At 39.6% G+C, this 86,159-nt stretch carries 67 protein-coding genes, 4 tRNA genes and 3 rRNA genes (1 of these 74 running past the window's edge); 35 read left to right on the top strand and 39 right to left on the bottom strand.

The features are described 5' to 3' along the window. The 3 genes from ACXZ1K_RS19065 to ACXZ1K_RS19075 all read right to left on the bottom strand — a co-directional run. A protein-coding gene (locus ACXZ1K_RS19065) for a DUF2975 domain-containing protein (protein ID WP_458971278.1) crosses the window boundary here: on the bottom strand, positions 1-520 show its 5' portion. The gene continues 470 nt to the left of window position 1, outside the view; only the first 520 of its 990 coding nucleotides appear in the window; the start codon lies at positions 518-520; its stop codon lies off the left edge, out of view. Positions 521-879: 359 nt separating this feature from the next. After that, complete coding sequence (gene katG / locus ACXZ1K_RS19070) at positions 880-3,156, bottom strand: catalase/peroxidase HPI (RefSeq protein ID WP_458971279.1); 2,277 nt, start codon at positions 3,154-3,156, stop codon at positions 880-882. Between the two features lie 162 nt (positions 3,157-3,318). After that, positions 3,319-3,963, bottom strand: a complete 645-nt coding sequence (locus ACXZ1K_RS19075; protein ID WP_458971280.1) for a DUF6266 family protein — start codon at positions 3,961-3,963, stop codon at positions 3,319-3,321. 522 nt (positions 3,964-4,485) lie between these two features. Between ACXZ1K_RS19075 and ACXZ1K_RS19080 the strand changes: the two genes are divergently transcribed. Beyond that, on the top strand, positions 4,486-4,677 hold the full coding sequence (locus tag ACXZ1K_RS19080) for a hypothetical protein (protein ID WP_458971281.1): 192 nt from the start codon (positions 4,486-4,488) through the stop codon (positions 4,675-4,677). On the opposite strand, the gene ACXZ1K_RS19085 is transcribed toward ACXZ1K_RS19080, so the two are convergent. The 3 genes from ACXZ1K_RS19085 to ACXZ1K_RS19095 form a co-directional block, all read right to left on the bottom strand. After that, complete coding sequence (locus ACXZ1K_RS19085; RefSeq protein ID WP_458971282.1) at positions 4,674-5,723, bottom strand: aldo/keto reductase; 1,050 nt, start codon at positions 5,721-5,723, stop codon at positions 4,674-4,676. The two genes, ACXZ1K_RS19080 and ACXZ1K_RS19085, sit on opposite strands and share 4 nt — an antisense overlap. Before the next feature lie 96 nt (positions 5,724-5,819). Further along, positions 5,820-6,341, bottom strand: coding sequence for a tetratricopeptide repeat protein (locus ACXZ1K_RS19090; protein ID WP_458971283.1), 522 nt, complete (start codon positions 6,339-6,341; stop codon positions 5,820-5,822). Between the two features lie 262 nt (positions 6,342-6,603). Continuing rightward, positions 6,604-6,677, bottom strand: a tRNA-Ala gene (locus ACXZ1K_RS19095). A gap of 148 nt (positions 6,678-6,825) precedes the next feature. Here ACXZ1K_RS19095 and ACXZ1K_RS19100 point away from each other — a divergent pair. The 3 genes from ACXZ1K_RS19100 to ACXZ1K_RS19110 are packed head-to-tail and all read left to right on the top strand — an operon-like array spanning position 6,826 to position 8,999. Next, complete coding sequence (locus tag ACXZ1K_RS19100) at positions 6,826-7,557, top strand: head GIN domain-containing protein (RefSeq protein WP_458971284.1); 732 nt, start codon at positions 6,826-6,828, stop codon at positions 7,555-7,557. Then, positions 7,557-8,645, top strand: coding sequence for a serine hydrolase domain-containing protein (locus ACXZ1K_RS19105; protein ID WP_458971285.1), 1,089 nt, complete (start codon positions 7,557-7,559; stop codon positions 8,643-8,645). Before ACXZ1K_RS19100 ends, ACXZ1K_RS19105 begins: the two co-directional genes overlap by 1 nt. 3 nt (positions 8,646-8,648) lie before the next feature. Beyond that, entirely contained in the window at positions 8,649-8,999 is a 351-nt protein-coding gene (locus ACXZ1K_RS19110) for a DUF6717 family protein (RefSeq protein WP_458971286.1), read from the top strand. Between the two features lie 36 nt (positions 9,000-9,035). Here ACXZ1K_RS19110 and ACXZ1K_RS19115 read toward each other — a convergent pair whose 3' ends face one another. The 7 genes from ACXZ1K_RS19115 to surE form a co-directional block, all read right to left on the bottom strand. Then, complete coding sequence (locus ACXZ1K_RS19115; protein WP_458971287.1) at positions 9,036-10,451, bottom strand: glycoside hydrolase family 125 protein; 1,416 nt, start codon at positions 10,449-10,451, stop codon at positions 9,036-9,038. 4 nt (positions 10,452-10,455) lie between these two features. Continuing rightward, positions 10,456-12,717 (bottom strand): GH92 family glycosyl hydrolase, encoded by a 2,262-nt coding sequence (locus ACXZ1K_RS19120; protein WP_458971288.1) that lies wholly within the window; start codon positions 12,715-12,717, stop codon positions 10,456-10,458. A gap of 148 nt (positions 12,718-12,865) precedes the next feature. Next, a complete protein-coding gene (locus tag ACXZ1K_RS19125; RefSeq protein WP_458971289.1) occupies positions 12,866-14,536 on the bottom strand; it encodes a RagB/SusD family nutrient uptake outer membrane protein in 1,671 nt (556 codons plus the stop codon). A 10-nt stretch (positions 14,537-14,546) separates the two neighbouring features. Further along, positions 14,547-17,645, bottom strand: a complete 3,099-nt coding sequence (locus ACXZ1K_RS19130; protein ID WP_458971290.1) for a SusC/RagA family TonB-linked outer membrane protein — start codon at positions 17,643-17,645, stop codon at positions 14,547-14,549. 401 nt (positions 17,646-18,046) lie between these two features. Further along, positions 18,047-19,153: a lipid-A-disaccharide synthase gene (gene lpxB / locus ACXZ1K_RS19135; protein ID WP_458971291.1), complete on the bottom strand. Its 1,107-nt coding sequence runs from the start codon at positions 19,151-19,153 to the stop codon at positions 18,047-18,049. Further along, a complete protein-coding gene (locus ACXZ1K_RS19140) occupies positions 19,150-19,428 on the bottom strand; it encodes a stationary phase survival protein SurE (protein WP_458971292.1) in 279 nt (92 codons plus the stop codon). The genes lpxB and ACXZ1K_RS19140 overlap by 4 nt, the downstream gene beginning before the upstream one ends. A 10-nt stretch (positions 19,429-19,438) precedes the next feature. Next, positions 19,439-20,227: a 5'/3'-nucleotidase SurE gene (surE, locus tag ACXZ1K_RS19145; RefSeq protein ID WP_458971293.1), complete on the bottom strand. Its 789-nt coding sequence runs from the start codon at positions 20,225-20,227 to the stop codon at positions 19,439-19,441. 129 nt (positions 20,228-20,356) lie between these two features. Here surE and ACXZ1K_RS19150 point away from each other — a divergent pair, with 129 nt between their 5' ends. Then, on the top strand, positions 20,357-23,290 hold the full coding sequence (locus ACXZ1K_RS19150) for a M16 family metallopeptidase (RefSeq protein ID WP_458971294.1): 2,934 nt from the start codon (positions 20,357-20,359) through the stop codon (positions 23,288-23,290). Positions 23,291-23,354: 64 nt separating this feature from the next. Here the strand turns inward: ACXZ1K_RS19150 and ACXZ1K_RS19155 are convergent, their stop codons facing one another. Both ACXZ1K_RS19155 and acs read right to left on the bottom strand, forming a co-directional pair. Further along, positions 23,355-23,540, bottom strand: a complete 186-nt coding sequence (locus ACXZ1K_RS19155) for a CsbD family protein (protein WP_458971295.1) — start codon at positions 23,538-23,540, stop codon at positions 23,355-23,357. A gap of 65 nt (positions 23,541-23,605) precedes the next feature. Next, positions 23,606-25,498, bottom strand: a complete 1,893-nt coding sequence (gene acs / locus ACXZ1K_RS19160; RefSeq protein ID WP_458971296.1) for an acetate--CoA ligase — start codon at positions 25,496-25,498, stop codon at positions 23,606-23,608. 79 nt (positions 25,499-25,577) lie between these two features. On the opposite strand from acs, the gene ACXZ1K_RS19165 reads away from it, so the two are divergent. The 9 genes from ACXZ1K_RS19165 to ACXZ1K_RS19205 all read left to right on the top strand — a co-directional run bounded on the left by ACXZ1K_RS19165 (position 25,578) and on the right by ACXZ1K_RS19205 (position 32,434). Continuing rightward, positions 25,578-25,706, top strand: coding sequence for a hypothetical protein (locus ACXZ1K_RS19165; protein ID WP_458971297.1), 129 nt, complete (start codon positions 25,578-25,580; stop codon positions 25,704-25,706). Positions 25,707-26,048: 342 nt separating this feature from the next. Next, positions 26,049-26,525, top strand: a complete 477-nt coding sequence (locus tag ACXZ1K_RS19170) for an Lrp/AsnC family transcriptional regulator (protein ID WP_458971298.1) — start codon at positions 26,049-26,051, stop codon at positions 26,523-26,525. 147 nt (positions 26,526-26,672) lie between these two features. Then, a complete protein-coding gene (rpmB, locus tag ACXZ1K_RS19175) occupies positions 26,673-26,906 on the top strand; it encodes a 50S ribosomal protein L28 (RefSeq protein ID WP_039866682.1) in 234 nt (77 codons plus the stop codon). Between the two features lie 39 nt (positions 26,907-26,945). Further along, positions 26,946-27,128, top strand: coding sequence for a 50S ribosomal protein L33 (rpmG, locus tag ACXZ1K_RS19180; protein ID WP_136837740.1), 183 nt, complete (start codon positions 26,946-26,948; stop codon positions 27,126-27,128). A 40-nt stretch (positions 27,129-27,168) separates the two neighbouring features. Further along, the gene (locus tag ACXZ1K_RS19185) at positions 27,169-27,327 is read left to right on the top strand and encodes a DUF4295 domain-containing protein (RefSeq protein WP_458971299.1); all 159 of its coding nucleotides are present in this window, start codon (positions 27,169-27,171) and stop codon (positions 27,325-27,327) included. Positions 27,328-27,399: 72 nt separating this feature from the next. After that, positions 27,400-28,365 carry a signal recognition particle-docking protein FtsY gene (gene ftsY / locus ACXZ1K_RS19190; RefSeq protein WP_458971300.1) on the top strand — a complete coding sequence of 322 codons (966 nt, stop codon included), beginning with the start codon at positions 27,400-27,402 and terminating at the stop codon, positions 28,363-28,365. A gap of 15 nt (positions 28,366-28,380) precedes the next feature. Next, complete coding sequence (rimO, locus tag ACXZ1K_RS19195; protein WP_458971301.1) at positions 28,381-29,715, top strand: 30S ribosomal protein S12 methylthiotransferase RimO; 1,335 nt, start codon at positions 28,381-28,383, stop codon at positions 29,713-29,715. Positions 29,716-29,761: 46 nt separating this feature from the next. Beyond that, the gene (bshC, locus tag ACXZ1K_RS19200) at positions 29,762-31,348 is read left to right on the top strand and encodes a bacillithiol biosynthesis cysteine-adding enzyme BshC (RefSeq protein WP_458971302.1); all 1,587 of its coding nucleotides are present in this window, start codon (positions 29,762-29,764) and stop codon (positions 31,346-31,348) included. After that, positions 31,349-32,434, top strand: coding sequence for an Ldh family oxidoreductase (locus ACXZ1K_RS19205; RefSeq protein WP_458971303.1), 1,086 nt, complete (start codon positions 31,349-31,351; stop codon positions 32,432-32,434). Here ACXZ1K_RS19205 and lepB read toward each other — a convergent pair. From lepB to ACXZ1K_RS19230, 5 genes are all read right to left on the bottom strand, one after another. Further along, positions 32,431-33,636 (bottom strand): signal peptidase I, encoded by a 1,206-nt coding sequence (gene lepB / locus ACXZ1K_RS19210; RefSeq protein WP_458971304.1) that lies wholly within the window; start codon positions 33,634-33,636, stop codon positions 32,431-32,433. The two genes, ACXZ1K_RS19205 and lepB, sit on opposite strands and share 4 nt — an antisense overlap. 9 nt (positions 33,637-33,645) lie before the next feature. Next, positions 33,646-34,386 (bottom strand): 4-hydroxy-tetrahydrodipicolinate reductase, encoded by a 741-nt coding sequence (gene dapB, locus ACXZ1K_RS19215; protein ID WP_458971305.1) that lies wholly within the window; start codon positions 34,384-34,386, stop codon positions 33,646-33,648. 79 nt (positions 34,387-34,465) lie between these two features. Further along, positions 34,466-35,098 carry a DUF5683 domain-containing protein gene (locus ACXZ1K_RS19220; RefSeq protein WP_458971306.1) on the bottom strand — a complete coding sequence of 211 codons (633 nt, stop codon included), beginning with the start codon at positions 35,096-35,098 and terminating at the stop codon, positions 34,466-34,468. Further along, a complete protein-coding gene (locus ACXZ1K_RS19225; protein ID WP_458971307.1) occupies positions 35,098-36,021 on the bottom strand; it encodes a ParB/RepB/Spo0J family partition protein in 924 nt (307 codons plus the stop codon). Before ACXZ1K_RS19225 ends, ACXZ1K_RS19220 begins: the two co-directional genes overlap by 1 nt. 10 nt (positions 36,022-36,031) lie before the next feature. Then, complete coding sequence (locus ACXZ1K_RS19230) at positions 36,032-36,835, bottom strand: ParA family protein (protein WP_458971308.1); 804 nt, start codon at positions 36,833-36,835, stop codon at positions 36,032-36,034. Positions 36,836-37,014: 179 nt separating this feature from the next. Between ACXZ1K_RS19230 and ACXZ1K_RS19235 the strand changes: the two genes are divergently transcribed. Further along, positions 37,015-37,536 carry an NADPH-dependent FMN reductase gene (locus ACXZ1K_RS19235; protein ID WP_458971309.1) on the top strand — a complete coding sequence of 174 codons (522 nt, stop codon included), beginning with the start codon at positions 37,015-37,017 and terminating at the stop codon, positions 37,534-37,536. On the opposite strand, the gene ACXZ1K_RS19240 is transcribed toward ACXZ1K_RS19235, so the two are convergent. Next, positions 37,523-37,981 (bottom strand): substrate-binding domain-containing protein, encoded by a 459-nt coding sequence (locus tag ACXZ1K_RS19240; protein WP_458971310.1) that lies wholly within the window; start codon positions 37,979-37,981, stop codon positions 37,523-37,525. The two genes, ACXZ1K_RS19235 and ACXZ1K_RS19240, sit on opposite strands and share 14 nt — an antisense overlap. Before the next feature lie 144 nt (positions 37,982-38,125). On the opposite strand from ACXZ1K_RS19240, the gene ACXZ1K_RS19245 reads away from it, so the two are divergent. Next, on the top strand, positions 38,126-39,658 hold the full coding sequence (locus tag ACXZ1K_RS19245; RefSeq protein WP_458971311.1) for an ABC transporter substrate-binding protein: 1,533 nt from the start codon (positions 38,126-38,128) through the stop codon (positions 39,656-39,658). A 1-nt stretch (position 39,659) separates the two neighbouring features. On the opposite strand, the gene ACXZ1K_RS19250 is transcribed toward ACXZ1K_RS19245, so the two are convergent. After that, a complete protein-coding gene (locus tag ACXZ1K_RS19250) occupies positions 39,660-42,077 on the bottom strand; it encodes a TonB-dependent receptor (RefSeq protein ID WP_458971312.1) in 2,418 nt (805 codons plus the stop codon). A 193-nt stretch (positions 42,078-42,270) separates the two neighbouring features. On the opposite strand from ACXZ1K_RS19250, the gene ACXZ1K_RS19255 reads away from it, so the two are divergent. Continuing rightward, positions 42,271-42,633 carry an RNA recognition motif domain-containing protein gene (locus tag ACXZ1K_RS19255; RefSeq protein WP_458971313.1) on the top strand — a complete coding sequence of 121 codons (363 nt, stop codon included), beginning with the start codon at positions 42,271-42,273 and terminating at the stop codon, positions 42,631-42,633. Positions 42,634-42,701: 68 nt separating this feature from the next. Further along, positions 42,702-44,345, top strand: coding sequence for a GH32 C-terminal domain-containing protein (locus ACXZ1K_RS19260; RefSeq protein WP_458971314.1), 1,644 nt, complete (start codon positions 42,702-42,704; stop codon positions 44,343-44,345). Positions 44,346-44,371: 26 nt separating this feature from the next. On the opposite strand, the gene leuS is transcribed toward ACXZ1K_RS19260, so the two are convergent. Continuing rightward, positions 44,372-47,170 carry a leucine--tRNA ligase gene (gene leuS / locus ACXZ1K_RS19265; protein WP_458973265.1) on the bottom strand — a complete coding sequence of 933 codons (2,799 nt, stop codon included), beginning with the start codon at positions 47,168-47,170 and terminating at the stop codon, positions 44,372-44,374. A gap of 87 nt (positions 47,171-47,257) precedes the next feature. After that, a complete protein-coding gene (locus tag ACXZ1K_RS19270; protein WP_458971315.1) occupies positions 47,258-48,478 on the bottom strand; it encodes a chloride channel protein in 1,221 nt (406 codons plus the stop codon). 144 nt (positions 48,479-48,622) lie between these two features. Between ACXZ1K_RS19270 and ACXZ1K_RS19275 the strand changes: the two genes are divergently transcribed. The 8 genes from ACXZ1K_RS19275 (at position 48,623) to ACXZ1K_RS19310 (ending at position 56,417) form a co-directional block, all read left to right on the top strand. Then, complete coding sequence (locus ACXZ1K_RS19275) at positions 48,623-49,501, top strand: cell division protein FtsX (protein WP_458971316.1); 879 nt, start codon at positions 48,623-48,625, stop codon at positions 49,499-49,501. Next, positions 49,501-49,725: a DUF3098 domain-containing protein gene (locus ACXZ1K_RS19280; protein ID WP_458971317.1), complete on the top strand. Its 225-nt coding sequence runs from the start codon at positions 49,501-49,503 to the stop codon at positions 49,723-49,725. The genes ACXZ1K_RS19275 and ACXZ1K_RS19280 overlap by 1 nt, the downstream gene beginning before the upstream one ends. A 4-nt stretch (positions 49,726-49,729) precedes the next feature. After that, on the top strand, positions 49,730-50,524 hold the full coding sequence (locus ACXZ1K_RS19285) for an undecaprenyl-diphosphate phosphatase (RefSeq protein ID WP_458971318.1): 795 nt from the start codon (positions 49,730-49,732) through the stop codon (positions 50,522-50,524). 25 nt (positions 50,525-50,549) lie between these two features. Continuing rightward, a complete protein-coding gene (truB, locus tag ACXZ1K_RS19290) occupies positions 50,550-51,251 on the top strand; it encodes a tRNA pseudouridine(55) synthase TruB (RefSeq protein WP_458971319.1) in 702 nt (233 codons plus the stop codon). Between the two features lie 8 nt (positions 51,252-51,259). Further along, positions 51,260-52,120 (top strand): YitT family protein, encoded by an 861-nt coding sequence (locus tag ACXZ1K_RS19295; protein ID WP_458971320.1) that lies wholly within the window; start codon positions 51,260-51,262, stop codon positions 52,118-52,120. Between the two features lie 10 nt (positions 52,121-52,130). Continuing rightward, positions 52,131-53,063 (top strand): bifunctional riboflavin kinase/FAD synthetase, encoded by a 933-nt coding sequence (locus tag ACXZ1K_RS19300; protein WP_458971321.1) that lies wholly within the window; start codon positions 52,131-52,133, stop codon positions 53,061-53,063. Between the two features lie 78 nt (positions 53,064-53,141). Continuing rightward, the gene (locus tag ACXZ1K_RS19305) at positions 53,142-55,361 is read left to right on the top strand and encodes a cation:proton antiporter domain-containing protein (protein ID WP_458971322.1); all 2,220 of its coding nucleotides are present in this window, start codon (positions 53,142-53,144) and stop codon (positions 55,359-55,361) included. A gap of 18 nt (positions 55,362-55,379) precedes the next feature. Next, positions 55,380-56,417, top strand: coding sequence for a DUF2157 domain-containing protein (locus tag ACXZ1K_RS19310; RefSeq protein WP_458971323.1), 1,038 nt, complete (start codon positions 55,380-55,382; stop codon positions 56,415-56,417). A gap of 1 nt (position 56,418) precedes the next feature. Here ACXZ1K_RS19310 and ACXZ1K_RS19315 read toward each other — a convergent pair whose 3' ends face one another. Together ACXZ1K_RS19315 and uvrA are read right to left on the bottom strand one after the other, a co-directional pair. Further along, positions 56,419-57,039: a LysE family transporter gene (locus tag ACXZ1K_RS19315; RefSeq protein WP_458971324.1), complete on the bottom strand. Its 621-nt coding sequence runs from the start codon at positions 57,037-57,039 to the stop codon at positions 56,419-56,421. A gap of 14 nt (positions 57,040-57,053) precedes the next feature. Then, positions 57,054-59,855, bottom strand: coding sequence for an excinuclease ABC subunit UvrA (uvrA, locus tag ACXZ1K_RS19320; RefSeq protein ID WP_458971325.1), 2,802 nt, complete (start codon positions 59,853-59,855; stop codon positions 57,054-57,056). Between the two features lie 263 nt (positions 59,856-60,118). On the opposite strand from uvrA, the gene ACXZ1K_RS19325 reads away from it, so the two are divergent. The 4 genes from ACXZ1K_RS19325 to recA all read left to right on the top strand — a co-directional run bounded on the left by ACXZ1K_RS19325 (position 60,119) and on the right by recA (position 62,875). After that, positions 60,119-60,694 (top strand): RNA polymerase sigma factor, encoded by a 576-nt coding sequence (locus ACXZ1K_RS19325; RefSeq protein WP_458971326.1) that lies wholly within the window; start codon positions 60,119-60,121, stop codon positions 60,692-60,694. A 92-nt stretch (positions 60,695-60,786) separates the two neighbouring features. After that, on the top strand, positions 60,787-60,975 hold the full coding sequence (locus tag ACXZ1K_RS19330; RefSeq protein WP_458971327.1) for a hypothetical protein: 189 nt from the start codon (positions 60,787-60,789) through the stop codon (positions 60,973-60,975). 110 nt (positions 60,976-61,085) lie between these two features. Then, positions 61,086-61,757, top strand: coding sequence for an endonuclease III (nth, locus tag ACXZ1K_RS19335; RefSeq protein ID WP_458971328.1), 672 nt, complete (start codon positions 61,086-61,088; stop codon positions 61,755-61,757). Positions 61,758-61,861: 104 nt separating this feature from the next. Further along, positions 61,862-62,875, top strand: a complete 1,014-nt coding sequence (gene recA / locus ACXZ1K_RS19340; RefSeq protein ID WP_458971329.1) for a recombinase RecA — start codon at positions 61,862-61,864, stop codon at positions 62,873-62,875. Positions 62,876-62,925: 50 nt separating this feature from the next. Here the strand turns inward: recA and ACXZ1K_RS19345 are convergent, their stop codons facing one another. After that, a complete protein-coding gene (locus ACXZ1K_RS19345; protein WP_458971330.1) occupies positions 62,926-63,138 on the bottom strand; it encodes a hypothetical protein in 213 nt (70 codons plus the stop codon). Positions 63,139-63,157: 19 nt separating this feature from the next. Further along, on the bottom strand, positions 63,158-64,159 hold the full coding sequence (gene tsaD / locus ACXZ1K_RS19350; RefSeq protein WP_458971331.1) for a tRNA (adenosine(37)-N6)-threonylcarbamoyltransferase complex transferase subunit TsaD: 1,002 nt from the start codon (positions 64,157-64,159) through the stop codon (positions 63,158-63,160). A gap of 77 nt (positions 64,160-64,236) precedes the next feature. Between tsaD and ACXZ1K_RS19355 the strand changes: the two genes are divergently transcribed. Next, on the top strand, positions 64,237-68,649 hold the full coding sequence (locus ACXZ1K_RS19355; protein WP_458971332.1) for a translocation/assembly module TamB domain-containing protein: 4,413 nt from the start codon (positions 64,237-64,239) through the stop codon (positions 68,647-68,649). Here the strand turns inward: ACXZ1K_RS19355 and ACXZ1K_RS19360 are convergent, their stop codons facing one another. From ACXZ1K_RS19360 to ACXZ1K_RS19370, 3 genes are all read right to left on the bottom strand, one after another. Then, the gene (locus ACXZ1K_RS19360) at positions 68,650-69,861 is read right to left on the bottom strand and encodes a bifunctional 3,4-dihydroxy-2-butanone-4-phosphate synthase/GTP cyclohydrolase II (protein WP_458971333.1); all 1,212 of its coding nucleotides are present in this window, start codon (positions 69,859-69,861) and stop codon (positions 68,650-68,652) included. A 120-nt stretch (positions 69,862-69,981) separates the two neighbouring features. Further along, positions 69,982-71,403: an LptF/LptG family permease gene (locus ACXZ1K_RS19365; protein ID WP_458971334.1), complete on the bottom strand. Its 1,422-nt coding sequence runs from the start codon at positions 71,401-71,403 to the stop codon at positions 69,982-69,984. A 30-nt stretch (positions 71,404-71,433) separates the two neighbouring features. Further along, positions 71,434-71,814, bottom strand: a complete 381-nt coding sequence (locus tag ACXZ1K_RS19370; RefSeq protein ID WP_458971335.1) for an START-like domain-containing protein — start codon at positions 71,812-71,814, stop codon at positions 71,434-71,436. Between the two features lie 103 nt (positions 71,815-71,917). Here ACXZ1K_RS19370 and ACXZ1K_RS19375 point away from each other — a divergent pair. From ACXZ1K_RS19375 to ACXZ1K_RS19390, 4 genes are all read left to right on the top strand, one after another. Next, positions 71,918-71,991, top strand: a tRNA-Met gene (locus ACXZ1K_RS19375). A 985-nt stretch (positions 71,992-72,976) separates the two neighbouring features. Continuing rightward, positions 72,977-73,927: a hypothetical protein gene (locus ACXZ1K_RS19380; RefSeq protein ID WP_458971336.1), complete on the top strand. Its 951-nt coding sequence runs from the start codon at positions 72,977-72,979 to the stop codon at positions 73,925-73,927. A gap of 307 nt (positions 73,928-74,234) precedes the next feature. Next, entirely contained in the window at positions 74,235-74,912 is a 678-nt protein-coding gene (locus ACXZ1K_RS19385; RefSeq protein WP_458971337.1) for a hypothetical protein, read from the top strand. A gap of 182 nt (positions 74,913-75,094) precedes the next feature. Beyond that, a complete protein-coding gene (locus tag ACXZ1K_RS19390) occupies positions 75,095-75,556 on the top strand; it encodes a JAB domain-containing protein (RefSeq protein WP_458971338.1) in 462 nt (153 codons plus the stop codon). A gap of 114 nt (positions 75,557-75,670) precedes the next feature. Here the strand turns inward: ACXZ1K_RS19390 and ACXZ1K_RS19395 are convergent, their stop codons facing one another. The 8 genes from ACXZ1K_RS19395 to ACXZ1K_RS19430 all read right to left on the bottom strand — a co-directional run bounded on the left by ACXZ1K_RS19395 (position 75,671) and on the right by ACXZ1K_RS19430 (position 84,942). Then, a complete protein-coding gene (locus ACXZ1K_RS19395; protein WP_458971339.1) occupies positions 75,671-76,186 on the bottom strand; it encodes a hypothetical protein in 516 nt (171 codons plus the stop codon). A 354-nt stretch (positions 76,187-76,540) separates the two neighbouring features. Continuing rightward, positions 76,541-77,479 carry a hypothetical protein gene (locus tag ACXZ1K_RS19400; protein WP_458971340.1) on the bottom strand — a complete coding sequence of 313 codons (939 nt, stop codon included), beginning with the start codon at positions 77,477-77,479 and terminating at the stop codon, positions 76,541-76,543. Positions 77,480-77,658: 179 nt separating this feature from the next. Continuing rightward, positions 77,659-79,419, bottom strand: a complete 1,761-nt coding sequence (locus ACXZ1K_RS19405; protein ID WP_458971341.1) for a S8 family peptidase — start codon at positions 79,417-79,419, stop codon at positions 77,659-77,661. A 277-nt stretch (positions 79,420-79,696) separates the two neighbouring features. After that, positions 79,697-79,808 (bottom strand): 5S ribosomal RNA (rrf, locus tag ACXZ1K_RS19410). A 158-nt stretch (positions 79,809-79,966) separates the two neighbouring features. After that, a 23S ribosomal RNA gene (locus ACXZ1K_RS19415) occupies positions 79,967-82,845 on the bottom strand. 290 nt (positions 82,846-83,135) lie between these two features. Continuing rightward, positions 83,136-83,212: transfer RNA gene (locus tag ACXZ1K_RS19420), tRNA-Ala, on the bottom strand. 15 nt (positions 83,213-83,227) lie between these two features. After that, positions 83,228-83,302 (bottom strand) — tRNA-Ile (locus tag ACXZ1K_RS19425). Positions 83,303-83,419: 117 nt separating this feature from the next. Continuing rightward, positions 83,420-84,942: ribosomal RNA gene (locus tag ACXZ1K_RS19430) — 16S ribosomal RNA — on the bottom strand. The 16S, 23S and 5S rRNA genes sit together here with 2 tRNA genes alongside, the layout of an rRNA operon. Positions 84,943-86,159 lie beyond the last annotated feature (1,217 nt).

Raw genomic sequence — 86,159 nt, forward strand, 5'->3', positions numbered from 1 at the left:
CGTTAGAATTTATACGATCTGGTTTGCAAATCTGTTTTCTTAAGTAAGACTGGCCATCTTTCACATAATAAGTAACACGACCAGGAAGCTTTCCAATTGCAGTATCAAGTTTCCAACTGCTAAAGCCTAAGAGATATTCTTTATTTTTAGCATCACGAACGTCCATCGTGAAAAAATTACAACGCTCACATCTCACCATCGTATAGAAGTTTACAAAACCCATTCCTACGCTACTTCCCAGATTTCCATTTTTTAATAGGCGAGAAAGTTTTATGCTGTCTTTTAGATGCATGTATTTATCATGAGGCATAGTAGCTGGAATTTCCGGATCTATTGGGGGCAACTCTTTTTCCTCGTAAGAAGGGGGCTTACTGGCATATACCGTATCGATAGTCGTGGTCGTATCGCTGTTTGTTACAGAACTAGACCAGAATATCATTACAATAAAACCGATAAATAATAAAATGCCTGTACCAATGACAATGTTGATAATACGTGAGGTTGTTAAATTTGCTTTCATATAATTTGAATTTACAAAAGCAAACATACAAATAATCAATATACATATATTGTAAATCAATAAATATATATTGTTTTAAATTTCACATGATAATGCAAGTAGCTATGGCAAATCGCTAATCAAGGTATTTCGACTGGTGAAACCCGGATGCCATCCCAACGATCTGATTAAAATAGAAGCCTTACTCATGCAAGATTTGGTGCTGTGTTGTTTAATGTTGTTTTCTCGTTGAGGTCGGCTTCAATGTAACTAATGACATAAGTGAATGAAGATGAGCTTAAAAACTCAACACCTGTAAAGCTTGCAGAATAAATAATATTGCCCCCTCAATTGGCTTAAACAATGGAGGGGGCAAATATTTAATTCAAATCAAACCTATCTAGATTCATCACTTTAGTCCAGACTTTTATAAAATCGCTTGTAAACTTTTCAGCAGCATCGCTGCTGGCGTAAACTTCTGCAATTGCCCTTAGTTCTGCATTAGAGCCGAATACAAGATCTGCACGGGTAGCGGTCCACTTTGGCTGACCAGTCTTACGGTCGCTTCCAAGATAAACTTCGTTTTCCGATGAAGTGGCTTTCCAGGCGGTATTCATGTCCAGTAAGTTCACAAAGAAATCATTGCTTAGCTGTCCGGGCTTCTGCGTAAAGACGCCTTTTTTTGACCCATCGTAATTCACATCAAGCACCCTTAAACCACCAATTAACACGGTCAATTCTGGAGCGGCTAAGCTAAGCAGATTGGCCTTATCGATTAGTAACTCTTCAGTTGAAACTGTAAATTTGGTTTTGCGATAGTTTCTAAATCCATCCGCTGCTGGTTCCAGATAACCAAAAGATTCCACGTCAGTTTGCTCTTGTGAAGCATCCATACGACCCGCAGTAAATGGCACCGAGAGATGTTGCCCAGCATCTCTAGCTGCCTTTTCTACTGCCGCCGAACCTGCAAGAACAATTAAATCAGCTAAAGATATTTTCTTGCCATCGCTTTGTGAACCGTTAAAATCCTGCTGTATGTTTTCCAGCGCTTTCAATACCTTTTGCAGCTGAGGAGGATTGTTAACTGCCCAGTCTTTTTGTGGGGCAAGCCTGATGCGCGCACCGTTTGCTCCGCCACGTTTATCTGAACTACGGAATGAAGAAGCCGATGCCCACGCGGTAGAAACTAACTCAGACACACTTAAACCGGCTTCCCATATTTTTGCTTTCAATAATTCGATGTCAGTCCCATCAACCAGGGTATGGTTTACTGCAGGAATAGGATCTTGCCATAACAGTTCTTCCTGTGGAACATCTGTACCAAGATAACGAGATACTGGCCCCATGTCGCGATGTGTGAGCTTAAACCAGGCTCGGGAAAATGCATCAGCAAATTGATCCGGGTTTTCCAGAAAATGTCTGGATATCTTTTCGTAAGCAAGATCTACCCTCAAAGCAATGTCACTGGTAAGCATAGTAGGCAAATGCTTTTTTGCACTATCATACGCATCAGGAATAATTGCTTCTGCATTTTTCGCTACCCACTGATGAGCACCGCCCGGACTTTTCGAAAGTTCCCACTCAAAGCCCAAAAGGTTTTCAAAATAGTTATTACTCCATTGTGTAGGCGTAGTTGTCCAGGTAACTTCCAGTCCGCTGGTAATTGTATCAGGCCCTTTACCAGAGCCATAACTATTGCTCCATCCAAAACCCTGTTGCTCAACATCTGCAGCCTCCGGCTCTTTGCCTACATGGTCTGAAGGCGCGGCACCATGTGTTTTACCGAAGGTATGTCCACCTGCAATTAGTGCAACGGTTTCTTCATCATTCATCGCCATGCGGCCAAATGTTTCGCGAATATCTCTGGCAGAACCCAGGGGATCAGGATTACCATCCGGTCCTTCAGGGTTCACGTAGATCAACCCCATGTGTGCCGCTGCAAGTGGTTTTTCCAGCTTGCGCGATTGGTGTTTGTCGCCATCTGCATCCTCATCGGAAACCAATACACCATCACCTTTTACGCCGGGTGCACCATCTGCATAACGCTTGTCATTACCCAGCCAGGTAGTCTCAGCACCCCAGTATACGGATTCGTCCGCTTCCCATGCATCCTCACGCCCGCCGGCAAAGCCGAAGGTTTTAAAGCCCATGGATTCCAATGCTACGTTTCCTGTTAGGATCATCAAATCCGCCCATGAAATCTTACTTCCATATTTTTGTTTGATAGGCCAGAGTAGTCGGCGGGCCTTGTCAAGACTTACATTATCTGGCCAACTGTTTAAGGGTGCAAAACGTTGCAATCCTGCCCCTGCACCACCGCGACCATCACCTACACGATAAGTTCCGGCACTGTGCCATGCCATGCGTATAAACAAGCCACCGTAATGGCCAAAGTCTGCCGGCCACCAGTCCTGTGAGTCAGTCATGAGTGCCGTAAGATCGGCTTTCACCGCTTCCAGATCAAGACTTTTAAAAGCTTCAGCATAATTAAATTCTTCTCCCAGCGGATTAGACACTGGAGAATTTTGCCGCAGCATATTTAGTTTTAACTGGTTTGGCCACCAATCTTTATTTCTTGTGCCCGTTCCGGCAACACTGTGTTTCATACTGCCGTTATGGAACGGACATTTACTGATATCATTTGCGTCGTTTTCCATGTTTATATTTATAAGATTTAATTTACCATCTTGGTTTACATAAATATACTGGAAAAAGGCAGTAGCTGGAAATCATTAAATTTGATAAGGGCATAGTTAAAAACTATGTAGGGGCTGGGCTAACCTACCAACCCCTGCTGCACCTACAACGATTCGATCACATTACAACTGCAGTGTGCCCCAGTACACACTTTCAGCAACCTTCTTTCTATTTACTGAAGTCATGCTGAAATACACATGGACCAGCTGCCCAACAAAATCTTCGTCGACTGAAAAGTTAAGCTTCTCTGCAGCCCTTCGAGCACCTCCAATACACCCTTCGGTTTCGTGAAGTTCCGGACTATACAATACCATCATCAACTGGTCGTCGTAAGAGGTCCCTCTAACTGCATTCTTATCCCAGGTGACTTGCAAGCTACCGAGCGTCAAGATGCTCACCTGAATATTTTTTACCATGTGCAGCGTCCCTTCACTGATCTTCAGCTGTTCATAATCAACCGCGAGCTCTGGATAAACACCAGTAAACGCTGTTCGATAATTGTTCTTGCAATGGGCATTCATCTCCGTCTTGAAGACCGCAAGCTGCGCATACCCAACCGTTACATAGGGGATAAACGGAGTTTGAAACCTGGTGATGTAAACAAGCTTGTGTTGGGCATCAATACGCCCCTGACTTACCGTTCGTTTGTGCTTGGGTTTGAGCTTTGGTTTGTCTTTAATGTAAGAAATTCCTTTCCATGTGCTGCCTACCACAGCACCAATTTTTCCTGATACGGGACCTAAAATCCCTTTTTTTAATTTGGCCATTTTTGTTGTTGTTAAATGGGTGAATAAATAAACAATTAGTTTTTGTTGCACGATCGTTCGATAAGCCTTTATGAGCTCAAAAGCATGATTTTGGGTTAAAATCGGGCTTTAAATGGGTTTTCAATGGCTTAGGCCGTTACCAACCCGTTACAGACCCGTTGCATACCCGTTACAAACCCCTTGTTTTTATAACTCCAACATTAACCTTTTTAAGCTTTTCTCATCCGGCATCTTCCTGATGTTTAACAATGCAAAGGAAAAGTATTCTATAATGCTACGGTAGTGCAGCATGGTGCATGCACCCCCATAAAAATCTGTCATAAATCAGTAAATATCGGACTTATAACCTATTTAGAACACATTTATTTTAGGGTTGAAAATAACTGAAAATAGCTTCACAGGGTACTTGAAGGCGGTTTTATGGTGCAGCCTTAAAACACTGTTTACAGATCTGAAATCACCTTTTTTACCAATAATGTGAATAACTCCTCTATAAACAAAACAACACCTATGCAATAGGCTATGGAAGATTTGCTAAAAAACACGACAACGCTTTTATTGGAATACAATAATATTATCGTTGAAAGCTTTAGTATACAAGATTACAGAAATTACAATGAGGTTGTTTTGTCTGCCACAAGTTGCGCAGTAAAAGGGAATACTTCCGTACTTGACAAAACTTCAAGCCAAAGCAGTGAAGCCTCTGCCATTTAACGGCGCTGCCCGTAAAGATCCGGGTCGGTTTTTAGCATCGGAAATTGTCGCTGATGCCAGTATGGATAGGAAGGCAATTCGTCACTTACCTGATCTAATCTTTTAACCTGTTCCAGGGTTAGGTTCCAGCCTACGGCACCAAGGTTATGTTTTAACTGATCTTCATTTCTTGCACCGATGATGATGTTAGCAACAGTCGGCCGCTGCAATAACCAGTTGAGTGAGATTTGAGTAACAGACTTACCGGTCTCCTCCGCCAGTTCGTCCAGCACGTCAACTATATTATATAACCTGTCATCGTCCGCTTCCTTATTTTTTACAGGATTTCCGCCTTGCGCAATTCTGGAATCTTGTGGCATCGGTTGATCCCGACGATATTTCCCCGTCAACTTTCCACTTGAAAGTGGGCTCCACACTATCGTGCCAATGTTTTCTTCGATTGCCAGCGGCATCAATTCCCATTCGTAATCGCGATTCAACAAAGAATAATAGGCTTGATGCGCAACATATTTAGACCAGCCGTAGCGTTCTGATACGGACAGAGATTTCATTAAGTGCCAGCCTGAAAAATTGGAACAGGCGATGTAACGGACTTTACCACTTTCAACCAGGGTTTCAAGTGCTTTTAACGTTTCGTAAACAGGCGTATTAGCGTCAAACCCGTGCATGTGGTAAATATCAATATGATCCGTACCTAAACGTGCTAAGCTATCTTCACAGGCTTTAATCAGATTTAAACGTGAGGACCCAAAGTCATTTATACCATCGCCCATTGGAAATGTAGCTTTGGTTGAAATTAAAATTTTATCGCGATTACCTGAAATAGCTTTTCCTAATATTTCTTCAGATGCTCCGGCAGAATAGACATTTGATGTATCGAATAGATTTACTCCGGCATCCAGGCAAAGGTTTACCATGCGGGTAGCCTCGTCAACTTGTGTGCTAGCCCATGCTTTAAAAAATTCATCACCGCCACCAAAAGTAGCTGTACCAAAACTTAAAACCGGCACCCTTAGTCCGGAGTTGCCCAATTGTCTGTATTCCATATCTTCTTAACAGTATCTAAGCAAAATTAGTTTATTTTTCGCAACTGGTTATTGACTTGATTTTCTAATGCCTAAGATTTCTGAACTCATCGATTATTATTCTTGAAAGGTATAACGTACACGATCCATGGTCTGCTGTTTGTTAATGACGCGCTTAATATGCTCTTCGTATGCAGTATGATCTGTTTGACAGGTAGCTGCAAATAATGCTAACCTATAGTTCTCTTTCGCCGAACTAAAATCTTGAAGTTCTTCGGCATACAAACCCAGGCTTTGGTAAATATCCGCCTTGCACACACCAGGAATAGATAGAGCTTTATCTGCAATCTGTTTAACCGATTTGTGCATTTTTAATGTGATCAATAACCTTAGGTAGTGTTCATAAACTTCTGGAAACATTTCATCCATTTCAATACATTTTTTAAAATGGTAACCCGCTGTTTGGTAATCCTTAAAATGACTATAGTACAAACTGCCCAATTGGTAATATGCTCTTGCGTAGTTTGGTTCTGAATGTATAATTTCGTTAAATAAACGAAGTGCTTTTGGCAATTCACCGTAATTTAGTTCTTCTACGGCCTGCAGGTATTTTTCTTCTACCGTGTATAAAATATCCATGGGGATCAATATATTTTTTCGAGGGGCTTGCCCTACGAATTAATTAGTAAAATTTGAATTTATTTTGGGCGAACCCGGAGGAAATGTGCGTGACGCACTATTTCATACCCGGGCCCATTAACCAATAAGACTGGCTATTTAGGTTTTGGCGGATATGTTTATAGAATAACATGACTATTTTTTTTCAAATATAGGAATATAACGGGATGAAAACAAAAGTGCCCTTGATAGTAAACCAAGGGCATTGTCTTTAAACTATGGGTGGAGAATATCGGATTCGAACCGATCACCTCTTCACTGCCAGCGAAGCGCTCTAGCCAAATGAGCTAATCCCCCATTGGGGCAAAAGTAACTAAATTTAGAAAGGCTGCAAATAAAATATTTAAATAGATAACGCATGCAACCTCTTTTGGTTTTTTGCGTCTTATAACAAATCAGGAATTATAATGTTCAATTCTTATCTTTAAACCCTAAGTTCGTTATTATGAAAAAACTACTTTCTATCTTATTTGCAGTTGCCTTAGCTAGTCCGACAGTAAACGCATTAGCAGGAACACCAATTAATATTAGTACTTCTGCCCTTGTTCAAGATCAACGAGATGTTAAAAACTTCAATGGCGTTGGGGCAGGTGGGCCAATTGAGGTGATCATTACAATTGGCAATAATGAAGGCTTGACCTTTGAAGGTGATGCCGAAGCCATTGCTACCCTTGTATCTGAAGTTAAAGGCAATATATTGATCATCAGACCTAAAACTAGCTGGACCAGTTGGTCTCATAAATACGAGAACAAGAAAATTATTGCTCGCGTATCTGCAAAAACTATTACCAGCTTGACCATGAGTGGTAATGGAAGTATTAAAGTGAACGGCACTGTAACCGCAGAAGCCTTAACTACTAGTTTAAGCGGATCTGGAAGCATTACTGCTAAAATTGATGCAGATAAATTAACCAGCGTAATTAGCGGTTCTGGCGTACTTGAACTTAGTGGTAAGGCAGGCAAGGCAAATGTAACTGTGAGCGGATCTGGTAAATTTAATGCGAAGACAATTGCCCTTTCTGATTTGGACACCAGGATTAGCGGTTCTGGCGCTGTTAATGTGAAAGTTGAGGACAATATTAATGCATTAATTAGCGGCTCTGGTCACGTTTATTATAGTGGCAATCCTAATGTTGAACAAAGGGTTCTTGGATCTGGCGGCGTAAGTAAAATTTAATGAAACAGGCGCTAGTCGTTATAATTTGCATTTTTCTTTCCAATTCAGCAAATGCGCAGAATCTCAGCAAAACCGCTGACAGTTTGCGCATTGCCAGTGAAATACCAGAACTGGCTTATGCTATTTTAAAGAGTGATTCAATCCTCGTTACAAATACGCTTGGATTTCATCGGAACACACTTAAAAATGATGATACTAAGGCATTGCCTGGCGATTACTTTCACCTGGGATCGAACACTAAGGCGATAACGGGACTGATTGCAGCCTACCTTGTTGAGCAGAATAAGATTAGCTGGACGGCTAAACTATTTGCGCTACTACCTGGCTGGAAGGCTAGTGCAAACCCGGCTTATTACGAAGTTACCTTAGCTCAATTGCTCTCACATAGGGCTAGGATAAAACCTTATATCAGCGGAACAGAATTTCAGGCTCTACCTAAATTTGCGGGTACTAAATCGGATCAGCGGAAGTTATTTGCGTATTACCTGCTTACCAATGAACCTATTGCTAAGAACAACGATACCTATACTTACTCAAATGCAGGCTATAGTATTGCTGCAGTAATGCTGGAGACCGCATCTGGTAAAACCTGGGAAGAATTGGTTGATGAAGTACTGAACAAAAAGCTGCACTTGAAATACAAGTTCGGTTGGCCAAACAGAACTGACAAAAACCAACCATCTGGCCATTGGCTGGAAAATAATGTACTCACTCCACTTGATTCTGCTACAGCTTATAACCTTAACCTGATTGAACCTGCCGGGGACATCAGTATGCCAATTGCCGACTATGCCAGGCTTATTCAAATGCATCTGGACGGACTAGAAGGAAATAACAACTTTTTAAAGGCTCAGACTTATAATTATTTGCACTACGGCTTACCGGAATACGCCATTGGCTGGTTAAACGTTAATAAAACCGACAAGCATTCTTCTGAGCATGCAGGTTCCGCAGGTACATTTTATACGTATACAATGCTAAATAAGGACAAGAACATTGCCTACATCATTATGGCTAACGCAGCTACTGAGAAGGCACAGGATGGGGTATTCAAGTTGTTTAGGGAAATGGTCAAATCAATAGAATAGATCTTGGAACAGGTATTTAGATTTTATAAAACTGCAGCACACAAATGGTTTGTTGACCTGCCCGATTGGGGCGGCAACATTGACGATTTAGAAATGGTAGAAGGTGCTGATGAAATGCTGGACATTGTAAGCGGTTATGAAGAGGAATGCCATATCAGAATGTCTGACGAGAAATTTGACGATGCTGAGGTATTGACTTTAGACCGACCTAAACTGGAACAATTTGGTGGCGGCGGGATTTACATATTAGAATGTTACAAGAGCAATCAGCTAAACCATGAGCTCTGGCTTTGTGGGGTTACTAAAACTGTGTTTAAAGATTTACCAAGATATATTTATTTTAAGAAAGCATAGAGGCTGCTCAATTGAACAGCCTTAATGCTTTTATTATTATGCTAGCAAATGTGGTTTTTCTTTGTAAACCTTCCACAGAAATTCTCCGAAAATGGTATTTGCCCATGCAAACCATGACCTGGTAAAATCAGCCGGTTTATCCATGTTAAAGGACTCGTGCATGAAGCCAGTTCCAGCATGGCATTTCTGCAATATCTGTAAGCAAGACTTAATTTCTGCTTCGCTGCTGCTGGTTAAACCCTGCATGGTTACAGCGATAGGCCAAATCTTATTGATCCCGGTATGCGGACTACCAATTCCTTTTGCCGCTGTTCCCTGGAAGTAAAAAGGGTTTTCTGCGGAAAGGATCAGTTTACGGGTATTGATATAAACCGGATCATTTGGTTTTACTGCTCCTAAATAAGGCAATGCCAACAGGCTTGGCACATTGGCATCGTCCATGATGTTAAAACTGCCGTAACCATTCACTTCAAACGCATATACCTTACCAAAGGTTGGGTGACTAACAATGGCATGTTTTTGCAATGCGGTTTCTACTTCTGTTGCTAAAGCCTTGCATTCTGCCACTAAGGCCGTGTCTTTATGCACTGCAGATAAAATCTCGGCCGCTTGTCTCAAACTTACTACTGCGAAGAAGTTAGAAGGTACTAAGAAATTATAGATGGTGGCATCATCACTTGGACGAAATGCAGAGCAGATCAATCCAACTGGTTTAACAGGATAACCGTAACCACTCAATGGAGTAGTATCTGTAGCGAACATCGTTTCGCGTTGGAAATGATATGGGCCTTGTCCATCTTTACGTTGCTGAACTTTAAAGGTTTTTACAATTAACGCGATTGCTTCTCTCCAGGTGGCATCAAATGGTGTAGTATCACCAGTAAGTTTCCAATACTGGTAGCTTAGGCGGATTGGGTAACATAATGAATCAATTTCCCATTTGCGTTCGTGTACGCCGGGCTTCATGTCGGTATGATCTGTTTTCCACTCTCCTACTTTATTAGGATCGCCGTAGAAGGCATTGGCATAAGGATCTTTGATGATGCTTTTTACCTGATGGTTTACCACACCTGCAATAAGATCTTGTAATTGTTTATCACCTTTTATCAATTGCAGATATGGGGTAACTTGTGCGGTACTGTCGCGCAGCCACATGGCATCAATATCTCCGGTGATTACGTAGGTATCGTGTTTGCCGTCCTTCTCTGTGTAGGTTACTGTGGTATCCAATGTATTTGGAAAGCAGTTTTCAAACAACCAGGCCAATTCCTTATTCTTCACATTTTTGTGGAACTCTGCAATAGCGCTGTCTACAGCTTTACTCTGGAAGTGTCTTTTCGAAGCAGCTACCCTCACTACAGGAAAATCTGGTGCAGCAGCAAATGATACTTTGCTGGCCATGACCCCGGCCGCTAATAATCCTGTGTTTTGTAAAAAAATTCTTCTTTTCATATTTCTATTTGGTTAGAGAAAAAGGCTTGTCTTCTGCTAGCAAACCTCTTTGCTCATTTGGTTTGTTACTCATTTCTAATTTCAGCACACCACCTTTCAATAAATCGGCATGTGTAATGAAGTTCTTAGTATAGTTGACACCGTTTAAAGTGGCCGACTGAATATACACATGATCTTTATCATTTGCCGGCGCATCGATCACGAATTTTTTACCATTCTCTAAATTAATAGTTATTTTCTTAAACATCGGACTACCCAGTACATATTCTCCAGTTCCAGGTGTAACGCTGTAAAAACCTAATGCACTCAACACATACCAGGAAGAGGTTTGTCCTTGATCTTCATCGCCCGGATAACCATTTTCTGTAGCATCATAGAGTTTTGTCATCACTTCTCTGGCCCTTGCCTGGGATTTCCAAGGTTGATTGGCATAGTTATACAAATATACCATGTGTTGGATTGGCTGATTGCCATGGGCGTATTGCCCCAGATTTGCCATTACCATTTCCGTCATCTCGTGGATCATCCCTCCATAGGTACCTACTTTGACTTTGTTAGGTTCACTAAATACTGAATCCAGTTTGGCTGTGAAGTTTTGGTTACCGCCCATGAGGTTGATGAGCCCTTTGGTATCCTGGAAAACAGACCAGGTATAATGCCAGGAGTTACCTTCAGTAAATGGTCCGCCCCATTCGATTGGGTCAAAGTTCTTAGTCCAGCTGCCATCTGCTCCTTTACCACGCATGAATCTTGTAGAAGGATCGTAGACGTTCCTATAATTATACATGTTTCGTTCAAAGATATCCATGTAGTATTTGTTGCCTGTCATTTTTGCCAGTTCGTAACCACAGTAATCATCATATGCGTATTCCAATGTTTTAGCGGTAGATTCCCTGTAGTTTGGATACGGAACGTAACCCAACTGATAATATTCCTTCCAGCCATCACGACCGTTAGCTGGTCCCCATGGGCCTTTGTTCATTGCTTCGTGATAGTATGCATCAAGGGCTTCTTTCGGATCAAAGGTTCTGATGCCTTTTGCCCATGCATCAGCCAATAAAGAAATGGCATGGTTACCGATCATACTGCCGCCCTCACTTGGGAACGACCATGATGGCAACCAGCCGCACTGCTTATAGGCATCTATCATTGCCTGCATGTACTGGCCATGCATTTCAGGATGCATTAAGGTATTTAAAGGAAATTGTGCGCGGAAGGTATCCCAGAAGCCAGTATCGGTAAACATGTAACCTGGGTGGACCTGACCATCGTACGGACTAAAATAGTAAGGTTTCCCGGCTGCATCAATCTCATAGAATTTACGGGAGAATAGGCTAGCCCTAAAAAAGCAAGAATAAAAAGTAGCTTTATCTGCTTCAGCACCGCCTTCAACCTGAACGCGACCTAATGATTTATTCCAGACCGCAGCAGCATTCTTTTTGGTTTGCTCTAATGTTTTATCTGCACCCAGTTCTCTTTTAAGGTTAAGTTCTGCCTGCTCCAGACTGATGTAAGAAGAAGCTGTTTTAACCTGCACTTTTGTGCCTTTAGCGAATTCTATGTAGGCTCCTTTACCCTTGCCCTCTGCAGAAAGAGAATCGGCATTGATCATATTGCTCCTGTTGTCCCAGGTTCCGTAACCTTTAATGGGCTGATCAAACTGAATCACAAAAAAGCTTTTCCAGTTGTTCCTAAAGCCTTCTCCGTTACTAACCCAACCAGTGATCTTGTTCTCTTTGGGATAGATTTTTACACCGCTGGTGCGGATGTAGCCATCTAAGACTAGAATGCTTCTTTCTCCTTTTGGATAGGTAAAGCGCAGATGTGCCCCCCGTTCTGATGGAGATATTTCTGTGGTGATCTTGTTATCAAATTGGACTTTGTAATAGTTGGGCTTGGCGATTTCATTGGCGTGACTAAACTTCGCTTCGCGTTTGTTTTGATCTACAATCAGTTCTGTCATAGGCATTAAAGAGAATACTGCGTAATCTCTCGTCCATGAACTGCATTGGTGTGCTTGCTGGAAGCCCCTGATCTTATCAATAAAATACTGGTATTTCCACCCGTCGCCATTTTTACCTGTTTGCGGAGTCCAGGTATGCATCCCAAACGGCAATGCAGTAGTAGGGTAAGTATTACCCCTTGTGAGTTCGTGTTTAGAGTTGGTTCCCTGCAGCGTGTTGACGTAGCTGACCAGGTCTGTCTGCTGGGCAAATGAAGCATTTGCGGCTAGAAGCAGAGCGATGAATAATGGTTTTAATTTCATGTTTGTGTATTGTACCTTATTACCTACTATAAGGCTTTTAGTTTGGTTAAATCGTTTTAGTAAACATATGAATTTTCAATTACTTTAAAAAAAGAACAGGTGATTGTTTTGACACAACCACCTGTTCGAACAATTGGGATATTGAATGTTATTGAGGATACCCTGTGTTTTGGGTAAGTTTTGGATTTAGCGCTCTTTGCTGCTGAGGTATTGGAAATAGCTTTTTGTAATCTGCACTTGCTTGATGATCCCACCAAGTACCTGTTGTAAACTTACCAAACCTGATTAGATCGTCTCTTCTAAAACCTTCGAAGATAAATTCACGCCCGCGTTCCGCTAATAATTCTGGCAATGTTAGCGTAGCCGTAGTGTAGGCATTAGCGGCCTGTTCAGCTGGCGTAGCATATACCCTCTTTTTAGAGTCGTTGATTAACTGCACTGCTTCTGCTGTGGCATTTCCGCCATTTTTACGCATTATGGCTTCTGCCTTGGCAAAATAAATCCAGGTTAAGCGATAGATATGCCAGTCTGTATTGTTATAGTTTGCATCGGGCTGTTCCCCATTCGCTCCGTTAACCTGGTTGCCTAGTTTGTATTTATTGAAACGCACTCCACTATTCTCTTCACCTTCACTCATGTTGGAAACAGTTGAACCAGATTTATTCCTTTGAATGTTGTCAACAAATACCAATGGTTGACCATCGTATTCGTTACCGCCTGAAGCAATTACTGGCTGTCCGTTATCAAACCTCTTCATTGGTCCTTCTAATAACCATTGGGTTTTTCTTAAATCTCCGTTTTGAAAGGTGGTAAAATTGCCTGGAACTACAACTACACCATCGTTGCCATTGCGACTACCGCCGTAGATGAATTGTTGCTGAAAATGATAGAACTCTCCTGTCCAAGACGGTTGGAAATTCGCCTTCTGGAATTCATAAGCTATGGAGAAGATGGCTTCTTTAGACAAATCATTATTAGGTTTAAAGGCGTCAGTGATGTTTGCATCCAATGCCATTGCACCGTTTAATCCACCTGCCTGGTTATTAATTAGCTTATCAGCAGCTGCAATACATTCGTCCCATTTAGGAGTACCAATCCAAGCTTCAGCATTTAGATACAATTCAACCAGCATGGCGTAACCTCCTGCTTTGGACATTCTACCTAACATTGATTTAGACAGCACAGGTGCCTTTTCTACATTTTCTAAGATCTCTTTTTCAATGAAAGCAAATACCTCAGCGCGTGTAGATGAAGCCGGCAACTGATCAGTTGGAACAGTTCCTACTGGCACTTGTGTTACTATAGGAACATTGCCCCAGAGATCCATTATCTTTAAATAGTGGAATGCCCTGAATAGTTTTAGTTCGGCGACGTACTCATCCTTCTCTGTTTGAGTTAAGCCGATAGCTGCTGGATCTTTTCCTTCAATCTTGGTGATTGGGTCGTTACATAACCCAACGCCCCACCACATCAAAATCCAGGCATTATTAAGTCCACCCTCATCGTTGGTCCAGGTATGATAATGCAGACGTTTCCATTTACCGCCATCTTCTCCGTGTCTGCCTTTGGTTGGCCAGGCGAGCTGGTCTGCAGAAAGTTCACTTGGTCTCCACCAACCATCTTGTCCGGAAGGTGTCGCCCAGGCGTTTGCATGAGTGTACGGCCTTAGAACCGCTGATATAATTTCGTTTTTGTTGTTATAAAAGTTGTCGCTTTGAGCAGTATCATATAAGTTTTCATCCAGCTTAGTACAAGAATCAAACAATGCAGTTGACGCTGCAAGTCCTGCTATAAATAATGTTTTATGTAGTGTTTTCATGTGTATATTTTTAGAAGCCGAGGTTTAAACCAAATAAGAAAGAACGCGTACTAGGATATGGACCTCTTCCATCGATACCTGGAGCAAGGCCTGTATCACTGATAAAATCAGGATCGTTACCTGTGTATTTGGTAAACGTGGCTAAGTTTTGTCCGGTTGCATATATGCGCAGGTTTCTAATCTGTTTTGATTTGAGTTTGAATCGGTATCCTAATGTAATTTCATCCAGTTTAAGGTGACTTCCACTCTCTACGTAGTAATCAGAATACATATAAGTATCATTGATTTCAGCATATTTGGTAAAGGTTGAGTTCAAAAGATTATCACCAGAAACTTTATTACCATAAGAAATAGCAGTTGTATTTAGGATATCATAATCGAATTTTCCTCTGAAGAATACCCTTAGGTCAAAGTTCTTATAACTAAAGTTATTGGCTAGCGACATGTAGTATTTAGGAATACCGTTACCAATTACCACGTAGTCAGTTGTGTTTCTATCGAATGAGTTGTTGATCTGATCGTTACGCACCTTTTCTCCGGCCCTGTTGTAGAACAACCATTTTCCATCGTCTGTGAATCCAGCAAAACGTTTACCCCAGAATTCACCAAGCTTGCCACCTTCATAAGTACGAATGGCATTACCAAGTGCACCGTAACCTCCGATATCGCCCAGCGACAGGTACTCTCTCTTGTAGGTGTCGTTAGAATAACTATCAAGCTTATTTGAAGTTGTACTACCTGTAAAGTCGATATTCCAACTGAAATTATCATTCTTTATAGCAGCATAACTCAGCGCAAGCTCGACTCCTTTTGCAGAGATTGACCCTACGTTAGTATAAATATTACCCCTGATATAAGGTGGCTGAGGCGAATCGTAGCTATCCAACAAATCTTTTGTAACTCTATTGAACACGTCAAAAGATCCTGTTAACTTATTATTAAGCAAGCCAAACTCTAAACCAATATTAAGCTCACGCTTTTTCTCCCATTTTAAATCTGGGTTTGGATTACTGTTTGGCCCATAGGTTTCGCGGTATTGTCCATCTGGATATAGATAAACACCACCAGTTCCAAGGGTTACCAATGATGCATAGTTACTAATACCAGAGTTACCTGTTACTCCATAACCGCCTCGCAATTTAAGGTAGTTAAAGATTTTATTCTCCTTCATAAAATCTTCCTGAGTAATAGTCCATCCTGCAGAGAATGCAGGGAAATCTCCCCATTTGTTGTTCACACCAAAGCGTGAAGAACCTTCGCGACGATAAATTGCCTGTGCATAATACCTTCCTTTATAGGTATAATTCAACCTGCCAAAGAATGCGATCAACGTATTGTCATTTTTATAACTACCAAGTCCAGCTTTACCGGCTGCCAATTGGTTTCCTGCATTCAAGTTGTTTTCGTCAAATAGGTCGTTCAAAAATCCAAGGTTATTTGCGTTGAATCCTTCGAATACTTCGTAACGATAGCTATATCCGCCCAATGCAGTTAGACTATGGTTATCTCCTAGAGTTGGCTTGTACTCAATTGTTGGCTCAACATTGAAGTTTTGCTCCAGCACTGTAGATCTTGAGGCATAACCTCCACCTTTGTAGATATCATTTTCCAATGAGTATTCGCCATTTACACTGCGATATTCTCCATCGATATAACTGTTCCTCTGCACTGCACCAAACACGGAAGCTTTTAGGCCTTTTGCAATATCATAGTCGACTTTTGCATCAACTGAACTGGTTTGCTGCTGTCTTTTATTTGTTTCCTGAAATAATCTGGCGTACTGGTTTGTACTTGTATTTTCGAAATAATAAGTACCATCCGCATTAAAGTTAGATAGCGTTGGGTTTCGTCTGAACTGATCCTCCCAGCCCCCGCCACCGAGCAAGTTTGCTTTATTAAATGTGGTAGTTAAATTTATCGCTGCATTTAGCTTGTTATCGAAACCTTTTTGATTGAGGTTTAACCTAATACCGTATTCTTCCCGACCATTTTCTTTGGCAAAACCTTGCAGGTTTCTGTAGTTTAAACTGGCGCGGTAACTTGTTGTTTCAGACCCCCCTGAAATGGCCAGGTTATGGTTTTGGCTTAAATTATCTTTGTTTACCAGATCGTTGAAAAAATCAGTAGTGTTCCCATAGTCTGTTCTGTCCAGCTCGCCTGAAGCAATTCTTGCCCGAAGTTCATCAGCAGTCATAAAGTCCGGACGTTTGTATAAGGTTTCATGCCTGATGTAACTGGAGTAATCGAATTTTGCAGGACCAGCTTTACCTTTTTTTGTGGTGATCAAAATTACACCAGCATTGGCACGGGTACCGTAGATAGCTGCTCCTGAACCATCTTTTAGGACATCCATTGATTGGATATCGTCCTGTTGCAGAAGATCAAGGTTCCCACCAGGTATACCATCGATAACAATTAGCGGACTTTGACTACCAGTTACTGAGGTAACACCCCTGAGCTGAATGCCCACACCAGAGTTTGGATTGGAACCACCTGTACGGGTAATTTGCAAACCTGCTACCTTACCCTGAATTAAGTCGAGCGGATTTCTAGAACCACTTTGCCTGAAATCTGCAGAATCCAGGTGTGCTACTGCAGAGGTCACTTCCTTTTTGTCCAAAGTACCATAACCTACGGCTACAATTTGGACATCTTTCAATGTTTCTCCTTCAGATGGAGCAAGCCTTATACTTAAAGGTGCATTACCTGCCCCGGCAGCCCGGGTAAGTGGAGCATATCCTACGTAACTAAATGTGATTTGTTCAGTTGGTCCAGTCACTGCGATTGCAAACTTACCGGTACCGTCGGTTACGGTTGTTTTACCTGAAGCGGTTTTAATACCCACACCAGGGAGAGGTAAAGACTTTTCATCAACAACAAGGCCAGTTATAGGCTTTTGTTTAGTGCTGTCCTGGGGGGCAGGTGCTGTAACTGGTTGTGGCGTAACGTTGGCTTTTTTTGTAGTATCCTTCTTAGTTGTGTCTTGCTGAAAGAAGTAACTACCACTTAAATTGCTGAGTTTGAAGTGTGAGGTTTTCCCTGCATAGCTTCTAAAACTCAGCGTACAGAGCAGAATAAGCGCTGTACTGATAAGTAATTTAATTCTCATGGATGTTTTAGTTAAAGTGTATAAATGGAAAGATTATTTGATTAGATTTTAAAATTGGACATAAGGAGATATGCCTTTAAAAGGGGAGTAAATTTTCTGGCAGAAAGCCATAGTAATTTAACGCCTTAAAAACGCGGAAGATGGAGAATCTAGATGTTTGAGATTAAGAAATCTTAGTGATCGTAGGTTACGATGATGAAGTTGAGGTTTCTTTTAATAATAAAATGAGCGTTAGTTTTGCGGCGTTTTAAATTGAGGATAGTTTTAGTTTTCATAACATATAGGGGGATATATATTTTGGTAAAACGTTTTACCCAGAGAAAATGTTTCACTTAATGGCCAAAAAAACTCTTTTAGCATTCAAAATTCTGAACATTAGTCGGTTAAATTTCAATCTAATCTTAAGATCTCAGAAATTTCACGATGAGTTTCGCTGTTCTTTCTGATGCACCCGGAGTGCCCATTAGCTCACTAAGCTGTTTGTATTCATCGAGCATCATTTGTCTGATTGTTCCCTTTGTAATCATCTTCAAGCTGTTGGCAATTGCGCTTTCATTGCACTGCTCCTGAATGAGTTCTGCGACTACCCTTTTATTCATAATCAGGTTAACTAATGAAATGAATTTGATCTTTACAAGTGCTCTGGCAATAGCTACAGAAATTTTGCCCCCACGATATACAACTACTTGCGGCACATGGAAAAGAGCGGTCTCCAATGTAGCTGTCCCTGAAGCGACAATAGCTACATGAGCTACATTTAGCAAGTCATAGGTTTCATTGAATACCAAAGTGATATCTTCAGTAGTACTAAACTGCTGATAATACTCCTCTGAAAATCCCGGAGCCGCAGCAACTACAAAGTGATATCCTTTAAAGCGTGAAGTAATACTGAGCATATCTGGAAGTAGCCGCTCAATTTCTTGTTTTCTACTTCCTGGCAAAAGGGCGATAATGGGCTTATCTGTGATCTGATGTATGCCTTTAAAATGTTCATTCGGAATAAATTGAGCGATCTCGTCCAGTAGTGGATTGCCAACATAATCAACTTCCATTCCCCAACCTTTGTAAAATTCAACCTCAAAGGGGAGAATACAAAACAATTTATCTACTACGCGTTTTATCCGAAGAACTCTTTTCTGATTCCAGGCCCAAACTTTTGGAGATATATAATAGCAAACTTTCAGCCCGTTCTTCTTCGCGAATTCAGCGATATTTAGATTAAAGCCGGGAAAATCTATCAGGATCAAAGTATCAGGTTGATAAGCGCGCACATCAGCCTTGCAGGCTTTCATATTTTTAAGTATGGTTAGGATGTTTAGCACTACTTCTGTAAAACCCATAAAGGCCATTTCGGCATAGTGTTTAACCAACTCTCCACCAACGGCTTTCATCTTATCGCCACCATAATAGCGGAATTCTGCATCAGGATCTTCAATCTTTAAAGCTTTCATTAAATTAGCGCCATGGAGATCGCCTGATGCCTCGCCAGCTATTAGATAGTATTTCATGTCTGATTGATTTTGTAGAAAAAGAAGGCAAATGCCCACATGAAAGTTGCACTGATTACGCCTCTCGCGGCCATCTCTTTATCTTGTTTGAAAAAGTAATGCATAAGTAGTGCATTGACTGCAATTGCAGCAATCAGCAAAAGGTCTGCCTTCGCTAAAAATGCAAATCTATGGATAAGATACCATGCAATAGAAAGCAGAAATGCCGGCAATACGATCCCTGCACCCAGACCTGCCCAAACAGAATTTGGAATATTCTTTCCTGGTTCTTGCATGCTTTGCTAATTATTGCCCTTCAACTTCAAACGTCCAGGAATTTAGTACAGGGATCGCATGATGAGCGGTGAGATCAAATTGAACTGGCACTACAGAAACAAATCCATTATCTAGAGCCCAAACATCCGTATCCTCGCCCTTGTCGTTGTTTTGAAAAACGCCAGTGAGCCAATAATATGGGCGTTGATAAGGATCCTTTCTTTCGTCAAACTCTTCAGCCCATTTAGCGTTTGCCTGGCGACATATTTTTATCCCTTTGAGATTTGCCCCTTTAGGGAAATTCACATTCAGCAATGTTGCCTGTGGCAGGCCATGCTCCAAGACTTGCAAAGAGATGGCTTTAATGAACTTTTTCGCATGACTAAAATCCGCTTCCTGGCTAAAATCATCCAGTGAAAAACCAATTGATGGAATGCCTTCAATTGCACCCTCAACGGCGGCAGACATGGTGCCAGAATAGATTACGTTTATAGAGTTATTAAGGCCGTGATTTACACCTGAAACACAGAGATCTGGCTTTTTCCCTTTAAATATTTTATTGACAGCAAGCTTTACGCAATCTACAGGAGTTCCAGAACATTTATACATTTCAACGCCGGGATAAAGGTCAACTTTATCAAAACGAAGTGGCTTTCCAATGGTAATTGCGTGTCCCATTCCAGATTGCGGACCGTCTGGAGCTACTACAACTACATTTCCTAAGTCCTGCATCACTTCTATCAAGTTCTTTATGCCTGGTGCGGTAATACCATCATCATTTACCACTAGGATGTTTGGTTTAATCTGCTGTTTTTTCATTTATAGGTACTCTTTTAATATGAATGCTGTAAAAGTACGACATCAATTATACACATTTTAATAATTTTTATGCCCCAATTATAAATCATAACGCAGTTTTATATATGTTTGATCATAACTTAATTTGACATGAAGAATAAACTGTTACTGCTCACCTGTTTACTTATAACAGGAAAGAGTATTATGGCTCAATCCACCTACCAATGGAAAACAGCTACGTCTGCCGGCTATACCTACAAATATGTGACTGGCGACCCTACAAAAACCCGTTTTTATACGTTAAAGAATGGCTTAACTGTGATCCTCTCCAAAAACATAAAGGAGCCTAAAATAGAATTCCGAATGGCAGTTCGAGCAGGTAGCAATACTGATCCTCGAAACGCAACAGGATTGGCCCATTACCTGGAACACTTGCTATTTAAAGGAACCGATAAATTCGGCACAATGGATTTTGAAAAAGAGAAACCATTGCTCGATAAAATAGATGCACTTTATGAGACCTATAATAAAACAACCGATCCTGCTAAAAGAAAAGAAATTTATGCAGAGATCGATAAAACATCAGGTCTGGCTTCAAACTATTCTATCGCGAATGAGTATGACAAAATGATCAAAGCGTTGGGTGGACAAGCATCTAATGCGCACACCTGGTACGAAGAAACTATCTATAATGAGGATTTCCCTTCAAATACCACTGATAAATTCTTAGCCTTACAAGCAGAGCGTTTCCGTAATCCGATATTCCGTATTTTCCATACAGAACTGGAAGCTGTTTATGAAGAAAAGAACCGTGGACTGGACAATGATGGCTGGAAGTTGGATGAAAAAATGTCTGAGCTACTTTTCCCTACCCATAACTACGGTCAGCAAACTACCATTGGAACCATAGAGCACTTAAAGAACCCATCATTAGTAGAGATCAGAAAATATTACAACAAGTACTATGTTCCGAACAATATGGCCATAGGTTTTGCTGGTGATTTTAATCCCGATGAGATGATCAAAAAAGTAGATCAATCCTTCTCATTCATGCAACCAAAACCACTACAATTATATACTCCTGCTCCTGAAAAGCCACGCACAAGTATACAAAAAGTAGATGTTTACGGCCCAAGTGCAGAAAGCGTTGAAATGTATTACAGAGGATATGCTCAAAGCACGAGTCAAAGCTTAATGCTTGACCTGATTTCCAGCATCCTTTCGAACGGTAAAGCGGGGCTTCTAGATATCAACCTGAATAAGCAGCAAAAAGTGTTACGTGCAAATGCCGGCTACCAACAAATGAAGGATTACGGTGTGTTTAGCCTTTCTGCGCAACCCAAACAAGGTCAAACCTTAGAAGAAGCACAGCAGCTTTTGCTAGCGCAAATTCAACTGCTTAAAAAAGGGGACTTTGATGAGAGTTTGATCAAGGCTACGGTAGCAAACACCAAGCTAAATCTATTACAGGCTTTTGACAACAACGCATACCGTGTTGAGGCAGCAGCGAACGATTTTATCTTAAACAGGGGCGTAAATTGGAATAAGTCACTCAGCACTCCTGATGATATGGCTAAAATCACCAAAAAGCAAGTGGTTGCCTTTGCGAATAAATTTTTCCTTGACAATTATGTAGTTGGCTTTAAACACAAGGGGGAAGATAAAACGACCGTTAAGGTTGAGAAACCACTGATTACCCCTATAAATCCAAATGCAGATGCTACTTCTGCATTCATGACCAAATTATTAGAGTCGCCATCAAAAGAAATTGCACCACAGTTCTTAGATTATAAGAAAGATCTTAATTTTGGTAAAGCAGGCATAGCAGATATAATCACTGTTCAAAATAAAGAAAATAGTATTTTCCGTCTTTCTTACCGTTTCGACATGGGGGCCTTCAACTATAAATTGGAGCCTTATGCGGCACAATACCTTACCTTTCTTGCTACAGATAAATACACAGCTGAGGAAATTAGTAAGCAATTCTATAACATTGCGTGTAACTATAATTTCGTTGTTTCAAATGAGACAGCAACAATCAACATCAGTGGTTTACAAGAGAATTTTGATAAAGCCGTAAGCCTGGTAGAACATATTTTCGCAAACTGTAAGGCTAATGAACAAGCCCTAAGCGATCTTAAAAGCAGAATTCTTAAATCAAGAGAAAACAATAAACTTAATAAAGGAGCAATCCTGAGTGGCTTGATGAGTTATGCACAGTACGGCGCAAGCAATCCTTACAATTTTGTTTTAAGTAATGATGAAGTAAAAGGTATGACATCAGAGCAATTGCTTTACATTTTGCATAACATCAATAACTACAAGCATACCATTACGTACTATGGTCCGCAAACGCCTGCTGTGTTTACAGCTGCAATCACCAAGATCCATAAACTGCCAAGTGAATTTACGCCAGCTGCTGCAGCGAAATCATTTACTTACACCAACAATACTGCTAATCAGGTTTATTTTGCAGATTACGACATGGTACAGTCTGAAATAAGATGGGTACGAAATGGTGGAAATTATGATCCGGCAATGGCTCCAAAAATCAGTTTGTTTAACAGCTATTTTGGTGGGGGAATGGGTTCAATCGTATTCCAGACTATCCGCGAATCTAAGGCCCTTGCCTACTCCACTTTTGCTGTTTATCAAACCCCTGATAAGCGAGATAAACAAACGGCAATGGTTGCCTATGTTGGTAGTCAGGCTGATAAAATGAACGACGCTGTAAATGGCATGAATGAATTATTGAATGTTTTGCCTCAGGCCGACAAATCTTTTGAAGCTTCAAAATACAATGCTTTAAATGGAATTGCCACTGATAGGATAACACAGGACGGAATTATTATGAGTTATCTTGCTGATAAGAAAATGGGTATTGACCATGATTCGAGGATAGATGAATTTGCAGGTTTAAAACCGCTAACTTTTGAAGACATTAAATCTTTTCATGCAGCCAACGTAGCAGGTAAGCCTTATAATTATTGTATTGTAGCTTCCGAGAAAAAAGTAAGTCTTCAGGACATGCAAAAATTCGGAACTGTTACTAAACTTAGTCTTGATCAGATCTTTGGTTACTAGATAATTTAATCTATAAAAAAAAGCTCCTGATTTTCGTCAGGAGCTTTTTTTATTGCTTTTATGATTACAAGCTCTTTATCCAGTCTACCAATTCATCTCTGGTTTTGCCAGTTTTTTGCTGAAGCTTTCCATACAATTCATCATCTTTTCCCTCCTCATATTTTAAATCGTCATCGGTTAAGTCAGCATAAGCCTGTTTAACTTTACCTTTAACTTCATTCCATTTTCCTTTTAATTCTAACTTATCCATGATAGTTTCTCTTTAGGTTTAACAATCGTTTGTGATAATTACAACAGACAAAGGGAAGTTATGTTTTACTGTTTTGCTTTTGAAATAATCTCTTCAACTACGGCGGGATCAAGCAGGGTAGTAATGTCGCCCAAATTACTGGTATCTCCTTCCGCAATTTTTCTTAAAATTCTTCTCATGATTTTGCCTGACCTTGTTTTAGGAAGTCCTGAAACGAAAAGAATTTTATCAGGCTTAGCGATTGCGCCAATAACCCGGGTAACCGTTTGTAAAATGTCCTTTCTGGTTAATTCTTCATCGTTATGCGAATTAGGGAAAATGACAAAGGCAAATATGCCCTGGCCTTTTACCTCGTGCGGAAAGCCTACAACTGCACTCTCTACTACACCGGCATGCATGTTGATGGCATTCTCCACTTCCGCAGTACCGATTCTGTGTCCTGATACATTGATGACATCATCAACCCTACCGGTAATTCTGTAATAGCCATCTTCATCACGCAAACACCCATCACCAGTAAAATACAATTCTTCATATGTAGAGAAATAAGTGAGGCGACAGCGGTCGTGATCGCCATAAAGCGTTCTCAGCATTCCAGGCCAGGGGAACCTAATGCAAAGATTACCACTCACGCCATTACCTGTCAGCTCTTTACCTTGTTCATCAACCAGCATTGGTTGTATTCCGGGTAAAGGCAGTGTAGCAAAGCTCGGTTTCGTAGGCGTAACATAGGCGATCGGAGAGATCATGATTCCACCTGTTTCGGTCTGCCACCAGGTATCCACTATTGGAGCTTTACCTTTACCCACATTTTCATCAAACCAATGCCATGCTTCTTCATTAATAGGCTCGCCTACGGAACCCAATACCCGTATAGAACTCATATCAATGCCATTTAAAGGCTCGAGACCGAAGCTCATTAAAGACCGTATCGCAGTCGGTGCCGTGTATAGGATATTAACTTTGTGTTTTTCAACGATCTGCCACATCCGGGATGCATCAGGATAGGTAGGTATACCTTCAAACATCAATGTGGTAGCACCTTGAGATAGCGGCCCGTAGACAATGTATGAGTGACCTGTTATCCAACCGATATCTGCAGTACAAAAGTAGACCTCATCCGGTCGGTAATTAAAAACGTTGGAAAATGTATATCCTGCATAAACCATGTAACCTCCAGTAGTATGGACCACGCCTTTAGGCTTCCCGGTAGATCCTGAGGTATACAAAATAAATAATAGGTCTTCTGCATCCATTTCCTCCGCAGGGCAATCTGTATCTACGAGTTTTATTTCATCTTCCCACCAAATGTCCCTGCCTTTGAGCATAGAAACAGGTGTACGCGTATGTGTTAAAACCACTACCTTTTCTACGGTAGGGCATGCAATTAGCGCGTCGTCGATAACTTCTTTAAGCTGAATCTGTTTACTACCTCTAAACGCTCCATCGGCTGTGATTACAATTTTACAAGCTGCATCGTTAATACGATCAGCAATAGATTTTGCAGAAAACCCACCGAAGACTACGGAATGAACTGCGCCGATGCGTGCACAGGCTAACACTGCAACCGCTAATTCAGGAACCATTGGCATATAAATGCAAACGCGATCACCTTTTTTTACTCCGTTCTTTTTTAATACGTTCCCAAAACGGCAAACTTGTTCATGAAGGATTTTGTAACTTAACGTGATGCTATCGCGACTTGGGTCGTTAGGTTCCCAAATGATCGCTGGCTTATCTCCGTTTTCTTCAAGATGCCTGTCTAGGCAATTTTCTGTAATATTTAGTTTTGCACCTTCAAACCATTTTATGTCCGGCTCTTTAAAGTTCCATGAGAGAACTTTGTCCCATTTCTTTTTCCATAAAAAATTTTCTGCAATAGTGGCCCAGAAGTTCTCAGGCTGTTCAACACTTAACTTGTAGGTCTCGTTATATTCTTCTAAAGATTTGATCTGCATATTTGGCATTGTTAAGAGCGTTAAATATAACAAATGAATACCATTGCAGCCAATTGCTTATATTTATTAATTAACGGCCGTGAAAAGAATCATCTTGTTATTTCTATTGATATTGGATAGCTTGTTTGGCAGACAGTATGCTGTTAATAGCCCATTAAAGATCTCTGATGATGGTCATTCCTTTCAACATTCAGATGGAAAACCTTAAAAGTACGTGACAGCTTTCAGAGATCAAGAAAATCATTTTGCCATGATATACCTAACTGTTGGAATAATGATGATGGTGAAAATTTCACGAACTATAACCAATGGTGATAAAATGCGTCGACGAGTAAACGTTGAAGAAATTATACTTTTTTTTTCAGTCAGAAGGCCTCATTTAATAAACCGATTTAGCCAATTTGAGAAGGAAGAAAAGACCGCGACACTAGCGATCCTAAATGATAATTTTTTCTATGCTCCTCATACTAAAGGTTGGATTCACACACAAAAAATAATTAATATTGCGCCATAACAGCAGTAATTATATTTTATATTTAATTAAATTAACATGAACAACAAAGTTGATGGCGTAGACGCAAAAATACTTGAGTGGCTCCAAAAAGATGCAAAAATGTCCGCCAAGGCAATTGGCGAAATTATTTGCCTGAGTCCTGGCGCTGTTTCAAAACGAATAAGAAAGATGGAGCGGAGCAAAGTTATTGTTGGATACTCATTGATTCTCGATAAAACTAAATTACTTAAAAGTTTTGCCGTATTAGTGATGGTAACGCTGAAAGTGAAATCTGAGAAAGTTCACCAAGAAATTGAGGATAGAGTTAATGCTTTTCCTGAAGTCATACAGAGTTATTGTATAGGCGGTGGAGTTGACTATATAATCCACTGTGCAGTTTCTGACATGCCAGCTTACGAAATATTTAATGCAAAGTTGACTGCTGCAATTCCATTTAAAAGTATAAATAGTTTTGTTGTCATCCAGGAATTAAAAAAGGTTCCGACCATCGATTTAAGTCACATTGACTCGTAATTTAAGAAAAATGGAAGCTCACATTAAACCTTTTAGTAACTAATTGAAAATATTTCAGATAGCTTCTTGATGATTACAAATATTTTATTGATATTTGCACACTCTTAAAAAATTAAGCGAAGAACAATTAACAATATATAACAAAGCATGTCTAGAGTTTGTGATTTAACCGGAAAAATGGCGATGACAGGTTTTAATGTTTCTCACTCAAACGTTAAAACTAAGCGTAAGTTTTATCCCAACTTACAACTTCAGAAATTTTATATTCCTGATGAGGATCGTTGGATAACACTGAAAGTATCTACTTCAGCTATCAAAACCATCAATAAAATTGGTATTACAGAAGCGATCAACCGCTTCATGAAAAAAGGATATTTGTAGAAACAATGGCTGATGTGAATCAGCCTAAATAATAAAGAAATGGCAAAAAAAGGTAACAGAGTACAAGTTATTCTAGAGTGTACAGAACATAAAACCAGTGGCATGCCTGGTATGTCAAGATACATTACTACTAAAAACCGTAAAAACACTACTGAGCGTTTAGAATTGAAAAAATTCAACCCGGTAATGAAAAAAGTAACGGTACACAAAGAAATTAAGTAATACATTTTTGTATTCAATTAAAATACAATCTATTTAGATCATGGCAAAGAAAGTAGTTGCAACCCTAAAAACGGGTAAAGGAAAAGAATATTCGAAAGTTATTACAATGAACAAATCACCGAAATCTGGTGCTTATTCTTTCAAAGAAGTTATTGTTCATAACGATCACGTTGCAGATGCTATCGCATCTAAAAAATAATATTAATATTTAATAATATTAAAGCCGTCCCTTTATTCTGGGAGGGCTTTTTTTGTTTTGTTATACATTCTTATGGGTTTATTCGATTTTTTCAAAAAGAAGGAAACTGCTCCCGACGCTCAGGAAGCTCTGGATAAAGGGTTAGAGAAAACTAAAACAGGTTTTTTAAACAAGATCACCAAAGCTGTAGCCGGAAAATCTACTGTTGATGATGATGTTCTGGATAATCTTGAAGAAGTTTTAGTAACCTCTGACGTAGGTGTTAGCACAACCTTAAAAATAATAGACCGTGTCCAGGGTCGAGTAGCGAAGGACAAATACCTATCAACTACTGAACTTAACGGTTTGTTGCGTGATGAGATCCAGCTCTTATTAGCAGAAAACAACAGTAATGATTTCCGAAGTTTTGAATACGGTGGCGATCATAAGCCTTATGTGATTATGGTGGTTGGCGTTAACGGAGTAGGTAAAACTACCACCATAGGCAAACTTGCTCACAAACTTAAGGCTGAAAATCTGAAGGTGGTATTGGGTGCTGCCGATACTTTTAGGGCAGCGGCAGTAGAACAAATTAAACTTTGGGGTGAGCGTGTGGGTGTAAGAGTTGTTGCACAAGCTATGGGTTCTGACCCTGCTTCCGTAGCTTTTGACACCCTGCAATCTGCTGTAGCTAATGGAGAAGATGTAGTTATTATTGATACTGCAGGACGCCTTCACAACAAAGTGGGGCTAATGAATGAGCTGGGCAAAATTAAAAATGTTATGAACAGGGTCGTTCCAGGTGCTCCACATGAAATTCTATTGGTGCTAGATGGCTCTACCGGGCAAAATGCCTTTGAACAGTGCAAACAGTTTACGGAGGCTACTGATGTAAACGCCCTGGCTATCACCAAATTGGATGGAACTGCAAAGGGTGGCGTAGTGATCGGGATTTCTGACCAATTTAAAATACCTGTTAAATATATTGGCGTAGGTGAAGGTATGAACGACCTTCAATTGTTCGACAAAAAAGCCTTCGTTGATAGTCTATTTAATTAATATTAAAAACAATACATGAATACCAAAACGATACCTTCCATAACACCGGTAAAAAAACCAAGAATAAATGTCATTACCTTAGGTTGTTCCAAGAATACCTATGATTCTGAAGTTTTAATGGGGCAATTGCGTGGTAACAGTATGGATGTTGTTCATGAAGCAAATAAAGTTGGAAAAGACGACATCATCGTAATTAATACTTGTGGCTTTATAGATAATGCAAAACAGGAATCAATTGATACAATTTTACAATACAGTCAGTTAAAAGATGAGGGCAAGGTTGGAAAAGTTATCGTTACTGGATGCTTATCAGAACGTTACAAACCTGAATTGGAAGCAGAAATTAAAAATGTAGACGCTTTTTTTGGCACAAATGACCTCAACAATTTACTGCATTCTTTGGGTGCAAATTACAAGCATGAACTAATCGGCGAACGCCTACTGACTACCCCTTCTCATTTTGCATATTTTAAAATTGCTGAAGGTTGTAACCGTCCCTGCTCATTTTGTGCTATTCCACTAATGAGAGGCAAGCACGTTTCACGTGATATGCAAGAGCTTGTTAACGAAGCAAAAATCCTCGCTGCAAATGGGACTAAAGAATTAATTTTAATTGCCCAGGATTTAACCTATTACGGATTAGACATTTATGGAAAGCGTAATCTGGACGAATTATTACGCAGGCTTTCCGATGTTCCAGGAATAGAGTGGATCAGATTACAGTATGCCTATCCTTCTGGTTTCCCTATGGAAATATTGGATGCCATGAACGAGCGGGAAAATATTTGTAAATACCTGGATATGCCTTTGCAGCACATCACAGACAATATGTTGAAGTCAATGCGCCGTGGTATCACCAAACAAAAGACAATTGATATTGTAAATCAGATTAGAGATAAAGTACCGGGCATTGCTATGCGTACTACTTTAATTTGCGGATATCCAGGTGAGACAGAAGCCGATTTTGAAGAAATGCTGAGCTGGGTAGAGGAAACACGTTTTGACAGATTGGGTTGCTTTACTTACTCTCACGAAGAGAAAACACATGCACATAACCTTATAGATGACGTTCCTGATGAAGTTAAACAAGAACGTGTTGATGCTATAATGGAACTACAACAAGGCATATCTTTCGACATTAATCAGGATAAGGTGGGTAACACTTATAAGGTTTTGATAGATAGGAAAGAGGGGGATTTTTTTATCGGAAGAACAGAATACGATTCTCCCGAAGTAGATAATGAAGTTTTAATTGATGCTACAACAGGCTATGCTGCAGTGGGTAGCTTCGTAAATGTAGAGATCGACCGTGCTGAAGATTTTGATCTGTATGGTCGGATTGTAAAATAAAAGTGTGATAGGATGAGTTGTTGTTTATTACCCTAAATTCGTTGCGATGCAGGCCAAATATATTTCTTACAAAGACACCAACGCATTTTCTGCAGCCGTACTAGATTACATGGGCGGCAAGGAACAGCTTAAACCCTTTTACAAATACAGCCCTAACTTAAAGGGCTTTGCTGAAGCAATACCTAACAGAAACTTTAAAGGCGATAGGGCATTGCTGGTAGACATTTTGCTGAAGCAATACGGTTTAATCAAATCAAGCAACACTGTTAAAGCAAACATCAATCTTCTGGCTGATGAACGTACTTTCACAATTACTACCGGTCATCAGCTAAACATCTTTACAGGCCCACTCTATTTCATATACAAGATTGTCACCGCAATTAACCTGGCAAAAGAGCTGAAACAAGAATTCCCTGACTATAATTTTGTCCCGGTTTACTGGATGGCAACTGAAGACCATGATTTTGAAGAAATCAACCATGTGAAACTGGAGGACAAAATGCTGACTTGGGAAAAAGAGGCCAGCGGAGCAACGGGAAAGTTGAATACGAAAGACATTGAAGAGGTGCTGATTGCCTATAAAGGCTTCCTAGGTATTTCAGAAAACGGCATGAAATTATCTCAATTGGTGGAAGACGCTTATACCAAACACGCCAAGTTGAGTGACGCTACAAGGGAACTTGTTGATAGTTTATTCGGGCGCTATGGATTAGTTTGCATTGATGCAGATGAGCCTGCGCTAAAAGCACAGTTTGCGAAGATTGTATATACAGACATTACGGAAGGACATAGCTCAAAATTAATCGCTGAGAGCAACCAGGCTTTGGAAGATTTAGGGTACAAACCGCAAGTAAACCCCAGAGAGATCAACTTCTTTTATATGACCGAAGGGTTGAGGGAAAGGATTATTGATGATAAAGGTTCTTATAAAATAAAAAACACCCAGCTTCGTTTCACCAAAGAGGAGCTTGAAAAAGAAATTAAAACCTACCCTGAACGATTTAGTCCAAATGTTGTGATGCGGCCGCTTTACCAGGAAGTTATTTTACCTAATCTCGCTTATATCGGTGGTGGCGCTGAGGTGACTTACTGGCTGCAGCTTAAAGCAAATTTCGACCACTATCATATTCCATTCCCCATATTACTGCTTAGAAATTCTGCTCAGTTTATTGATAAACGTAGCGAACAGAGAATGCATATCCTTGGGATTTCGCAACGCGATCTTTTTAATGATACGTTACAGTTGAAGAACGACTGGATTAAATCACATGTTAATCTACAACTCACGTTAAGTGATGAAGAGAAAGCAATCAATGGTGTATTTGAAAAAATAAAGGAAAATGCACTTACAATTGATAAGACACTGGCTCAATCTGCAGATGCAGCAAAAACCCGTGCCCTGAGACTGATCTCAAATTTGGAGAAAAAAATGCTACGCGCTGAAAAAAGGAAGCACACCACTTCATTAGCCCAGATTGAAAATCTTAAGAGCAAACTCTTCCCCTCTGATGGCTTACAGGAACGGAGTATGAACATCGCTCCAATGTATATTGAGTATGGGGATGGGTTTATTGATTCACTAATAGCCCATTTTAAACCCCTAGATAACCAGTTTACTATTCTTTTTGATTAAATGACCTTTTTAACCTTTACTGAAGTTCAATTACGCGAATTTACCGAGGCTGTATTCCTGAAAATGGGGTGCACAACACATGACGCTTGTCTTGCAGCTGATGTTTTGATAAAGTCTGATTTAAGAGGGATAGATTCTCATGGTGTTGCACGTCTAAGCGGCTACATAAGACTTTGGGAAAAAGAAAGGATCAATGCCACTCCAAACCTCAAAGTTGTCCACGAAACGTACACCACAGCCACGGTAGATGGAGATGCGGGTCTTGGTCTCGTTGTTGCCCCATTTGCGATGAAAATAGCAATAGAAAAGGCCAAACTCTACGGCAGCGGATGGGTGGCGGTTAAAAATTCGAATCATTTTGGGATTGCAGGTTACCATGCATTATTGGCAGTTGAGCAGGAGATGATTGGAATCAGTATGACAAATGCCAGTCCGCTGGTTGCTCCCACCTATGCAAATGAAAGGCTGTTGGGGACCAACCCAATGTGCTATGCATTCCCAGCGGGGAAGTTTCCTCCTGTTGTGGTAGATATGGCAACCGCAGCCGCAGCAAATGGCAAGCTGGAAATCGCACAACGTGCAAATAAACCTATTCCTGACGGATGGGCACAGGATAAAGATGGAAAAAATACTACTGATGCAAATGGACTTAAGGCAGGAGGATCATTATTACCGCTTGGTAGCGATAAAGACCACGGCAGTCACAAAGGCTATGGACTAAGCGCAACGGTTGACATATTATCTGCCGTACTATCTGGAGCCAACTACGGTCCATGGGTGCCTCCTTTTGTAGCATTTCTTGAACCATCTGCAAATCCTGTTGGAGAAGGCATTGGCCATTTCTTTGGGGCAATGCGTATTGACGGCTTTCGACCCGCGCAAGAGTTCAAAAATCATCTGGACAATTGGATCGAACGTTTCAAAAATGCTAAGACAATTGATCCTGATAAACAGGTAATCATACCAGGTGAGCCAGAATTTGCTTTTGAAAGTGAACGCAAAAAAAACGGCATCCCTTTGATAGATGCCGTTGTAAATGATTTAAACGAACTGGCCAAAAAATTAGGTATTAGCGGATTAAGCTAGTGAATTCCTTTTAGAATCCTGCTCCACCTTATCTTGCTCAGGAAGGATCCGTTGGTATCGTAACTCATCCAAATAAAGAGTGCCTTGCCAACAATGTGATCTTCTGGCACAAAGCCCCAATATCTCGAATCCAATGAATTATGTCTATTATCACCCATCATCCAGTAATAATCCATTTTAAAGGTATAACTAGTAGCTGGAACGCCATTGATTAGCCAACCATTACCGGATTTCTCTAACTTATTTCCTTCGTAAATTTTAATACAACGCTCATAAAGCGGCATCGTTGCAGAATCTAACTGTACGGTCCATCCTTTTTTAGGAATTTTGATTGGACCAAAATTATCTACATTCCAGTTTCTGTTTGGATCAAACGGAAAAACATCAGATTCACGCTCACCAGCGGCTTTAAAATAAGGCTTAACCGATTCCACAAAATCAAGTCCTCTTACCTTTTCCATCATCAGCTCAGATCCATTAAAAATATAACTCCTTTCCCCTTGCTGCGTGATATCTGGATCTGTGTCTCTTAGACTGAAACCCATTTCACTAAAGATGCCGAAGTTTACGCTAGCTGTTTTGAAAGTAACAATGTATTGGAAATTACCAGTATTTTTCAAAACCTCGGGCTTTCCGTTAACGGAAACTAAACCGCCGGTCATGCTAATCACATCCCCAGCGATCCCAATACACCTTTTAATGTAGTTTTCCCGCTTATCAACGGGGCGGGCGATAATGGTATATTGTGAATTGATCTGTTGCCAGCTACTGTTCCTCACCATTCTATAGTAATCATTGTCTTGCGCCTCTAAAGCCACCGTATCACCTTGAGGGTAATTAAATACCACCACATCATTATTTTTAATGTCTTGCAAGCCTGGTAAACGATGGTATTTCCATTGTACGCCGTCCCAGTATGCCTTTGTACCAGTTAAAGGCATGGTATGGTGTGCAAAAGGAAACGCTACTGGCGTCATGGGTATTCTTGGTCCGTAATTAACCTTACTTACAAAAAGGAAATCTCCAATAAGCAGTGAGCGCTCCATGGATCCTGTCGGTATGGTATACGCTTCAATAAAGAATACCCTGATGATGGTTGCGGCTATTACTGCGAAGAGGATGGCATCCACCCATTCGCGACTTTTAGTCTTTTTTTTCTTTGGCTTGGCAACCTTATCTTTTTGCCAGAATTTCCAACTCATGCTTTATTGCTATTTAAAATTAAATATATCAGTAATATTATAAAAACCTTGTCTATGTTCCAGCCATTCTGCAGCCACAATAGCACCTAGTGCGAAGCCGGAGCGACTATGCGCAGTATGCTTAAATTCTATCTCATCAACTTCAGAGCTATAAACAACGGTGTGTGTACCTGGAATATTTTCTATCCTATGAGATTCAATCAATAACTGTTCTTTTTTTACCACCTCTTCAAATGGCGTTCCTACCAGTTCATTAACCCACTCTGTCTTCCTATCCAGGTTATCGATAACACCTTCTGCAATGGTCATTGCGGTTCCACTTGGTGAATCCAATTTTTGGGTGTGATGAATTTCCTCCACCTGCACTTCATAAGCAGGAAAGCTATTCATCAGTTTAGCCAACACTTTATTCATATGGAAAAATATATTTACCCCAATACTGAAGTTTGATCCATATAACAAGGTATTGTTACTATTAAGACATTCATTTTTTACCTCCTGAAGCTGTCCGTACCATCCAGTTGTGCCTACAACTACAGGTAGGTTCGCCGTAAAACATGCGTAGATGTTATCCAATGCGGCATCCGGTGTGCTAAAATCAATTGCTACATCAGCCTTGCGAAGATTACTTTCTGTAAGGTCTTCCTTGTTGTCAACAGTAATTTTTAATACTACTTCATGGCCCCTGTCTAAAGCAAATCTCTCAATGATCTGCCCCATTTTTCCATAACCAAGCAATGCTATTTTCATTGTATGTCTGTCTATTTATAATAAACCCTGCAAAGGGCGTTTGAAATCTACTCCTTTAGTTGAGCTGGCTGCAAATATATTACAATGAAAGCGTAATCTTTAATCCGGGAGCAATGGAATTATTACCGTACATGCTGCCTCCATTTATTATACCGGGAGTAACTTTAAAAGCTACATCCCCAACATCAAAATACTTAAGGCGCGCATCAACATAAGCTTCTACAATATTGAGAAGATAAAGACCGGCCAGAGAAAAAATAACGACCTCACGATTTCTTCGGGCGTTATCTTTAGCACTTGTTAAACCTTCAGTCGGTATTCGAGCATATGGACTCAAAGGATTCACTACTCCCTTGTTGTCATTTCTGTCTATTAATTCTTGCTTATAGGCTTGGTAGGCTTTGTTATTATCAATATAGGAAAGTGTCAACAAAGTTGCACCAGTATAGATACCTGCTACTTTGGCCAGGCGATATACAGTAACTCCGTTTCCAATTTGCCCCAACCCTGGAACAATTGCCGATCTGAAAGCCGCCCGCCTCCCAGCAATTTTACCTGGGTTGATGTACTTAGCCTTTAGTGTATCGGTCTTTTTTGTCCTTGAAGTATCGGCAATGGAAGTATCACGCACATTAGATGGCGTTTTCACCTGAGCGCTTACCACTCCGGCTAACAGAAAAAGCAGAAAACAAAAAAGCAGGGATTTATGCATTACCAATCTAATAGTTCAAGAATGCGACTGAGGTCATCTTGTGAAACGAAAGGGATTTCTATTGCGCCTTTCCCATTTTCTGAGACTTTCAATTTTACACCAGTTGAAAACTTTGATGCCAGTTCCCGCTGAAGCTTTTGGTATTCAAAAGACATAGGTGTTGCTTTTTTCGCAGGTTTGACCGGCTCTTCATTCCCAAGATTCCTAACCAGTTCCTCAACTTTACGAACAGACAAGCCTTGTGCAATGATCTGATTATGTATTAGCAATTGCTTTTGCACAGAATCAACGCTGATTAATGCCCTGGCATGTCCCATTGATATTTTTTGATCGCGTATAGAGACTTGTATTTCTGGTGGTAATTTAAGCAAACGCAAGTAGTTGGTAACCGTAGAGCGGTTTTTGCCAACCCTATCTCCCAGTTGATCCTGTTTCAAGTTACACTCTTCCATCATCCGTTGAAAACTTAAAGCCACTTCAATAGCGTTAAGATTTTCTCTTTGGATATTTTCTATCAATGCCATTTCCAACATTTGCTGGTCGTTGGCACTGCGTATGTATGCAGGTATTTCAGTTAAGCCAGCTAACTTGGAAGCCCTTAAACGGCGCTCCCCTGAGATTAACTGGTAACCTCCATTTGGTTTTTTTCTAACAGTTATAGGCTGGATTAGTCCCTGAACACGAATCGATTCAGACAATTCATTAAGTGCTACCTGATCAAATTCAGTACGGGGTTGATATGGATTGGTTTCCACATCACTGATCTTAACGTGACCGATATTATTGCTATTACCCCCTTCTTGCCTGGTTTCGCTAACAGGAGCAACCCCATTGCTACCTTTTGGCGGGTTTACAGAGTCAGAATCATCTAAAAGCGCACTTAACCCTTTACCTAAACCTGTTTTTCGCTGAAAAGATGTCATTAAATATAAATTAAATAATAGCTGTTGTTTGGCTCTCTAATTCCTTTACCATTCCGTTCTTTCGAACGATTTCGCGTGCAAGGTTGAGGTAATTTATCGCTCCCTTACAATTGGCATCATGCATTATTACCGAAACACCATAACTTGGCGCCTCGCTTAACCGGGTGTTACGCTGTATAATCGTTTCAAAAACCAAATCCTGAAAATGTGTTTTCACTTCCTCCACGACCTGGTTAGAAAGTCGAAGACGTACATCATACATCGTCAGCAAAATACCTTCTATCTCCAGTTCAGGATTTAAACGGTTTTGGACAATTTTAATTGTGTTCAGCAATTTACCGAGTCCTTCTAATGCAAAATATTCGCATTGAACGGGAATAATAACAGAATCCGCTGCAGTCAGGGCATTAATGGTGATCAGACCTAACGATGGCGAACAATCAACAATAATAAAATCATACTGATCCTTTACCTTTTCCAACACCGCTTTCATCTTATACTCCCTGTTGTTGAGGTTGATCATTTCAATCTCGGCACCAACCAGATCAATATGTGCAGGGAGTAAATCTAAATTAGGAGTTTCTGTTTTTTGAATAGCCTCAGATGGCTCTATATCATTTATGATGCATTCGTAAATGCTATTTTTTATATTTCTCGGATCAAATCCAATACCTGAGGTTGAATTTGCCTGCGGATCCGCATCAACCAATAAGGTCCGATATTCCAGTACAGCCAAACTTGCGGCCAGATTGATTGATGAAGTAGTTTTACCTACACCACCTTTCTGATTTGCCAATGCAATAATTTTACTCATCTATTCTATTCCTATTTCAATTGTTGTGTAAGACTTGTTCTTTGCCCGATATAAATATGTAAAAAATACTATTTTTGCGATGTTCCGGGCGTATTTTACGGATAGCTAAGATACAAAGTAAATGATAATTTAATTACTTACGCCATAAGTGTTTTAAACATCTTATTAACAATTTAGACATGTTAACTATCATATCGGGTACAAACAGGGCCGGAAGCAACACCTTAAAAGTTGCTAAATATTATCAGAAAACCTTGGCTACAAAAGGCTTAGATTCCAGCATTCTCAATCTGGAAGATTTACCAGATAACCTGCTTGCCACTGATTTATATGGAAAAAGAAGTAAGGAATTCGCATCCATCCTAAACCGCGTTGCCGAAACAACTAAGTTCCTTTTTATCATACCTGAATATAATGGCAGCTTTCCAGGTGTACTGAAACTTTTCATTGATGCTTGTGATTTTCCTGAAAGCTTCTATAACAAAAAGGCAGCACTTGTAGGTGTTTCTTCTGGTAAATACGGAAACATACGGGGCATTGATCATTTTGGTGGTGTTTGCAGTTACCTGCACCTTCATGTGTTGCCTCTTCGAATTCATATCCCCACAATAAAAACTGAAATTGATGAAAACGGAAATTTCTATAAAGAAGACACTTTAAGGTTTACGGGAGAGCAAATGGATAAACTTATTTTGTTTTGAAACTGATCCAGGTATCACCCTCATTACCGAAAACAAAGTAGCCGGGATATAGCATTTCAGCAAGGTCTTCCAAAGACTCCACTATATCTTCTGCGTTGGTAGAGAATGCAGCTTCAGTATCCCACAAATAAACCCGGTTAAATTCTACAGCGGGCCATTCTTCATTTAGCAGGGCTGGCACTGCTCCCATCAAATGCAAAGCACTCTGCCCTTGTTCTGCGTAAATCAGTACTCTGGCAGCGGTTGCATCATATTGTAGTTCTCCGCCCGCCTCTTCCAACAATTCTCTAAAATTACCGACCAGCATATTATTTGTATCCAAACATACCACAGAAACCTTATCCATAAATTTGATTTTGTGCTGTATGATGTCTACACGCTCCTGAAGCTGTTCGCGCAGATCTTCGTCAGCAACTTCATTTATCAGTGCATTTAAAAAGGACATAATGATTTATTTCTTACTTTGTGCAAAATTAGTATTCCTTACCTGATGCATCGTATTATATTCAATATTTTTTGCGGACTGCTACTCACCTTTTTTATTTCCTGCGGCGGCGTTGTTTCCAGCAACAAAAAGAAAACATTTAATATGAATATAGATCAGGGATTGACTTCAATGGACCCTGCATTTGCCCGAAACCAAAACGCGATGTGGATGATCAACCAAGTCTTTAATGGCCTGGTGCAAATAGATAGTGTCTTAAATACTGTTCCATGTATCGCAAAATCCTGGCAAATAAGTAACGACGGGTTGATTTATACCTTTAACCTGCGTAACGACGTTTTTTTTCACGATGACCCTTTGTTCAAGGGCGGAAAAGGAAGAAAAGTTATTGCCTCAGATTTTACCTATAGCTTTTTCAGGCTCATTGACCCAAAAGTAGCTTCATCAGGGGGCTGGATTTTTAGTGATAAAGTTAAGGACATCAATAGCTTTAAAGCACTTAACGATTCTACTTTCCAGATACATTTGACTAAGCCATCTCCAGCTTTCATTAAGATATTGGCAACCCAATATTGTTCTGTTGTTCCAAAAGAAGTTGTGGAGCATTATGGAAAGGATTTTCGCAGTCACCCGATAGGCACTGGTCCATTTAAATTTAAATACTGGAAGGAGGATGAGATACTGGTTTTGTTAAAAAATGAACATTATTGGGAAAAGCTAAACGGAGTACAACTGCCTTTTTTGGATGCTGTGAAAGTCAGCTTCATCTCTGATAAGCAAAGCGCCTTCATGAACTTCATAAAAAAGGAACTTGATTTTTTTGATAAGGTTGACGGAAGCTACCGCGATGATATTTTGACGAAAAGCGGAAAGATGACACGTAAATATAGGGGCCAATTCAACCTTACCAAAAGCCCTTACCTATGCACAGAATATGTAGGTATTCTTGTAGATACCAATGTTGCCATTGCAAACAAATCTCCGCTGAAATACAAAAAGGTTAGGCAGGCCATTAGTTATGCTATAGACAAACCAAAACTGATCAAATACCTTCGTAACGGCGTTGGGATACCTGCAACCTCAGGCTTTATACCACAAGGCATGCCTGGTTTCGATAGTTCAATAGTGCATGGATATCATTATAATCCAGAAAAAGCAGCTAAGCTATTGGCAGAGGCAGGGTATCCTGATGGAAAAGGAATGCCTCAAGTTACGTTGAATACTTCTACAACCTACAAGGACCTGATTGAGTTTATACAGGGTGAATTGCATGCAATAGGTATCAATGTAAAAGTAGATGCAAGTCCTAGCGCAAGCTTGCGTGATCTGATGTCTAAAAACGAAGTTAATTTCTTTAGAGGCTCCTGGATTGCAGATTATCCGGATGCGGAAAACTACCTGGCAATGTTCTATTCGAAAAACAAAGTGCCCAACGGCCCAAATTACACTGCTTATTACAATAATGATTTCGACAGACTTTTTGAACAGAGCTACTATATTAGCGATGATAAAGCGAGGCATAAGCTTTATCAGCAGATGGACAATATGGTAATGGAATACGCCAATGTGATCCCAATATTTTACGACCAATCGGTAACCATGACCCAAAAAAATATTAGCGGGTTTGTTATAAACCCGCTAAATTTAATGATACTAAAAACCGTTAAGAAGAAATAGCTTATTGCTGCTGTACTCCGCCCATACCGCCACCTTGTTGCTGCTGTTCCTCTTTTTTCAAATCATCGTTCTTAACCGTTTTCTTTTGCGTAAACTTAAGCTTACCGAAATTGTAGCTAAAGTTGATACCAAAAGAGCGCAGCGGGTAATGAATATTAGTACTCTGAAGTGAAATTGCTGTCTGATTTACAGTTTTGATATTAAGATCCCTGGCGAAAGGATTTAATACATTAAGGCCAACTGTAGCTTTCTTGTTCAATATCTCTTTTTTCACTGCGCCACCATAAAAGTACATCATGTCAGTTTTGCCCTGAAAAGTACGTTTTGGCGAATTAATTACTCCCCAAAGCTCTGTGCTCCAGCCACCGCTAAAACCATATGCAGAACGAGCGAACAAGTTATAATTAACCAGCGTTCCAGTATTGATGTTGTTGCTGCTATTGTTAACCTCATAAGTATTCAAACCGAAATTACTCATCAATGTCCACTTTGGTTTAGGGTTGTAAGAGCCGAAAACGTTGAACCCGTAAGACCTGCTGGTACCAACATTGGTGTAGGTTGTTAAGTTCTTTCCATCTTCAATCGGCCTGATGGTACTTTCAATAACATCTTGGGTATTTCGGTAAAATATAGAAGCGTTAATAACAGAACCCTTTATAAATGTAGAATAACCAAGTTCAATATTATCAGTAAGCTCCGGAGATAATTTTGGATTACCTTCCATAGGGTTAAACACATCGCTTTCGTTTCTAAAGGGATTCAAATAGAACAAACTTGGGCGCTGTACTCTACGGTTGTAGCTCAACTTAAGGGTAGTCATCGGACTTAGGCTCCTTGAGATGATCGCACTTGGAAATAAATTAAAATAATGATTATCAAAAGGAACCGTATTTCCGGCAAGGCCATCTATTTTTGTATACTCTGCCCGTAAACCCGCTTTTGCCGTTATCTTTTTGGTAAGCTTAAATCCTATTACCCCGTATGCAGATGCCACATTTTGGTCGTAATCAAAATCTTGTGCTGCCTGATTGTAATCGCTGGTTATTTTTCTTGCAATTCCTTTAAGTCCGGTTTCTAATATGGTGGTTTTGCTAAACGGATAAACATAATCGCTTTGCAGTGTATATTCATTGTTTTTACCTGTATTGTTACCTAAAATGGTTAAAGAAGACGGTATGGTAATTCCTATAAACTCATTAGAGAAATCACTGGTATTTCTACCGGTAGATAGTTGCCCGGATACACTAAATTCCTCACCTTCCCTTTTAGTCGTTTTCCTGTAATCGGCAGTCCAGTCCATGTTTCTAAATCCCATATCCATATCTCTGATATTACGCGAAAGCACGTTATTTGCATTGATATCTGTGCTACCCGGACCACCATTTGAAAAACTGTTGAATTTTACATTCGTTGAAAAGTTGTTGTAAGCATTCAAATCATAATCCAAACCTGCACTTCCGTTATAACCAACACGCGACCATTTAGAATATCCATCCTGTGAAATGGTAGTTGTAGTTCCATTTACTGTTGATGTATTGAAGTTTTGTACATGCGAATTTTGAGGATAAGCATGGTTTAAACCCAAACTAGTAGTTAAAGCCAACCGGCCTGTTTTAACATTTAAGTTAAAAGCCCCGTTGTTAGATCTCGTACCTACCGAAGTATTGAGGCTGCCGCTTGTGCCTTCAGCATTGCTTTTCTTAGTAATGATGTTGATAATACCCCCAGAGCCTTCTGCGTCATATTTAGCTGAAGGGCTAGTAATTACCTCCACACTTTTTATTTGTTCTGCTGGGATCATTTTTAAGGCGTCGGCAACACTGTTAGCCATGGTGCCCGAAGGCTTTCCATTGATTAACACCCTAACTGCACTTCCGCGCAACTGAACATTTCCGTTCATGTCTACCGAAAGCATCGGCACCTTACGCATCACATCCGTAGCATCTCCTCCGGCATTGGTAATATCCGCTTCCGCATTATACACTAACCTGTCAACCTTATTCTCGATCATCGCTTTTTGGCCCACAATAGCCACCTCTTTCAAGTTGCTTTCAATAGCAGCCAGGTAAATGGTACCGGCATTGTAATCGGGTTTTTCCGGGCTAGTTGCTATTTTAACAGTTTTAGATTTATAACCCAGAAAGCCAACGGCCATTAGATAAGAGTCTGGTGCGATATTTTGTAGCACCACTTTCCCTTTTTCATCTGTAACACCACCATTAACTGATTTATTTGTTGTTGCTTTTGTTAATGCGATACTGGCATAATCAACCGGTTTTTTCGTCGCAGAATCAAGCACAATGGCAGTGATCCGGCCCACAACTTTTGGTTTTTGAGATGCCCCTCCACCCATCGGAAACTGCGCTTTGACAGTAGTGAACAGCCCTAATCCCGCAATTAAAAGTATAATTCTTTTCATATATTTTGTATTTCTTCAATTAGTCTGCGCAAGGTCGTATTTGTTACACTAAGACCCAATAGATTTTAGTCAAGCCTCAGGGAAAACTCGGTGAAATAATCCTTTTTATCGGTATAAGTTCCTTAGCAGTTACCCAAGCGCAAATGTTGGTTGTTATTCTAATTAGCCTTACCTTTGAGGCACTATTTATAACATGATTAAACTTTTTATTGCGGGTTACCCGCCAGATGTGCAGGATGAAGAACTGATCGAAATGTTCAGCTTTTACGGAATGATGCATAGTATTAACCTGATAGTGGACAAAGTAAGTCTAAAGCACAAGGGATTTGGTTTTATTGAAATGCTTGACCAAACAGGCGCGGATCGAGCCATTGCCGGATTACACGGCACTGTTTTTAAAGGAAGAAAAATTACAGTTAAGATTGCCGACGAGGACAGAGAAAAGAAGCCAAGAGTGTTTCGTCCAGGCAGGTTTGACAATCAGGCTCGTGTTAACGATCGGGATCATGAGGTAGTTACAAACACTAAACGCCCAAGAAAGCTGATTTCCAGATAACAATTAATTATATTTTCCTACTTTCGTTAGGCCTGGGTAAACCGGCATATAACCAACCTAACACAAGTATGAAATCCGTTTTTAAGAAAATCATCACTGCAGTCTTAGTTTTGCAATGCGGAATTGCAATGGCAGCAGATATCTCCATTAAGATCACTAAAAAGTACCTTAATTTTCCTATTTCTCAACGACAAAACAGGGCTGCAATGCGCCTTGAAGTTGACGGAAAATTGGAACAGTCATTTGTGATCCGGCTCTCGGCCGATCCTGAGTACTGGACTTTTACCGATGTAAGCGCATTTAAGGGAAAAACAATAAGGATTAGCTACGATGGTGACGCAGCAGGGTTAAGCAAAATTTATCAGGATGATAAAATTAACGGTCAGGATTCTATTTACCATGAAAAAAACCGTCCGCAATACCATTTTACCACCAGAAGAGGGTGGATCAACGACCCAAATGGAATGATTTTTTATGAAGGCGAATACCACCTTTTTTACCAGCATAACCCTTATGAAAGAGAGTGGGAAAACATGTCATGGGGCCATGCGGTAAGCAAAGACATGATACATTGGGATGAACTTCCCGTAGCGCTCCATCCTGATAAGCTGGGCACCATGTTTTCAGGATCTACAGTAATTGATTATCAAAATACCTCTGGCTTCGGCAATGGAAAAACCCCAGCAATGGTTGCAGCCTATACCGTAGATAATCCCGAGAAAGAAATTCAATGTATTGCTTACAGCTTAGATAAAGGGCGTACATGGACGAAATATGCCGCCAATCCAGTTATCGATTCCAAAGCAAAATGGAATAGCAAAGATACGCGCGATCCACGTATGTTTTGGTATAAACCTGGTAACCATTGGGTAATGGTGCTGAATGAAAGAGATGGACATTCCATCTATAATTCCAAAAATTTAAAAGACTGGACGTTCGAAAGTCACATTACAGGTTTCTGGGAATGCCCGGATTTATTCGAGTTACCAATAGATGGTGATAAAAGCAAAACAAAATGGGTAATGTACGGCGCTTCTAACACCTATATGATTGGTTCATTTGACGGAAAGACTTTTACTCCCGAGCACGGCAAGTATCAATATACAACTGGAACTATATATGCCGCACAAACCTTTACCAATATGCCTGAAAGTGATCCGAGGAGGATTCAAATAGGTTGGGGAAGGGTTCAGCAGCCAGGCATGCCATTTAACAATATGATGCTTTTACCCACTGAGCTAACACTAAAAACGACAAATGATGGACTCAGGTTGTTCAGCTCACCAATAAAAGAGGCTGAACAGCTTTTCGAGAAAGCACATGAATGGCCTACGTTAACTTCGGATGATGCCAACGCAAAACTGAAAGAATTTTATAATGCCGACCGGTTTAGAGTAAAAGCCACCATAAAGATGTCTTACGCCACCAGTGCTGGTTTTAATTTATTTGCCCAGCGAGTATTGGACTATGACATGAATTTCAATACGATAAATGGCGTGCTTTATTCACCGGAAAAAATTGGCAGTATGGAACTTACTGCGGATATATATGTTGACAGAACTTCTATTGAAGTTTTTATAGATGGTGGAAAATACTCTTATTCTATGGAACGCAAGCCTAATCCGGACAATAAAGAAGGATTACACTTCTGGGGAAATAATATAGAAGTTAAAAATCTGGAGATTTATAATGTTAAATCCATTTGGAAGTAACTTCTAAATAAGAATAGTGAATATTGTTAAATAACAATATTCACTATTCTTCCCTTTACAACAATAACTTTCTTAGGAATGCTACCATCCAAATATTTTTGCACGTCTGCATTGGCTAGAACAGCTTCTTCAATCTCCTTAACTTCAAGCGATAAATTGAGGTTTAAATTTAAACGCGTTTTACCATTTACAGAGATTGGGTAACTGAACTCGTCCTCAACCATATATTCTGGCTTAAATTGCGGGTATGTCGCAAAAGACAAACTTCCGGCCTCATTACCCAGCAATGTCCAAAGCTCTTCACAGATGTGTGGGGCATAAGCTGCAAGAACAACAACCAGGTCTTCTAGAACCTGTCTGTTTTTACATTTTAAGTCCGTCAATTCATTTACCGCGATCATAAAGCTAGACACCGAAGTATTGAACGAGAAACGCTCAATATCGTCCTGAACTTTTTTGATGATCTTATGCAAGGCTTTTAGCTCTGCTTTTGACGGTACAGAGTCCTCTACGTTAAATACCCATTGATCGTTATGGAACAAACGCCAGAATTTACGCAAGAATTTGAAAACGCCTTCTATGCCGTTTGTGTTCCATGGCTTACTTTGTTCCAGCGGACCCAAGAACATTTCGTACATACGAAGTGTATCTGCCCCGTAGTTTTGAATAAGCACATCTGGATTAACTACGTTAAATTTTGACTTTGACATTTTCTCAACCTCAACGCCGCAGATGTATTTCCCATTTTCCAGGATAAATTCAGCATTAGCAAATTCAGGTCTGAAAAGCTTGAATTTCTCAACGTTAAGTATCTCGTTTTCAACAATGTTCACATCAACATGAAGAGCAGATGTTTTGTAATCCTTTTTTAAGCCTTGTGAAACGAGTGTATTGGTGCCTCTTCCGGCATCATCCACCACGCGATATACAAAATTGCTTCTGCCCTGGATCATCCCCTGGTTAATCAGCTTTTTAAATGGCTCTTCTTCCTGAACGTAACCAAGATCTTTTAGAAACTTGTTCCAGAAACGGCTGTACAACAGGTGACCGGTGGCATGCTCAGCGCCCCCAATGTAAAGATCTACATCTTTCCAATAGGCAATGGCTTTTTTAGATGCAAAATCACTTTCGTTGTTGGCATCCATGTAGCGATACCAGTACCAACTTGATCCTGCCCATCCCGGCATTGTGCTCAGTTCATATTCATATTGATTTTCATAACTCCAATCTTCGGCTCTGCCCAATGGTGGCTCTCCGGTTTCTGTTGGAAGATATTTGTCAATTTCTGGCAGCATTAAAGGTAATTCCTCTTCTTTAATTAGATACGGCAACCCGTCCTTGAAATAAACAGGAATAGGTTCGCCCCAGTAACGCTGGCGACCGAATATGGCATCGCGCATGCGGTAATTGATTTTTGCTTTACCAACTCCATTTTCTTCAATCCAGGAGTTTAATGTCTGAATTGCTTCTTTGTAGCCCAAGCCATTTATAAATCCTGAATTGATATATGCGCCTTCTTTTGTTGGATCTGCCTGAATATCAATATCTTTTTGACCGTCTAAAATTTGTATAATAGGAAGGTTGAAATGTGTGGCAAATAACCAGTCGCGCTGATCTCCGCTTGGCACACCCATAACAGCTCCAGTCCCGTAACCAGCAAGCACATAATCCGCGATCCAAAGTTGTACGCGCTCTCCATTTACAGGATTGATTACATAGCTTCCGGTAAAGGCTCCAGATACAGTTTTGGTATCGGCCATGCGGTCAAGCTCAGATTTCTTTTTAGTTTGAGCAATGTAGTTGTCAACATCACCCCGCTGCGCTGGTGTAGTTAAAACAGCAACAAGTTCATGTTCTGGCGCAAGCACCAAATAAGAAACACCAAATATAGTATCAACACGGGTTGTAAATACTTCTATATAATCGGCAATGCCTGCCGGGGCATTGTCAATAGCAAACCTTACGCTCGCACCTACGCTCTTACCTATCCAGTTCCGCTGCATTTCTTTAACAGGCTCTGGCCAGTCGATCGTGTTCAAGCCTTGCAGCAAACGTTCAGCATATGCTGAAATACGCATGCTCCATTGCATCATTTTCTTTTGCTCAACGGGGTGACCTCCGCGTTCAGAATATCCGTCCTTAACTTCGTCGTTCGCAAGAACAGTTCCCAGTGCTGCGCACCAATTTACTGTACTTTCCCTTAAGTAAGTTAAACGGTATTTTAATAGCTCAGTCTGTTTCTGCTGACTGGACATCATAGCCCAATCGGAAGGCAGGAAGGTGCTTACATCTTCATCGCAAACGGCCTTTACATCGGCACTGCCTGAAGCATTAAATTTTTCTATAAGGGTAGTGATGTCTTCCGCACGATCAGTTTCCAGGTTATACCAGGAATTGAACAACTGCATAAAGATCCATTGGGTCCATTTGTAATACTCAGGATCGCTGGTGCGTACTTCTCTGCTCCAATCAAAAGAGAAACCAATCTGGTCCAATTGGGTGCGATAGGTGTTGATATTGGTCTCAGTAGTTAGTGCAGGGTGCTGACCAGTCTGTATGGCATACTGCTCAGCCGGTAAGCCGAAAGAGTCGTATCCCATAGGATGAAGCACGTTAAACCCCTTTAGTCTTTTATAGCGTGCAAATATATCTGATGCAATGTAACCAAGAGGGTGACCAACATGTAAGCCCGCGCCTGAAGGATAAGGAAACATGTCTAACACGTAATATTTAGGCTTTGAATTGTCTGTCTCTGCTTTGAAAGTTTGATTTTGAGCCCAGTGTTTTTGCCACTTCTGCTCTATTTCTTTAAACTGGTAATCCATTACTAATGTCTTGATTAACGCTGCCTCAGCGTGGTGCATTTTTTTGTGAGAGGCAAAAATAAGGAATTATGTCTGGTTTGGAAAGGATTAGTAAAATAGAGCTGGAGAGCCGAACAAAAAATGCCTTGGGCTCCTATTTTGCGGAACATTGTATATGCTTTTAGAACCGGAAATAAAGTAGGAAACCACACAGGCAATGCTAATATAAATGCAAGCGGAGAGGCCGAACAACTCGGCAGACATGGCAATGCAGGCCAATGGTGTTTTTGCAGCACCCGCAAATACAGCTACAAAGCCCATACCTGCAAGCAGGCCAACCGGCAACGGCAGAAATATAGCAAGAGCACTACCCAAAGTAGCACCTATAAAAAACAGTGGAGTGACCTCTCCCCCTTTAAAACCAAAACCCAATGTTAAAGCGGTTAAGGCTATTTTAAGCAGGAAATCTTGAGGAGCAGAAACGCTTCTGAAGGCTTCAGAAATGGATGGGATACCCAGACCAATTAATTTGTATAAAGCAAAAACAATAACCAGAACGGCCACTATAATACCCCCAACAAACGGTCTGGCCGGTGGATATTTGATGAGCTTGCTAACGCTGGAAACTTGATGAGTGAGTATGACAAAAAGAAGGGCTGATAGGCCAAAGAAGATACCAGCAAGTGCAGCTGCGCCTAATCCAACCAGGTTAATTGTAGGGATGAGACCAATGCTATAAGTTGTATGAGTTGTGCCCCACAGCTTGGTAATATAATCAGCACTATATGCCGCGATCACTGCTGGAACTATCGCTTTGTAAGGAAATTTGGCGATTAGCAATACCTCAATACCAAAAATTGCCCCAGCCAGCGGCGTGCCAAATACGGACCCGAAACCTGCACTTAATGCGGCGATGATAACTAGCACTCTCTCTTGGGTACTCAATTTAAACGGAGTATGAAGCTGATCTGCCGCTGAGGCCGACATTTGAAGCGCTGTTCCCTCTCGCCCTGCTGATCCACCAAATAAATGGGTGACGAGTGTACCAATTAGCACAAGAACCGACATTTTAAGAGGAATTACATCCTTTGGCGAATGAATGGTATCAAAAACCAGGTTATTACCACGCTCTACAGTTTTACCATAATGATGATAAATAAACCCGATGAGTAAGCCCGCAAGAGGAAGAAAATAGATTAAATACTGATGGTTATCCCTAAAACTGGTTACAAAGTTTAGCGCAGTAAGAAAAAATGCAGAAAGAGTACCGGCAACAACGCTAACGATGATCAACAGCAAGAACCACTTAAAAAGATATTTTATAGACATGCCGTTTCAAATATATAATTTTCTGTGCGCATGAGGGTAAGCGTTAAATAATGTTAAAAAGAAACCACGCTCTACAGATAAAAAGGATATAATTTACTTTAGTTGCTTATATTTTTTATTTTCGCAAATATAATTTACTAATACATGGAAGAATTTGAAGTGAGTGATGCTTCTAAGAAGACAAAGACCATTTATATTTCTACAATATTTAGTATAGCCTTAGTCTTACTAATGCTGGGAATGCTCGGATTGATATTGGTGCATGCTAAAAACCTTTCCAACTATGTAAAAGAGAATATCGTTCTCAATATCATTGTTGATGAGGGTGCAAAGGAAGCCGATATCCTTCAGTTTCAAAAAGAATTAAACGCAAATCCTGCGATAAAGAATACGCAGTACGTGAACAAGGATATGGCGGCAAGGAATCTGACCAACGACCTTGGCGAAGACTTTGTGAACTTTCTAGGTTATAACCCACTTTTGTCAACTGTTGACGTGTATTTGAAAGCCGATTTTGCCAATGCGAAAGGAATCGATGCACTCAAAGCAAGTATTTCAAAAAATCCGGTGGTTAAGGAAGTGATCTATCAGAGCTCGCTAATTGATATGGTGAACAACAACATCAACACAATTGGATTAATTATACTCGGCTTTGCTGCAATATTGCTCATCATATCCGTTGCTCTAATTAACAACACCATTAGGTTAGCAATTTACTCTCAGCGTTTTCTGATTAAAAGTATGCAGCTGGTTGGTGCTACCCGCGCCTTCATCCGCAAGCCATTTATTCTGCTTGCTGCATTGCATGGTTTAATTGCTGCCTTTATTGCCATATTAATATTGCTTGGACTGCTTTACTACGCCCAACGGGAAATTCCGGAAATTGTGATATTGAGAAATTATACAGAATTCGGTATTGTGCTCCTTGGTTTAGTTGGTGTAGGTATTTTTATAACAGCCATCAGCACCTCCTTTGCGGTTAGCCGGTATTTACGTTTAAAAATTTACGATCTTTATAGATAATGATAGAAAAGAAAGCAGCTCCTGCAACGCAGGAAAACAAATCAGAATTGGTTTTCACCAAAAAGAATTATCAGCTACTACTAATCAGCATTGCAATTGTGGTAGTTGGCTTTATTTTAATGATGGGTACTACAGATATCTACGACTTTAGAAAAACCTTATTGGCGCCAATGGTGGTGTTATTTGGTTTTAGTTTCGGTGTTTACGCCATCCTAAAGAAGTAGTTTCATGAATTATTTACAAGCCATTATCCTTGCTGTAATAGAAGGACTGACGGAGTTTTTGCCTGTTTCTTCTACCGGCCACATGATTATCGCTTCTTCTTTTATGGGTATTGCTTCTGATCCTTTTGTGAAATTATTCACCATTGCAATCCAGCTGGGCGCTATTCTTTCTGTTATTGTTCTGTACTTCAAGCGCTTTTTTCAAACTATAAATTTTTATATAAAACTTATCGTTGCTTTCATACCCGCAGCAGTTTTTGGATTTTTGTTAAGCGACAAGATTGACAAAATGCTTGAAAGTCCGCTTACGGTAGCTATTTCCCTGGTAGTTGGAGGTATTATTCTGCTCTTTGTGGACAAATGGTTTAATAAACCAACCATTCTTGAAGAAAAGGATATCACCTATCTTACTGCTTTAAAAATCGGTTTCTTTCAATGTTTGGCTATGATTCCGGGTACATCAAGATCGGGTGCAACTATCGTGGGTGGGATGTATTTAAACGCAAGCCGAAAGGTAGCTGCAGAATTCTCCTTCTTTTTAGCAGTACCAACAATGTTCGCGGCAACCGCTAAGAAACTACTTGACTTTTATAAAGAAGGACATACCATTTCCTCTGAACAAATTCAATTACTTGCTATTGGCAATATCATTGCATTTATTGTAGCATTGCTTGCTATCAAAAGCTTTATCGGCTATTTGAATAAAAACGGATTTAAGATGTTTGGATGGTATAGGATTATTGCAGGGATCATCATTATCATATTGCTGCAAACTGGTCACAACCTGCAAATTATATAGTATTAATTCCCTTTAACCTACCATTTTGAGTGTCGAAGAAATAGAAGAGAGAACTTTTAATTTTGCTGATGGTGAGCTTCTGCTCATTAACAAACCGTACCAATGGACCAGCTTTGACGTGGTTGGTAAAGTAAGAAATTCTTTAAAGCCGCTTAAACTGAAAGTAGGTCATGCAGGCACATTAGACCCGTTGGCTACAGGATTACTAATCCTTTGCACAGGCAAGCTGACTAAACAGATTGATACATTCCAGGCAGAAGAAAAAGAATACACCGGCACAATGATCCTTGGGGCTACTACCCCATCTTTTGATCTGGAAACAGTGATAGAACAAGAATTTCCATTGGATGGAATTACTAACCAAGCCATTTACGCAGCTACTGCCCCATTCATCGGCGACATACAGCAATATCCGCCAGCACATTCTGCTGTAAAAGTTAACGGCGAAAGGCTATATGTTAAAGCAAGACGAGGAGAAGAAACAGAACTCCGACTGCGTTTTGTAACGGTATCCGAATTCGAAATTACCAGGATTGCATTACCAGAAATAGATTTTAGAATAGTTTGCAGTAAAGGTACTTATATCCGCTCGCTGATATCTGATTTCGGGAAACACCTGAATAACGGGGCATATTTATCAAAACTTACCCGTACCCGCAGCGGCAACTTTTTATTAAAGGATGCTTATGAGGTAGCCGATCTGGTTAGTTATCTTCGTAATAAATAAAATCCATTATGGCAGCTCAAGCAAAAAAAAACGTCAGACATCTTAAGGAGCTTCTTTTGGTATGCCTGGGAATTGTGTGTGCCTGTTTTGGACTGAAAAGCTTTTTAATGCCCAATAATTTTGTGGATGGTGGAGTTACCGGAATTTCATTATTGATAAGCCGGTTAACAGGTTTAGAACTTTCCTACCTTATTCTCGCCATAAATATCCCATTCATTATCTTAGGATTTAAACAAATAGGCAAAGGATTTGCTTTTAAAACCGCTATCGCCATCTCGGTTCTAGCTATATCATTACACGTCTTACCATTTGAACCTGTAACTAGCGACAAATTGTTAATCGCTGTATTTGGCGGCTTATTCTTAGGTTCAGGGATTGGTTTGGCTATGCGTGGCGGATGCGTTATTGACGGGACTGAAGTACTGGCATTGTACATTAGCAGGAACAGCATCCTAACGGTAGGTAATATTATTTTGGCACTCAATATTTTAATATTTGGGTTTGTTGCCTATTTCTTGAACCTTGTAACAGCAATGTATTCGATACTGACATATTTATCTGCCTCTAAGATGGTAGATTTTGTAGTAAACGGACTGGAACAATACACGGGTGTAACTATCATTTCCGATAAGAATGACGACATCAAGAAGATCATCACAGATCAAATGAAACGCGGCGTTACGATATACAAAGGCGAAGGTGGCTATGGGATCAAAAAAGACATAGATATCTTATATACCGTTGTAACCAAGTTGGAGATGAGCAAATTGCAAAACGAGATCAGGCAGATTGATCCTGATGCTTTTGTGGTGCAGCAACAAATTGCCGATATTAAAGGCGGTGTAGTAAAGCGCCAATCTTTACATTAATAGAATTCCCTTGAAGATATATAATCATTTCTCTGAATTTAAAAAGCTAGACAATGCTGTAGTAACTATAGGCACCTTTGATGGGGTGCATTACGGACATCAGAAAATTATTAACCGACTTTGCGAACTTGCTAAAGCTACCGGTGGTGAATCCGTAATCCTTACTTTTTTTCCTCATCCCAGACTGATCATCGATCCAGAAAATCAGAACCTGAAGATGATCAACACCATTGATGAAAAGGCTAAAATATTGGCAGGATTGGGTGTAGATCATTTGATTATAACCCCATTTACCCGCGACTTCTCTAACCTGTGCCCTGCTGATTACATTAAAAACATCTTAGTCGACACAATTGGGGTTAAAAGCATTATAGTGGGTTATGACCATCGTTTTGGGAAGGACAGGCTTGGCGGAATGAAAGACCTGCAGGAATTTGCCAATTTATATGACTTCAAGATTGAGGAAATAGCAGAGCAAGATATCAATGAGGTAGCGGTTAGCTCAACAAAGATCAGGAATGCATTATTGAACGGAGAGGTTTCATTAGCGGCAGAATTTCTTGGTTACCACTTTTCTATATCCGGCAGGGTAATTAAAGGAGATAAAATTGGAAGGACAATTGGTTTTCCTACTGCCAATATATTTGTAGAAGAGACTTATAAATTGATTCCATCTGATGGGATTTATGCAGTAACCGTAGAACTCAATAACGAAATTTTTAAAGGCATGGCTTATATTGGTCAGCGCCCAACTATTAATGGAATGACCAGGAATATAGAGGTTAATATTTTCGACTTTAACCAGGAAATTTACGGACAATCAATCACCATGGATTTCCTGAAATTCTTAAGGCACGACGTTAAATTTACGGGTCTGGAAGCCTTAAAAGAGCAACTTCATAGAGACAAGGAAGCCACAATAGACTTCTTTAAAAACAGGTAGCATAACATAAAAGGGGCTTAAATATGCGGAAAAGGCATATTTTTTCATTATATTTACGAAAACCCCTTATTATTGCCTATGCACTTACCCGATTTAATTGCCGATTTAGGACTCATACTTGCCGCTGCTGGGATCACTACACTGATCTTTAAAAAGATAAAACAACCCTTAGTTCTTGGCTATATTTTGGCTGGTGTCTTGGTTGGTCCGCATCTTGATTTTTTACCTTCCGTTAGCGATAGTAAGAGCATTAATATTTGGGGAGAAATAGGGGTAATATTCCTTTTATTTAGCCTGGGGCTTGAATTTAGTTTCAAGAAACTGGTTAAAGTGGGCGGCTCTGCTTCCATTACTGCGATAGTTAAAGTAGGCTTTTTAATATTAGCCGGTTATGGTATTGGAAAGGGAATGGGCTGGTCAAATATGGACGGACTTTTCCTCGGTGGAATACTATCCATCTCCTCTACGATGATCACCATTAAAGCATTTGAGGAGTTGGGTATAAAGCATAAAAAATTTGCAGGCCTTGTATTCGGTGTATTGATTGTGGAAGACTTAGTAGCAATTCTGTTGTTGGTTTTATTCTCTACACTGGCAGTCAGTCAGCAGTCTGCCGGCTCAGAAATGTTATTTTCTATTCTTAAGTTAGGCTTCTTCCTTGTCCTGTGGTTTTTAGGCGGTATATTTTTGATACCAACTTTTTTAAAAGCCACAAAGAAATTAATGAATGATGAAACCATGTTAGTGGTTTCACTGGCCCTTTGCCTGGTTATGGTTTTACTTGCTGTTAAAGTTGGTTTCTCGCCAGCTCTGGGAGCCTTTATTATGGGATCTATTCTTGCAGAAACAACCCAGGCAGAACGCATTGAGCATTTAACAAAATCTGTTAAAGACTTGTTCTCGGCTGTGTTCTTTGTATCTGTTGGTATGCTGATTGATCCTGCGATGCTTGTTAAATATGCTACGCCCATTATATTGGTAACGTTAGTAATTATTTTGGGAAAGGTAGTTTTTACTGTCCTCGGTGCGTTGTTGGCAGGACAGCCCCTTAAAACCTCTGTACAGGCCGGTATGAGTCTTGCACAAATTGGAGAATTCTCCTTCATTATTGCAACGCTTGGAGTTACTTTAAAGGTTACGAGTGATTTCCTATACCCCATCGCAGTTGCGGCTGCTGCAATTACAACTTTTACCACACCATACCTCATAAAACTATCAGAACCATTCTACAAGTTTCTTGTGAAAATTTTGCCTGCCAAATGGCAGGACGCGATTGGAAGATATAGTACGGGTACAGAAGGGATTACTAAGCTGAGCGACTGGAAGATACTGCTCCGGGCTTACGCTTTTAACACTATTATACACTCCGTAATTATCATTGCTATAATATTTTTGGCATACCGTTTCTTACAACCCTTTATACAACTAAATATTGCATCTGGTCTAAACGGAACGATTATCAGCGTAGTGGTTTCTTTTGTACTGATGGCCCCATTCCTTTGGGCTTTATCGATAAGGAGGATACAACGCACAGCTTATTCCCACCTGTGGCTAAATAAACGATACACAAGAGGCCCGTTAATTACCATTGAGGTAATGAGGATTGCCCTGGGCGTTTTCTTTGTTGGTTTTTTGATGTATGAGTTCTTTGATACCCTGATTGCAGCATCAATTGCACTTTTGTTGATCATAATTGGTATGGTGGTCTTCTCAAGAAAGCTGCAAGCCTTCTACGATCAGTTAGAAAGAAGGTTCCTACTGAACTTAAATGCAAGAGAAGCTCAAAATGCACAACCTGAAATTTTGCCATGGGATACCCACCTGTCTGAAATGACAGTAGCACCTGAATCGCTACTGGTGGGTAAAACTTTAGTTGAGCTTTCTGTAAGAGAGAAATTTGGTGTGAACATCGCTTTAATTGAGCGCGGAAAAATCATGATCCCCACTCCCGGAAGAGACGAGCGGTTATATCCTAATGATAAAGTTTTGGTAATCGGAACCGACGATCAGTTAGCTGCTGTTAAGGAATTGTTTGAAACTGGTAATGATGAGAACAAAGAATCCACCTTTCCTAAAGAGGACATGGCTTTACAAAAGATCATTATTAATAGTAACTCTCCGGTTTACAATCAAAGCATTCGTACTTCTGGAATACGGGAAGCCACTCAGGGACTTGTGGTAGGTATTGAGCGTGCTGGCGCAAGGATTTTGAATCCGGATTCAGATCTTATATTTGAAAACGGCGATGTAGTCTGGATTGTGGGGAACAATAAAAAGATCCCGCAGTTGTTAAAATAGCGCGAAGCATCCCGAGAAATGAAAATAGATCAGGAAAAGAGCGAATTTTTAGATGAAATGCTTAACCATTGGCAACATCAACAATTGCTATCAAAGGAGGATGTGAAACGGCTTAAAGAAAGCTATGAGATAAAAACTTTCGATTGGAGACGATTGGCACAATATTCTTTTTGGATTGCAATGGCCTGTGGTGTAATTTCTCTCGGTGCATTATTAGTAGACGAAAAAATATTGAATTACTTGCGTTTCATCTTTGACGCGTCAGACTTGATGATCAGTGTAATTTCGGCAATCGCGGCTGTACTTATTTATTATTTTGCCTTTAAACGAAAAAAATCCAAGTCTCATCAGGTGTTTAGTAACGAGGCCCTAGTTTTTAGTGGGATTATGCTAACTGCGAATGCAATCGCCTACCTCGGCAAAGCATTAGATAACGGCAGCTCGCACTTCTCGTTGCTAATACTGGCCTCTGTATTTATCTATGGTATTCTAGCCTATGTTTTCCAATCCAGACTAATCTGGGCTTTTGTTTTACTTTCTCTTGGCGCCTGGTTTGGAACAGAGACGGGATATCTATCCAGGTGGAACTGGTATTTCATTGGTATGAATTATCCTTTAAGATTTGTTCTGTTTGGACTAGTAACTACAGCTGCATCATTTCTAATTAGAAAAATTGAAAAGATGGAGATTTTTTTCCAGGTAAACTACATCGCGGGGATGGTATATCTCTTTGTTTCACTATGGATGCTTTCCGTTTTTGGAAATTTCGGCACGCTTGAAGAGTGGTATGGCGTTAGGCAATTAAGTCTATTCTACTGGGGAATTATCTCTGCCGCCGTATCTATCCTCAGCATTTTTATAGGGTTGAAATACCGTGACGACATCGCACGTGAATTTGGCATCACTTTCTTATTTCTAAATCTATACACAAGGTATTTCGAATACTTTTGGGACAACTGGAACAAGGCATTATTTTTTAGTGTATTGGCTGTTTCTTTTTGGTTTATAGGACGACGGGCAGAAAAGATATGGAATCTGGAGTTCCTAAAGAAATAGCCTACTTAAGTAAATGTATGTAAACAATTTTGCAGATGTGATAAGCAGACAAGGCGAAGAACAGCAAAGCAATACCCTTGTTTACTTTGTAACTGGTAAGTGCAAATTTTTCCTGCACATATTGTGCAAACCTCGCAAAGCCATACAATGCTACTGCAGCACCCAAACCAGAACCAATACTAAAAATCGATAAAGAAAGATAACCAGTATTGATGTACTCATGAGAAATAAGGTAGGTGCCAACAAATAACCAATACGGAATTTGCATTGGATTGATCACCCCAAGCAATAAGCCATACCTGATGCTGTCTTTCTTTGAATAATCATTTTTAGGCATTTCTTTCCTGGAGCGCCAAGTTATCACTCCCAGTATACCGAACATCAAAATCATAATCACATCAATAATGTCTCCCAGTTTGATTTCACTGGACAGCCATTGAACGAAGCGCATAACGCCGAATGTGAATAAAACCTCCACCGAAGCAAAAGCTGCAATGAAATATAATGCTTGCCTAATACCACGGGTAATCGTGATCTGAACCACAGTAAGATTGATATTTCCTGGTGGAATATATCCAACAAGATTTAAAATGATTCCGAGAAAGAGTGTCAAAAAAAGCATTTGCGAAGATACAATTATTTCAAATGCGCCTTCAAATACTTCGCTGTATAGGAATCTTTGATCTTCACCAAATCCTCAGGAGTACCTTCAAAAACCACATTACCACCTCTATCTCCTCCTTCAGGACCAATATCTATCACCCAGTCTGCGGATTTAATCATATCCATATTGTGTTCAATGACCAATATCGTGTTGCCCTGTTCTATCAAAGTATTTAGGGCAATTAATAACTTTTTTATATCATGAAAGTGAAGGCCCGTAGTAGGCTCATCAAAAATAAAAAGTGTTTTATTGGCATTATTACCTTTAATTAAAAATGAAGCTAGTTTTATTCGTTGTGCTTCACCACCAGATAAGGTATTTGAAGATTGTCCTAAATGAACATAACCCAAACCTACATCAACCAGAGGCTGCAGTTTATTTAAGATTTTTGTTTCATTCCCGAAGAAAGCAACAGCTTCATCAATAGTCATGTCAAGGATGTCGGCAACATTTTTATCCTGGTAAACCACATCTAGCACTTGCTGTTTGAACCTTCTTCCTCCACAGGTTTCACAAGGCAGATAAATATCTGCCATAAACTGCATTTCTATCTTCACTTCTCCCTCACCCTGGCAAACGTCACAACGGCCGCCTTCAACATTGAATGAAAATGCTGCAGGCTTTAATCCGGCTGCCTTTGATGCAGGCAAAGCTGAAAATAGCGCTCTAATGTCGTCCCAGGCTTTAACATAAGTTACCGGATTGGATCTGGAAGAGCGTCCAATTGGATTCTGATCCACCATTTCCACCTGACTAACCAATTCGTAGTTACCAAAAATTCCATCATAGGCACCAGTTTGCTCTCCTGAGTAATTTCCAATTGCCTTTTGAAGTGCTGGATAAAGTATCTTTTTGATCAAACTGGTTTTCCCAGAACCAGATACACCACTTACCACCGTAAAAACACCTAATGGAAACTTAACATCAATGTTTTTTAGGTTATTCTCCCTGGCACCCTTGATCATTACGTGGTCTTTCCACGCACGTCTTTTTCCGGGCACAGCAATCTGTTCCTTTCCGGAAAGGTATTTACCGGTTAAACTATTTTTGTCTTTAATGATCTGGTCGTAAGTGCCACTAAAGACCAAATTGCCACCATGGGTTCCCGCCATTGGCCCTATATCAATAATATGATCAGCCGCCCTCATCATCTCCTCTTCATGCTCTACCACCAATACCGTATTACCAACATTTCTTAAGGAAACAAGGACTTCAATTAACTTATTGGTATCTCGTGGATGCAAACCAATACTAGGCTCGTCCAATACGTAAACCGAGCCAACCAGACTGCTTCCAAGAGAGGTAGCCAGATTGATGCGTTGAGATTCTCCCCCAGATAAGGTATTGGAAAGTCGGTTTAAAGTCAAATACCCTAAACCAACATTATTTAAATAGAGAATACGATTAGATATTTCAGCTAGTAACCGCTTGGCGATTTTCGTTTCAGTAGTAGAAAGTTCAAGGCCATCAAAGAAATTGAGAATGGTTTCCAATGGCATCAGAACCATATCAACGATTGATTTGCCATTGATCTTAACATATGACGCATCTTTTCGAAGTCTGGAACCCTTGCAATCCGGGCATACAGTTTTCCCCCGGTATCGGGATAACATAACCCGGTACTGAATTTTATAAGTCTGTTCTTCAAGTTCTTTGAAAAAAGCATCCAAGCCTTGAAAATGACTATTACCTGTCCAAACTAATTTTTGCTGTGCTTCAGTTAGTTCGTTAAAAGGTCTATGAATTGGAAAGTCGAACTTAGCAGATGTTTTAATTAGCTTGTTCAGCCATTCTCGCATTTTTTCGCCTCTCCATGGAGCAACGGCATTATCAAACACACTTTTGCTTTTATCTGGAATCACAAGATCTTCGTCTATCCCTATTACATTGCCATAGCCCTCACACCTTTTACAGGCTCCGTAAGGATTGTTGAAACTGAAAAAATTTGGAGTTGGCTCTTCAAAACGCATCTCATCAAGCTCAAATCGGTCACAAAAATGCCTCTGTTCTATACCGTAAGCCACATAACAATCACCTTTACCTTCAAAAAAAGCAGTTTGCACGGAATCAGCTATACGACTAAGTGTTTCCTCTTCATTGTTAACAACGATACGATCGATAAGTATTTTTACAGTATGTTCATCTTGCAGTTCAAAATCAACAAATGACTCGTCTTCAAGAATGTTTTCTATCTTTTGAATAGTATCCTGATAGGAAATTCTTAAAAATCCTTTTTGAAGCAACACAGCCAATTCTTCTTTAATGGAGCGGTTATTATGTGGAAATAACGGACAAAAAATAGTTACCGTAGCATCATCCCCTAAACTAATAATAAAATCTACTACTGTACTTACGGTATCTTTCTTGACCACATCACCCGATATTGGCGAGTAGGTTTTGCCAATTCTAGAGAAAAGAAGTTTCAAATAATCATAAACCTCTGTTGATGTTCCTACAGTAGATCTTGGATTAGAAGTAATAACTTTCTGTTCAATGGCTATAGCAGGAGCGATACCTTTAATATAATCTACATCAGGCTTATTCATCCGCCCCATAAACTGCCTGGCGTAAGAAGAAAGGCTTTCAACATATCTCCTCTGACCCTCCGCATACAGCGTATCAAATGCTAAAGAGGACTTCCCTGATCCTGACATTCCTGTAATAACAACAAGTTTATTTTTTGGAATGGCAACATCTATGTTTTTGAGATTGTGTACTCTGGCACCCTTTATGATAATATGTTTATGCGGATCTTTATCTATTTCTTTGCTCATTGATGTTTTGATGGAAGCTGCAAATATACCTGAAATATTGGACATGCAGTTTTGAAACAATAGGCTAAAATGATGCCACCGGAAAAGGAATTTTATTTTTTAACATTTTTTATATTGAAATCTGATAAAAAAATGCTTCTTTTGAATTAATAACTGTTTAAGCAATTCACACATCTAACATTAATAGGAGAATCGATATCGAATCAAACATCTACTAAGTATTTTTTTAGCAAACAGCAAGGGAATTTAGTAAGGGGACTCCTATGAAACTACAACATTATAACGATCAGGATCTGATAAAATTATATCTAAGCGGAGAAGAATCTGTTTTAGAAGAACTTTTACGCAGGCACAAATCAAAGATCTACACTTCAATATATCTGTTGGTTAAGGACCAATATTTAGCAGAAGACATTTTTCAAGACGCTTTTATTAAAGTCATTAATACTTTAAGATCTGGCAAATACAATGAAGAAGGTAAATTTTTACCATGGGTAATGAGAATTGCCCATAATTTGGTAATAGATTACTTCAGACGTGAAAAAAGAGCTCCGATAATTACCAGTGCAGATGGCACAGATGTCTTTAACCTTTTACAGTTTCAGGAAGAAAGTGCAGAGGATAAGATTCTGAGAGAACAAACGCATCTCGATCTTAGAACAATGATCAGGTTATTACCAGACGACCAAAAAGAGGTTTTGATCATGCGCCATTATGCAGATCTTAGCTTTAAAGAGATCGCTGACCTAACAGGCGTAAGCATTAATACAGCGCTAGGTAGAATGAGGTATGCCTTAAGTAACCTTAGAAAGATGATGAAAGTGAAAGAAATTTCCTAACACTGAGAATTTTAACCGAAAATTATTTTTTTACGTAAAATAAATTATAATTGATTACGTTGTATAAGAAAATTTAAACTCGTTAATCGCTTATGATGGAAACCTCTACTTCAATTAATCAATTAAATTACGAAAAATCAATCATGGAATCTGCTATTGAAAATATAGATTCTTCTGATTTGGCGTTTTACGAAAACATTAGGCCTCAGCTTGATGCTCTAAACAGAAATCCTTCAGATGAATCCATCAGGAAGATTCTTGCGTACGCCAGTAAAAAGTAATTGAAATCAAAAAATCCGGTTCTTCGAAAGGTGGGTTGGACGACAGCCGTTAGCCAACTTTTTGAAGAACCTGTCTTTGATTCTAAGTCTAATTTTATATAAGTTTGTCAATGCTCAAAAAAGAACGTTACAAACTTTTTGTGTCTCATTTTTCCGTTAAACAGCCAAATGCTGAAACAGAATTGCACTACAACAACCCTTTTCAGCTTTTAACAGCAGTAATCCTTTCCGCACAGTGCACAGACAAAAGGATCAACTTAGTTACACCCGCGTTATTTAATCGTTTCCCCAACCCTAAATCGCTTTCGGAAGTTACACCCGATCTGGTATTTGATTACATAAGAAGCGTAAGTTACCCAAATAACAAAGCAAAACATCTTGTTGGGATGGCAAAAATGCTTGTTGAGGAATTTGGCGGGGAGGTTCCTTCAGACATCAACGAATTGCAAAGACTGCCTGGAGTAGGAAGAAAAACTGCAAATGTTATTGCATCTGTGATTTATAATGCGCCTGCTATGGCGGTTGACACCCATGTTTTTAGAGTAGCAAACCGTATTGGTTTATCTAGCGGTAAAACGCCTCTCGCAGTCGAGAAGGAACTTGTTAAATACTTACCAGAAGAAACGATTCATGTTGCTCACCATTGGCTGATTCTACATGGGAGGTATGTTTGCGTAGCAAGATCACCTAAATGCAGTATCTGTGAAATAACAAGCTTTTGCAAATATTTTCAACGAACGAACAAATTGACTAATATTTTTAGTTTGGATGTGAATCTATAAAAAAAATATCTATGAATCCCTTGCATTTAGATTTAAATAATATTTATATTTGCTAATATATTTAGTAGATCAGTAAACTAGAACAAATTCATTTAATAAATAATATGAGCACAAGCGCAGATAAATTAAAAGCATTACAACTCACCCTTGACAAACTAGAGAAATCGTATGGTAAGGGAACAGTTATGAAACTTGGCGATAATGCAGTAGAAGCAATTGAATCCATTTCTACAGGATCTATTAGCTTAGATATTGCGTTAGGAATTGGTGGAGTGCCGAAGGGGAGAGTAATTGAAATATACGGACCAGAGTCTTCAGGTAAAACAACTTTGGCAACTCACATTATAGCTGAAGCTCAGAAAAAAGGAGGTATTGCAGCAATTATCGATGCAGAGCATGCATTTGATAAAGGTTATGCTAAAAAACTCGGAGTAGATGTAGATAATTTATTGATCTCTCAACCAGATAATGGTGAACAGGCTTTAGAAATTGCAGACAACTTAATCAGGTCTGGAGCAATTGATGTAATTGTGATTGACTCGGTTGCCGCGTTGGTTCCTAAGGCGGAGATTGAAGGAGAAATGGGTGATTCAAAAATGGGTCTTCAAGCAAGACTGATGTCACAAGCACTTAGAAAGCTAACAGGAACAATTGCTAAGACCGGATGCTGCTGTATTTTTATCAACCAATTAAGGGAAAAAATTGGAGTTATGTTTGGGAATCCAGAGACTACTACTGGTGGTAATGCGTTAAAGTTTTATGCTTCAGTTCGTCTTGATATCAGAAGAACGTCACAGATTAAGGATTCGGATGAAGTGTCAGGAAATAGAGTAAAGGTAAAGATCGTTAAAAACAAAGTTGCACCGCCATTCCGTATTGCTGAATTCGATATCATGTTTGGCGAGGGGATTTCTAAAACAGGAGAAATCATTGACCTTGGTGTAGATTTCAATATTATTAAAAAAGCTGGATCTTGGTTCTCATATGGAGAAACTAAACTTGGACAAGGTAGAGATGCAGTAAAACAATTACTGCTCGACAATCCAGAACTTTCTGAAGAAATAGAAGCAAAAATTAGAGCCGAAGTAACTGGAGAAAAATTAGAAGAAAAGTTATAATATTTATAGATAATAAAAAAGGGGCTTACCAAAATAAGCCCCTTTTTTTATTATCTATAACTTGGAGATTGTGCCTTACCATTCATCGGTGAGTTGTTCTCCATAAAGGTACTATCGAATTTCACGATCGCATATATCGCTACTACTGCCATTGCAACCAGCACAAGTAGCCCCAAATAGTTTCTCTTTTTATCCTTTTTAATTATCCAAACCAAGAATACTACTAATGGAAGCAGCATCAATCCAAAGAAAACAAAACTCATCACACCCATAACTATTTAATTAAAATTCCATTCTGGATAAAGGGGCAACATCTTGTCCCACAAAATCTCTATCCACATATTTATAATGACCAGCAATAGCAATCATAGCAGCATTATCGGTACAATATTCAAACGCTGGTATGTAAACTTTCCAATTTTGTTCTATCGCCATTTCATTTAAAGCAACTCTTAAACCCGAATTAGCAGAAACCCCACCCGCAATAGCAATTTGATCGATACCATATTCTTTGGCAGCCTTTTTTACTTTATTAAGAAGAATACTAACAATACTAAATTGTACAGATGCGCAAATATCATTTAAATTCTCCACTATAAAATTTTCATTCTGCTTTTCTTGCGCCCTGATGAAATATAAAATAGAAGTCTTAAAACCACTAAAACTAAAATCAAGACCTTTTATTTGGGGTTCAGCAAACTTAAAGGCTACTGGATTGCCCATTTTTGCATGCTTATCGATCAAAGGACCGCCTGGATAAGGAAGATTCAAAATTTTAGCGGTCTTGTCAAACGCTTCACCAGCAGCATCATCCAGCGTTTCTCCAATAATCTCCATATCCGAGTAGCTTTTCACCAAAACAATTTGTGTATGTCCTCCGGATACGGTAAGACAAAGAAAAGGAAATTCGGGTTTCGGGTCATCAATAAAATGCGCCAGAATATGGGCATGCATATGATTAACTGATATTAAGGGCAAGTTCAATGCCATCGCAAAAGATTTTGCAAAGGAAACCCCAACCAGCAATGAACCTAGCAAGCCGGGGCCCTGTGTAAAGGCAACAGCATTCAGATCATTTTTGTTAACTTTAGCATCGATTAAAGCCTGCTGAATTACCGGAACAATATTTTGCTGATGAACCCTAGAGGCGAGCTCAGGAATGACGCCTCCATAATTTTGATGAATAGTTTGGTTTGCAATAACATTGGCAGTAATTTTGCCGTTGTTACTTATAGCAACCGAGGTTTCATCACAAGAAGATTCAATAGCAAGTATTATCGACACGTTTTATTTTATTAAGCTACAAAACTATTAAAAAACTATTAAAAATACTTCTTTGGATCGTTGCATCAATTATATTATTGATTGCGATTATTTTATTTTCCATTCAATTTAAGCCGGTTCAAACTTATGTAGCAAAAAAAGCTGCCGCTTATCTTTCAAAAGAATTAAATACAACAATATCTTTAAGCGGCCTTTACATCAAACCGTTCAAGTCCGTCGTACTGGAAAACCTGGTCGTCCTAGATTTACAAAAAGATACAATTTTAAACACATCCGAATTTCTGGTTGACATAAACGATTTTTCCCTGAAACGAAGAGTCATTGGTATCAGTACCGTTCAAATTAATAATGGACGATTTTTCCTAAAATCCTATAAAGACAGGTCTACAAATCTTGATTTTATCATCAATTATTTTAGCTCAGGATCACCAAAAGTTAAAAGTAAGAAGAAGCCATATGAGGTTTCGTTTGATAGAGTCATACTTAACAACATTTCATTCAAATATAAAAACCTGCGGGTAGACACCCTGATTAATGGAGTAAATTTTGACGACATAGAACTAAATGCGCTAAATGGAATATTTGAACAACTGAATACATCTGAACATATTTTGCAGGCCAATATCAAAAACCTCAACTTTAAAGAAAAAAGTGGTTTCTATTTAAAGAATCTTACTTCATTTGCAACAATAGATTCCAACCAAATAGAGCTTAAAAAATTAATGCTGGTAACCAATAAAAGCAGATTATCAGATTATTTTAAAATGAGTTTTACAAAATATAGCGATTTTAGAGATTACGTCAATAAGGTAAGGATGAAGGCGAATTTCAAAAACAGCTTTCTTTCTTCGGGCGATGTGAGATATTTCACTTCAGAACTAGACAATATAAACCTGAATTTAGAACTAGATGGACAGATTTCCGGTTTGGTAAATAACCTGAAGGCGAAGAAGCTATCTGTTAAAGCGGGTAAGGCGACGTACATCAAAGGCGATTTCATTTTAAAGGGTTTACCAAACATTAAGGATACCTTCATGGATTTGAAGATCGAAATGGCCGGCACTAACAAGACCGACCTTGATGAAATCTTAACTGGCATAACAGGAAAGAGGTCAAAGTTAGTTCCAACCATTATCAATAAGTTCGGTAACATTAATTTTAATGGTTCTTTTACAGGCTTTCAAAATGATTTTATTGCCTACGGCGAGTTTAAAACTAAACTTGGCCGTGTTATCTCAGATGTAAACATGAAGATCGATAAGCAGGGGGTACCCTCTTATGTTGGAAATGTTAAGGCTTATGATTTCAATCTTGGAACGCTGATAAATGAGAAAATGCTTGGCCGAATTTCAGCAAAACTATATGTTAAAGGTAGAGGCACAGAAGTTAAAAGCCTGTCAGAAAAACTGAATGGTGATATTGATTATATTGATTTTAACAATTACAGGTACAGAAATGTAAAAATTGACGGCACATTTGTTAAAAAATATTTTGACGGCTCAGTAAAAATCAATGACAAAAATGTGCAATTGGCATTCGATGGTGGTGTAAACCTTAACCCTACCCTACCTGTCTTTAATTTCAATGCAACTATTAAAAATGCTAAACTAAAAGCGCTCAAACTGTATAAAGATTCGCTAAAAATAGATGCTAAGTTCAATACTAATTTTTCAGGCAATAGCTTAAATAACATACAGGGCCGGTTAATGATTCAGGAAATCAGGCTGGATAATGTAAAAGGAATATATAATATTGATTCAGTAAGATTGCAAGCAAGCGGTTTAGGACGAGATAGAACACTAACGATTAACTCTGATATATTGGATGCCAGTTTAAAAGGCCAGTACGACCTAAACACTATAGTGCCCTATTACACAGCGCTGGCAAAAAGATACATCCCATCATTAAAGGCCAACAACTTAAAATATGGCGATCAGATTTTTGATCTTGATTTAAAAATCAAAAAGTTCGAGCCTATAGCAGAATTAGTAGCTCCAGGACTGGAAATTGAAGATCAGGCAATATTAATTGGGAAATTTGATTCGCCGAATAATATTGCAACATTGAATGGGTTTGTGAAAAAGCTAAAATACAAGGGAGTAATCGTTAACAACATTATTTTGGATGAGAACACATCCACTAATCAATTGCAAGCAACTGTTACTTCTGATAGAGTAGATCTTAATGATAGTCTGTATATCAAGAATGTAAACATTTCCAATATATTAAGGAATGATAGTCTGGCATTAAACGTTAAGTTATCCAACTCTGATGATGTCAACCAACTAGATTTAAACGGGCTCGTCGAGTTTTCAAGTGACACAACGGCAAAAATCAGTGTGCTGCCTTCGATTCTTAAAATTAATAGTGAAGACTGGAAAATACAGGAAAAAGTACGTATAAGTTTCCATAATGGTAAGACGGAAATTTCAAACTTTGACCTGAGCAATGGAACTCAACTTTTAACAGTTGATGGCACGCTCTCAGATTCTCCGGCAGATCTGTTACTTATTGGGTTTAAAGATTTTGATCTAAAAACAGTAAATCCATTTGTTAAGACTTTAGGTGTCAGATTGTCTGGGAAAGCCAATGGGGAAACTAAACTTTACAACGTATTAAAAGCACCCAGAATTTCTGATAACTTGAAAATCGACTCTTTAAGATTCAACAATACTTATATAGGTACATTAACAGACACATCATCATACGACAGATCCAAAAATGCAGTAAATATTTTCACGAATATAGTTTCCAACAATAAAGAAACGCTAAAAGCTAACGGTACCTTTGACTTGGAAAAGAAAGACATTGATATGGGTATCAAACTCGATCAAAGTGAACTGGCTGTACTGGAGCCCTTCGTAAAAAAGCTAGTTTCAGGTTTGAAGGGGCACATCTCTGCAGACCTCACAGTTAAGGGTCCTTTTAGTAAACCTGCCATCAATGGCGAAATTTCCTTTGACCAGGGAACAATTACGATCAATTATCTGAAGACAGCTTATACCATCTCAGATAAGGTAAGTGTAGATAATAGCGTAATTAAGATAGACGACTTCAAATTAAATGATGTAGAGCAAAACCAAGCCGTTGCAAACGGATCAGTTGACTTAAATGATCTCAATAACCCAACTATAGACGTAACCGTAAATGCAAAAAACTTCATGGCCCTTAATACCACAGCGAAAGACAATCCGCTTTATTTTGGGCGTGCATATGGCACAGGTATATTTAAGTTCAAAGGGCCAACGAATAAAATATTTATAGATATAAATGCCAAAACAGAACGGGGAACAGTATTCAATCTACTCCTAAATAGCTCAGAGACTGTTTCAAATAAAGATTTTATTACTTTCGTAAGCAGGGATACATCCAGGGTTGTTAAAAGAGAAACTAATTTTGATGGACTTACCATGAGTCTTAAATTAGACGTTGACGCAAACAGCACCGCAAACATATTTACAAGTCTAGGCAACCTTTCAGGTCGTGGATACTCAAAAAATCTTGATTTAAACATCAATAGTTTAGGTGATTTTGAGATGTCTGGGGACTACATTATCGAGAGCGGTAGCTTTGATTTTACTGCACAAGAAATTATTAACAAGAAATTTCAGATCAGGCAAGGTGGAACAATCCGGTGGACCGGCAATCCGACTACCGCACAAATAAATTTGAAGGCGATATACTCGCTTAGGGCGAGTTTAAGCGATCTTTATACAGCAGCGAACCGTGAGGCTAGAAACTCAAGTGAACGTGTTCTAACTGAAGTAGAAATGGGTCTTACTGAACTGCTGTTAAAACCGAAAATAACTCTGGATATATTTTTTCCTTCAAATCCTTCAATCAAAGAAGAACTTCAATCCTACTTCAACGATGAAAACAACAGAAATTTACAAGCATTAAGTTTAATTGTTAGAAGAAGTTTCGCACCAGGAACAGGTAAAGAAGATTTAGGAAAACAACTAACTTCTGGGGTAGCAAGTACTGCTACAGAATTATTATTTAATCAGTTCAACAATGTGTTGTCATCCTTAAATCTAAATTTTGTTGATATCAATATAAGATCACTCAGTGAAGCTAATGCCTCTTTCAGGCTGTTTAACGACAGGGTAATCCTAAATGCAGGTATCATAGACCGACGCAGCACAAATGACCTCTCACCAATTGGTTTCACAAAAAATAATGTAGGAGGTGAAGTTGAAATTCTAACCCTTATTAAAAAGGATGGTACGCTGGTAGGTAAAATAGCAAACAAACCTCCTGCACAGGTGAACAACTTTCTTGGCCTAAGCCAGAATAATAACGTGACTTCTCTTGGCTTGATATACACCCAGCAGTTTGATTCTTTCCATGAATTTTTACAGAAAATTTCTGGTCAGTATAAAAAGAGTCAAAAACAAAAAGATGAAGAGCAAAAACCTGTACCTGCGAAACTACCTGTAACCACCCCTTCAGCCACAATACCAGAAAAGAAAGACTTAAAGAAAAAGTAACTAGCCTTTCATAATTTGGTGCCCCATCTTATCTCTTTTAGTTCTAAGATATTGCTCATTGTGCACGTTACTTTCTATTTCGATTGGTATATTTTCTACAATTTCCAGCCCATAACCTATTAATCCTGCTCTTTTAGTAGGATTGTTAGACATTAGCTTCATCTTCTTTACTCCTTGTGCACGTAAAATTTGGGCCCCAACTCCATAATCACGCTCGTCACCTTTAAATCCAAGCTTAATGTTCGCCTCAACTGTGTCTAATCCTGCGTCTTGCAAATTATAGGATCTCAATTTATTGACAAGTCCGATCCCCCGGCCTTCCTGGTTCATATACACAATCACACCTTTCCCTTCTTTATCAATCATCTCCATAGCTTTGTGCAGTTGTGGACCACAATCGCATCTGCACGAACCGAAAATATCGCCTGTTACACAAGAACTGTGAACTCTGGTTAGAACGGGTTCATCTTCATTCCATTCACCCTTGCTAATTGCAAGATGTGTAGCATTGGTATCAAGCTGAGTATACGCAGTCATTTTAAAATCACCCCATTCCGTAGGAAGGTTAACGGTAACTTCCGCTCTAATTAAACTTTCCTTACTTAGCCTGTATGCGATCAGATCTTCGATCGAAATTATACTCAATTGATGTTGAGCAGCAATTTTAAACAAATCAGGTAACCTTGCCATTTCACCATCATCCTTCATGATCTCCACAAGTACACCCCCAGGCTCAGCACCGGCAAGCTTGGCTAAGTCAATAGAAGCTTCGGTATGTCCGGATCTTCGTAACACTCCTCCATCCTTAGACCGCAATGGGAAAATATGTCCAGGTCTACCTAATTCCTCTGGGTTTGTGTTTGGGTTAATTAAGGCCTTTATAGTCTTCGATCTATCAGATGCAGAAATTCCAGTGGTACAGCCATGACCGATAAGGTCAACAGAAACAGTGAAATTAGTTTCATGAACGGCAGTGTTTTTATTCACCATCAGTTCCAGTCCAAGTTCATCACAACGTTCCTCTGTTAAAGTGGCACATATTAACCCTCTTCCATATGTGGCCATAAAATTTATTACTTCAGGAGTCGCATTACCAGCAGTGGTTACAAAGTCACCCTCATTTTCCCTGTCTTCATCATCAACTACGATAATCACTTTACCTGCCTTTAAATCAGCAATGGCTTCTTCTATCGTATTAAGTTTGATTTCCATTTTTATTTTATTCAAAGATTAACACCAATCGGTTGATTAGTTTAATATATGGCAAAGTTACAATCTTAAGCATCAATAATGCTTAATAAAATTATCACAAATAAGTAATGTAATTTGAGTCTAGCGCTGAGCTTTTCTCTTAAACAAATTCATAGCGATCTGTTTAAAATAGTTAACATCGAAAAGTGCAGAATCAACTGTTGCCTTGTAGGTCAAAAATGCTCCAAGGGGTGAAAGTACAAATATGGATAGCCACATGCCGAAAAATGCATTTAGTGAACCAGTGGTTGCAGATTTCTCCGAAACAGTTGCAATGATATGATATAGTAAAAAGAAAACAATCGCCATCACAACAGGCAAACCTAAACCTCCCTTTCGAATAATTGCCCCTAAAGGAGCACCAATAAAGAAAAGAAGTAAACAAGAAGCAGCTAGTGTAAATTTCCGTTGATATTCCATCTTCACTTTGATGATGCTTTTTGTTCGGTCGTCATGATCAGTAATCCTGCCATAAGTAGTCTGCTTAATTGACGTGGCCAGGTCCATTGCTGCTTGAACTACCGCAAGTCGTTTAGAGGATGGCACTAAATCCAAAATATTTTTACCAATCTTTTTAGGCTTGGTCTTTATTTTTGTGTAACCCTTCACAAAGTTATACTGCTTGTAATAGGTTCCTATGCTGGTGGCTGCAAATTTATCAATGCTGTCGAGCTCATTAGAAAGAGAATCTCTCTTTTTTACAAGCCCCTTTAAATTAAGCATTTGGGTATTCCCTCTAAAATCCTGCTCATTAGTACGGCTCATCTTAAAACTTGAAATATCAAATTTCTGGTCGGTTTCACCAAATCTCATTCGAGTGAGCTCCTGCCTTGGATTATTATAAGTATTTCTGCCCTGAGATTCCTCATATCTGATACCGTCCTTTAATTTTAACAACAGGAATTGGTCATTACTAGACATCTCTCCCTCCTTGGCGATAATGATCTTCGCAATACCCGAGGTATTGGTATGATCATAGATCATCACATTATGAAGCGTTCCGTCTTTACTCTTTTTATCAACCCGGATGGAATATCCTGGTATACTGTTATTAAAGATCCCCTCCTTTATTAAAAAAGACAATTTTTTATTTCTGATATCCCACAAGAGCGAACCAAATTTCAAATTTGCTTTTGGGAGCATATAGTCTGAAAAAAGAAAAGACCCGATAGCAAGGCCGATGATCAGGACAAACAAAGGCATCATGGCTTTCTGTAAAGATACGCCGGCAGACTTAATCGCTACTAGTTCATAATTTTCACCTAACGTTCCGAATGTCATGATCGAAGACAAAAGCACCGAAAGTGGCAAAGCCATGGAAACATTAGAGGCAGAGGCATAGTACATCAATTCTAAAATGGTGTACCATTCAAAACCTTTACCAATGAGGTCGTCTACGTACTTGAATAAAAATAACATGAGCAGTATAAACATCACGATAAAGAACGTAACGATAAACGGCCTGATGAATGCTTTTAAAAGAAGTAAATGGATCTTTTTCAAGCTACAAAGTTAGAAAAAGACATGAAAAGATTATGCACCAATTACACTGTGCAGATAGGTGATTTGATTATCCCATATCAGTGTTCGTTCTGCAAGTGTTTCATCTGTTGCAAAGTCAGTAATAGAGAGCGCTACATCATTTGTCAATTCGTCTTGTACAATTTCCATTTCAAAATAGCAATGTGGTTCATCATCTACCCATTTAAATTTTACAAGCTTATTTTCCTTTATACTTAACAGTTTTGCCTTTTGAATTTCATCATCCCAGGTAAATGTATAGACTTGATCTCTAAAAACAACGTCATCAGCGAACCATTGAGATAAACCATTTGGTTCACTTATAAAACTAAATAAAATACGAGGAGATGATCTTAGCTCATACTCCAGAGTAAACTTCTTCTTATCCGACATTGATTAATTCTTATACCTGAATTATTAGACTAATTTTTTACTATTTGTTTCTAAAGAAAAGTAATTTATTCTATATTTGCAACTCTTAAAAAATAAGATTTCCGGCGGGGTAGCTCAGATGGTTAGAGCGCAGGATTCATAACCCTGAGGTCGGCAGTTCGATCCTGCTCCCCGCTACCTGGATTAAATCCCCTGACTTAAATAGTTAGGGGATTTTTTATTTAAACCAACTGATAATTAATCATTTAAGCTACAAAGTTGATATACATCTGCTTATTATAAATATAGCAATTTAAGAATTGAGATACAATTTTTATAGCTTATTTATATAGTTTGGCGCATCTGTTGGCGCAATATTATTGTGAATTTCTTCAAACAAATGGCTTTTTAGTGCTTAGATGAACGTTGTACTATGAAAAACGATAAAATTCTAAAAATCCATTTATAACTTTACTATTTATTAAAAAGAGACAGATGAAATCTCAAAGTGAAATATTCCCTTTAAGTGCACATTTCACCAAAAGTGACCCCACCATTTCGCTGCAAAGTGGCCGCAAATTAGAAAACCAAGTAAATTAAAAAGTTCCCTTCTCTCTGAACCAAATTAATCAACACTTCGGAATTATCATCTCTCACCAAAAAATCTCATCCAATCCAACTTCAGATTACATTTTCCCAGGAATTGGCGCTCCAGACTGCCTTCATCACCAAATTCGAGCCTTAACGTCAAATAAGGCGATTTAAAAGCTCCAAAATCATAGATCGACCAAAGGCCCAGTTTAGGGGGGATAAGTGCTTTTTAAAGACCTTAAAATCGCCTCCTCGGAGAAAAATAAATACAGACGGTTTAACTAGAAAAAGCGGTTACAGACCTAAAAACGGCCACTTTGCAGCGAAATAAGGGGGTCAGTTTACTGCGGAATAAGGTGTCACTTTAAATGCGGAACGAGTGGACACTTTTGGCGAAATACCCAGTATGCAACTTTTTCCGTATGTTATCAATCGCATACTGCTATATTGGACTAATTAAACAAATTAACATGCTCGAAGCAGACCAGAGGGTAATGTCAGTTGTGAATGATTGAGCTGATTACTGATGTATTCCTTGAAATTCGATTGTTATTAAAGGTGATTTTATGTACTTTGCTACAAAATTAACCTCATGATTGAAAAACTAAATCCCATTCAAAGAGAACGAGCTGATCGGCTAGAAACACAACTGAAAACAGCGGTAAGAAAACGAGATATTGAATCTGCAAAAAGAGTTATAGTAGATTTGCAACCGATTTATCAATCTACTGGCAATACTGCCAAGCTTATGCAAGCCAAGATACGTTTGTATGAATTAAGTATGGATACTGGGTTACTGGCTAACGCTACTAACGGATTGAGTAGTATTAGAGTTGCGGTTAATAAAAATACCAGAACTTATCTTGAAGCATCAGTATTGCTGGCAATTTGTTATCTTAGGTTAAAAGAGTTGGGGAAAGCAGAGCCAATAATACGAGAGGTTTTAATTAATGATGATGTTATCAAATCCATTGAAAAGCGAAAGGCATTTAGAAAAAACATGATTGAGCGTTTTGATGAAGAAGGATTACTGTATGCTCTAAGCGAAGATGTACCAACTATTGCAAAACACAATTACTCAGAAATTCAAGAAGCAGCTGTATCATTATTAAGATCGAATTACGATACTCAAGATTTGTTTGACAGAATCGGTAGTGATGTTCCTTCATCTGCTAAAAACGTTTTACTCAGGGTTGATGAATTTTCTAAAAAGCAATTACCTAGTGCAGAGAGAATTGCAATTCAGTCTGGGGCTGAAAATTTAGAAAACAAGAAGGTTGGCAAAACATTGTTTAGCTCTATGAAGAGGGTGGTTTATAATTCAATCTGTGATAAGGATAGTGAAATCTATAAAGAATGGTACCAAGGCGGATTAACAACTGTTACTAGCATGATTACAGTTTTGGTTGCCGATGCATTTCATAGCCTTAATATCGCTATTCGAGGTATCATCGTGACTGTTTCAGCACTCATTATCAAATTTGGCATTGCTATTTATTGTGAACACAATAAGCCTTCAGGAATACTAGACTTAAGAGCATAGATCAAAATTATTAGTAATGATATACCTTGTCCACGGAATTGCTTCAATAGTATTGTTTTTTTTAGTGAACTTCATTGGTCAACATACACCATCGAATTTAGGATATTATCAATTAACCACATTTCTAAGAACAGAGGAAGCTCCAGCTTTTAACTTTCTGATAAGAGTTCTTACTCCGACCGTATTTACAATATTGTTGAGTTCTATATTTTACGCAATTCACAAAGATCAATTTGTGCGAAATATTTATTTTGTGACACTGTATTACGTGTTATTTCGAGCAATTTTTAACATAGCTATAAATAGGATGATATTGATAAATTGGACTAAGCAACTATTGTACTCAGCTTCAATTGTCGGTTTAGCATACGTCGTATACAGGAAGATTATCCTTACAAAATCGAATTTGTTGCCAGATTTTAACAACATTGCAAATGAGTTATGGATCATAATCATAATATTCCTTTACAGCATCATCAACAACATACAAATACCAACAACTGGCATTGAGAAGAGAAAAGCTAAGTTTATTGAAGTGCAATTCAGCGAAATAAACCGCAAATTTGGTCCGCTAATATCGCAGCTGTCGAACAACGGTAGATTGAGGCAACTAGCTCTAGCAATAATTATCTATGAAAGTTTTAATCGCCCTTTCCTGTTCAGAATTCTAGAATATCTAAGTCATTTATTTATTAGCAAGCCTCATACCTTAGGGATTATGCAAGTTCGGACAACTAAGTTTATTGGTGATAAAGAAAGTGTTAGATTGGGTATACAAAAGTTACTGGAGCAATTGTCGGTATTGCAAAAAGAATTTGATAACGACTTAGAGGAATATAGTACTGAGTACAAAGACAGATCATATCAACAGAAACTTATTGAGAATTATAACCCTGACGTAGTATATTCTTATGAGATATTAGAATTGGCTGATACGCTGAATGAAAGGTATTTTCGCAATGCTACAAAAACCTTATTTACCTAACGAGTTAGTATAAATGTTAGCAGGGATTTAATAATTATTTTACGAAAATAACCTTACATTCATCACGCTTCAAGAAATTCCGGCATAAACCCACCACCCAAACCACAATCTATTTATTCCGTTGCTTCTTGGCTTAGAATTCTTTTAAAGCTTGTCGCAGTACCATAATTAATTTAAATCATATGGTACAAAAACAAACATTATTTGCAGTTTCAGAAGTTGAGCTTATCTACAAAGTTAAAGCTAACTTAACGGAACGCCCTAAGCTAACCTGTTCAAAGGATTCCTATAAGGTTATTATCAGTAATTGGAATCTTGACAGGATAGAACTTTGTGAAGAGTTTAAGATTGTTTTGTTAAACAGAGCAACCAGAGTACTTGGTATATCAACAATATCTCAGGGTGGAACAGCAGGAACTTTTGTTGATCCTAAGCTTGTATTTACAACGGCATTGAAAGCTAATGCATCTAGTATTATATTGGTTCACAATCATCCAAGCGGGAATTTAAAACCAAGTGAGCAAGATCTGCGGTTGACTGCTAAGCTAGTTCAAGCAGGCAAGTATTTAGATTTAGATGTAATAGATCATTTAATTGTTAGCCCAAGAGGTTACTATAGCTTAGGGGATAACTGGTTAATGTAAGCCGCAGATCCTGAACTTATTAACCTTGTATTAAATTCCATATTCAATTTACTCACAAAAAACTTCGCTTAAATTTCTTAGTCGAAGTTATAAACTTAATCGTCTATTATATAATTATGGACTGGTGGTGGTATCCATTAAGTCATCCTCACTAATCATGCTAATGTCTGAAAATAATATTTCTATAACTGAATTCTCAATTTCATAAAAACTAAGTCTTTTTTTTCTTCCATACCATAAAGAAGCTTTCGGATCGTAATCATGGCTAACGGGACCAAAATTTTTAACGCAATAAGCCTTCAACTTTTGCATATTCGATTTATTGGTATACATAGTGATTGAACTGAGCTTATCGCTGGAAAAATCTAAATAAATGGAATCAATTTTTATTCCCTCGTGCATTATCGGAACTTTCGAGAAACGACGTTTTGAATGATCTAAATCTGGCTTAGCCTTGAATTTCTTATAAAGCTTTGGAGGACTTCCGAATATAAAATCGCCAAAGCCCACCGTATTATCTAGCACCTTCTGCCCCTGTCGACGTGTCAATCCAACGTTCTTCTGGCTCTGCCCGAAAGTTGAAATACTGAAAAATGATAGGACGGTAAAAATGATAAGAGTTAATTTCATATTTATGATATATTATAAGTAAACAGCTGCACTGCTTAAAAGGCAAGTTAACAATTTTATTTATTAGATTGCTGCCTAAGTCTTAACGTTTGACATTAATCATTTAATGCTAAAAAGACAGTAAAATAAAAGGGTTATACCCTAAATAATACTGTCCTAAAATTATCCACTTTATTAAAGTTCTGGTAAAACCTCTTTTAAACGTTCATCATTAATCTCACCCAGCCCCTTTAGATAATTGAGTGTGACTATCATATTTGAGTGCTGTAAAAGCTGCTGAACTATGTGAATGTCTTTTGTCTTTCGGTATACGTTCACAGCAGCCGTATGTCTAAAAGAATATAACGTTTGTTTCTAATTAATGATGCCGAGCTTTATCATTTCGGATTTAGCTCTTGAGGATTGTGTTTTAAAATAATCACTATTGAATTCAACCTCATTTTCTAAAGTAAAAATGTTCGCATAAGGTGCAGCTATATTTCCAAGACGTGCATGCAACGCTGTCTGAACATAAAGAGGAACATAGACATTCCGAATTCGACCACTTTTGTTTTCTTTACCAGATAACTGAATTTGAGTGAAATCATCGTTCAAATGTGATCGAGTTAGTAAACGTACTTCTTCATGGGGACGCAGAAAACATCCATACGTTAACAGGCAACAAAGATGTAAATTTGGATATTTCAATTTTAAAAACTCTAAAATGCTATGCAATTGGTCATGAGGATAAATGTCATGCAAGGTTGACTTACATTTTTGACTACCAGTTTTTAAAATGACATTATTACTTAAATACTCCTTTCTAACCATTTCAGAAAAAAACACAGATAGTGTTCTTCTCTTATTCATATAATGACGACTAGAGCTTTTGAATTGCGACAGAAAGCCTTCAACTTTAGAAATTTCTAGATTATACGCATAATCGTTTAAAATATGCTTTGGAATAAAGCTTAAAAATTGGTCGTATAACTTCTTAAGATCTCGTTTGTAAGTTGGGCTATAAGAAGAAGACAGCTTTTCGTTTAACACCTCGCTCAAAGCATCGATAAGTTTAACCTCTTTTGTATTTATTACAAACGGAGACCAACCTGCGCTAAGTGCCTTTTTGAATTCGAAATGCAATTTGTTTAATAGTTTATCCCGAGCACTAATCGTCTTGGAATGATTAGGATGGATTTTTAGATTCAGCCGATTCCCATTAGATTTTCGGAATCTCTGTCCATTAAAATAGAAAGAAACATAGGATCTCTTATCGAGCTCACCAGTTGAAACAATTGTTGGTTCTGTAAACATCTTTGGCGCATTAAATGGCGCAGATATTCATCTCACTTCATAATTTACTGATAATCAATCCTCCAGATGGTTAGAGCGCAGGATTCATAACCCTGAGGTCGGCAGTTCGATCCTGCTCCCCGCTACCTGGATTAAATCCCCTGACTTAAATAGTTAGGGGATTTTTTATTAATGCTTTTCTATTTTTTGTACTTATCGGCAAGCAAGATGGCTTGGTAGGCATTAACAACACCCCCACTAACACAGAGATCACTCATTGGAACTTTTAAGGTTTCCCCTTTTTCATTTCTATAGCGAACTTTCTGTTCTACTTTAACAACACTTTTCATGATGATGTCACGTATTTCAGATGGGCTGAGTTCGGGATGATAACTAAGGATCATAGCTGCGAGACCGGCTACAACAGGCGACGCCATACTCGTCCCATCAAATTCTTCATACTTTGAATTAGGTACGGTAGACTTAATCATGAAACCAGGCGCAAATACATCCACAGTATGCTTACCATAATTAGAGAAAGATGCCTTTAAAGTTGCGTCGTTTGCATATGCACTTGCGCCTACCTCAATCCAGTTGGTTGCGTGTGCAAAGCCAAACTTTGTAGTATCAGGTTGGATTTTTTTAAAATTAGATGGAGAAGGGTACCTTCCGCGTCTGTTCATAGGAACCTCAGGCTGTTCCGTCTTAATAATAGGCATAGCACCCATTTTTTTTCTCTGCGACTTCTGATAGGCAATTGCCTCTGGCGAATCATAATATTTATTAGGATAATTCTCTACTATATCATTATCATTGCTATCATTTCCAGCTGCATGTACAAGCAAAACACCTTTCTTTTCTGCATATTTTACTGCTTCATCCACTGCTTGTTTATCCCACTTAAATCCCTTGCCAAAACTCATATTAATGATACGAGCACCATTATCTACAGCATATCGAATACCATTAGCAACATCTTTATCCCTCTCATCACCCTCAGGTACAACTCTTACAGCCATGATGCTCACAGAATTCGATATCCCATTTATACCAATTCCATTGTCGCGTTTAGCACCTATAATTCCTGATACATGTGAGCCATGATCAGCATTAGGACCTGTTACATCATTGTTTCCATACTTTCTTTCATTGACATTAGCATAGTCATCACCCACTAATTGCTGCCTGGTATCATATTCTAAATTGAGATTATATCTAAGCATAACGTCGTATTGCTTATATGCTTCTCTCATATCCTTTACATATTTTTCGATACTTCCGCTCTCCTTTGCACCAGAACGGATTGCCTTCTTAACTTGTTCTTCTTCCTCGTTATCTGCAACATAATTGTCAAAGTCCTCTGCGGAAGGCACTTCCTTTTTTTTGACGCGGGCTACAGAATCAATTACGTGATTAATTAAGCTCAAATACCTAAAACTCTCATCAGCCTCATTATATTTTATTCCAAACTCTCGCCTGGCTTTATTAAATAAGTTAAATTCATCTCGTTGCACACTGTCTAAAACCGTAGATGGCAGAGTGGACTGGTAAAGTGGTTTATATTTTCTTATAATACGTACAAGTTCCAAATTGTCATACTCCAAATTGGCACCTTTGGAGCCGATGAAATTCCATCCGTGAATATCATCTACATATCCATTCCCATCATCATCAATTCCATTACCGGCAATTTCTTTTGTATTTGTCCAAAGAATATCCTTTAGATCCTCGTGTTTAATATCTACTCCACCATCAATAACAGCAACAATAATCTTCTCCTTAGGTTTTCTGTTCTTCAAGATCTCAGTATATGCCTTCTCAGTGCTGATCCCAAAGTAACCGTCCTTAGCTAAATCCAGATTAAACCAGTTAGCCGGAAGTTTAACATCTTTACTTTGAGAAAATACTGAGATATTTAAAAATAAAAGTAGTCCGACTACTAATACACTATTAGACTTCATTTTTCTTACGTTATAAGTTATCCAATGTACAATATACGGTAATATTTAGCCATGGATAGCGATTTCACATTTTTTAACAGTTTTGGTGATAAACGTATGTTTAGTGGTTTATTGGTGAATAGCTGAGCTGGTCAACAGGAAAGCTTGGTTAGGATTGTTTATGTTTTGAGGCTTGGGTCTCTCGCTGAGATTTTGTTTTGGGTGTTTGAGGTGTTTGATTTTGGTTTGTGTTATAAACAAGAATACCCTGTAGTTTTCACTACAGGGTATCTTTAAGATCTGGCACCGACCTACTCTCCCACGTGTTACCGCAGTACCATCGGCTCTGGTGGGCTTAACTTCTCTGTTCGGAATGGGAAGAGGTGGACACCACCGATATAGGCACCTGAATATTTTAAATGTTTAGCAGTTAGTATTTAGATTTTAGTAGTTAGCTAGTATCCGGACGATTTGTCTAAATACTAAGTACTATGTACTAAATACAACAGTAAACAATGACATATTATTGAAAGAAGTTAGTTAGGAAGAACAAACAACAGTTCTATGCTCTTGAAAGCTTCGGATTATTAGTATTACTCGACTTTGATGTCGCCATCTTTACATCTGTAACCTATCAACGTAGTAGTCTGCTACGGTCCTATATGGAATTCTCATCTCGTGGCTAGTTTCGCACTTAGATGCTTTCAGCGCTTATCTATTCCCAGCGTAGCTACTCTGCAATGCCCCTGGCGGAACAACAGATTCACTAGAGGCTAGTCCAACCCGGTCCTCTCGTACTAAGGTCAGCCCCACTCAAAATTCCAACGCCCACAACAGATAGGGACCGAACTGTCTCGCGACGTTCTGAACCCAGCTCGCGTGCCACTTTAATCGGCGAACAGCCGAACCCTTGGGACCTTCTCCAGCCCCAGGATGTGACGAGCCGACATCGAGGTGCCAAACCTCCCCGTCGATATGAGCTCTTGGGGGAGATCAGCCTGTTATCCCCAGCGTACCTTTTATCCTTTGAGCGATGGCCCTTCCATGCAGAACCACCGGATCACTATATCCGTCTTTCGACCCTGATCGACTTGTCTGTCTCACAGTCAAGCAAGCTTATGCTATTGCACTCCTCATACGGTTACCAAGCGTATTGAGCTTACCTTTGAAAGCCTCCGTTACCTTTTTGGAGGCGACCACCCCAGTCAAACTACCCATCAAACAATGTCCTCCATTAGATGGAGTTAGACACCGAATACAGAAAGGGTGGTATTTCAACGTTGACTCCACGACGCCTGGCGACGCCGCTTCATAGTCTCCCACCTATCCTACACATCCTGTATCCAATGTCAATGTTAAATTGTAGTGAAGGTGCATGGGGTCTTTCCGTCCCGTTGCGGGTACCCGGCGTCTTCACCGGGACCACAATTTCACCGAGCTCATGGCTGAGACAGCGCCCAGATCGTTACACCATTCGTGCAGGTCGGAACTTACCCGACAAGGAATTTCGCTACCTTAGGACCGTTATAGTTACGGCCGCCGTTTACTGGGGCTTCGATTCAATGCTTCTCCTTGCGGATGACATCCCCTCTTAACCTTCCAGCACCGGGCAGGTGTCAGGCCTTATACTTCATCTTTCGATTTTGCAAAGCCATGTGTTTTTGTTAAACAGTCGCCTGGGCCTTTTCACTGCGGCTGACATTGCTGCCAGCGCCCCTTCTCCCGAAGTTACAGGGCCATTTTGCCGAGTTCCTTAGCCATGATTCACTCGAGCACCTTAGAATTCTCTTCCCGGATACCTGTGTCGGTTTGCGGTACGGGTTTTTATAACCTGAAGCTTAGCGGTTTTTCTTGGAAGTCTGATTACCTGCGCTATCCACTTACCCGAAGGCTCGCGGTACTATCGGCGTTCAGCTAGGTCTGCGGATTTACCTACAGTCCCAATACCTACAGCCTTTAACGATCTATTCCGTCAGATCGCGGCAGTGTCACTACTCCGTCCCCACATCGCAGTTATAAAAAGTACGGAAATATTAATCCGTTGTCCATCGAATATCCCTCTCGGGTTCTCCTTAGGCCCCGACTAACCCTGATCCGATTAGCGTTGATCAGGAAACCTTATCCTTTCGGTGGGCGGGTTTCTCGCCCGCCTTATCGTTACTTATGCCTACATTTGCTTTTCCAGAAGCTCCACCACAACTTACGTCATAGCTTCGCTGCCGCTGGAATGCTCCCCTACCGTAATATTAATATTACCCATAGCTTCGGTGTACAATTTAATGCCCGTTTATTATCCATGCCCGATCGCTCGACTAGTGAGCTGTTACGCACTCTTTAAATGAATGGCTGCTTCCAAGCCAACATCCTAGCTGTCTATGCAATCGGACCTCGTTAGTTCAACTTAACTGTAACTTGGGGACCTTAGCTGATGGTCTGGGTTCTTTCCCTCTCGGCGCGTGACCTTAGCACCCCGCGCCTCACTGCAGTGTATATTAAATAGCATTCGGAGTTTGTCTGGATTTGGTAGGATTTGACTCCCCCGCACCCAATCAGTAGCTCTACCTCTAGTTAACTTAACCACCACGCTGTTCCTAAAAACATTTCGGGGAGTACGAGCTATTTCCCAGTTTGATTAGCCTTTCACCCCTACCCACAGATCATCCGGAAACTTTTCAACGTTTATCGGTTCGGTCCTCCAGTACGTGTTACCGCACCTTCAACCTGTCCATGGGTAGATCACAAGGTTTCGCGTCTACCTCCCCTGACTATACGCCCTATTCAGACTCGCTTTCGCTTCGGATCCGTGTCTTAAACACTTAACCTTGCCAGAGAAGAGTAACTCGTAGGCTCATTATGCAAAAGGCACGCCGTCACGCCACCTGGACGCTCCGACCGCTTGTAAGCACACAGTTTCAGGTTCTATTTCACTCCCCTGTTCGGGGTTCTTTTCACCTTTCCCTCACGGTACTGGTTCACTATCGGTCTCTCAGGAGTATTTAGCCTTACCGGATGGTGCCGGCAGATTCCCACAAGGCGTCTCCGACCTCGCGGTACTCAGGATACTACTAGACTAATGGTACTTACGTGTACGAGGCTCTCACTCTATATTGCCAGGCTTCCCATCCTGTTCCACTTCATTGCATTATAATCATATCGTAGTCCTACAACCCCACATATGCCGTAACATAAGTGGTTTGGGCTCTTTCCCGTTCGCTCGCCACTACTTAGGAAATCATTATTATTTTCTCTTCCTCTGCTTACTTAGATGTTTCAGTTCGGCAGGTTTGCGTATTATATACGACTAGTCTTCAACTAGCCAGGTTTCCCCATTCGGAAATCACCGGATCAATTCATATTTGCTAATCCCCAGTGCTTATCGCAGCTTATCACGTCCTTCATCGCCTCTGAGAGCCAAGGCATCCCCTGTGTGCTCTTATTTACTTTCTTCTCTCCATAGCCTTTTGCGCCTATGGAAATGCTTTTTTTGATCATTGTTAACTCTTTACGAACAAAATACATAGTACATAACTGCTACTAACTTCCCTGTCCGGATAAATCCTTCTGTTCAGTACATCGTAACGTGTACATAACTGTTTCTTCTGTCCAAGCTAACAACCTATCTATTGTTGTTTGCTCTTCTTTTTTAACTTCTTCCAATATGTCAAAGAACTTTTCAATCCCGGGTCGGCTGTTGCCAGTTTCCCTATTTCTGTACCTTTTATATTAAGTACCGGTGATGGTGGAGAATAACGGAGTCGAACCGTTGACCTCCTGCGTGCAAGGCAGGCGCTCTAGCCAGCTGAGCTAATCCCCCTTAAGATTCAATATGTAGTCCCGAGCAGATTTGAACTGCTGACCCCTACATTATCAGTGTAGTGCTCTAACCAAACTGAGCTACGGGACTAATTGTCTTTACTGCAGTATGAGAACACTATGTGATGTTTCATCCTATGGGTTTTCTTTTTTGAGATCTTGTGTCATTTATATCATTTTACGTAGCGAGTAGTCAATCCTACTCCAGAAAGGAGGTATTCCAGCCGCACCTTCCGGTACGGCTACCTTGTTACGACTTAGCCCCAGTTATCGGTTTTACCCTAGGACGCTCCTTGCGGTTACATACTTTAGGTACCCCCAACTTCCATGGCTTGACGGGCGGTGTGTACAAGGCCCGGGAACGTATTCACCGCGTCATTGCTGATACGCGATTACTAGCGAATCCAACTTCAAGAGGTCGAGTTGCAGACCTCTATCCGAACTGTGAATGGCTTTTTGAGATTTGCTTGCTGTTACCAGCTTGCTGCCCTCTGTACCATCCATTGTAGCACGTGTGTAGCCCCGGACGTAAGGGCCATGATGACTTGACGTCGTCCCCTCCTTCCTCTCTGTTTGCACAGGCAGTCTGTTTAGAGTCCCCACCTTAACGTGCTGGCAACTAAACATAGGGGTTGCGCTCGTTGCGGGACTTAACCCAACACCTCACGGCACGAGCTGACGACAGCCATGCAGCACCTAGTTTCGTGTGATTGCTCACTGATCTATCTCTAAATCATTCACTAACTTTCAAGCCCGGGTAAGGTTCCTCGCGTATCATCGAATTAAACCACATGCTCCTCCGCTTGTGCGGGCCCCCGTCAATTCCTTTGAGTTTCACCCTTGCGGGCGTACTCCCCAGGTGGAATACTTAACGCTTTCGCTTAGCCGCTAACTGTATATCGCTAACAGCGAGTATTCATCGTTTAGGGCGTGGACTACCAGGGTATCTAATCCTGTTTGATCCCCACGCTTTCGTGCCTCAGCGTCAATAAAACCATAGTAAGCTGCCTTCGCAATCGGTGTTCTGTGACATATCTATGCATTTCACCGCTACTTGTCACATTCCGCCTACCTCTAGTTCATTCAAGCTCATCAGTATCAAAGGCACTGCGATGGTTGAGCCACCGTCTTTCACCCCTGACTTAATAAGCCGCCTACGCACCCTTTAAACCCAATAAATCCGGATAACGCTTGGATCCTCCGTATTACCGCGGCTGCTGGCACGGAGTTAGCCGATCCTTATTCCTTCGGTACATTCAGCTTCCTACACGTAGAAAGGTTTATTCCCGAATAAAAGCAGTTTACGACCCAGAGGGCTGTCTTCCTGCACGCGGCATGGCTGGTTCAGAGTTGCCTCCATTGACCAATATTCCTTACTGCTGCCTCCCGTAGGAGTCTGGTCCGTGTCTCAGTACCAGTGTGGGGGGTCATCCTCTCAGATCCCCTAGTCATCGTCGCCTTGGTGGGCCGTTACCCCGCCAACTAGCTAATGACACGCATGCCCATCTTATTCCTATAAATATTTGATCATTACTCAATGCTGAGCTGTGATTTTATGCGGTGTTAATCCGAATTTCTTCGGGCTATCCCCCTGAATAAGGTAGGTTGCATACGCGTTACGCACCCGTGCGCCACTTTTCGATTAGTGCAAGCACCAATCTATCGTTCGACTTGCATGTATTAGGCCTGCCGCTAGCGTTCATCCTGAGCCAGGATCAAACTCTCCATTGTAAAATGTGTTGTTTGAACGCTGACCATTCTTAACTTAATTAATAATAGTCTTTATTCTATTTGTATTGTCTGATAGAAATTAACTCTAAAATAATAGCACCGGTATCATGTACTTTGAATCAGCACTCTCTTACCTCGCTACGCTATAAATGACATCTCTTTAATGAACTTGTCGGAATCTCCTCGCGGTTCTCCCTTCTATATCTTATAAACATGATCCCTATGTTTCTGCAAGGTCTTTATCATCCCCGCATCTGTTTAAAATCACATCCTTTCAATCTTTGTTATACTTACCAGACTCCGTCCGGTAAATCCCCGTTTTGTTGGGACTGCAAAGGTAAGAATCTTTTTGATCTTGTCAAGCTTTTTTTTATCTTTTTTTTAAAGTCCTTTAAAACCCTAAAACAAACAACTCAACAATCTCAATCCCTACCCCAGCTTATCAATGTACTAATCCCTAACTACCCCAATCCTTCTTATCCTTCCCTCCGTAGCGGGTTGCAAAAGTAGAAAAAATTTCAACCACACCAAACATTTATATCAACTAATTTGCTATCCTCAGCTAACACCCTAATAAACAACAAGAAAAAGTTTAGGATAAAGTTCATTCATCATTAGGTTCTACTAAGCTATTAAAAATTCAAACCGCCAATCCAAGGATTGAAACGATATATATCTTCTAAAAATTTATTAATCATCAACAATTAGATCCCAAATACCTCTACATTTAACTGGGATTTAAAGTGTAAAAAGAATAAAAACAAGATTAAATATCACCCATAATGAGATCAAAAAAATTATAATTGACAATTTACATGTAGCCTTTATTTGGCTTTAGGAAATAAAGTAGAAGCTCTGCATTACAAACAACGCTAATGTCGACAAGTCAATGCATAATAAGGCATTAAACTGGCTATTACATAGAATGGTTAATTAACATCTGTGCGAACTACACGCTAATTGGCTCCTATGTGTTTGGTTGAGTATCCTATAGGAGCATAAAGAACTACTAATGACTAACTATAATTAGTTAACCAGGCAGTTATTACCAATTGTTTCTTGAGTATCCATCACAACATTGTAAGGGTGTATACCCTGTCCAGAGATTTTTGTTTATTTCCTGTTTGCAGGAAGTAGGTGTGTATGTAGTGGGGCCGGTGCAGCGGCTGAGATTTTGTTTTGAGGTTTGAGGTTAGAGGTGTTGATTTTGGTTTTTG

The organism is Pedobacter jaeyakensis (assembly GCF_054461315.1).

What these genes read in the sequence shown, in the direction of transcription:
- bshC (WP_458971302.1), top strand. Translation starts at nt 29,762, where the DNA reads ATGCAGGCCAAATATATTTCTTACAAAGACACCAACGCATTTTCTGCA.
- rpmB (WP_039866682.1), top strand. Translation starts at nt 26,673, where the DNA reads ATGTCTAGAGTTTGTGATTTAACCGGAAAAATGGCGATGACAGGTTTT.
- ACXZ1K_RS19295 (WP_458971320.1), top strand. Translation starts at nt 51,260, where the DNA reads ATGGCAGCTCAAGCAAAAAAAAACGTCAGACATCTTAAGGAGCTTCTT.
- ACXZ1K_RS19115 (WP_458971287.1), bottom strand. Translation starts at nt 10,451, where the DNA reads ATGAAAAGAAGAATTTTTTTACAAAACACAGGATTATTAGCGGCCGGG.
- ACXZ1K_RS19100 (WP_458971284.1), top strand. Translation starts at nt 6,826, where the DNA reads ATGAAAAAACTACTTTCTATCTTATTTGCAGTTGCCTTAGCTAGTCCG.
- ACXZ1K_RS19185 (WP_458971299.1), top strand. Translation starts at nt 27,169, where the DNA reads ATGGCAAAGAAAGTAGTTGCAACCCTAAAAACGGGTAAAGGAAAAGAA.
- ACXZ1K_RS19315 (WP_458971324.1), bottom strand. Translation starts at nt 57,039, where the DNA reads ATGCTTTTTTTGACACTCTTTCTCGGAATCATTTTAAATCTTGTTGGA.
- ACXZ1K_RS19360 (WP_458971333.1), bottom strand. Translation starts at nt 69,861, where the DNA reads ATGGAAATCAAACTTAATACGATAGAAGAAGCCATTGCTGATTTAAAG.
- leuS (WP_458973265.1), bottom strand. Translation starts at nt 47,170, where the DNA reads ATGGATTACCAGTTTAAAGAAATAGAGCAGAAGTGGCAAAAACACTGG.
- ftsY (WP_458971300.1), top strand. Translation starts at nt 27,400, where the DNA reads ATGGGTTTATTCGATTTTTTCAAAAAGAAGGAAACTGCTCCCGACGCT.
- ACXZ1K_RS19280 (WP_458971317.1), top strand. Translation starts at nt 49,501, where the DNA reads ATGATAGAAAAGAAAGCAGCTCCTGCAACGCAGGAAAACAAATCAGAA.
- ACXZ1K_RS19150 (WP_458971294.1), top strand. Translation starts at nt 20,357, where the DNA reads ATGAAGAATAAACTGTTACTGCTCACCTGTTTACTTATAACAGGAAAG.
- ACXZ1K_RS19345 (WP_458971330.1), bottom strand. Translation starts at nt 63,138, where the DNA reads ATGAGTTTTGTTTTCTTTGGATTGATGCTGCTTCCATTAGTAGTATTC.
- rpmG (WP_136837740.1), top strand. Translation starts at nt 26,946, where the DNA reads ATGGCAAAAAAAGGTAACAGAGTACAAGTTATTCTAGAGTGTACAGAA.
- ACXZ1K_RS19285 (WP_458971318.1), top strand. Translation starts at nt 49,730, where the DNA reads ATGAATTATTTACAAGCCATTATCCTTGCTGTAATAGAAGGACTGACG.
- ACXZ1K_RS19270 (WP_458971315.1), bottom strand. Translation starts at nt 48,478, where the DNA reads ATGTCTATAAAATATCTTTTTAAGTGGTTCTTGCTGTTGATCATCGTT.
- ACXZ1K_RS19225 (WP_458971307.1), bottom strand. Translation starts at nt 36,021, where the DNA reads ATGACATCTTTTCAGCGAAAAACAGGTTTAGGTAAAGGGTTAAGTGCG.
- lepB (WP_458971304.1), bottom strand. Translation starts at nt 33,636, where the DNA reads ATGAGTTGGAAATTCTGGCAAAAAGATAAGGTTGCCAAGCCAAAGAAA.
- ACXZ1K_RS19380 (WP_458971336.1), top strand. Translation starts at nt 72,977, where the DNA reads ATGATTGAAAAACTAAATCCCATTCAAAGAGAACGAGCTGATCGGCTA.
- dapB (WP_458971305.1), bottom strand. Translation starts at nt 34,386, where the DNA reads ATGAAAATAGCATTGCTTGGTTATGGAAAAATGGGGCAGATCATTGAG.
- lpxB (WP_458971291.1), bottom strand. Translation starts at nt 19,153, where the DNA reads ATGAAATACTATCTAATAGCTGGCGAGGCATCAGGCGATCTCCATGGC.
- ACXZ1K_RS19330 (WP_458971327.1), top strand. Translation starts at nt 60,787, where the DNA reads ATGATGGAAACCTCTACTTCAATTAATCAATTAAATTACGAAAAATCA.
- ACXZ1K_RS19305 (WP_458971322.1), top strand. Translation starts at nt 53,142, where the DNA reads ATGCACTTACCCGATTTAATTGCCGATTTAGGACTCATACTTGCCGCT.
- ACXZ1K_RS19155 (WP_458971295.1), bottom strand. Translation starts at nt 23,540, where the DNA reads ATGGATAAGTTAGAATTAAAAGGAAAATGGAATGAAGTTAAAGGTAAA.
- ACXZ1K_RS19170 (WP_458971298.1), top strand. Translation starts at nt 26,049, where the DNA reads ATGAACAACAAAGTTGATGGCGTAGACGCAAAAATACTTGAGTGGCTC.
- ACXZ1K_RS19230 (WP_458971308.1), bottom strand. Translation starts at nt 36,835, where the DNA reads ATGAGTAAAATTATTGCATTGGCAAATCAGAAAGGTGGTGTAGGTAAA.
- ACXZ1K_RS19235 (WP_458971309.1), top strand. Translation starts at nt 37,015, where the DNA reads ATGTTAACTATCATATCGGGTACAAACAGGGCCGGAAGCAACACCTTA.
- ACXZ1K_RS19080 (WP_458971281.1), top strand. Translation starts at nt 4,486, where the DNA reads ATGGAAGATTTGCTAAAAAACACGACAACGCTTTTATTGGAATACAAT.
- ACXZ1K_RS19240 (WP_458971310.1), bottom strand. Translation starts at nt 37,981, where the DNA reads ATGTCCTTTTTAAATGCACTGATAAATGAAGTTGCTGACGAAGATCTG.
- ACXZ1K_RS19260 (WP_458971314.1), top strand. Translation starts at nt 42,702, where the DNA reads ATGAAATCCGTTTTTAAGAAAATCATCACTGCAGTCTTAGTTTTGCAA.
- ACXZ1K_RS19370 (WP_458971335.1), bottom strand. Translation starts at nt 71,814, where the DNA reads ATGTCGGATAAGAAGAAGTTTACTCTGGAGTATGAGCTAAGATCATCT.
- ACXZ1K_RS19400 (WP_458971340.1), bottom strand. Translation starts at nt 77,479, where the DNA reads ATGTTTACAGAACCAACAATTGTTTCAACTGGTGAGCTCGATAAGAGA.
- ACXZ1K_RS19220 (WP_458971306.1), bottom strand. Translation starts at nt 35,098, where the DNA reads ATGCATAAATCCCTGCTTTTTTGTTTTCTGCTTTTTCTGTTAGCCGGA.
- ACXZ1K_RS19075 (WP_458971280.1), bottom strand. Translation starts at nt 3,963, where the DNA reads ATGGCCAAATTAAAAAAAGGGATTTTAGGTCCCGTATCAGGAAAAATT.
- ACXZ1K_RS19395 (WP_458971339.1), bottom strand. Translation starts at nt 76,186, where the DNA reads ATGAAATTAACTCTTATCATTTTTACCGTCCTATCATTTTTCAGTATT.
- ACXZ1K_RS19245 (WP_458971311.1), top strand. Translation starts at nt 38,126, where the DNA reads ATGAATATAGATCAGGGATTGACTTCAATGGACCCTGCATTTGCCCGA.
- ACXZ1K_RS19090 (WP_458971283.1), bottom strand. Translation starts at nt 6,341, where the DNA reads ATGGATATTTTATACACGGTAGAAGAAAAATACCTGCAGGCCGTAGAA.
- ACXZ1K_RS19205 (WP_458971303.1), top strand. Translation starts at nt 31,349, where the DNA reads ATGACCTTTTTAACCTTTACTGAAGTTCAATTACGCGAATTTACCGAG.
- katG (WP_458971279.1), bottom strand. Translation starts at nt 3,156, where the DNA reads ATGGAAAACGACGCAAATGATATCAGTAAATGTCCGTTCCATAACGGC.
- recA (WP_458971329.1), top strand. Translation starts at nt 61,862, where the DNA reads ATGAGCACAAGCGCAGATAAATTAAAAGCATTACAACTCACCCTTGAC.
- ACXZ1K_RS19325 (WP_458971326.1), top strand. Translation starts at nt 60,119, where the DNA reads ATGAAACTACAACATTATAACGATCAGGATCTGATAAAATTATATCTA.
- nth (WP_458971328.1), top strand. Translation starts at nt 61,086, where the DNA reads ATGCTCAAAAAAGAACGTTACAAACTTTTTGTGTCTCATTTTTCCGTT.
- ACXZ1K_RS19130 (WP_458971290.1), bottom strand. Translation starts at nt 17,645, where the DNA reads ATGAGAATTAAATTACTTATCAGTACAGCGCTTATTCTGCTCTGTACG.
- ACXZ1K_RS19140 (WP_458971292.1), bottom strand. Translation starts at nt 19,428, where the DNA reads ATGCAAGAACCAGGAAAGAATATTCCAAATTCTGTTTGGGCAGGTCTG.
- ACXZ1K_RS19390 (WP_458971338.1), top strand. Translation starts at nt 75,095, where the DNA reads ATGGTACAAAAACAAACATTATTTGCAGTTTCAGAAGTTGAGCTTATC.
- rimO (WP_458971301.1), top strand. Translation starts at nt 28,381, where the DNA reads ATGAATACCAAAACGATACCTTCCATAACACCGGTAAAAAAACCAAGA.
- ACXZ1K_RS19405 (WP_458971341.1), bottom strand. Translation starts at nt 79,419, where the DNA reads ATGAAGTCTAATAGTGTATTAGTAGTCGGACTACTTTTATTTTTAAAT.
- acs (WP_458971296.1), bottom strand. Translation starts at nt 25,498, where the DNA reads ATGCAGATCAAATCTTTAGAAGAATATAACGAGACCTACAAGTTAAGT.
- surE (WP_458971293.1), bottom strand. Translation starts at nt 20,227, where the DNA reads ATGAAAAAACAGCAGATTAAACCAAACATCCTAGTGGTAAATGATGAT.
- ACXZ1K_RS19250 (WP_458971312.1), bottom strand. Translation starts at nt 42,077, where the DNA reads ATGAAAAGAATTATACTTTTAATTGCGGGATTAGGGCTGTTCACTACT.
- ACXZ1K_RS19105 (WP_458971285.1), top strand. Translation starts at nt 7,557, where the DNA reads ATGAAACAGGCGCTAGTCGTTATAATTTGCATTTTTCTTTCCAATTCA.
- uvrA (WP_458971325.1), bottom strand. Translation starts at nt 59,855, where the DNA reads ATGAGCAAAGAAATAGATAAAGATCCGCATAAACATATTATCATAAAG.
- ACXZ1K_RS19275 (WP_458971316.1), top strand. Translation starts at nt 48,623, where the DNA reads ATGGAAGAATTTGAAGTGAGTGATGCTTCTAAGAAGACAAAGACCATT.
- ACXZ1K_RS19385 (WP_458971337.1), top strand. Translation starts at nt 74,235, where the DNA reads ATGATATTGATAAATTGGACTAAGCAACTATTGTACTCAGCTTCAATT.
- ACXZ1K_RS19255 (WP_458971313.1), top strand. Translation starts at nt 42,271, where the DNA reads ATGATTAAACTTTTTATTGCGGGTTACCCGCCAGATGTGCAGGATGAA.
- ACXZ1K_RS19125 (WP_458971289.1), bottom strand. Translation starts at nt 14,536, where the DNA reads ATGAAAACACTACATAAAACATTATTTATAGCAGGACTTGCAGCGTCA.
- ACXZ1K_RS19085 (WP_458971282.1), bottom strand. Translation starts at nt 5,723, where the DNA reads ATGGAATACAGACAATTGGGCAACTCCGGACTAAGGGTGCCGGTTTTA.
- ACXZ1K_RS19310 (WP_458971323.1), top strand. Translation starts at nt 55,380, where the DNA reads ATGAAAATAGATCAGGAAAAGAGCGAATTTTTAGATGAAATGCTTAAC.
- ACXZ1K_RS19120 (WP_458971288.1), bottom strand. Translation starts at nt 12,717, where the DNA reads ATGAAATTAAAACCATTATTCATCGCTCTGCTTCTAGCCGCAAATGCT.